Genomic DNA, 115,343 nt, shown 5'->3' with positions numbered 1-115,343 from the left:
CGCTGGTTTAACCATGAGCGATTTAACCGATACGTTATTATGGCTAAGCCGCAACGAAGATCAGCAAAGTAGTCCAGAACCTGTAAACCTTAGTGATAAAATAACGACCCTGAGTAACGAGCTTAATTACCTGCTTAATGCGAAGCACGTTGAGGTGGTTTTAAACACCCAGCAAGAGAGCGTTATTACCACCGATGCTACTGCGTGCCACATAGTACTGACTAATTTAATTCGTAATGCCTACCAACATACCCAATTTGGCCAAGTACACATTACGCAGCAAGGCAGTAAAGTGACTATTGTTAATTGTAGTAAGCAAGACGATGCCCCTAAAGCGAGCTCGCCTTCAGCAAAACACGCCAGTATAGGGTACGGACTAGGCCTGCAATTAAGCGAAAAAATAATAAAACGCCACGGTTGGGTTTACGATGTAAACGACAAGCCAGGGCGCTATGAAGTGGTGGTCGATTTTAGTTAGTTATTTGGTTAATTAGGTTTCAAGTATTAATAACCGCGCTAAGGCTTTTTATAAAGTGTTAGCGCGGTTTTTTATGTGAAATTAAACATTTGATTGAATAGTATGCGATAGTGGAGTGTGAAACTGGGAATGGGAAATTGCTCTATAGTAATCAGGGCAATCCAGTACAAACTAGTTGCGATTATTGAATGTTTTATTTTAGGAGATGTATGCAGATACTTTTAGTTTTTATATTACTTTGCCCATTTGGGGTATGTAGTGCTGAAAACACATCGCTTGTTATTTCTGAAAATGTACTGAGCTCAGATGAAGCAAAAAAATTAAACATTCATCGACTAGTTGATGGAAATAGTGAAAATTTGGACGATAGCTGGATAATACTAATGTATCCCGACGTTGATCAACAAGGCCAACCAATATCTGAGTTATGCATAAGTATTAATAGTGGTCCAAAGAAGTTAGCTTAGTTGTGTGCTGCTATAAACAAGTCTGAAATTAGCGGGTTTAATCGTTCTGATTTTGAAATAGGGGAAAGTGTTTCTGTTTCAGCTGATTTTACATATGGTGCGGCTAGTTATACTTTACAAAATGTTTTATTACTTGAAAGCGAAGACTATGAGTCATTCAAAGAGCGATATAACAAACGCGGCGACCCAGAGAATGATTAATAGTCATATATTTAGCAAACAATACAAAAAACGATACCAACATATTTAGTGTTGGATAACATGGAGTGTTTATTTTTATGTTCAAAATTATAATTATTTTAATATCAATTATTTCTTTTAATGCCTTGGCAGCAGAAGAAGTGAAGCTTGGAGTTGTAGGGAACGTTGGGGCGGATGGCTTTTTTAGCCCAAAAGTAATGTCATTTATTATTGAAAACGTAAAGCCTAATTCACCCGCTGAGAAAGCAGGGATTGTTGCAGGGCAAAAAATTATTTCTGTAGAAGGCTGTAAAATTCCGGGCTGCCCTGCCAGTAAAGCAAAAAAATTAATGCGAAAGGAGTCAGGGGACATCTTACAGTTAGTTTTAGAAAATGAGGATGGTAGCCAAGTTCCTTTAGAGGTTCCTATGAATGCTTGGTAAGACTAATGAGCTTTAAGCACCGTTAATTGTCGGACGGTGCTGCGCTTCCGACCTACGTTTTAAAACGGTTTAAAAGTCTATTAAAAAAGCGGCTGAACGTAGTAAACGTTAAGCCGCTTTTTTGTGATTACTGATAGGATAATACTTGTAAATGATTATTCGGGGGCAGCTTGCTTGGTTTTTCTAAACATAAACTCAAGGGGAATGTGTAGGCGTTTTGCCCATGCGTTTTCGGTGTGATCTTCCCCCGGGAAATACTGGCTTTGCCATAGCTTTGCTGGGTATTGTTGCGCCATAAATAAATCATCAATTTGCGCTTGTAGCTTAGGGTACATGGCATCTAAAGTGCTGTCGCCGTAATCAAAATACACTTTTTGGTTACTCAGCTTTGCGATGTTGTTGGCAATGTAATTTTTAAACTCGGCAAATACTTCGTCGTCGTGGCTAAAAATACCCGGCCAGTGGGTCGACATACAAATAGCGCCGGCAAATTCGTTAGGGTAATTAAGTAGTGTATACCACGATATAAGCCCACCCATGCTAGAGCCACCAATATAGCGGTGCTGCGCGCCTTTGTTTACGTTGTAGTTAGACTCTATATAAGGAATAACTTCTTTAACTAAAAAGCGTGAGTAGTTGTCTGAGTACACCTTAGAGGCAAATAATTTGTGGCCTGGGTATTTTTCTAACTGGTATAGGGCATTTTGCTTTTGTTTGCTCAAGGCCTCAAACGGTTGTTGTGGGTAGTATTCGCTGTGGCGGTTTTCAACGGCGTTTGGAATGCCTACCACAATAAATGGGCGTACTTTGCCTTGCTCTATTAATGAGCCGGCTACTTCATCTACGCGCCATTCTTGCTTGTTCCATGTGCTATTGGCATCAAACAGCATGCGGCCATCGTGCATGTAAAGTACATCGTAGGTGGTGTTTTTGTTGTAACCTGGCGGTAGCCATACATTTAAAAAACGGTTTTTTACAAACTGTGATTCTATATTGTCGATCACCTCAATGTGGCCCTTGCTTACTTGCACTGTGGGCGTATTTGCATAGCTGGTATGCACTACAAATATTGATAAGCTAAACAGTAAAGCAACTAATTTCATGGTGGCGCCTTAGCATACAAAAAGTGCACTATCACAAGCTTGCGTTGTTAATTCAATGTGAATACGTATGCACTTGTATTTAAGCTATAAATGCATACACATACAATTTATAAATCGCTGCGCCAGCCCATGCCCGACTCTTCCATAAGGCGCTCGTATACGCCCTCAATATTAAGTGGCAGCCATGCTTTATATTGCTTTAAATCTGAAAATTCATCGAGCTTAACGTTTTGTTTTATTTGCTCTAGGCTTTGCCCTGCAAGTGCGCCTGCGGTTACTTGGCTGTAAAGCTTCTCTATATAGCGTAAGTAACGTGCTACATGGGCTTTATTACCCATATCGGCATGGCCGCCCACAAAGGTATTAAAGTCGTAATTTAATACCGCTTGGGTTGAATTAATCATACCTTGAATATCGTAGCTCCACAGTTTTTGCCATGGCATTCTGCCAATGACTATCCAGTCGACCACAAATAGTGTTTTTTGTTTTTCGAACAGCATACTTACTGAGCCTCGGCCATCTTTAGGGCCGTGGTAGTTAAGTTTTAAGGTTGAGCCGCCAAGGGTAAGTATTAGTTCGTCATCAAAGGTAAGGTTAGGGGTAACCGTTTTTATTTTTGTGTTTTTAATATCTTGCGCGGTAAGTTTGTGCGCAACAAAGGTTGTGTGCTGGCTTTTAAATACCTCTGCGCCGTAAATATGGTCGCTGTGATTATGGCTATATACAACATATTTTACCGGTACGTTATAGCGAGTTTTAATTTGCTCCTTTAACCACGTGGCAGCTTTTTTATTAAGTGGGTCGGTAACTATTGCACCTTGTGGAGTGATTAAAAATACCGAGCGGTGTCTGTCGTCAATAAAGCGGTGGAGGCCATCGCCTAAATCTTCAATTTCGTAACTTTGCGCCATAAAACCTGTAAATAGTAGGCTGGTGGCAAGTAGTGTTTGTATTAAGCGAAGCATGCACAATCCTGTTTAATGTTCTAAGGGTCTGTTGACCTTTGCGGATTAAAATTTGTTCAAACTAGGGGCTATTTAATCGCGGCGCGAGGTTTGTAACCTAGTAGGCTAAGTAAAAGCCGAGCAAAGCTTCCGCGTCCTGCTCACGCCCTTTACCTACACCATGTAGGCAACAAAGAGTAAATAGCCCCTAGGAAGAACCCTTTGGGCAGCGCCTGTTTGGCATTAATGCTACGTTATCGCCTATTTGTGGGGAACAACCACACTATATAGGCTCTGCCTTGCCTAAATACCAAACAGACAGCTGCAAATTTAACCTTAAAAGATCAACAGACCCTAGCATTAAGTAAGAAAGTGCTAATGAGTATAAAATTTCAGTCAAAGTAAAAGCCATTTTATTTTAAATATAAAGTGGCTTTGTTAGGTTGGATTTAACGCAGGGTGAGCTGCTGGTTTATTTCTTCAAAAATACCGGCGTCGTCTATGGTTGAAGGTATTTGTAGTTCGTCGCCATCGACCAGTTGACGTAAATTTTTGCGTAGTATTTTACCTGAACGAGTTTTTGGTAATCGCTCTACGCTTACTATCGTTTTAAGGCACGCTATAGCGCCTATTTGGTTGCGTACTGTTTGCACAAGCTCTTGCTCTACATCAGTAGGGGAGCCGGTAAAGTCGTTTTTAAGTACGATCATGGCCATCGGTAATTGGCCTTTTAGTGTATCGGTAACCCCAAACACCGCGCACTCTGCAACGGCTGGGTGGGATGCGACTATTTCTTCCATTTCGCCGGTTGAAAGCCTATGGCCTGCTACGTTTATAACATCGTCGGTGCGGCCCATTATAAATAGGTAACCATCGTCATCTATGTAACCACCATCGCCGGAAAGATAATACCCCGGGTACTGTGTTAAATAACCGGTTTTAAAGCGCGCTGTGTTTTGCCAAATGGTGGGTAAGCAACCTGGTGGCAGCGGCAATTTTATAGCCACCACGCCTTGCTCGTTTGGTGCGCATTGCTCGCCTTGCATATTCAATATTTGCACATCAAACCCAGGAGTTGGCACGGTAGAGCTACCTGGTTTTGTTACTAATTCTTCTATGCCTACGGGGTTACAGGCAATGGCCCAGCCGGTTTCTGTTTGCCACCAGTGATCGAGTATTGGCAGGTTAGTTTTTTCTTTTAGCCAGTTGTACGTTGGCGGGTCGAGCCGCTCGCCAGCTAAAAATAGTCGTTTTAAACTACTGGTGTTGTACTGCTTAAAGCCCTCTGCATTTGGGTCTTCTTTTTTGATGGCTCTAAACGCAGTGGGCGCTGTAAATAATGCATTTACTTGGTATTGCTCTACTACTCGCCAAAATGCACTGGCATCAGGTGTGCGAACTGGTTTGCCTTCAAATAATACTGTTGTACAGCGATAAATTAGCGGGGCATACACTATGTAGGAGTGCCCAACGACCCAGCCTATATCTGAGGCAGCCCAAAACACCTCGCCGGGCTGCATGCCGTAAACGGTTTCCATGCTGTAGTGCATAGCAACACCATGGCCGCCGTTTTCACGCACTACGCCTTTAGGCGTGCCTGTGGTGCCTGAGGTATATAAAATATAAAGAGGATCACGCCCACTTACAGGTACTGGCTCTACTGCAGTGGCTGTTTGCATTGCCTCATCCCAGTTAATATCTCTTGAGGGGATAAGCGTGGCAGCTACTTGTTCGCGCTGGTAAATAACGCAGTGATCTATTTTATGATTGGCAAGATCTATGGCGTGATCAATCAGCGGTTTATATTCTATTACGCTATCTACCTCTACACCGCACGAAGCGCTCAGTATGAGTTTAGGTTTAGCATCGTCTATACGTACGGCGAGTTCATGCGCTGCAAAGCCACCAAATACCACAGAGTGTATAGCGCCTAATCGGGCGCAGGCCAGCATGCCTATTACAGCTTGGGGGATCATGGGCATATAAATAACAACGCGGTCGCCTTTACTAACGCCTAACGATTGCATTACACCGGCAAATTTAGCTACCTCTTGCTGTAGCTGGTAGTAGCTATACTTCTGCTGCGTATTGGTTACGGGGGAGTCGTAAATAAGCGCGGTTTGCTCGCCAAAACCGGCAATAACGTGTTGGTCGAGCGCTAAAAAACTGGTGTTTAGTTGGCCATCATCAAACCAATGGTAAAGGCCGTCAGTGTCTTGTGTGTAGGCGTGTTCAGGCTTTTTATACCAAGGTAGGCGCTTTGCTTGTTCAAGCCAAAATTGTGCTGGGTTTTGTTTAAAGCTTTCGTATTGTTGTTTATATGGGCCTAACATAGTGGGCTCCTAATACTAAATGTGTGTGAGAGACCTTACAAAAGGTAGGCTTTTTTTTAACCGATAGGTATTCGACTATGGTCGGCTAAAAGTTAATCAACGCTTTGGGTTTTAAAATACAAAATTGACAATACAAAGCGTGTGGCTCAGCATGGCGCGCAATTAAAATAAGAGAAAATACAATATGAGTAACGTAGTAAGAGTAGGGGTTGCGGTTATTATAATGCGCCAAAACACTATTTTATTAGGTGAGCGAATAGGGTCGCATGGTGCAAATACATGGGCAACGCCTGGTGGACATTTAGAATTTGGTGAAAGTGTTGAGCAGTGCGCAATACGCGAGGTATTTGAGGAAACAGGGCTAAATGTGAGTAAAATTACCAAGCTTGATTTTACTAACGATATTTTTAGTGCTGAGAATAAACACTACATTACTTTATATGTAAAAGCCGATTACGAGGGCGGCGAGCCTGTGCTAAACGAGCCAAATAAATGTATGCAGTGGCGCTGGTGCGACATTAATAATTTACCATCGCCACTGTTTACATCACTTAAAAACTACTTAACTACAACAACGCTTACGGCTTAGTTGATGGGCTTAATACTAATTTTTTAAAGCTCACTTGGGCGTAATCACCATTTTGTTTGTCGGTAGCCCAATCGCCAGTGCCTAAACAACCTGGGTACCAAATGCCTTTAGCGCTTTTGGTGCTACATTGGTTATATGCACCCGCTTTAAAGTAATGCCAATCGGCAGCATAGCCATTAGGGTGATCTTTTTCATCTACCTTGCCATAGGCATCTACGTTATTGCCTAAGTTAATTGCGTAGTTAACGTCTTTTTTGCCTTGGGCGCTAAAGGTTAAGTACATCATGTTTTTATGCACGTTTACTGTGTAACTAAAGTCTTCGCCAAGCGCTATGCCTGTCGCACCGGGATCGTCCGAGTTTTCCCAGGTATTACCCCACACAGGGTATGTAATGTCGGTTCGGTTAGGATCTTTTTTTGGTAAGTTACGTTCGTAATTCCAAAAAACAGATCCGGTTTTATGGCCAGGCCATTTTTTATAATAAATTTTAAGTGGTTCGTTACCCCAGCCAAAACCCAGTTTTGTATCTATTAGGGCTTGATCTTTACCTGCGTGAATTTGCCCTACCACCACAGAATAAGCGGCTTTTTTATTAGGATCGTTAGCGCGAAGCGCAACATGATCCACCTTTAGCGTGGCTTCCATTTTTCCGCCTACCGAGCCAAAGCGCTCCGATAGCGGGTGTACAGCTAGGGCAAAGTTATTCTTTGAATTTTTAGTTTTTATTTTGGTATTGGTGCCGCGGATCATTTGCCTTAGTTCACTGCGGGTATTGGTTGAATTGGCACTGGTAAGCGCTTTGTTTGGCGAGGTAAATACCATATAACCTTGATCATCAAGGTAGAAAAAATCAGGGTGCGCGTAGGTTTGGATCTCTTCTACGTCTATGGTATCTATTTTTCCATCGTTATTGAGATCTACAGGTACGTTGATTTTCCATTGCGATAAATCAAATTTTGACGCAGGTACTGCGGCATTACTATCAACAGGTGTACTTGTGCTGGCACAGCCCATAAATAGCAAAGGGGTAACAGCAGCCAGTGCTGTGAGTTTAAAAGTAGATGTTAGATTTTTCATTGTTGTCTCTGTGTGATGATATTAAAAATGAGCGATATTAACTTCGCTTAACTTTAATCTAACATACCAATTTAAAATATCAACATTACCAATTTTTTGTTTGTGTAGTTTTTATAGTGCCTTTTTGGTTATACCAAAGTGGTTTTTTGTTGCTGTTGTTTTTTACGTTTTTTATTTAGGTGTTTGCGCTGCGCTTTTTTTACATGCTTAACTATCCACTTTGTCATAAGAGGCATAAGTTCTGGCGCAAAGTTATGGCCCATCCCAGGGACTACTCTTAGCTTGGCTTTTTTTATAAGGCTTGCCGTTTTTTTGCCTGCTCTTACGGGTATTACCACATCGTCGCTGCCGTGAATTACTAAAGTAGGCGTTTTAATTTTACGAATTAAATGTTGCCTATCTTTACTCGCGGCCATAGCAATAAGTTGGCGTTTGTAGCCACTTGGATTATGCGAGCGCTCTACAATTTGCGTTGCATGATGGCGAAGTGCGTCTTCTGATTGAGGATAAGCGGGGCTGCCAATAAGTTGGTTAAGTTTAATGTTGTAGTTTATCGCCTCATCACGGCTGGATGTTTTTGGCTTTAATTTGGCAAGCTTTATAAATACGCCAATGCTTTTGGCACTCAGCCTTGGCAGGCTAGAGCTTGACATAATAGTGGTTAAACTTAGCACCTTTTTTTTATGTTGAGCTGCAATTAGCTGAGCAATCATACCGCCCATAGAAGCACCTACAAAGTGTGCTTTTTTTATTTTAAGCGCCGCCATAAGCGCCAATACATCGTTTGCCATATCATCAAGTAAATAGGGCGTTTGCGTGCGTATGGGCAGGCGTTTACTTAACCACGATTTAAATAAACTCGGGCTAGGGTGATGCTCTAAATGGGTAGATAGGCCAGTATCGCGGTTATCAAAGCGTATAACCCTAAAGCCTTTTTTTACTAAGGTGTAGTAAAGCGAGTCCGGCCACACGGTCATTTGTGCGCCTAAACCCATAATAAGTATGATTGCGGGGGCTTTTTTATCGCCTTCGTCTTGGTAACTGAGTTTTATACCCTGAGGTGTTTTAATTGTTCGCATAGCCAACTAGCAGTGTTTGCGTTGCTAAAATTATAGACCCTGTTTATTACAACTTGTTGGCAGTAGCCGGAAGCGGTAGCTGCCATTTGGTTAAAATAGCCTGATATTCGCCGTTTTCTTTTAGCGTGTTAAGTGCATGGCTAATAGCGCTTGCGGTGTGTTTATCTAGGGTTTTGTTGGCACTAAAATATAATTTTGAAGGGTAGTCGGTTAAATGAATTCGTTTCGTTATTAAATTGGGATTTAGGCCAGAGTGCTTTAGCTCGTTATTTAACGTAAGTGTGTTGGTTAGTACAAAGTCGATGCGTTTTTTATAAAGCATTTGCCACAGTTGCTGATAGTAGCTTACAAGAACTAGGTTTTTGTCTTCGGTAAAACCGGCGTTTTTCAAATAGGTGGCACTTGAATAGCCACGTATTGTGGCCACTTGGTAAAATTTTGCGTGATTAAGGTGGGTAACTTCATCAGTACGGTTTTTTAAGCTAACTAAATAAGCATCGGCAAAGTATGACTCACCTAGCCAGGTGTATTGCCTTGCTCTAATGGGGGTTTTTAAAAGAGACAACGCAATTGCATTTGGGTTGTTTTCAAGCATTGTAAAAATACGCGCCATAGGAATTATTTCAAACTTGGCGGATAGCTTTGTGTGTTTAATGGTGGCTTTGGCTAAATCGACTAATGCGCCGTCGGGTTCGTTATTTTCATTTATAAAATGATATGGCGGGAGATCTTCTGCTACAAAGGTAATGGTTTGTGCGTTGCACATGGCGCTATAAAGCATAAACACACAAATACTTAATACTACACGCACAAATATAACCCACATTTTTAATTATTATGCGCTCTAGTTTAAAGAGTGTTGATTAAAAGGTATACCATAAATGTTTATTTAATGTGAATAACACTGCGGTTCATTTACGTTTTAAAAATTGTGTGGGTGTGCAATGGTGCCATCGTAAAAAAGCACGATTAAACGAGCTCTGATCTTTAAAGCCTAACAGGTTAGCTAGTTCGCTAAGTGGGAGCGTACCAATTAACGTGTGGGAGCGGTTTTTTCTTTCTTGTTCAAGCAATTGCGCAAAGGTTACATGTTGTTTTTTTAAATGTCGCTGTAGCGTGCGCGGTGTTACGTTTAGTGCGCTTGCAACTGCAATAAGCTGGCAATTTCGTAATGTTGTTTTTGCAATAAGTAGCTGTTTAACTTTTTCTGTTAGGCACTGCTGCCTTTTAAAACGCGATAGCTGCTGTTGTGAAAGCTGCTTAAATGTAGCATTTACAATGGCGTTGTCGGTTTTAAAGGCAAGGTTTAAATAACTGCTCGGAAAGTTTATTTGGTTATGCGCTGCGCCGCTTATAACGGGGCATTTAAACCAGGCCTCTAACTGTTGTGTGTGCCTTTTAGGCCAATTATGTATAAAGCTGATACTGCTTGGGCAAAGCGATGCGTTTATTAATTGGCGAATAACGCTTACCCACGCAGTCATGTTTCGTAATACTACTTGTTCATTACAATGAGGATGAGCATGCCAGCGCACCGTAGCGGTGTCTGCAGTTTGCAAAAACTGCGCTTTACCAATATCTGCCACTAAGCTGTCGTAATTTAACAGTGCCTTTATAGCGCTACTTAGGGTATCGCTCGATTCTATTAAATAGCCCAATATACCGTAATCTGCGGGGCGAATGTGCATACCTAAAGTAAAACCAAACAGCGCATCGTTTAGCACTTTTTGGCCGTACACAAGCAGCGCATTGTAACTTTGTAAACTAATACGGGGTGCTAATTGCTGACTATGCTGGCGACTAAATTCAGTAAACCCGATTGCCTTAAGAGCCGTATTAGAATCAATACCTTGGGTTTGCAAGTAATCTAAAATGCTCGAAAAGTAATGATCAGCCAGTGTATGCATTTGTCGTCTAAAGCTAAAAAATGGTCGTGTATGAGCAAGCTTGCCATGTTCAATTTTTATATGCTAGTTACATGAGTAATTATCTTCGCTGTAAACAATGATCTTTATATCAATAAAACAAACGCTTAATGCAGATCCTTTGCAAATAATAACCACCTTGTTGGATCATCAGCAGTTAGATCGCTTTTTTAATGCCAAGTTTGAGCTAATAAAAACAGCAAATAGCGGTGAGCTAAAAGGCGGTAAAGGCGCTATTAGGCAAGTGAAAATGGCAAATGCCACGTTTAATGAGCGTATAATAATGGCTAACCCCAGCCACATTTGCTACCAAATAGTAGGTAATAAGCCTGTGGCAAACCATCAAGGTGATATTTATTTAGTTGCTAATACAGGCGCTAAAAGTATCACTACCGAGCTTAATTATTGTATACGCTGCAAAGCGCCGTGGTGGCTGCCAAATGCTTTGCTAAAACACTTAATTAGTAAAGATATAACCCAGGCATTAAATAAACTGCAGCATTACTTTATGGTGGGCAAAGTATGAACTCAGAAATTATTTTACTTGCCCTAAGCCCTGTATTTTTAGTGTTTGTATGCTTTGAATTTGTAAAATTTAAGCGCTATTACAATATAAAAGACAGCCTAGCAAACACCGTTTTAGCCTTGTTGCACCAAGGCGCAGATGCAATGGCACTGCTGCTACTTATGCCATTTTTTTACATGCTTTACGAGTACCGCTTATTTGATATAAAGCTAAGTGTATTAAGCGTTGCTTTTGCATTTTTACTGCAAGATTTTTTGTACTATTGGTTTCATCGTGCGTCGCATCATATTCATTGGTTGTGGGCTGCGCATGTGGTTCACCACAGCTCCACTAAAATGAATTTTACCACTGCGTTTAGGCAAAGCATAATGTACCCAGTAGCCGGCATGTGGGTATTTTGGCTACCTATGATACTACTAGGGTTTGACCCTTTAACCGTATTTAGCGTAGTGGCACTTAATTTGGCGTATCAATTTTTTGTGCACACGCAAATAGTGGCTAAATTAGGCTGGTTTGAAAGCGTATTTAATACGCCATCGCACCACAGGGTTCATCATGCAATTAATAAACGCTACCTTGATAAAAATTTTGCAGGTGTACTTATTATTTGGGATAAGTTATTTGGCACCTTTGTAGAAGAAGACAAAAATCAGCCCTGTAAATACGGCATAGTAGGGCAGCTAAATAGTAATAACCCACTAATAATAACGTTTCATCAGTGGGCTCATTTATTAAAAAGTACCTATACGGCGAAAGGATTAAAAGCTAAATGCAAAGTGCTATTTGGCTACCCAACCAGTAGCGTTAAAGTTAAATAACAGACTTAAAAGTAAAACTGCACTGCAAAACTAGCCGCAGTATTATAGCTGTGCCATTTTTCGTGCTTTATTTGGCTGCGAAGCGCTATATTACGCGACAGCGCGTAGCTCCAGGTTAGGGTAGCTTCGCTGTGGTTATTAGCATTATTATCGCTTAGCCAAAACATATTACCTGTTAGGGCTAGTTTGTGATTGTTATTTACTTGCCAAATAACGCCCGCCTCACTGCCTAATCCAACGCTGAGCTGGTTAGTAATATCTCCAGTATTTAGCTCAAACTGTCCCAAAATGTAGCCATGCACACTGTTTGGATTGCCATAAGATTTACCGTATCCACCCTTAGTAAAAAAACGGCCAGAGCGTTTGTTTGGGCTTGGTTGCCTATCAAAGCCCATTTTTATATTCCACGACCAGCTATCAAATACACGGTTATCGGGGGCAAGCGACATAGCATCAAGTAAGTAAAAGTGCTCAATCTGGCTATTCCCGCTATCTGATAGGTTGGCTGATAAGTCAAAAAAGCTAATTTGTGCACCGGGTATAAAGCCTGCGGGTCTGTCTAGTAAATCATGATAAGCAAGGCGATAAGCTACATTGGTGGTGTTTTGCTGGTTATTATTTTGCACTCTTTTAGCCGTTAGCCTTGAAGAGCCATGGCCTTGCTCTGGTGATGCTTTAGGCTTTGTCGGCTTAGACAAAGGTGAAGGAACCGCATACTTACTGCGCATTAAAAGTAACTTAGTAAGACGAGGGGCTATTTCCTCACGGTTAAGTGCTTTTTCGTAAAATTCAAAATTTAACCATTCGTACGCCATTTCTAATATGGCAACAAGTTCTTGCTGCGAGTAATTACGTGTATTTAATGGCTTGCCTTGCATAAGGGCTCTGGCATCACTTAGTTGTTGGTCACTTAATTGTGTTGAATAGTGGAATAACTTAGTGCCAAAGGCGGGACGATAATTTGGCGTTTGCAGTAAATTGTTATCCCTTAACACGGCGACAGTGTCTGAAGGAATAGCCTGCATATTAAATTGTGAGGTTAAGTTAAGCTCTTCATTTGCTAATTGCAGTAACGCGAGTAACTGATAGGAGCAATTTTCGTCTATAAAAAAATAATCAAAAGTGGCGTGTTGTAGCTCCCACAAATGTAGTAACACCAGCTCAACTTGTTGCTCGGTTAAGTTGAGTTTGTATTCCCAAATATCGCGTGATTCTAAATCATTATATTCGCGTACTTTTTTATAATACGGCATAAGCGAAAACTTACCCGGGTAGCTACCAATAAGGCCTTTTAATGCGTACATAGCAGCGTTATCTGAGCCATCAGGTTCTGCCGCAAAGTTTACAGCAAAGGCAATCAGCTCTTTACTACGGGTTTGATTTTTAGCATCGATGCGCAGTAAAGTGTGCCCAAACATAGAAGAGGGGCTGTTCATAAATGCAGTAGGGAATACAAGCGTAACCCCTTTAGGATTAATGACTTGTTGCCAGGCCTTAAGCTCAGCGCAATCAAGAGCAGGCCAATTGTTTTTAATTTTTGATTTTAGCCATGTGTAGCGAGCTGGAAATTGGCAGCTGTATTTTTGTTGACTGCTTTTATTGGCATTAAATGCGTTAATGGTGGCATTTAGCTCATCTACTGGGCTGGTTTTACCTGTAGGCGATAAAAAAAACTCGGCGCTATCTACTTCGCTTTTAAAGCTACCTAATGTGGTATTGCTGTAGTGGCCCAGTTTAAGCCAATAAGGGTGTGTGGCTAAGGTACTTTTTTCAATACTTTTAGCATGTGAATGCGTACTAAAAAGTATGGCTAGCAAGGTAAATAATATTTTTTTCATAATCACTAAATCATAAAAAAGCCGCTAGAGGATACTCTAGCGGCTTTATTTATACATATAAAACCGGCTAATTTAGCTGATTAAGAAAGAGTATAAGAAGCTAGTTGTGCATCGCTTGCTACAACAGCGTTTAGGTTTTCTAACACTGTTTGTGAAGTTACGTTCTCAGAAGTAAATACTGAAGAAAACTGTGCTTGAGCAAGCTTGTTGAATGCTGCTTTATCTTGTTCTGAAACGCCCCAAACCTCAGCAAGTGTTGCTAAAGTTTCGCCTTCACCTTGAGACATATCACGAGCAAGTTGCTCCATATTGCCATCGATGAATAATGCGATTTTTTCAGAAGAAGTAACTGTACCAGTACCGTCACAACCTAAAGTACCAAATGTGATACCGAAAGTTTGGTTACCAGAAGTACCATTAGTTGTAGCGCCTAAAATTTTAACGCCTTTACCTTGCTGACCAGCAAATAACATAGAGCCTAGGCCACAACCAATATCTTGGTCAGCCATTGCATTAGAGAAAGGAAGTAAAGAAAGTGCTGCTACTGCGATTATTTTTTTCATATTCATAAATCCATATACGATTAGTCTTTATTTAGGGTAAATAAAGATCGCGGAGGATTCTAACAGAGTTGTAGAAAAAAGGAACATAACTAGCTATGAATTTTTTCATGTTGCGTTTACTTTAAGCAATAAAATAAACAAGTTACTTACTGTTTTTAGCTTGCTTTTAAGAGCTTGGCTTTTTACTTCTTGGCGCTCCGAGTAAAATAAACATGTGGCAAATACAAATAGATAAAAATGCACTCACACCTAACGCACCGCCATAACCATCAAGCTTTGGTACCAGGTATTCAAATAAAAACGAAAATAAAATAGATGAGCTGGTCACGGTATAAATACCAAATCGGTGTGGGGCGCTCATGCCTATAAACGTGCCGCCAAAAAACACGACTGAGTATAAGTCGGGGTTTAGGTTTAAAGCACTTAATAGTAAATAAGCAATAATAGAAAGCGAGGCCGATGCACGTATGCCGTCAAAACGATTATGTTTGGCTAAGTAAAACGTTAAAAACGCACCTAATAAGGCTATAAATGGGTATTCTAAATTCATAAAACCATTCCTTTGGCCAACATAAATAAAGCCACGCTTGCAAAGGCAACACTGCCAAGCTTACCGCCAAATCCGGTAAACATATTTATGGTAAGTACATATAAACTGGCGCCAATAACAGAAATTATGGCTATTTCCCAATAACTTGTAATTAAGTGTGTAGAGCACATACCGGCAAAACTACCTGCGTAAATAGCCGCATAGGGATGATTTTTAAACCGAGCAGGAAAAGGAATAAACGAGCCAATTAGCCCTGTAAGCGCCGCCGAAATAACTAAAGGCAATGCAAAAGTAGTGTGCATAGCAAAGCAGGCAACAAAGCCTAAAAAGAAGGTTATAAACTTTAAAAATAAGAATTTAATCATAGCATCGCATTTTAAACTAATCCTTTTACGCTTTCTAACTATCTCTAATAAATAAAATGTGGGTGTTAGCGTTAAATGTTATTAAGGCTACTTTTTAATCTGGGTTGGTATTAACTATGCTTATTTGTGGCTGTTAATGTTTCATAAATTATATTTTATGTATAATAGAGGTTATTAATATACAAATTTAAAAGATTAAAGGTAATTTATGTCTAACTGTTTGCACTTGGCTATACCCGCTGGCGATTTAAAAGTAGCGAAAACGTTTTACTGTGATGTGCTTGGCTGTAAAACAGGGAACAGCGAAGAAGGGCGCTGGGTAGACATAGACTTTTGGGGTAATGAGCTCACATTACATCAAAGCGAAGAGCGCTTACCCACTGTTCGCCACGATGTAGATATGGGCGCAGTGGCGGTACCGCATTTTGGTATTCACTTATCTGAAGATGAATTTAACGGTTTAAAAAAACGTATAGAAGATGCGGGGCTTGAATACCTAGATAAACCGTATCGCCGCTTTGTTGGTGATGAGTTTGAACAAGAAACCTTTTTTATTGAAGATCCAAACGGCAACGTGCTTGAAATGAAAACCATGGTAAACCCTGAGGTTTTATTTAAAAAAGCGTAAGCAATATTTATTAAAGAATAGGCCACTTTTGTAGTGGCCTTTTTTGTACCTATGGATGAAAATAATTACACCGTATGAGTGATATTTATTCACTCTACAGTACGGAATTTTAAACGTAGACTAACGCGCAACTCTCTTTCTTTATAGTTATTTATGTTGCTGTTAAAACTCACCATTGCGCCATTACTTTTATTATTTATTCACTTTGCTCAAAAACGCTTTGGCAGTTTTGTGAGCGGTATTATTCCGGGCTTGCCTATTACATCGGGCCCTATTTCGTATTTTATTGCGCTTGAGCAAGGTAAGTTATTTGCCAGTAACTCGGCTGTGGCGTCGTTGTATGGCATGAGCGGTATAGGCTTATTTTGTTTTTGTTATGCTGCCATGCTTGCAAAATATGGGGTAGTTAAAGCGCTGTTTGCTGCATTAACACTATGGTGCGCTTTTAGTGCATTTACCTTGTTATTGCCGGTGAATATTGCCTTTGCTTCGGTGCTCTCGCTTAGTACTTTATTGGTGCTTGCGCTGGCATCTAGTAAGTTAAAATTTGCGCCCGATGCCAAACCTTTTACCGCTGCGTGGGAGCTGCCGCTAAAAATGTTATTGGTCAGCTGCTTTATTATGTTAGTTACGTTTATATCGGCAAAAATAGGGTCAATGTGGAGCGGGTTACTTTCTACTTTTCCGGTAATTTTGGCGGTTATGGGCAGTATTGCGCATGCAAGTGATAAAAAATACTCGGCGTATACGGTGCTTAACGGCGGCATTATTGGTTCGTTAGGGGGCTGTGTGTTTTTTGCTGTGATTGCACTCGCGCTTAAGTTTGAATTTGTGATTTGGCAGGTATATGCAGCGGCTGCAGTGTGCTCAACTTTATTTACCATTATTATGAGCCACTATGTAAACCGTAAACAATTTGCCAAGCCGGCTACGGTTTAATAGCAATAAGCAGTATTGCCTAAATTTAGCCATCTACTAACGTGAGCGGCTTAACCTTTCGTTGTATTTTTTCGTGGTACATGGCGGTGTCGCCCGCTTTTAAAATTTCATCAATGGAGTGGGGCGGTTCACTAAATACGGTAGTACCCATACTTGCTTTAATGGCTATAGGGTCGTTGCTGTGATTTATTGTGAGCCTATTTAAGGCGGTTTTTAAATGATGAGTTTTAGGATTTACCTGCGCATTAGTATAAAAATGTGCAAGCACTACAAATTCATCACCGCCTAAGCGCCCTACAGCATCGCTGCTGCGAACACTGCTTTTTAAGCAACGGGCAACGTTGCATAAAGCGTCATCGCCTACAGCATGCCCATAGCTGTCGTTTATTTGTTTAAAGTCGTCTAAATCTATATACATCAAACATAATACGCCGCCTTTTTTGGCGTGCATATTGATAAGCGCGGTTGATTTTTTAGCCCAGCCCCTGCGGTTTAAAATACCACAAAGGGGGTCGTAGTCGGCTTCGGTTTCGGCGCGCTTTTGTGCAATTCGCATTCGGCTTATACGCCTTGAAACCGCAACAGCTAATAAAAATGATTCAACCGCAAACGCTAACACAAACCCATAACGCTGCATAAACGGGCTTTGGTTAATAAGCAGCACCCTAAAAATCATACTTACTAATACAAAGCTAAGCGCTACAAATACGAGTGTTGCCTCGCGTACACCTTTGAGGGCTTGCATGGCTGCTAAAGTAAAAATAACAGCCACAATAAACAGCGAAGAATAAGCCATAATATGCCCTGCTATTGTCCAAAATAACAGGTCGGTAACGAGCATTTTAAGTACCGCGCATAGCATTACAGTACAGGCCAATGTTTTGAGCAGCTTAGTTAATTTAGGCCAGCGTTTATTAGTCTCTAGTAACGCAAGCATAAACCACGTGGCACTTAGTACGGTTAAGCCAATGCTAAGTAGGTATAAGTTAAAAATAACGCCAGAGACATGCTGCGTTACAAATAAATACAGTTGCCCTTCTTGGAGTAAAATAAAGCTGCCAATACAAAAAATGTAAATGCTGTAGAGCTTAAATACACTTTCGTTAAGTCTATGCCCCATTATTAATACATAAAAAATAAGCGTAATGCACAACCCATAAAATGAGCCCATAATCAGCGAATGTTGCTGCGCTTTTTTAAAATAAATGTGAGTTGGCTGCCATTTAAACCGCGGTGTGTAATTAAGCTTTGATTCTAATGTTATTGTGGCTGTAAAAGCCCCCGAGTCCATTAAGTAGGCTACTTGCCCTGCTTTTAAGGGCGCTTTTACAGTGTTGTTTTGCTGCCAAGTAAAGCTATCTAACCCTGGGCGTAAAAAGCTTAGTACGCCACCGTTTTTAACAGAGCAACTGATTTGGTATTGATTAACACCGCGTTGAGCAGTGAGTTCAGAAGGAGTATTTACCTTTAGCACAGAGGCAGGCGTGGGTGAGTTTAAGTGCTTTATTTTACATGTATCGGCAGCATGAGAATCAAAAGTAATAAATAACGCGAGCAAAGTAATGAAAACAAAAAAGAGCGCCCCCTTATTTTTAGGTGGGAAAAACGTCAATCTATTACCTTTATAGCTCATAAGCGGGTCCAATTTTTACTACTTTTTTTATACTAGCAGAGCCGGGCTATTTAGCTATTAGTTTACTGTTTAATAACGCTTAAAAGTGCGCTATTAAACTAGCTCCTGAGGTGTTTATGCCCGCTAAGTACAAAATAGGCGCAACTTAGTTAAGCAATTAAAAACACCATGTTGATAATTTGGCAATAATATTCGTATTAATTGTTTTAAATGATGATAGTAAACTGTACTCATTGGTTACTAGCCTTATTAACAATAAAACAGGATCACACTATGAAATACTTACACTCATTATTAAGCTCTAACGCAGGCATGGCAGCACTTATTTTACGTGTACCCGTTGGTTTAATTTTAGCAGCGCACGGTGCACAAAAATTATTTGCTTGGTTTGGTGGCTACGGCCTTGAAGGCACAGGACAGTGGATGACAAGCATTGGCCTTGAGCCTGGCTATTGGCTTGCAATGATGGCTGGCAGCGCTGAATTTTTTGGCGGCATTGCTTTAGCCATTGGTTTATTAACGCGCCCAGCAGCTGTAGTTACGGCGTTTACTATGCTTATTGCGATATTTAGTGTGCACATTAGTCATGGTTTATTTGTAGCAAACAACGGCTATGAGTTCGCACTTACCTTGTTAGTTGCAACGGCTGCACTGGCTATACAAGGGGCAGGTAGCTTATCGGTTGATAACGTAATTGCTAAAAAGTTAGCGAATAAATCGCTGCCTCAGTAGTAATAAATAACAATTCAGTGTTAAAAAAATAGCGGCTAAATTAGCCGCTATTTTTGTATGGATTAAGCGCTGTTTTATTTAGCACTAAATTTTAAAGAGTAGTTGTATTGCTTCTGCTCTAGTAAATACTCTTTATGGGTACTTGGGCTCCACGAGTCATCGCCGCCAACCCCCATATGTTGATGGTCAATATGTACATGTAAGCAATCATCATCGACTAGCTCATTGGTGTGCTTTGCTTGCGTTAACATGCTTTGTGAGTACTCGCTGGCGGAAAATAAAAACGCACCAGTTATGTTTAGGTTATTAATGCAAAGTAATTGGCAATCACTACGTACGCCATTATCGGTTGGGAATATATACGGGGTATGTAGCTCATTATATTGTGCGCTGTAATACCCTAAGCGCGCAGCCGCTTTGCGATCTGGATAGTTTTCAAATGGGCCTAAACCAAGCCAATTTACTTGTGTATCGCTTGGTTTATTAAGCGTTGTGCTTAACCCTATGCGTGGCATGGGCGGGAGAGTATCGTTTAGTTGTACATCAACATTTAAGTTAATTTCACCTGTATTATTAAGTGTATAAAGCCATGTTGTTTTTGCTTGTACTGCGCCATTAAATTCATAACTAAATACACAGGTAATACGTATATCTACGGTTGATTGCACTACTTCAAACGAGCGACATGTACGCTGCCACTGCCCAATACCCGCTCTTAACCAGCGTGCTTCCCATGCGTTAGGGTCTAGGTTGTCTACTTCGCTTACGCCTATGTCGTTATCAAGCGGGGCGCGGTAAAAATTATCAACCAATGGGCTTTTAATAACTTGGGTTTGATTGTGTAACCATTGCTCAATAAGGCCTGATTGGCTATTAAACACAAGTTTAAAGGTATCGCCTTCAATATTTAGCTGTGTGTTGGTTTCGCTAATATTTAGTGCGCCGTGCGTTGAGGCGTTTGCTAAAGCAGGCGAAAATGTATCAGCGCTTAAACTTTGGCTATTTATAAGCTTAAATTGCTCGGTGTTTAATACATGTTCGGCACTTGCAAAGCTTGAGTCGTTAATCAGTGCAACATCTAAATTAAGGTGATATTGCGCACCTGCTTTAAACACCGTTTTTGTATTAATAGTTAGCGTTTGCGTACTTTGCGGAGCAATATTAATAACTTGCTCGCCTTGCTCTACACATTGGCCATTTTCTATTAACTGCCAAATAAGTTTTTCGTTATCGGTTGCTCTAAATACATAATCACTAAATATATCAACGGTGTATTGGTTTTGAGTTTGCTCTCGCAGCGTAAATTGTAAATGTTGTTGGCTGTATTTAGCTTCAAACAGGCTTGGGTGCGGTGTACGGTCTGGGAATAATAAGCCGTTAATACAAAATTGGCGGTCATTTAGTTCATCACCAAAGTCGCCACCGTAAGCCCAGTAATGCTTACCGTTTTTATCTGTTTTAGATAAACCTTGGTCTACCCAATCCCAAATAAAGCCACCTTGCAAACGCGGGTATTCTCTAAATGCTTGCCAGTAATCGTCAAAGCTACCTAGGCTGTTACCCATTGCATGGGCGTACTCACATAAAATAAGTGGGCGCGTTTCACCCGGTAGGCTTAACCATTTTTTAATAGAGTATTTAGGTACGGCGTCGTCGGCAACATGGGTATCTACACGGGCGTACATAGGGCAAATAATATCGGTTGCTGTGGTATTTGCGCCGCCACCTTCGTATTGCACGGGGCGCGATGGATCAAAGCTTTTTGACCAGCCGTACATCGCATCGTGGTTGGCACCGTGCCCGCACTCATTTCCCAATGACCAAATAATAATAGAGGGATGGTTTTTATCGCGCTCAACCATTTGCGTATAGCGCGACATAAATGCGCCAGCCCACTGCGGATCGCTGGCAAGCCTACCCATAGGAAACATACCGTGAGTTTCTATATTGGCTTCGTCTACTACGTATAAACCTAGCTCGTCACATAGCTCGTAAAAACGAGGGTGGTTAGGGTAGTGAGCGGTACGTACAGCATTAAAGTTATTTTGCTTCATCAGCTTAATATCTTCAATCATGTCGATGGTACTCACCGTGTGGCCGTTTTCTGGGTGATGCTCGTGGCGATTTACACCGCGAATAAGCAGCGGCTTGCCGTTTAAGCAAAGCTGCCCGTTAAGCATTTCTACTTTTCTAAAGCCAATGTTATAGGCTTCTACGTCTACTGTATTGCCTTGCTCATCTAACAGGCTTACAACACAGCGGTATAAGGTCGGGGTTTCGGCGGTCCATTTTTTAGGGTTTTGTATATCAATTGTTTGAAATACGACATCGCACCAGCCGCCTTTTTCATCAACACGTTTATTGTTAGTGCTTTGTATTTGTGGCTCACACAGTACCTGTTCACCATCAAAAACCTGTACTGCGACTTGGTAGTTATTTGGTGCATCTATTGCGGTTTTTATATGCAAAGTGGCATCGCGATAGCAGGCGTCTAAATCTGGGGTTATAAATACATCGCGTATTTGGTGCTGCGGTTTAGTAAGTAAATTAACATCGCGAAATATGCCACTTAGCCACCACATGTCTTGATCTTCTAAGTAACTGCCATCGCTCCAGCGAATAACCATAACCGCAATGCGATTGGTGCCAGCGACTAACAGCTCGCTTAAATCAAATTCGCTGGGTAAGCGGCTATCTTGTGAATAACCCACCCATTGCCCGTTACACCAAAGGTGAAACGCCGAGTTAACGCCTTCAAAAATAATATGATTACGCTGCGCTAATTGATCCGCCGTAATAGTAAATTCAGTGCGGTAACAGCCTGTAGGGTTATCGCTTGGTACAAATGGCGGGTTTACTGCAAAGGGGTATTTAACATTACAATAAATAGGTTTATCAAAGCCGTGTAGTTGCCAGTTAGAAGGCACTGGAATACTTTGCCAGTCGCTGGCGAGTGTTTCACTTAGCAATGACTCATCAACCGCTTCGGGCTTATCAAATAATTTAAAATCCCACTGGCCGTTTAAACTTTGTTTTTGTGATTGCGTGTTTGTACGGGCATGGTCAACGCTTTTAAAGCCATTAAGTGGGCTGTGCGCTTTTACTTGATTAACTTGCACCGAAATTGGGTTTTCCCAATCGCGGCGGTTAATTATGTGCTGTAGTGAGTTCATTCGTGTCCTATTGCATGTGTGGCAATTATAGTGGCTTAAATATAGCTAAAATAATGCCTTGAGGTTATGCTTAAAGCTCTCTTTTATTTATTCAAAACTATCATTTTAAATTATGCGCAACACCATTGTAGATGTACTCGATATTGGCCCAGAGTGTACAGAGCGGTTTATTGATTTAGCCACGCTTTCGCAAATGCCAAACCTTGAAATAGAGCTGGCTGGTTGCTCAAATTTATTGGGTAATTATTGTGTTGCACGTACTAACCCGCTTGAACACACTCTTTTTTATACTTTGACTGGCCAGGGCACGCTAAAAACCATTAATAACCAATATGTACTTGCCGAAAATAGCTTAGCTATATTGCCAGCACGGCAAAGTTTTGAGGTAGAAATAGCGAGCGAAAAATGGGATGTTATTTGGCTAAACCTTGCAAACACTAAACGTTGGCAACATTTAAATTTAGCGCACGCTAAAGTATTAACTAATCAGCAGTTAGCGCCATTACATTTAGCGATGGAGCTTTTATACAGCGAGGCAAACGCTACTTTGCGCGAAGGCGTAATGCCTATTTTAAGTCACTATTTAAACACTACGCTTCAAAGTGAGCCGCAAATAGGCGGGCAAAACAGATTAACCAGCTTGTTTTTAGAAGTAGAAGAGCGCCTGCAGTTTGATTGGACAATAGAGGCTATGTGCGAACAAGTACATTACTCAGCACCGCATTTACACAGGTTATGCCAGGCACAATTTGGTAAAAGCCCAATGCAGCAGCTTATTTATTTACGTATTAAACGGGCTAAAAACTTACTACTAAATACCCGCTGGCCGGTTGCCCATATTGCCGCTTACGTGGGGTACCCTAATATATTTAATTTTTCAAAACGGTTTAAAAAATCAGTGGGCGTGTCACCCACTGAGTTTAGAAAAAAGTTGTTTTAAACATTTTAATTATACTGAAACAGATTATCCCAGCGCTCATCCAAAATAGTTTTTGCATGATCTAAATTTATTGCACTATACAAATTGTTAGTGCAGGTTACTAAACGCATCCGGGTGAGCTTTTCAAGTGCATCGCTAATTTCAAAGTCGAGTTCGCATTTATACTTTGTTTTAAACCACGCCTCTATTTGCTCATCAAGCATTTGTGCGCTTAAGCCACTTTCTGATTTTAATAAAAATGTATAGGCAAGCAGGGCTTCTTTTATGTCTTCTTCTTCGGCGGCGTCTATAAGGGTGTGAAAAACACCGGCGTTGTTATCTAGGTTTTTAAAGTAGAGGTTATCGCTTAGCGCTTTCATAAATTTAATTTTACGGTTTTTAAATTTACTCCACTCTTTAAAAATAAAGCTGCCAAAAACCCCCATCCCAATAGCAAAGGTAATAAAGTGTTGTTGGGTCATTTCTACGGCCTCACTTCTAAAGCCACCCCAAAAAGCAAACAAAGCAAATAACAATAAAATAGATGCGCCAAGCTTAGTGATTAATACCACGGCACCGCCTACTAAAGCCGATGAGCCAATAATCACTTTATCAATAGGGCGCATACGTACTTCGCTATTTGGAAATAGCATTTCAAGGTCGGCTTTTGGTACATTTTGAAACAGCTTAACTATGGTAGAGCTTGGCTCAAATCCTAAAGGCGTTTTATTTTTAGCCTCAAAGTAGGCTTTATCTTTAAAGCGAATAAACACCGCAACGCGGTCGTAATTGGTAAAGTGCAGCGGCTTTTTACGAAGGCCCCAAAAGCTGGTTATGGTTTCAGTGAGCTGTGATTCGCCACGGCGATAAAAAACCACTTCTTCAAAGTCCTCAAACTCTACCTCAAGGCGCACTTTAAATAGTGACTCTTCGTTGAGTGCATCTTGTAGGTCTTGATGGGTGATCACTTCAAAGTTAGCTGCATTAAGTACCTTAGCAAAATCTTTAGCAAATTCGCGTTGGCACTGCGCTTTTTGATCAGCTGATACTGGCGCTAAAGATCGCGTATCGCTATTGGGATCAAAGGGCGCGTAGTTATTTTTGAGCGACTCAAGTGTTGAATGGTAATCGTAATGGATAAGGCTTGCTAATAAATCGCAAAATTGTTTAAACGATGTTTGCTCTGAGTTGTTTGTGAGCTCAGCGCTGCACATATCAACAATATCTTGTTTTCTAAAGGGGATAAAACGTGCACTTTGCATAAATTTTAACTGCTTTGGTGGGTATTTAACTGCATTGGCACATAATAAAATATTCTTATAAATATTGCTAATTTGTTAACAGTTATATGGGGTTAAATCTTTAACTGTTTTCAGCGTGTATTAACGTAAATATGTAAGAATTAACCCATTGAGCAACGGCTTATCATCACAAGCAAAAAAGGATTTACATGGCTATTCAAAAAAAACTAAAAGAAAAAACACGGCACTTTATAGATTCTAAACATATGCTAACAGGTATTACCGTAGCGTCGTTTTTAGAATCTACGATAGTCCCTATTCCGCTTGAAGCAGTGCTTGTGCCTCTTATGCAAGCGCGTCGTGAGAAGCTGTGGTTAATAGCGCTTATGGCTACAGTTGGGTGCGTGATTGGTGCTTTATTCGGTTATGCGCTGGGTTATTACCTATTTGACGCTATAGGTGACTGGGTTATTGAAATGTTTTCAAGCCAAGAGCAATTTGAAAATGTTAAGCAGCAAATGCAAAATCAAGGGTTTTGGTTTGTAATGACGCTGGGCATTGTGCCCATTCCGTTTCAAATTGCGATGCTTGCCGCTGGGGCTACAAAATACTCTATTGGTTTGTTTTTATTAGCCTCTGGTATTGCTCGTTCAATTCGCTATTTTGGATTAGCAATAGTGGTGTATTACGCAGGTAATAAAGCTGAACAAATAATCAGTAAACATAAAACTAAAGCGATGATTGCTATTACTATTTTAGTATTAGCTTTATGGGGCTTTAGCACCTTAATATAGTTTTATACTTGGTTGGTATAGGTAAGTAAGCTGCTCAGCGAGACTGAAACTGTGTGGGCACATAATGCAAATATGGGTTTTTAGCTTTGCGTTGTATTTGAGCCTGTATTGCTCAAGCTTTTGTATACAAGGTGGTGAAATAACCCAGCAAGTATAGGGTAAGGTAACCTTTTATAACGGTTTTTTCTGGTGTGCTATAGTTTGTTAATAACGCACTAAAAAGCGCCACCCTATGATTGAAACTGTAAAACTTACCGTTAGGCTGTCTAACTTTTATAAAATGAGTTGGATAAACAAGGCGGTAAGTATAGCGTTACTGCTCTACATTATTGTTTTCTCACTTTATGCTTTAAATACTTTCCCCCCTTTAGATGTGCAAAATAACGTGTACGGTTTTACTACCGACTTTTGCAACCTTGTTGTGCTTATATTTTTATTTTGGATAGTGCAGTGCTCTGAGCTTTCAAAACAAGCGTATGTGTTTTCTACATTGGGTTTATTGTTATGGAGTATGGGCACAACGGCCGATGTAATAGATGAATTAGTTGTGCAGCCCTATTGGATGAGTGTTTATTTTGAAGACTTATGCAGAACCATGGGAATGCTTTTTACCGCCTATGGCTTATTTAAAACCATGCGCTTTGTGCAAAGTATTCATAACCGTTTAGCGCGCGAACTAATTACTGATGACTTAACACAAGTACATAATAGGCGTTATTTTTATCGGCATGTTAAAACCGCCTCCGCCACGCCTTATGTGATTTTAATTGTTGATATTGATCATTTTAAGGCAATTAATGATGAGTTTGGACACGACGAAGGTGACTTAGTGCTCCAGCAGCTAGCCACTAAATACAATCATGTATTTGCTAATAACGCTAAATTTGCGCGCCTCGGTGGTGAGGAATTTGGTGGCTATTTACCCACCAGCAATATAAGCCAAGCGGCTGAGTTTTGTCAGCAATTAATCAGCATCGCCCACAGTGTTAATGTTAAGCAGGCTAAGCACCTTACAGTAAGTATAGGCATGGCCCTGCAAACCCCCAACGAGCCCCTCGATAAAGTAATGAAACGCGCAGATATGGCGTTGTATCTTGCTAAAAATAATGGCCGAGACAGATTTGAAATAGCCCCGTAAATCTTTTTTTTGTAAAAATACGTCCTTATTATTTGCACATTTAATACACTTTTTTACGTTTTCGTAAAGAACTGTCAGCAAGGGTAATACTTTGTAAACTATGAAATTAAAATGCAGCAAAGAAGTCATAATAGTGATTTTAATAATAAGGAAACTTTAATGACCAACTCTCTGTTGAAAGCTGCTTTACCTCTAAGTTTAATGTCTATTCTAGTTGGTTGTGGCGGCAGCGACGGCTCAAGTGATACAGGCTACGTACAATTATATAATGGCTCTTATAACAGCCCATATACGCGTTTATTTGTAGACGAAACTGAGCGCTCAGGCACTGATTTTGCTGATGTAACCACGCGTCATAATTACAGCACCGGCACTTACGATTTAAGCTTTGAATACTTAGATGCAAACGACAGCTACATTACAATTAGCGAACAAGAAGTATCAATCAAAGGTGACAAAACCGAACTAATTGTAATGAGCGGTAACTTTGACGAACCTACGTTCACAGAGCTAAGTGTGCCCATTTCAAGTGATACAGATGAGTTTAACTTAGGTTTTTACAATATCACCAGTGAAGACACTAGCTACGATATTTACCTAGCAACCGATGATGGCGTATTTGAAAGTGCTGAACTATTTACATCAACACAGTATTTGAGTGAGCTAGATTTACAAACCCTTGATGAGGGTTACTACACAATTTATATCACTGAGGCAGGTAGCACTGATGTAGTGTATGAGTCGGAGTCGGTTTATTTTTACGATGAAGAAAGCTACGTAGCCATGATCCGCCCAAGCTATGCAACAGAAGAAAACGGTATCACGCTCGATATTGTGACTGACAATAACTATGTTACAGCACTAAAGCACCAATCAGCGTTAGGCCAATTGCGCTTTATAAATACCGTTGATGATTACTCGCCAGTTAGCTTTAGCACGACCCGTGGTACCACAGTTAACGATACCAATACGGTAGCAAGCGATACCTACACCGATTACATTGAGCTTTCGCCAAATAGTTACAGCGTTGCAATGTACGACGAAGAGGGCACTAAGCTTGCCGATAACTTTTTAATGACCCTAGAGCGCGAGCAAAGTGCGGTAGGCGTTTTTTACAACGATGTCGATAATGGTTTACGCATGATGAGTGTTGAGGAAAACCTAACACCTAGCAGCTACAGCCATACTATTTCGGTTGTTAACCTAATTGAAAGCTACGCAGGGCAAACAGTAAGCGAAGTTGACGTGTACTTTACCTTAAATGGTGAAACTGTTGATGACGCCACCAATGTAATTGATGGCTTAGATAGATACGATCAAGAAGAAATTGATGTAGATGATGAAGCTTACACTGTGTATGCCGTATACGAAGATAACGGCCAACAAATAGTGTTAATTCAACAAAGCGATATAGATTTTACCGAAGAAGGTAACTATATCTTAATTTTAGAGCACGATGAGACAACCAGTTCAGGCTTTAAAATGAGTGTAACGCGCACAATTACAGACAGCGTAGAATAAGTAACATGTAACACGTTCTAGAAAGTAAAAGCCCTAAGCTTTATTGTTTGGGGCTTTTTTTTTCCTAGCTGTAAAGTGATTTTGTTTTCATTAAATAAACCCATATATAAGCAGATTGCTATAACTTTTAAAAATTTTAGGTACACTCATAACATAATAAATAAAAAGAGCGTGACATGGATGAGTTTTTAGGAATAGTGGGTTTATTTGCATTTGCAATAATGGCCGGTGCTATTTGCGGTATTGTCGCAATTGCACAACTTAGTAATTTAAAGCAAGAAATTACCCAATTAAAAGCAAAAGTACTTAGTTTAGAATTAGCTAACAACGCACAAAGCCACGCTGAAAACGCCGATAAAAGCACCGATAAAAGCACCGATTGCTCCACAGCTGAACATGCGGACACGGCTCAAGCAAATAGCAATGAGGCGACTTTTAATCAAGTTAGTCCTAATCAACTCAATCAGCCAAGTCAGCCTCGTGTGCAGGTAAAAACGCCAGCTTCAGCAATAAAGCCTCCCGCTAATGCTTCTGCCAGTAAACATAAGCAAGGCAGTAAAAATCTCAAACCCACACTTTTAACTTCTTTTTTTGAAAAACTGCGTAGCGACTTTGAACAAAACTGGATGACCTGGATAGGCGCAATCGCATTGGCGCTAGGCGGTATATTTTTAGCAAAGTACAGTTTAGAAGCCGGGTTGCTCTCTCCTGCAATGCGATTAACCCTAGGCGGTTTATTTGGTGGTGGCTTAATTGCAGCCGCAGCTTATATGCATTACAAAAATAGTGTATTTGAAGGGTTTAATAACTATATACCTGCAGCGCTTGCCAGTGGGGGGGTTATTACGTGCTTTGCACTGACCTTATTAGCGTATAGCAGCTATAACATGATCGGCCCTTTAACAGCATTTGTTGTCCTTGGGGTTATTGCCATAAGTGCGAGCGCTATGGCAATAATGCTTGGCCCAGTATTAGCCGTACTAGGTATTATTGGTGCTTATTGTGTCCCCGTGCTGATTAATACTGGCAGCAATAATTTATTTGCGCTTTATATGTACATTGGGTTTGTGAGCTTATCTGCTGCGCTGGTCGCGCATAAAGTACAGCGTACATGGCTGTGGTATTTACTTTGGGCGGGGCATTTGAGCTGGTATGTTGTTGGCTTTACTTTAGCTAACAGCAGCACCATTTGGCTTATGGGCACGTATGGGCTATTAAGTGTTATTGGTTTAATTGCCGTGCCACGCTTGGGGTTAAAACTTGCGGTGGTTGAAACTCGCCCACATAGTTTAAAGCGCCTAATAAACGCACTCCCTAGTAACCCTTTAATGCTTGCCTGTATTGTCCCTTTGTTACTGGCTATGCTTTTTGATAGTAATAACTACTTACAGTGGCAAATAATAAATGCGTTAAGCATATTAACATTGCTGTTTTTAGTGCTTAAAAATAGCCGCTGGGATTTATGGCAAGGGATGGCGATGTTAATAGCTATACTCTGGCTATTAAGCACGCCTTCTTATTATGCTGATTATTCTGACTCGCTATTTATATTTAGGCACCAATATGGTGGCGCTATATTTTTAGGGTTAGCGCTCAGCGTATATGGGCTTTATTTTGGTATAAAGTGGCAGCCTAAACGATTGGCTTTTCATATTACTGCCTCGTTTAGCGTATTTATAATGATTGCCACCTTATACGCTATAATCCCAAACCATGCGTTGGCCACAGCCTATCCATTGTGGGCAGTGATACTACTTACAAGTAGCGCCATTTTAATTAAGTGCGCAATAGGTGGCGCAACGCTTTTTCAGCGCTTTACATATTGGGTGGGGGCAAATGCCAACATCACGCTTGCTATCACTATGTTATTAAATGACAGCGGGCTAACCATTGCACTGGCTATTCAAGTTTTACTTATTAGCGTGTTAATAAACCGCTATCGGGTGCCTATGCCACATTGGCCAATTAAAGCGTTGGTGGCTGCATTACTACTTCGCCTTACACTGTCACCGTGGAGCCCAAGTTACGAGGCGCTTAGTGTATTGGGTGTACACTGGAGCTTAGTAGTTTATCCTTTGTGTGTGGTGTTATTTTACACTGCAGCCAAATGCTTTAACGCATCACAGTTAAAAGTTTGGCTTGAAGGCGCAGCGCTGCATTGCTTGGCGTTGTTTATTACCACCGAAACCAGCTATCAACTGGTAGGGCACTATCCGCAGTTTGATTCTTTGAGCTTTTACGAACAAGCTTTACTCACCTGTAATTGGCTTGCACTGGGTTGTGTATATTTACACCGTGCTCGTATTGCCGGTAGCTTAGCTAAATTATACCAAGTGGCAGGCATGGCATTAGCAGGTGCTGCGGGTGTTACTGCACTGAGCATCTTACTAAACGCCAACCCATTTTTAAGCTCTATTTATATTGGCGAATATTTTGTATTTAATTGGCTATTTTTGCTTTGGTTAGTGCCTGCGGGTCTCGTGCTTTGGCTTTATACGTTAATTAAGCCGCTGTATACAAAAGCTGCGCCATCTATACTCACAGTAGCGGGTGTGTTGAGTGTATTGGCAATTAATGGCTTTATACGCCAATACTGGCAAGGCCCTTATATTTACTTATCAACAGGTGCAAGCAACGCAGAGCTTTATAGCTACTCGGTTATTTGGCTTGTGTTAGGGGCTATTACTGTGGTGTTAGGGCATTTAAAAAATCAGCTATTAATCCAAAAAATAGGGTTAGGATTATTGGCAGCCGTTATTTTAAAAGTATTCTTAGTGGACATGGCTAATTTAACGGGGCTTTTAAAAGCGCTATCGTTTATCGGCTTAGGCTTGTCGTTAGTGGGGCTTAGTTGGTTATTTCAAAAACTGCGAAGCCAAGCCAAACCAGCCTAATAATTAAGGGTTCCAACGCTTTGTTAAGCACATAAATAAGCCCAGCTCATGCTGGGCTTATTTTTTGCTGCTAATTGGCTATTACGTGCTGTGATTAAGTAAAGCTTTAAGCTTACCCGGCTTAATAGGCTTACTTAAATAATGAATATTAGCCGCTTTGGTTTCTTGCTTAAGCTCGGTGTCGCGTACAGCGGTTATAAGTATGGCGGGCACTTCGCTTTGCCATGTATCACGCAGTGTTTTTATAAGCGAAATACCATCGCAATCATTACCTAATTGGTAATCCATTAAAATTACATCGGGCGCTCCGTGCTGTTTAGCGTGCGCGAGTACTTTATTTACATCGTCAAACAAGGTGTAATTGGCTTGCCACTTTTTAAGTAAACTGGCCATTGCTGCTAGGTTTTCGGGGTCATCGTCTACCGCGACTATGTTAATCGCGGCGCGGTTTTCTACTAAGCTGCTGGCCGTAGCTTTTTGTTGTACAAACTGCGCATCTCCATAGGGTACTTCAATACTAAAGCGGCTGCCTTTACCGGGCTCTGAGTGCACATCAAGCTCTAAGCTAAGTAAATCGGCCATACGTTTTACAACGCCAAGCCCTAAACCAACGCCTTTGTTATCACCGGCTTCTATACGGTAAAAGTCGTTAAATATTTTAGCTTGTTCTATTTGGCTAATACCTGGGCCGGTGTCCCATACTTCTATACGTAAATTATGTTTACGGTTTCTGCACGCTATTAATACTCGCCCTGTTTCAGTGTATTTAACCGCATTAGACACCAAGTTTTGTATAATTCGGCGCAAGTAGGTAATGTCGCTATGCACAATTTGTGCGTTTGAACGCACGGTTAGTTTTAAGCCTTTATCGCTTGATAAAATAGCGTACTCGCTTTGCAGTGGCATAAGTATATCGTTTATACAAAAGTGCCGTGGAGTTGGGGTCATTGCGCCTTGCTCTAACTTGGCAATTTCTAGTAAGGCCGACATTAAATGCACGGTTGAGTCTAAACTGTGGCCAAGCTTATTAAAGCTATTTTGGTTAGTTGTATCAAGCTGCTTTTCATCAATGGCTGCAAGGTATAAACGCGCCGCGTTAAGGGGCTGTAAAATATCGTGGCTTGCCAGTGCTAAAAATCGCGTTTTACTGTCGTTGGCTTGCTCTGCTTCGCGCTTGGCTAAAGTAAGTGCTTGCTCTGTTTTTACTCGGCTATCTATTTGGGCTTGTAAGTCTTTATTAATGGTTTGCACTTCTTGAGTTCGCGCCTCAATGCGGTTTTCAAGATCCATGTTAATTTCTTCAAGCGCATTTTGCGTACTTATATGGTTTGTAATGTCTGAAAAACTCGTTACAAAGCCGCCATCGGGTAGGGGGTTACCTATCATTTCGTACACTTGGCCATTACGGCGGTGACGAATAAAGTGATGCGAGCTACCATTTTTTAAATGCTGAACGCGTTTTTCTACTTGGCGCTCTATTTCGCCTGGGCCACATTCACCGCGTACTGCGTTGTACCTTATTATATCTTCTATGGGTTGCCCCACTTCTAAAAAGCCGTCGGGGTAGCCAAACATTTGGCTGTAGCGCTTATTCCATGCCACCAGTTTTAAATCTTTATCGACCACCGAAATACCATGGCTTAAGTTTTCGAGCGAGGTATACAAAAGGTTTTGGTTAAACTGCAGTGCTTGTGTGGTTTCGTCAAAAAAGTTAACCACCTCTTCAAAGGCCATACGTTTACCCGATGAAACCGTACGGATTAGCGCCTGCGCCGAAGACGCCCCTAACACCCCAGTTAACGCACGCTCGCAGTAGGCTATAAATTCGGGCTCGGGGTGGGCATTATTGTCACTTAGCTGGTGCGAAAGTGAAAAGTGCGCCAGTACTTGTTGGCTTCGCTGAATACCTAAAAAGGTTTGCAGTAGTATTTTAAAGTCGTAAACCGTGGCTTTAACATTTTTGTTTAAGCGGCGCGATAAAATAGCCTGATCTTTAGGGTTAACAAATGCAGCGGCCTGAATTTTATCTATCAAGCGCTCTTCTGCCCCTAACGAAAAGCTAATATAACAACCAATATTAGCAAATAAGGCAATCAGAGTGCCGCGTGTAATAAGTGTTTGCTGAAGCTCGCTATCAAGAGCGCTGCCGGCATCTAAAATTGGCATCATTAAAAATAATACCCAACAAATAAAACCCGCTAATAGCCCCGCATATACACCATAAGCATGGCCTTTTCGCCAGTAAAGCCCGCCCACAATAGCCGGGAGCAGCTGCGTTACTAACGAAAATGCCACCAGCCCCATACTAGCCAGCGCACTACCATGGCCAAACCATTGCTGATAAAAATAAGCCAATATAAGTATGCCGGCTATGGTAAAACGCCTGACTAATAAAATTTGCGATTTATAACTGCTGGTAATTAAGTTGCGCTTAAATTTACGGCGTAGCAGAAGCGGCAGCACTACATCGTTCGAGATCATGGTGCTAAGCGTAAGTGTGGCCACCACTATCATGGCGGTGGCTGCAGAAAGCCCGCCAATAAATACAAAGGTACTTAAAAAAGCTTGGTCGTGAATAAGCGGTAGCGCTAATACAAAGCTGTCGGGTGAAAAACTGCTACCAATACTTGGGTGAATTGCGGCAGTAGCAATAGGAATTATCATCGCGGCGGTGAGTAATAAATACAGCGGAAAAGCCCAGCGAGCAGTAAATAAATGGCGTTTGTCTTGGTTATCTACCACGGTGACATGAAATTGTCGTGGTAAACAAATTATGGCCGCGGCAGCCATAAGTGACTGGCCAATAAAGTTAAAACTAAAAAAGTTAAAGTTGCCCCAGTGTTGCCAAATCGACTCTGTGACTTCATCGCCGCTAAGGGTGGGTAAATTAAATAAGGTGTACAAGGCTAAGCCAGCGACGGCAATAAGCGCAATGAGCTTTATCATTGACTCAAAGGCGACTGCTAGCATAAGCCCAGAGCGGTACTCGGTAACATCTACCTTACGGGTACCAAAAAATATTGCAAACAGCGCCATAATTAACGTGGCGGTGAGGGTAAGCATTTCGCCAGATATTTGATTGCTGTTTTGCAAAAGCAAAAAGCTGGTACTGAGTGCTTTTAACTGCAGCGCAATATAGGGAATGGTAGCAAGTAGGGCAATAACAGTGACCAGTATTGCACTGGTTTGACGTTTACCGTAGCGGGCAGAAATAAAATCGGCAATGGTGGTAATGTTTTGTTTTTTACTTACTAATACTAGTTTGCGTAAAAAGCCTTGGCCAAAAAAGAACAACAATGAAGGCCCCAATAAAATGGGTAAATAGCTCCAACTACTGGTGGCGGCGGTACCAACCGAACCATAGTACGTCCACGAGGTACAATAAATCCCTAACGATAACGAATACACAAAAGGATGATGGCTAATCCGTTTAGCAAGTGGTGTTGTTTTATCGCCCCAATTAGCAAGCCAAAACAGCACCCCAATATAGCCTAATGCTACAAAAATCAGTACAGCAGTCATGTTGTTATTAAACCTTATTATTTATACCCACACACAATACCAGAGATAACTTTAAGTGTGCGTGCACAATTTTATGCAAAATATTAACGTTGTTTTTATTGTGTTGATTTTAAATGATTATTTATATTGTTGATGATTTATTAGACTAATGTCGCATTTTTACACAAAGCCACTTAAATTTTGCCGTTTACGCCCTTTGGTAAAAGCTAACTTACTGAAAATTAAGTGTAATTGTACTTTTAAACACAATCGTATTTGCAGTTTACGTAAACGTTAACAGGCTGTTACGACTATGGTCTCACTTCACTCTTCACGCCGCGTTGCTAAATTAATAACCGACTATAAAAAAACCACTCATTGCAATTATGCAATGCTTAAAGGGGAAAATAAAAATGGCTTTTAAAGATGAAGAACAAGCAAAAGCTTATTGGGCAGAAAACATTTCACTACTGTTTAAGTTACTAGCAGTGTGGTTTGTGGTCTCATTTGGCTTTGGCATATTACTGGTAGATGTACTGAATGAAGTACGTTTTTTTGGGTTTAAACTTGGCTTCTGGTTTTCACAACAGGGCGCTATTTACACCTTTGTAGCTTTGATTTTTGTTTACGTTTTCAAAATGAACACGTTAGATAAAAAATACGGCGTAGACGAATAGGAGCTAGGTAATGGATGTTCAAACACTCACATTTATAATTGTTGGTTTAAGTTTTGCGCTTTATATCGGCATTGCAATTTGGGCGCGTGCAGGCTCTACAAATGAGTTTTACGTGGCAGGGGGCGGCGTACCTCCGCTTGCCAATGGTATGGCAACCGCAGCCGATTGGATGAGCGCAGCGTCATTTATTTCAATGGCGGGTATTATTTCGTTTGCAGGTTACGATGGCGGTGTTTACTTAATGGGGTGGACTGGCGGCTATGTATTACTCGCTATGTGTTTAGCGCCTTACTTACGTAAATTTGGCAAATTCACTGTACCTGACTTTATAGGCGACCGTTACTACTCACAAACAGCACGTGTTGTTGCTATTTTGTGTGCCATCTTTATTTGTTTTACTTACATTGCTGGGCAAATGCGTGGTGTAGGCGTGGTATTTTCGCGCTTTTTAGAAGTAGAAATTGAAACCGGTGTTTACATTGGAATGGTGATTGTATTCTTTTATGCGGTACTTGGCGGCATGAAAGGCATTACTTACACGCAAGTAGCGCAGTACTGTGTGCTTGTGTTTGCCTACCTTGTGCCCGCTATCTTTATTTCAATGATGATGACAGGCCACTTCTTCCCGCAAACCGGCTTTGGTGCCACATTGAGTGATGGCTCAGGCATGTATGTACTTGATAAGCTAGACGGGTTAAGCGCAGAGCTGGGCTTTGCACAATACACCGAAGGCTCTAAAAGCATGATTGACGTATTTGCTATTACTGGCGCGTTAATGGTGGGTACTGCTGGTTTACCGCATGTAATTGTTCGCTTTTTCACTGTACCTCGCGTTAAAGATACCCGTATTTCAGCAGCGTGGACATTGGTATTTATTGCCATTGTTTACACTACTGCACCGGCGGTTGCCTCGTTTGCACGTGTAAACATGATTGACACCATTAACGGTAAAGATGGTAGCGGTACAGAGTACGCACAAGCACCAGCGTGGATCAAAAACTGGGAGCGTACGGGCTTAATTACCTTTAATGATAAAAACGGCGACGGCAAAATGTTTTACACCGCCGGCAAGGTAGAAGACCCAACAAGCGCAAACGAAGTAAAAGTAGACCGCGATATTATGGTACTAGCTAACCCTGAAATTGCTGATTTACCAGCATGGGTAATCGCATTAGTTGCGGCCGGTGGTATTGCTGCTGCGCTTTCAACCACAGCGGGGTTATTGCTGGTTATTTCAACATCAGTGTCGCACGATTTACTTAAACGAACCCTTAAACCCGACATAAGCGATAAACAAGAGCTACTCGCTGCTCGGTTAGCCGCGATGATTGCCATTGTTATATCGGCTTACTTTGGGATTAACCCGCCCGGGTTTGTTGCATCGGTGGTCGCCTTTGCCTTTGGTTTAGCGGCGGCGAGTTTCTTCCCGGCAATTATTATGGGGATATTCTCTAAAACAATGAATAAAGAAGGCGCAATTGCTGGCATGGTGACCGGTATAGGCTTTACCGCTGCGTATATTATCTTCTTTAAATTTGTAAGCCCTGAGCTTAATAGCCCAGAAAATTGGTTCTTAGGTATTTCGCCCGAAGGAATTGGCTTAGTGGGGATGATCATTAACTTTGCGGTTGCTGCAACCGTACTTAAATTAACAAAATCGACACCGCTTGAAATACAACAAATGGTGGAAGGTATTCGTAATCCTAAAGGGTCAGGTGAAGCACACGCACATTAATGCGCTAAGCCTACTTAAAAATAAAGCACCAAAAGCCCGACTTTAGTCGGGCTTTTTATTTGTTCAAATAATGAGTACATTAGGTTTTGTGTATACTTTTTAAGAGTACAGCAATGAGTGTAGAGCAGCAGGAAGTTGCCCAGTTTGTGTGTATGCAGGCGCCATTTAGCATGCTACACGACAGTGCGTGTGAGTATTTTGTAAGCCATATTGATAGTGTTTATTTAACCCGAGAAAACCAAGCGCAGTGGCTGCAAACGCAAACCCCAAAGCTTTTTTTAATTCGCTCTGGTTTATACGACCTAGTGGATGCAAAAGGCGATGTAGTGAAGCGTTTAGCGCAGGGGGATTACTTTGGCTATCCTTCTTTGTTAACCGGAGAAGCGATTCAAAATAGGTTACAGGTACAAAAAGAGGGCATAGTGTATATGCTTGCGCAAACGCATTTTGACTTTTTACGTCATCAATACAAACCGTTTGAGCAATATTTTGTACGCGCGCACGCCAATCGTTTACTTTCATCACATTATAAAAGTAAAAACGATAGCTGGTCTGAGCGCAGAATATCTGAGCTGATGACCCGCACCGCCATAACCTTAGCCCCCGATGCCAGTATTAGGCAAACCGCTAAAAAAATGAAAAAACACGGTGTATCGTCAATTATGATCACCGAACACGCCATTTTAGTTGGCGTAGTGACCGACCGCGACTTACGTAACCGTGTACTGGCCGACGAGGTAGACCCGCAAGATGCGGTTAGCAGCATAATGAGTGCAAAGCCTAAATTTATATTTGAAAACAATCGGGTGTTTTCTGCTTTGCATTTAATGCTTAAATACAATATTCATCATTTACCTGTACTTGATGAAAACCATAAGCCTTTGGGTATGCTTACCAGTACTGATTTACTGCGCCAGCAAAAAAGTGACCCTGTGCAGCTTATTGGCCGCATTTATAAAGCCCACAGCATTGCCGATTTAAAACGTTATGCAGGCGAAATCCCTGAGTTACTGCGAAGTTTTTCGTACAACATAGAAGACATATCGCTAATTGGTAAACTGCTCAGCGGCTTAACCGATGCACTCACCTCGCGCCTTATTCATTTATTTCAAGAAGAAAATGGCGCAGCGCCCACCAGCTTTTGCTTTATATGTTTTGGCTCGCAAGCACGCGAAGAGCAAACCCTACATTCAGATCAAGACAACGGCTTATTACTCCCAAATGATTTAAGCGAGCAACACCAAGCTTACTTTAAACACATGGGGGAGTTTGTATGTGAGCAGTTAGTAGAATGCGGCATTAGGCGTTGCCCTGGTAATATTATGGCCAGCAGCGATGAATGCAGAATGAGTGTAAGCCAGTGGTGTGAGCGCTTTTTTAAATGGATAAAAAGCCCAACCCCAAGTGCCATGCTTAACTGCAAAATATTTTTTGATTTGCGCTTTATAGAAGGCTCCAATGCCTTATACAGCGGCTTTTGCGAGCAGCTAAATAGAATATCGCGCGATGAGTTATTTTATGCTGCTATGGCAACCGACATAAGAGCCAGTTCAGTGCCTATTGGTTTATTTAATAAACTTAAAACGCAAAAAAATGATAATAACCATAAATACATAGATTTAAAAAAGCGCGGTGTTGTTATTATTAACGACATAGTGCGTTTATATGCGTTAAAAGCAGGCATAAAACGCGCCAATACCCAAGAGCGCTTAGATGCTTTACTTAAGCATTCACTGCTAAATAAAGACGATATTTATAATTTAAAAGATTGCTGGCGATTTTTAACTCAGTTGCGTTTTAGTACGCAAATAAACGAAGAAGGTTTGCCAAGTAACTGCATAAACCCCGATAAATTAAGTTCATTAGAGCGTCATCAGCTTAAAGAGGCTTTTTATTTAGTAAAACAAGCGCAGCAAGCCGCGGCGTTTAAATTTGCCCGTGGCAGTTTGTAACAAGAGGTAAGCGCTGTGGTAAAAAAATGGCTCAGTAAGTATATAAAAAGGCGTAATCTTTTAAGTCAAAATGCGTTAACGCAACGCTATTTAGTGATTGATTTAGAGCTTACTGGGCTTGATGTAAACCAGCATGAAATTGTCTCAGTAGCCTGGGTAAAAATAGATAACCAATGTATAAAAATGAGTGAGTCTCAGCATTTAATTAATAAAAACGTTAAACGCTTAGAGCAAAGCCCTGTTTTTCACGGCATTATTGACGACACTGTGGCTAAAGGGCAAAGCCTGCACACTATATTAACGCAGCTAAGCCGTGATTTTAGTGACCATATTTTGGTTTTTCATAACGCCATACTGGATTGGGGGTTTTTAAAAGCAGCCCTTAAAGGTTCCAATATAAACGCACAACCTAAGCTAATACTCGACACCCTCCACATAGAAAAAAAGCGCCTTATTTGCCAAGGCGCAGAAATAAAACAAGATGATTTAACCCTAAGTGCGTGTCGCAAACGTTATGAGTTACCAAGCTATCATTGCCATAACGCACTTACAGACGCACAGGCCACTGCAGAATTACTACTAGCCCAGTGCTACCAAATAAACCGTGGTAAAGAGCTAAAAGTGGGTGAGTTAACCTAGGTTGGCTGTAGGCGCGGCTTTATGCCGCGCGAGGTATACTCTTGCCTACAATAAAGGGCAGTTTACTTTTATTTTCAACTGTATGATTATAGGTACGGTTACGTAATCATTATTTAACTAATTACTTTAAGGAACGACGTGAAACTCATTACCGCTATTGCTCTACTCTTTTTTCCACTCATCGCTTTTGCTAATTCGAGCTTACCTGCCAATCGTCATATCTCAGTGCAAGGCACTGCTGAGGTATTAGTTGAGCCTGACATGGCTAAAATACTATTTAAGGTGAATAGTGTTAAAAATGAGCCGAAAGCAGCCAATAACGCGCTTGAGAATAAAGTGAAGTTATTAATCGATGGGCTCAATCAATTTGAAATAAGCGCCGATGACGTAGTTGCCTCAAACGTTAAAATTGAAAAAACAGGAATGGATTATATTGAAACAGGGCATCAGGCCCTTAGCGAATACGCAGCGATAAGAACGTTTGAAGTAACGCTAAACAGTATTGAGCGTGTGAGCGATTTAACCGATTTTTTATTGAACCAAGAAGTAAATGCCATTCAAAATATTGCGTTTTTATCTTCAAAGTTTGAGCAATTACAAGCGCAAGCCACACAGTTAGCAATTGAAGATGCAAAAATAAAAGCGGATTTACTTGCTGATTCATTCAATGCAAAAGTAGGTGAAGTACGCACTATTCGCTCAACTAAAAACAACTATGACAGTGGTTTTAGTACAGCCATAACTAAGATGCACAGGGCGCAGCAAGATAATAATTCTTTTCCTCAAATACGTAGTAACGATTTACAGGCAACAATAAGCTTTAAATCATCCATAAACGTGGTGTTTGATTTAGAGATAACTGATTAAATTAATAATTTCATTTCAAATACATGTTCGTACTGTAAGCTAGTTTTATGTTTTTGATTAATTTGAGGGTAGCAGTATTATGAGCGATGAAAGTAACACGTTAAAAGCACAAACCGAGGCAAAAGTAGCAGCAGGGCGAAAAGGTAACCCTGATTTTATGAAAGGCGTTGATGAAACCATTGCTCAGGCAAAAGCGTTTCAAGAAGGGGCAAATGCACTTAATTTAGATCAAAATGCCCCACGCTTTGAACTGCCGAACCAGCACGGTGAGCAAGTTTTATTAGATGAGCTACTTGCAAAAGGGCCTGTGGTTATAACTTTTTATCGTGGTAGTTGGTGCCCTTATTGTAATTTACAGCTAAAAGCATTGCAGTCACGCCTACCTGAAATTCACGCATTAGGCGCACAGCTGGTGGCTATTAGCCCACAAGCGCCCGATGGCTCAATGAGCGAAAACGACATACGTAATATGGATTTTGTCGTGCTGAGTGACCAAAATGCAGATGTAGCAGAAAGCTATGGCGTTGCGTGGCAAGTACCTGCATTTTTATTAGATCATATGCGCGAAGACCGCGGCCTTGATTTAGAGTCGCTTAATAACGGCAACGGCAGTATTTTACCTATCCCTGCCACGTTTGTTTTAGATAGCGAAGGTAAAGTGACGTGGCGCTATGTCGATGTTGATTACCGCACCCGCTCAGAGCCGCAAGATATAATTAATGCTTTAAAAGCACTACAGTAAGCAATAAAGCAAGCTCGCTTTATGCCTAAAAGTAGCCAAGTAAATTAGCTACTTTTGGGTTAATTTAAAGTTTCTAATCGCTCCCTCTTATAATAATGTTCAAGGTCGATTACAATACAGCCATCTAAAAGGCATCGATGCCTTTGTCTGCACGTAAAGAGAGTGGATTTTATATTTCATGGCAATCAAACTTGCAATTAATGGTTTTGGTCGTATTGGTCGAAATATTGTCCGCGCGTTGTACGAGTCAGGTTTGAGCAACGAGATAAAAATTGTTGCGATTAACGAACTTGCTGACCCTGAAGCTATTGCTCATTTATTAAAATACGACACGTCCCACGGTCGTTTTTCTTTTCCTGTAAAACTTGGTGAAGACACCATTAGCGTTGCAGGCGATACCATTGCACTATTTTGTGAAGAAAACCCAGTAGAATTGCCTTGGCAAACCCTAGATGTAGATGTTGTGCTTGAATGTACCGGTGTTTATCACTCGCGCGAGCATGCACAATTACACATTACTGCGGGTGCTAAAAAGGTGTTGTTTTCGCACCCAGCTGATAACGATGTAGATGCCACCATTGTGTATGGCATTAACGACGATGAGCTCAAACACGAGCACACTATTGTATCTAACGGCTCGTGTACTACAAACTGTGTGGTGCCTGTTATTAAAGTGCTAGATGATGCGTTTGGCATTGAATCGGGTGCTATTACCACTATTCACGCGTCGATGAACGATCAACAAGTGATTGATGCGTACCATCATGATTTACGTCGTACCCGCGCTGCGAGTCAGTCTATTATTCCGGTTGATACAAAATTAGCACGAGGAATAGACCGCATTTTACCCAAATTTGAAGGGCGCTTTGAAGCCATTGCGGTTCGCGTGCCGACAATTAACGTAACGGCAATGGATTTAAGTGTTACAGTAAATGCCGATGTAGATTTAAAGGCGGTAAATACGGCACTTAAAGCCCAAGCAAAAGACCGCTTAGAAGGTATATTAAGTTACACCGAAGAGCCATTGGTATCGGTTGATTTTAATCACGACCCACATTCTTGTATTATTGATGGCACGCAGACACGTGTTAGTCACAAACGCCTGATAAAGTTACTTGTTTGGTGTGATAACGAATGGGGTTTTGCCAATCGCATGCTAGATACAGCACGTGCGATGATGGCTAAGTAAACATTTTATAATAATTTTAAAATTTATTTTTCAGGTTCAAGTATCGTTAACTAAGGAGATGTTATGTCGGTCATAAAAATGGCAGATTTAGATTTAAACGGCAAGCGCGTATTAATTCGTGAAGATTTAAATGTACCAGTTAAAGCAGGTAAAGTGACCTCAGATGCACGTATTCGTGCTGCACTACCTACTATTAAGCTAGCTCTTGAAAAAGGCGCTAAAGTAATGGTTATGTCGCACCTTGGCCGCCCTACGGAAGGCGAGTACGATGACGAATTTTCACTTGCCCCTGTAGCCGATTACCTAAACGACGCACTTGAGCAAAATGTCCGCCTTGAAAAAGATTACTTAAACGGCGTTGAAGTTGCCGATAACGAAGTAGTTGTATTTGAAAACGTACGATTTAATAAAGGCGAGAAGAAAAACGACGAAGCCTTATCAAAACAACTTGCTGCCCTGTGTGATGTGTATGTAATGGATGCATTTGGCACCGCTCACCGCGCACAAGCGTCTACTCATGGCGTTGGCTTATTTGCAGATGTTGCCTGTGCTGGCCCGTTATTATCAGCAGAACTTGAAGCACTAGGTAAAGCACTAGATAACCCAGCACGCCCATTAGTGGCTATTGTAGGTGGTTCTAAAGTATCAACTAAATTAACTGTTTTAGACTCGCTTTCAACGATTGTAGATCAGCTTGTAACAGGTGGCGGTATTGCTAATACCTTTATTGCAGCTGCGGGTCATCCGGTTGGTAAATCACTTTATGAAGCTGATTTAATGGATGAAGCAAATCGTTTATGTGCAGCAGCTAAAGCAAACGATGGTGAAATTCCGGTACCGACCGATGTTGTAGTAGGTAATGAATTTTCAGACTCTGCAGTCGCTACGCTTAAAGATGTAAGCGAAGTAACAAGCGATGACATGATTTTTGATATTGGCCCTGATACAGCCAGCCAGCTTGCAAAAATTATTGCAAACGCCGGTACTGTTGTATGGAATGGCCCAGTTGGCGTATTTGAGTTTGATCAGTTTGGTAATGGTACACGTGCTATTGCCCAGGCAATTGCTAACTCTAATGCGTTTTCGATTGCAGGCGGTGGTGACACTTTAGCGGCAATTGATAAATACGGCATTGCCGATAAAGTATCTTACATTTCTACCGGTGGTGGTGCGTTCTTAGAGTTTTTAGAAGGCAAAAAACTTCCAGCAGTAGAAATGCTAGAGTCGCGCGCTAAATAATAAATTTTAGCCGCATTTGGTGAGGGGAAACCCTCACCAACGATTAATTATTAAATACCTCTCACCCTTATTTAATAGTTAATTAAGACAAAACTAAGCAGTGTAAATTGCTTTATTTTGTGGCGCAGTGATTGCGTCAAACTAACATATCCGTTCAAACTAGATGGCAGGAGACTGCTGTCGATAAATTGGAGAATACCCAATGGCTTTAATCAGTATGCGACAACTTTTAGATCATGCAGCTGAACACGGTTACGGCGTTCCAGCCTTTAACGTGAATAACCAAGAGCAAATGCGCGCAATAATGGAAGCGGCTGATAAAACAAACAGCCCAGTAATTGTTCAAGGATCAGCAGGCGCACGTGCTTATGCTGGTGCTCCATTTATCCGCCACATGATTTTAGCAGCCGTTGAAGAATGGCCGCACATTCCAGTAGTAATGCACCAAGATCACGGTACCTCACCCGGTGTTTGCCAACGCTCAATTCAACTTGGCTTTTCATCAGTTATGATGGATGGCTCATTAATGACTGACGGAAAAACCCCATCAAGCTACGAATATAATGTAGAAGTAACACGCGAAACCGTGGCTATGGCACATGCTTGTGGTGTATCGGTAGAGGGCGAGCTAGGTGTACTTGGCTCACTTGAAACCGGTGAAGCGGGCGAAGAAGATGGTGTAGGCGCAGAAGGTAAACTAACTACTGATCAAATGCTTACCGACCCAGAAGAAGCCGCTGATTTTGTAAATAAAACCCATGTTGATGCCTTGGCAATTGCTTGTGGTACATCGCACGGTGCGTACAAATTTACGCGCCCACCCACAGATGACATTTTAGCGATTGATCGTATTAAAGAAATTCACGCACGTATCCCGAACACGCACTTAGTAATGCACGGATCGTCGTCTGTACCACAAGAGTGGTTAGAGATCATAAATCAATACGGTGGCGAAATTCCTGAAACGTACGGTGTACCTGTTGAGCAAATTGTAGAAGGGATCAAATACGGTGTACGTAAAGTAAATATTGATACCGATTTACGCCTGGCCTCTACCGGTGCTATTCGCCGTCATATGGCGCTTAACCCATCTAACTTCGATCCGCGTAAATACCTAGCAGAAGCAACTAAAGCAATGACAGAGATTTGTGTTGCGCGTTACAACGCGTTTGGTACAGCTGGTCAAGCAGGTAAAATTAAGCCAATTTCACTTGATGACATGCACCTTAAATATTTAAGTGGTGAGTTAGACCCACAAATTAAATAATGATCTTTGATTAAAAATACCTTTATAAAAACCAGCTGGCGTAATCCAGCTGGTTTTTTTATACCGCAAAGCACTGGGATCACTGTTGTACCAACTTAATAAAATGGGATCACTGATTTACTAACCGCCCCGCATTTGGATCATTTATTTACCAACTAGCGCATAAATTTACGCCACGTTAGGCGCTCAATCAATCAGATCGTTTTTTATTTGTACAATAGATCAGGTGCTTAGTTGTTTGACTAAGTATAACCGTGATCCCAAACCCGATCGGCTTAGTAAAAATCTGATCTTTTTATAGGCTGCTTAGTAAAAAACAGATCTATTTTTAACCACGTAATGACATCTTCCAGTGCAAACTCAGTTTCGTACCTGGTTTTTTACTGTGTTAGTTAAGTAATGATCCCGCCATGAATATCTACTTAGAAATAAAACTGTCATATTTTTGTAAATATGTTTTGATTAACCGTAATTTGCAAAATAGTTTTAAAAATATGACGTTAATGAGGTTTTTTGTCACTATTTTGTGTTTTTTTTATCAGGATTTTAATTTACACGTTACACTTTCATAAAAATGTCATACTTAGTCATAATAATGAAAACTAATTCGATAGCGTAAGAGATAATTTGGAATGTCACGTAAAGTACTAGTCGTAGATGATGAAGCTCCTATCAGAGAGATGTTAGTTTTTGTTTTAGAGCAAAATGGATTTCAAGCAATTGAAGCAGAAGATTACGATTCTGCAATTGCAGCTATGGTTGAACCATACCCAGATATGGTTTTACTCGATTGGATGTTACCAGGCGGTAGCGGTATTCAAATTGCTAAGCAATTTAAGCAAAGTGAATACACACGCCAAATTCCAATCATTATGCTTACAGCCCGCGGCGAAGAAGAAGACAAAGTACGCGGCCTAGAAGTAGGGGCAGATGACTACGTCACTAAACCTTTTTCTCCTAAAGAGTTAATGGCTCGTATTAAAGCGGTTATTCGCCGTGTATCGCCTACCTCATTAGAAGAAGCTATAGAAGTACATGGCTTGCGTTTAGACCCAATATCGCACCGCGTTACCTCAGAGGGAAGCGAGCTTGATATGGGCCCAACCGAATTTAGATTATTACATTTTTTTATGACTCACCCAGAGCGTGTTTATAGCCGTGAGCAACTGCTTGACCATGTTTGGGGAACTAATGTGTACGTAGAAGACCGTACAGTTGATGTGCACATACGTCGTTTACGCAAAGCGATTGCACCGCTGGGGCATGATCGCTTAGTACAAACAGTACGTGGTGCAGGTTATCGTTTTTCTAGTAAATTATAAGGTACCGCAGCTAGGGTGTGAGTACGCATAAATTACTACTCAAAGGTAAAGTGAGTATATGTATCGAGTTATTAATAAACAGGCGTTAGTAAAACGTCTGTTTATCTATTTTTTACCCCTGTTATTAGTTGGTGTGCTTATTGGTGCACCTTTTTTGCTTTTATTTTTAGGCACTTCTTCTCTTTTAGTCTGGCATTATCATCAACTTTATCGCTTAAGCGATTGGCTTTTAAATCAACGTAGCTTTAACCCACCAGAGGGCGAGGGTGCGTGGGAACAAGTATTTGAAGGCATTTATCATTTACAGCACCGTAATCGTAAAAAACGCAATGAATTGGCCGATTTAATTCGTCGCTTTCGCGATGGAGCTGAAGCCGTACCCGATGCCGTAGTGGTGTTGCAAAGTGATTTAAGCATTGTTTGGTGTAACCAACTTGCACTTAAAGTATTGGGGCTACAATGGCCGACCGATCATGGCCAGCGCCTAGATAACCTAATACGCGAACCTAAATTTGCCAAGTACATGCTGCGCGGTGAATTTGAAGAGCCATTAGAGCTTGATAACGGGCATATTGTTGACCAAGTGCTTGAATTTAGGGTAATGCCCTATGCCAACACGCAGCTTATGGTGGTAGTACGTGATGTAACACGCCTAAAGCAGCTAGAGCAAATGCGCAAAGACTTTGTTGCCAATGTATCACATGAGCTGCGCACGCCGCTTACGGTTGTTACTGGCTACCTTGAGATGATGGATGGCGATATGATGCCACCGCCTGCAATGTGGAATAAAGCGCAAAATACCATGCTTGAGCAATGTAAGCGTATGGACAGCTTAGTTAATCAGCTTTTATCTCTTTCGCGTATTGAGGGGGCGCGCAGGCAAGACAACGACAAAGCCATTAATGTGCCGCAAATGCTCAACTACATTAAAACCGAAGCGCAGTCTATAAACCAAGACAAAGGCCATGAGCTTATTTTTGATATAGATAATGAGCTTGATATTAAAGGCTCTGAAGATGAGCTACGCAGTGCGTTCTCTAATTTAGTGTTTAACGCTATACATTACACTAAAGCGGGCGGAAAAATTGTTGTTACCTGGCAGCGTAAAGAGGGGCTTGCGCACTTTAGTGTAAATGATAATGGCGATGGTATTGCACCAGAGCATATAAATCGTTTAACTGAGCGCTTTTACCGCGTAGATAAAGCAAGGAGTCGCACAACCGGTGGCTCAGGTTTAGGCTTAGCAATTACTAAACATGTGCTTACACGTCACGATAGCAAATTAAATATAAGCAGTGAGCTTGGTAAAGGCTCGTGTTTTTCTTTCGACTTTTCAAAGGATAAGCTTGTTAACTTAGCAAGTTAAGGGCAATAAAAAGCAAAGTCATAAAAGTGTCATTTAAGAGTAATGTAACTGTCATCTACTCACTTTACAGTAGACGACAGTTAGGAAATGGGACGAACAAATCGGAGAACCCCGCATGAAATTTAAAAACTTAGTTGCCGCAATGGGTGTGGCTGTTACAACATTAGTATCTGCACAGGCTGTTGCTCTTGACGACGCAATTCCTGAATATCAAAAAATTAACGGCGTTTCAGGTAACTTTTCATCTGTAGGCTCTGATACTTTAGCTAACATGATGACTTTTTGGGCTGAAGAGTACAAACGTATTTACCCAAATGTAAATATTCAAATTCAAGCGGCAGGTTCGTCTACTGCTCCACCAGCGCTTACTGAAGGCACCTCTAACATGGGTCCTATGAGCCGTAAAATGAAATCAAAAGAAATCGAAGCGTTCGAAAAACGCTACGGTTACAAGCCTACAGAAGTGCGTGTAGCGATTGATGCATTAGCGGTATTTGTACACAAAGATAACCCAATTGAAGGCTTACGTATTGACCAAGTAGATGCTATTTTTTCATCTACTCGTAAATGTGGTGCGTCTGAGCAAGTTAACCGCTGGAGCGATGTTGGCCTAACAGGGGACTGGGCTGCAAAAGACATCCAATTATACGGACGTAACTCTGTATCAGGTACTTACGGTTACTTTAAAAAGAAAGCACTGTGTAAAGGTGACTTTCGTAACAACGTAAATGAGCAACCAGGTTCAGCCTCTGTTGTACAATCAATCTCATCGTCATTAAACGCGATTGGTTACTCAGGCATTGGTTACAAAACGTCGGGTGTACGTACGGTTCCTTTATCTAAAAAAGGCACTAACTACGTAGATGCAACGCTTGATAATGTTGCTAAAGGTAAATACCCACTTTCTCGTTTCTTATACGTTTACGTGAACAAGCACCCTAATAAGCCGCTTTCTCCAATTGAAGCTGAGTTCTTAAAAATGGTACTTTCTAAAGACGGTCAAAAAATCGTTGAAAAAGATGGTTACGTACCACTATCTGCTAAGTTAGTAGAAGCAGAGCTTAAAAAGTTAGGTTTATAATTTAAGCCCAACCAATAAAAAAACCGCTCAATGAGCGGTTTTTTTGTGTGTAAAATTTTAAAACGTAAAACAGACTAACTTACTAAAAGCGATTACAGATCAGTCAGCTTTTGCGCTTGTGCTTTACACTGATTATAGCTCTCTACACATTTGGCAGAGCACACTTGCTGTTTTAACCCTTTGTCAACCGATTGCTGATCGCAACTATTTTCGCACTGATAGTTTTGTTGTGCGCATTGGTTTAACTCAGGGTTTTTCACTTGATTTTGGCAAGCTGCTAACAATGAAAATGAAAGGGCGAGGGCACTCGTTTTAATAAATGTTTGCATGCTTATCCTTAACGTTGAACTGCGCTTTTGTTAAATCTCAACTTGTAAGTTGTCGATTAATCTAACATTGCCTAAAAAGGCGGCAGCTAAAATAACAAGTTGTGTATCATCAAGTGTAGCAGCTTTTAATGTATCTCGTTGAGCTATCTCAAAATAATCAGGCTTTAAGCCGGCTTGCTCTAAACTAAGCTGTGCGCTTTGCTCAAGTGCTTTGTAATCGGTATTGCCTGCTTTGAGCTGCTCAGCGCAACTGTTTAGTGTTTTAAATAATGCGGTAGCCGTGGCTTTTTGCTCTGCAGATAAATAGCCATTTCGCGAGCTCATAGCTAGGCCTGAAACTTCACGCATGGTCGGTACACCAACAATTTCAACCGGAATTGATAAATCGCGTACCATGGTTTTAATCACTTGCAGCTGCTGAAAGTCTTTTTCGCCAAAGCATGCATAATCTGGTTGTACTAAATTAAATAACTTAGTCACTACTGTGGCAACGCCTCTAAAGTGTCCTGGGCGCGTGCCGCCACAATACCCCATAGATACGCCTGGTACATCTACAAAGCTTTGCTCACCAAGCCCATTTGGGTAAATGGTGTCTACGCTTGGGGTAAACACAATATCGGTGTTTAAGTCGGCTAAGCCTTGTTTGTCTTCGTTTAATGTACGCGGGTAGCTATCTAAATCTTCGTTGGCACCAAATTGCATTGGGTTGACAAAAATACTCACAACCACTTTATCGGCCATTGTTTTTGCCTTTTCAACCAATGAAAAGTGGCCGCGGTGCAAGTTGCCCATGGTTGGCACTAAAGCCACGCTTAAACCTGCTTGGCGCCAAGCTTTAATTTGACTACGTAATGATTTAATTTCAGTAATTGACTGCATTATTTAAACTCATGTTCGGCGCTTGGAAATGCGCCACTTTTAACGTCTGAACAATATTTTTTAACTGCATCTGGCATGTTGCCAGTTTCCAGTAAAAAGTTTTTAGAAAATTTAGGAATGTACCCTGCCGAAATACCGACTAAGTCGTGCATTACCAGTATTTGGCCATCCGTTACATTACCAGCGCCAATACCTATGGTAGGAATGGTGACGGCATCGGTAATGCGTTTAGCGAGCGCACTTGGGATACACTCAAGCACTAATAATTGGGCACCTGCGGCTTCTAGCGCTTTTGCATCATCAATCATTTTTTGTGCTTTGTCGTCTTCGCGGCCTTGAATTTTAAAGCCACCAAATACGTGTACTGATTGCGGCGTTAATCCTAAATGGCCACAAACTGGAATACCTTGCTGCGTTAAACTTTTAATGCTGTCGTAAAGCCATTCACCGCCTTCAAGTTTTACCATATTAGCGCCTGCACGCATTAACTCTGCTGCATTTTTACAGGTGTCGCTAACGTTTGAATAGCTCATAAAGGGCATATCGGCTATAACAAAAAGCTCACGGCTGCCACCGCGTACACAGCGGGTATGATAGGCTATATCTTGATTGGTTACGCCTAGGGTATCGTCGCCACCTTGCAGCACCATGCCCAAAGAGTCGCCAACTAAAATAACGTCCACACCGTTATCATGAAATAACTTAGCAAAACTGGCATCGTAAGCGGTTAATGCGGTGATTTTGTTATTTTCTGCTTTCATTTTATTTAAAGTAGAAACGGTTATTTTAGACATAATATCCTCGCAGGCATAAGCCTTGGTTAATTACAGAGGTAATTGTTGTAAGTCGTTGAGCGGTAAGTCTTGCGCAATGGTTTTTAATGCAATGCCGCTTGGTAAAATCAGTTCTGGGGCAAGCTCAAGTAAAGGGTAAACTACAAACTCACGTTCGCACAGGCCATAATGTGGCACAGTTAAGCGCTGGGTATTAATCACTTGCTGACCAAACAGTAAGGTATCTATATCGAGCGTACGCGGCCCCCAACGTTCGGCTTTTCTTACCCGCCCATGTTCAAGCTCTATGGCTTGAGTTAAATCAAGTAATTGCTCAGGTTCAAGCGCGGTTTTAATACACGCTACGGCATTTACATAGTCGGGTTGATCTTGTGGGCCCATTGGTTTACTTGCATAGTAATGCGATACACTTATAAATTCACAATGAGGCAGCTTTTTAAGCGCACAAACGGCGTTATCAAGCTGCTCTTTGGGTGAGTTTAGGTTGGCACCTAAACCCAAATATACACACTGCATGCAATTACTCAGCTGGCTTTTTAGTGGTGCGGCGGCGCGGACGTTTACGTGGTTTTGGCCCACCTTGGTGGCCTAGGTTTTTTACCATTTCTTTTTGGCCATTAATATCTAGGCTCAAGTATTGTGTCCACCACTGGGCAAGCTCACTATGTTGGTGCTCACCGGCATCAACACGTAATAATAAAAAGTCATAAGCGGCTTTAAATCGTGGCTGCTGGGTAAGTCTGTAAGCGCGTTGGCCGGCACGTTTATCTAAACGTTGCTGTATATGCCAAATGTCGCGTGCGCCTAAGGTAAAGCGTTTAGGTACTGCAATATGCTGGGCATTTTCGCTCAGTACTTTATTCATGGCTTGAGCAAAGGCATCAAAGTAAGACAGCTGTTCTTGTTGTTTAATTTTAGTTGTGCGCTCAAGCAGCGGAAACCACATTAAAGCAGCAAATATAAACGCAGGCGTTACTTTTTTATCTGCATTTATGCGTTTATCGGTGTTTTGAAACATTTGCTGAATAAACGCCGCTTCTAAGCCGTCAGGGTTTTTATCTAAAATTTTATCAAGCACCGGAAATAACGACTTAAATAAGCCGTATTGGCGTAGCATTAAATAGTTAGCTTCGGCTTTACCGTTTAAAAACAGCTTTAGAACTTCTTCAAATAAACGCGCTGGCGGTATGTTATCAAGTAGGCTGGCAAGCGCAGTAATTGGCTTTTCGCTTTTTGGCGCTATGCTCATATCAAGCTTAGTTGCAAAGCGTACCGCACGTAGCATACGTACAGGGTCTTCGCGGTAGCGTGTTTCTGGGTCGCCAATTAACTCAATTTGTTTTGCTTGTATAGCCGCTAAGCCATTGGCGTAATCGTATATACAAAAATCGTTAATAGAGTAATACAGCGCGTTGATAGAAAAATCACGGCGCTCGGCGTCTTCTTCAATGCTACCAAACACGTTATCGCGCAGTAACTGCCCGTGCTCGCTTGATTGGCTAATTTGGTTTTTGTCTTCTTGCGCTTCGTGGTGCCCGCGCATGGTGGCTACTTCTATAATTTCGCGACCAAAAACAATATGTGCTAAGCGAAAACGACGACCAATTAGGCGGCAATTTCTAAATAGTTTTTTAACTTGCTCTGGGGTGGCATTGGTAACAACGTCAAAGTCTTTTGGTTGTTGACCTAACAATATATCGCGAATACAACCACCTACAAGGTAAGCGTCGTAACCACCGTCTTTTAAACGGTAAAGTACTTTGATTGCATTTGGGCTAAATTGTTTACGTGAAATACCATGTTCGCCGCGTGTTACAACAACCGGTTCATCACTTGTTTGAGTGCTTTGCACATCGGCATTTGGGCCGATTATTTGCCTGCAAAATTGAAAAAGCTTGGAAATAATAATCTGTCTCCTACAGAAATGATGATTGGCTGGTCATCGCAATCAAAAAGCACATAAATTAGGTATTATAGTGCGGTGCTTTGTATTTATTGTAAATAGCCTCTATTTAGGCGGCTATCATATACCAGCGCGGTATAAAAATTAAGTTGATGGACTGAAATTAAGCCGTTTTTAAGTTTTTTATTTGCTTAAATGCGTAAATTTAGTGCTGTTTGGATGCTGACCTTGCGAAATTTGAATTTCGGGTATGTTTGGCACCGCTGTTAAGCTAAATTCGTTAATAGCCCACGCCATTAATTGCTCTACAGATAAATCATTCAATTGGCTATGCACAGGTAAGTTTAAAAATTCAAACGCATCGATAAGCGCGGGTTTTGGGTTATCTGTGCTAATAGCGGGCGCATAATTTTGTTTAGAGAGTTTAAAACCAGGCTCGGCCACCGCAAGGGGTAAATGTGCGTATTGGGGAATGGGCGCATTAAGCTGTTTAAATAAACTTATTTGCCGTGCTGTAGGCTCGATTAAATCGGCGCCACGTACCACACGATTAATACCTTGCTCAATGTCATCAATAACCACCACTAGTTGGTAGGCAAATAATCCGTCACTGCGCTTTATTATGTAATCTTCATGGGCTAATGCACTATTTACAGTAATATCGCCTTGAATCAAATCGTTAAAATGGCATGTTGGGTGCTGTTGGCTAAGACGAAGTGCGCCTTGCTCTGTTGATAAGTTAAGCGTTTTGCAGTGACCTTGGTAAATGCCACCCATGGCTTTTATTTGTTTGCGAGAACAGCGACAACCATATACACATTGTTGGTGGATCAGCTTATTTGTTAGCTCTTGATAAAGAGGTAGGCGCTGAGTTTGATAAACAACGGATTCGTCCCAGTAAAGGCCGTAGGCTTGTAAGGTATTTAGAATATGGGTGTCGGCATTTTTAACCACGCGGGTGGTGTCTATATCTTCAATGCGCACTAACCATTTACCCTGATTTACTTTAGCATCAAGGTAGCTGCCCACAGCCGCCACAAGTGAGCCAAAGTGAAGTGGCCCAGAAGGAGACGGTGCAAATCGACCGCGATAGTCACGCTTTGGCGTGGTAACGGCTGTAGGAGGCATAGTTAACTAATTTTAATTAACCGCGCCCAGCTTGTTTTTCTTTAATTTCTGCAAGGGTTTTACAGTCTACGCATAAATCTGCAGTTGGACGCGCCTCTAAACGACGAATACCAATTTCGATTCCGCATGACTCACAAAAGCCAAAATCATCTTCTTTAATTAAGATAATTGTTTTTTCAATTTTTTTGATCAGTTTACGTTCGCGGTCGCGAGTACGAAGTTCTAAAGAGAACTCTTCTTCTTGCGCAGCGCGGTCAACTGGATCAGGAAAGTTGGCAGCTTCGTCTTGCATATGCGATTTCGTGCGGTCAACTTCATTACGTAAGTCGTTACGCCACGCTTCTAAAATCGCTTTAAAATGAGCACGTTGTGCTTCATTCATATACTCTTCGCCCGGCTTTTCTTGGTATGGTTCTAAACCGGCTTGAGCCAATAAACCATGTCTTTGTTGGTCTGGCATAACTCTCTCCTAAATCCTTAATTTAATGCCTCAGCATTAGCCGGCGGTATAAATAGCAGAATCTTATACCCTAGGCAAATTTATTTTTTAATTAATCGAATTAGCTTCAACCAGTGTGTTGACTAAAAAGGCTCATATTTTGATTTTGATGCTTTATTAATCGTTATTTCGGTATTTAAACTTGCCTAGTTATATGGGCATAAAGTTTAAAAGCAAGTTAAATTTTTTATTTAAAGGCTACTTTCTCATTAAGCGTTACTTCACTTGGTGAAATAGATGCCTTATAAGCGTATACCTCCACGCCTTTTTTGATCGCGTGGTTTAATAAGTCGCTGTATTTTTTATCTATGTGGCTTGCTGCACTCACAATATTAATACCTTGGTGCAAAACAGCGAACAGTAATACTGCGCGGTGGCCTTGTTCGATCATTTCTATTAATTCGCGAATGTGTTTTTGCCCACGCACGGTTTGCGCATCCGGAAAGTAACCTTGCCCACTTTGTGGTGCGGTTTCGCTTAACAAGGTGACTGACTTTACCTCTACATAGCAAGTGGGTTTATTGTCGCTGGTGAGCAAAAAGTCGATACGGCTGTTTTCGCTGCCGTATTTTACTTCACTTTGAAGCTGCTCATACCCGTTAAGCTCTGTAATAACCTGGTTGTTGATAGCCTCTTCGACCACTTTATTTGCCACGGCGGTATTAACGCATATTAACTGCGAGAGGGAGTTTTGAGTGAGCTCTAACGACTGAGGGTATTTTCGTTTACTGTTATCGCTGGTTGAATAATAAGCGCTAAAGCCAGGCTCTGCGCAACCTGTCATTTTACCGGTGTTGGCGCAGTGGGCGGTAAATTCAGTTCCATCGTTAAGTTGGAGGTCGGCTAAAAAGCGTTTATAGCGTTTTAATAACGTGGCGGGCTGTAAAGCTGGGGTGTATTTCATTTAAATTCCAATGCTAAACGCTGCAGATGCGTTGGTTTATGTTATTTATCTCAAGCTGTTGGGAACTTGTACTCACTATAGTAAACTCGGTGGCACATTTAAGTGTAAGGGTATTCTAACATGAGTGAAAAATTTGTTGTTCAACTAAGCGAGCAAGCAGCACCAAGCCATTGGGGCGAAAACGCGGCGTTGTCTTTTAACGAGCAAGGCGCAACGGTTCATTTATCTGAGCAAGAAACATTAAAAAATGTTCAAAAAGCGGCGCGAACAATTGCAAGCCAAGGTGTTAAACAGGTTGAGCTTGCGGGCGATACATGGTGCACAGAAAGCCAATGGGCTTTTTACCAAGGGTTTGTAACACCTAAATCATTACATGGTGTTGAATTTGTTGATAACGCACAATCAGATCTAAACGAGCTTGCGCATTTAAAAGCCTCAGCTACGTGGGCACGAGAAATGGTAAACGGCACAGCCGATGACATTTACCCTGAGAGCCTTGCTGAAAAAGCCGCCGAATTTATTCAATCGTTAGCGCCTGAACACGTAAGCTACCAAATTATTAAAGGCGATGCGTTATTAGAGCAACAGTGGATTGGTATTCATGCTGTAGGCCGTGGCTCTGAGCGCCCACCTGTTTTACTTGAGCTTGATTACAACCCAACAGGCGATCAAAGCGCACCGGTAAGCGCAGCGCTTGTAGGTAAAGGTATTACGTTTGACTCTGGCGGTTACTCAATTAAATCTAGCGAAGGTATGCTAGGAATGAAGTGCGATATGGGTGGCGCGGCAACGGTAACAGCGGGTTTAGCACTGGCTATTAATCGCGGTATAGAAAAACGCATTAAGCTATTTTTATGCTGTGCAGAGAACTTAATTTCGGGCCACGCTTACAAGCTAGGTGATATTTTAACCTACAAAAATGGCACAACCGTTGAAATTGTAAACACCGATGCTGAAGGGCGTTTAGTGCTTGCTGATGGCCTAATGGCTGCAGGCGAAACTGGCGCAGAGCTAATTATCGATGCGGCAACACTAACCGGTGCTGCACTCGTTGCTGTAGGTCAAGAGTACAACGCATTATTTGCCCTTGATAAAGAGCTGGTACGCGAAGTAGAAGACTTTGCATCGCAAGAAATGGAAGCTGCATGGCCTCTTCCGCTTGAAAAATGGCACCAGCAAAACTGCCCATCTCCATATGCTGATACGGCAAATAGCCGCGCTCAAAAAGGTGGCGGTTACGGCGGCGCATCAAATGCAGCAGGCTTTTTATCTCGCTTTGTACCAAACGATGGTAAAGGTTGGGTACACATTGATTTAGCTGCAGCATTTAATATGGGTAGCACTAGCCAATGGGCTGCAGGTGCAACTACGCAAGGTATGCGCACAGTGGCACGTACATTGTTAGAAAAAGCTTAATAGTACGTAACTAGGCGTTTAATACATAAAATAGGCACCAATTGGTGCCTATTTTGCTATTTGCAGGCAAGCAATTTATTTTTATTTACGGTAAAATCCTTCGCCAATACCTGTTTGGGTGTTTAATTATTGGCTAAAGTGCCTACACTCAAATGTTATACTCACCACTGGGGTTCTAAACTATGTCAGATAAGTGCTACATCACAGCTCAACAGCTACTTGAAGATTCATTCCGCGTAGCGGCACAAGTTTATAAAGATGGCTTTCGTCCAGACTTTATAATTGGTATTTGGCGAGGTGGTGCACCTATTGGTATTGCTGTGCAAGAATACTACGATTACAAAGGCATTGAGACTGATCACATTGCGGTGCGTACGTCGTCTTATTACGGTATTGGCAAGCAATCTAAAGAAATAAAAGTACACGGCCTACACTACATTGTAGAAAACGCTAATGCAGGTGACTCACTGCTTATTGTTGATGATGTGTTTGATTCTGGCCGCAGTATATTTGCACTAAAAGAAAAGCTTTCTGAGCTTATGCGCTTAAACTTACCACGCGATATTCGTGTGGCATGTCCGTACTATAAGCCTAAAAACTCAAAAGTAGAGATGGTGCCAGATTACTTTATTCATGAGTCAGAAGAGTGGTTAGTGTTCCCGCATGAGTTATCGGGTTTAACGCCAGATGAAATAATTGAAGGTAAATCTGATTTAGTAAATATCCAAGATATTTTATTAGATAAGTAATTGCCTAAGCGTTAAGTAGGAGTTTATTTGCGCGGGGGCATGTTTGTGTACTCGTTTTAAATAAATGATTGCTATAGCACAGTGCTAATAAATACCACAAAAACTAAAAAAGGCCATTACGGCCTTTTTTTGTGTCTGTTTTTTTACAGCTGCGCAAAACTGTCTACGTAATCACTTAAACTTTGAGTATCGACCGCTTTTAGCCCATGGGAGCTGCGCTGCACTAAGCCTTTTTCAACAAGCTCGGTAACTACGCGACGATAAGCTCGCTCAGTGGTTGCAAAGCGCTCTGCTTCGGCGTTAACGGTTGGGTATGCGCGCAGTAGCGTTGGGTTATTGTTCTCGGCGCGTAGTAAGCAGTCTTTAGCTATGTTGTAGCTTAAAGGCAGCAGTAACTTATCTAAATTAATTTTTTGGTTTTCTTGAAACTTAGCCGCAATGGTTTGCGCGGTATATAAGCTCAGCTCTGGCTTTTCGAGTAGTAATGCTCGCCAGTGGCGAAGCTCTATTAAATTATAGGTTACATCGCTAAAACAGGTGACCGTATAAATACATGGGTTATTGTTTAATGCTTCTATTTCACCAATTAGGGTGTTGTTGCAATCTAATTGGCCCAATAATAGGCGGCGTCCGTTACCTACGTCATAACTAAATGAAATAGTACCGCTGCGCACCAGCACAAGTTTACTAAGTGGTTGATCTTGGTGGATCAGCACTTCTTTTTTTGATTGTTGATAGCTACTCCCTGCAAAAGTGAGTAATTGTTCAACAAGGTAACTAGAAAAATGGTATTGAAACATCAATATGCTCTTCGGACAATTGTCCTATTTATTACACCTTAATGACGATATTATTAAGGCTCTAAGAATTTACGCTAACTTGCTACTGTATTTAGCCTTGCTAAGTACGTAATACCTTCATTTCCCGTGTAATGATTTAGGAAGCTATTGGCTACAACCAATATACTTTTTAAGGTTTTTTAAGCAAGTTAGTTTTTTTATTTTATACCAATCAGCCTAATTAAGTGATCAATTTTAAGGCTAGGAAAACGGGTTGATAGCTAGGCAAAAAATTCGCTATTTAGTCGTTCTCGGCAATTGCTCCTGCATTGCTCTGCATTCATGCAGTCGTAAATGAGTATTTTTTAACGCAGGTAGCGACACGTTTAGCCCCACAAAATGATTGGGTATTATTGCGCATTGGTATTAAACGTTGTAACACTGACAAGTGCCACACGTTAGCATTAGCGTAATGCTAACCTAAAGGGTAGGAGAGAACAATTGAGTTGGGAATATTTAGGTTATATTGCATCAGCTTTCTTGGTTGCATCGTTAACAATGACCGATGTAGTAAAACTGCGTTGGTATAATATGTTTGGTTGTATTGTATTTACTATTTACGGTGTGGCTATTGGTGCAGTGCCTGTTGCGTTTACTAATGGCTTATTAGCGCTGGTAAATATGTACCATATTATAAAGCTCTACCGACAGCCTAAAGTTAATATTGAAAAAGGGAATGCATAAGCATTCCCTTTTTTAGGCTTAATCTATTTTCTCTTCTTCGATTTCTTTTTCATAGCGTAATTCTCCAGCTACCCAAGTTTGTAAAACCTGTGTTTTATAAATCTCATCGACAGGAGCTTTAAAATAGTCTTTGTCTATTAAAATAAAGTCTGCCCATTTTCCGTTTTCTAAGCTGCCTATTTTAAACTCTTGGTGCGCTGCATACGCGCCGCCGAGTGTAAACGCTCTTAGGGCTTGTTCGCGGCTTAGCACTTCGCTTGCGCGCCAGCCGTTCTCAGGCAGCATATTATGATCCATACGGGTAATGGCTGAATACAAGCCATCAAAAGGGTTTGCCAGCTCTACTGGGTAGTCAGAGCCTGCTGCAATCACAGAGCCTTGCTTTAAAAATGTTTGCCATGCATATGCGCCTTGTAATTGGTTATCGGTTAAGCGCTGCTGAGCCATATGCATATCTGAGGTGGCATGCACAGGCTGCATAGATGGAATGATTTTAAGAGCTTTAAAACGCGGAATGTCATCAGGGGTGACTATTTGCGCGTGTTCAATACGGTTACGCAGTAACATACCGCCCGTTTGCTTAAACACGTTTTGATACGCATCAAGTACCACTTTATTTGCCTTATCACCAATTGCATGAGTGTTGGCGCTAAAGCCATTTTTAAAGCTTAAAGTAAATAATTCTTCAAGCTTAGCTTGGGTTTCTAGCATTAGGCCGTGGTGGTTTTTTCTATCTGCGTAGTCATCAATTAGCGCAGCCCCGCGCGAGCCTAATGCGCCATCGGCATATACTTTTACACTGCGGATAGACATAAACGATGCTGCATCTTGATAGCGCCCTGCCTTAAGCATGTGCTTTAAATCGGGGCTAGCAGCACTTAGCATGGCGACTATTCTTAGTGGCAAATTACCTTGCTCGCTGCGCTCTTTGTAAACTTCCCAGGTGGTTTTATCGATACCGGCATCGTGAGTAGAGGTAATGCCTAAGCTTAATAAATGTGCGCCTGCGGCATCTAACGAGTCGCTTATAGCTTGTTTTGAAGGAGCGCTCATATGCTGGGTAATTAACGACTCGGCCTTATCAACAAAAATACCGGTTGGATTCCCAAATTCATCTTTAATAATCTCGCCGCCGTCAGGGGCTTGAGTGGCTGCGGTAATACCGGCCAGCTCTAAGGCTTTGCTGTTAACCCAAATTGCATGGCTGTCAACGCGCGAAAGTACCACTGGACGGTCATTGACTACTTTGTCTAAGTCTTTGGCGGTAGGAAAGCGCGTGTCGCTCCACAGCTCTTGGTTCCAGCCTCGCCCTAATATCCAGCCTTGTTTATTTTTCGCAAATTGTTCTAGCTTTGTGGTTATTTCAGCGACCGATTTAGCGCCGCGTACATCAAGTTGCGATAAGTTATCACCAAGGCCAATTACATGCCCGTGAGCGTCAATCAACCCTGGCAGTAACGTATTACCTTTGGCATCAATAAGTTTGGCATCAGGAAAAATGTTTTTAAGCGTATCATCTCCAGTTTTAACAACTTTACCGTTTTTAATCACTAAAGTAGAAAACGTTTGTATACCACCTTGGTATAAGGGAGTGTAACCATTAGCGTTGTAAATGACCTGCGTTTGCGCAATCGCAGTGCTGCTTACAAATAAGCCGGCAAGCAGTAGTGGGTTAAATAGTTTTTTGAGTTGCATAAGTTGGTTATTTTTTATTGTTAGTAAAATAACACTAGCAAACTCACTTTTAGAATACCAATATGTTGAGGTAGATAGCTTAAAAGCGTAAGGGCTGTTAAAAATTTAGCGCTTACGCTTATAAAAAAGAGTTACTTACTGGCGTATATGCCATATTCCGAAAGGGTAAGTCTGCCGTCTTTATCTTTATCATAACTTGAAAAACGCGACCAAAGGGCGGGGTCAATGGCAGTTTCTGAACGGGTTAAAAAGCCATCGTGGTTACGGTCAAACTTTTCAAATTTATCGGCAACTTCTGTACTTTGGCCAAGGCTTACATCGCTAAAAAGGCCCAGCGCAACAAGCGCTAAATAGCTTACGGTCTTCATACTTATACTCAGTAAAGGTTATTGGTTAAATAGTCTTTAAACTCAAGAAGCGAGATTTGTTTGTCTTGGTTTTTATCCCAGCGAGTAAAGGTGCTGAGTAGCTGAGGCTGTGGCTCTAATTCGTCTTCTGTTAAGAAGCCGCTTTTATTGGCATCAAGGTGATCAAAACGTTGTTTAACATCTAACGCAACAGCATTAAAGCTGATCATGGTAATAGCGATAACACTAAAAAAAACACACTTCATGGTTTTCCTTCCAACATACAGTGTTTGTAGATTAATAAAAAAAGCACTTGCCATAATTTAACTTCCCAACATTAAATCCGTTTACACATTCCCTCAGGGATTATGGCAAATGCTTTTGAAACCTACCTTACTAGGTAAAAGCTTAAGTAAAACTTAATTAACTTCAGCTGTGGATAATAAATCTATTTTAAGCAGCTCGTTTTAGCGCTAACGGCTTAAAATTTCTAGCCAGAGAAAAAGATTTAAACATCGTTACTATTGAGTTTGTTATTAAAGCGCTTAATCACAATCAAGGTTTAAAATTTTGAAACTCTTCTTTAGAAATTTTCTTGTCTTGGTTTTCGTCTAAATCGGCAAATTGCCTCATTACTTCTTTATCTTGTTTGGCTTCTGCAAGCGATACTGCTCCATCCATATCTTTGTCTAAATGAGCAAAGCGAATGTTGACAGAAGAGGCTAAAGCCGTGGCGCTAATGGCTAAAAACATTAATGCAAATGCTGCGATAAGTTGTTTCATAATCATGTTCCCTAATTAAATGAATTTACTGAATAAACTTTTTGAATTCACTTAGCGACAACTGGCCATCTTGGTTAGTGTCTATTTGTGAAAAGTTTTCGTGTAGTACGGCATCTTCACCCGCTTCTGATTCGCTAAGTGTGCCGTTACTGTCTTTATCTAGCTCATTAAATGTAGCTTGAACGTCCATAGCTATTGCATCTGTGCCCATAAACCCAAAAGCCAGCATGGGTAAAATTACTAAAAAGCGGTTGTTCATTTAATTTCCTTATTGATTAAAGTTGCACTCACTATTACAAAAATGGTGCCAATTTAAATAGGTATTTAAAATCAATGGCTTATGTTTTTTATGGGGCGCTGGTCGGAATTTTTTACTTAAATGTGTGTTATTTTTGCAACAGGCGGTACGTGCTATTAGTCGTTAATATAGTTATCAATAGCTTAGTGTGTTGCTAAATGGCAACAGGAGGGTATATTGGGTTAAACATAGAAGTTGATTCAGCGAGAGTATAAGGTAAGTAACTAAAATAGGGCGCTTAAAATAATAAAAGGAAATGATAATGCCTGTAACGTTGGCTAAAAAGTATCGTGCAATGCTTAATTGGCGGCCTAACTTAATAGGTCAGTTTATAATTAGTATGCTGCTGTCGTTACTGCCGCTTAGTTTGGTGGTTATTGTTTTTTTAAATGCGTTAAACAAACAGCTCGCTGTTACCCAGCTTATTGTCAGTAATAATTACCAAGTTACTAAGTCGTTTAATTTTTTAAAGCAAGAGCTTAATAGCCTAGAGCGGGCAACGCGACAAAACTGGGTGTTAAAAAGCGAGTCGCTCGACACGTTAATAAACGAAAAATGGCAATCCTCCTTACAAACAATCGACACGCTCAGCCAAGCCAGTGCCACACAGCAATACACTATGCAGTGGCGCCGCTTAGCAAAAACATTGCGTAGCACTCATCAAGCTTTAATTGAAAATAACCAACAAGATGCTGCATTATTTGTGCCTATTAGCGATTTAGTGGCTGAGCTTACGGTGTGGTTGCGCGATACGAATGCAGCGCAAATACAAAACAACCAAAGTGAATTAAGTACTTTACAAAGCTCGTTTATCAACTGGTTAGTGGCGCTTATTCCGCTTACTTTACTAGTGGGCGGGGGCTTTTTATGGCGCATAAGTAAGCGCTTAAAAGGGCTTACGTCGGTAATAGATGGACTAGGACAAGGCCACTGGCAGCAAAAAATTGCAGTGCAAGGCTCAAGTGAGCTCGTGGAATTAGGCGAAAAACTACAATGGGTGCAAGAGCAGCTACATATGCTTGAGCAACAAAAAGATACCTTTTTACGCCATGTAACCCACGAGCTTAAAACGCCGTTGGCTTCAATGGTCGAGGGCACCGATTTACTTAGCGATGAAATAGTCGGCCCCATTACAAAAGAGCAGCAAGCCGTACTGGAGCTTATTAGCCAATCTATGGTGCGTCTGCGTACTATGATTGACAGCCTACTTAGTTATAACGCTATCAGAACCAGTAAAGACAGCGTTAGCGAAGTCGAATTTGGCAATTTAATAAATAAAATAAACAGCCATTTTGAGCACCGCTTAACGGCTAAGCAGCAACGCTTAAATTGGCACAACAGCATAACAAAACAGCCACTTGCATTACCCGCAGAGCTGATAGAAATGACCCTCATTCAGCTCATTTCTAATGCGTTAAAATTTTCAAATACAGGACAAAGTGTTGATGTAACCTTAGCACTTGAGCAAAAGCTACTAACAATACAAGTGCGCGATGAAGGCTGTGGTATTAAAGAGCAAGAAAAAACCCAGATATTCAGCGCATTTTACCAAGGCAAGCATAATAAAGATGTTACGCTGCAAGGCAGTGGCTTAGGTTTAACCATAGTAAAAGAGTCGGTTGAGCAATTGCAAGGCCAGCTTAGTGTTGAGCATAACCAGCCCCAAGGCTGCTTATTTACAATAAAAATACCTTTAATTAATCAAGGAGTTTAATAGCATGCGTACGCGTTTAATAGCTATTTTATGTGTGCTCAGTAGTACGGTTGTTTTAGCTGGGTGTGAAACAAATAACACACAAACAGCAGCAGTGTCGCAGGAGGTTGAGCCTGCAAAAAATACGGTGCCAAATCCTAAAAAGCGCCCTAAAAGTGACCCCGTTTACCCCAGCGCAGAACGTGTTGTTGCATGGCATGCTAATCAATGTGGCGGTTTTAAAGTAAAGCCAAGCCTACATACTTATTTAGGTGAAAAAGAGCTAAAACGTTTTTTTAAATTCATGTGTGTTAACACCTCAAGTGCACCAGAGGAGGTGATGACACGATTACAAAAACTCGATTTAGCCTACTTCTGGCCTGAGCCAATAAAACAATATTTATGGCTTCAAAAGCAGCATGTTACTCGGCAGATAAATGCCCTAAAAGAGCAACAGGCGTTAAATGACAAAATGCAGCAAACGTTATCGTCTTTAGCCACCATAGAGCAGCAGCTGTTACTACGCGAAGACACTAAGGAGCAGTAATTATGGCAACACACACACCACAAGGTGCAAAAGTATTACTCGTTGATGACGATGCAAGTTTACTTAAATTACTCGCGCTAAGAATCGAGTCTAAAGGGTATGACGTAACAACCTGTGAAAGCGGCATACTTGCATTACAAATTCTTAAAAACCAAGTGTTTGATGCAGTTATAACAGATCTGCGTATGGACGAAATGGACGGCATGGCCTTACATCGCCAATTACAAAGCCGCTACCCAGCACTGCCGGTGATAATGATGACTGCGCATGGCTCTATACCCGATGCGGTGGAGGCGACAAAACAAGGTATTTTTGCGTTTATTACAAAACCGGTAGATAAAGACGAGCTGTTTGACAGCCTAGCCAAAGCCATTGAAATACATGGCGTAAACGCAGAAGAATCGCCCCAAAAAAGCAATATAGTAACGCGCAGTGGCGCTATGTTGCACCTCCTTGAGCAAGTAAAGTTACTGGGGCCAACCCAAGTAAATGTGCTTATTTCAGGCGCCAGCGGCACAGGTAAGGAGCTGCTGGCTCAGGCGATTCATCAACACAGCCATGTAAGCGAAGGACCTTTTGTGGCCATTAACTGTGGCGCAGTGCCTGGGGAGCTTTTAGAGTCAGAGTTATTTGGCCATAAAAAAGGCGCATTTACAGGGGCGGTGAAAGATCACCAAGGTTTATTTCAGCAAGCTCAAGGCGGCACCTTATTTTTAGATGAAATTGGCGATATGCCGCTTAATTTACAAGTTAAGTTACTGCGTGTACTACAAGAAAAAACCATACGCCCGGTGGGCTTTCAAGAAGAAATTCCTATTGATGTGCGCATTGTATCGGCCACTCACAAAAATTTACCCGATGCGATTAGCAATCAACAATTTAGGGAAGATTTATACTACCGCCTAAATGTTGTTAATTTAAAATTACCGCCGCTGTGTGAGCGCCGAGAAGACATAAGCCTGCTCGCTCAGCACTTTAGCGCAAGTATTGCTAAACGTATGAACCAAAAAGAAAAGCGCTTTGCAAACGATGCCATGCATGCGCTGGTACGTTACGACTGGCCTGGGAATATACGCCAGTTACAAAATGTTGTAGAGCAAGTGGTCGCATTGAGCGCCAGCGAGGTAATTTCTGCACACTTAGTGTTAAACGCACTTAACTCAAACCAAGCCAGTGCAGAGCCGCTTTCTCTAAATGATGCCAAAAAAGAGTTTGAGCGCGATTATGTAATAAACACCCTCAAAATGGCCGGCGGTAACGTAGCCGAAGGCGCAAAGCTTGCCAAACGTAATCGTTCGGATTTTTATAAGTTAATAAAAAAACACAATATTGATGTCGATAATTTAGTGTAATTTAAGAGTAAGGTTATTAAATGCAGTTATTTATGGTGTATCTAGGCGGGCGAATTCAAGGCTGCCACATAGAAATGCACGATATTCGCTTTGTCGTAGGGCAAAGCATTGAGCAAACCTACTCAAAGCTAAAAAGCCAATGGGTGGGCGATAAAAACAATGTGCATATGGACAGCTACATGGCAATTAACCATATCGACGGTTATAAAGTAGAAGTCGTTGATACCTACGTTGAGCAAAATAAGCAGCTGTATTTTGTTAATTTAGGCGCTTACAGAAGCGACTCTATGGCAGAGCAACACGACTTTGCATTGTATGTTGCCAGTAGCTCAGCAGAGGCCAAGCAGCGCGCTAAAAGCGATTTGCTTGCAGGCCTTAGCCATATTCATAAAGATGATTTACATGATGTAGATGACTGCTTTGCTATAGACCTGCTAGACAGCCAACTAAATATTAAGCTTACACCAAGTGGGCATGCTCAACCAATAAAACCAGATTGGTTTGGGTATTATATTCTTTAACAGTAAAATTAAGAGTCTTGCTCGCTTTGCTCATTGGCTTCGCTTTTAGCTGCCATTTTAAATGCCACAATAACTAGGCCAAACATCGCAAAGGGCAGCGCTGCCAACATGTATTCAACCATGTTGCTATCTTGAAAGTTAGCCTGTAGTAAAAAGTGACCCGCCACGCACATTACAATAACCACAAGTAATATAGGCAGTAGCATAAGTTCTTTTTTTGATGAATGATTTTTCATTGAGTATAAGGCTATTGCTTAAAATAAAGCGCTATTGTAATGAGCTTGCTTAAGCTTGGCAAACTATGGTGATTTTAATGGTATGATCGACATCAAATAACCACCCAGTGTGATTAGGATAAACAGTGAAACACAACCTTAAGCAAGTTTACCTTGTTGGTGGCGCGGTACGCGACCAGCTACTTAATATAGCATCAAAAGATAACGACTATGTTGTTATAGGCGAAACACCCCAAACTATGGAGTCGCTTGGTTTTGTGCCTATAGGAAGTGATTTTCCGGTTTATTTACACCCAAAAACAAAAGAAGAATACGCCTTGGGTCGCACCGAGCGAAAAAGCGGTAAAGGCTATACCGGCTTTGTGGTAGATGCCAGCCCTAATGTCACCCTTGAAGAAGATTTAGCACGGCGCGATTTAACCATAAACTCAATGGCACTTGATGAAAACGGCACCGTTATTGACCCTTTTAATGGCCAAAGCGATTTGCACAATAAAATACTGCGCCACACCACAGAAGCCTTTGTAGAAGACCCGGTAAGGGTATTACGCATAGCGCGTTTTTTAGCACGCTACGGAAGCGAATGGCGTATTCACCCAAGTACTTATGCATTAATGCGTGAGCTTAAAAACAAAGGTGAGCTTAATCATTTAGTGCCCGAGCGCGTCTGGCTCGAAACCGAAAAAGCGCTGGGTGAAAAACACCCTGAACTGTATTTCCAAGCACTACATGGCTTAGGTATTTTCCCAGAAATAGAGAGTATGCAAGGGGTGCCGCAACCTGCAAACCACCACCCTGAAGGCGATGTGTTTGTTCATACTATGTTGGTACTTAGGCGCGCTGCCGATTTAAACTTTAATTTAGAAACACGGTTTGCGGCATTAACCCATGATTTTGGTAAGGCCTTGAGCTTTAAAAAACGCGGTAATTTACGCGGCCATGAACGCGAAGGGGTAGCCGTAGTAGAAAAGTTTTGTGAGCGTTTAAAAGTGCCTAATCGTTTTCGCGATATTGGCGTACTCACCAGCGATAATCACACCTTATGCCATACGCTTGAGCAATTAAGGCCGCAAACGATTCATAAATTAATTGTTACTAATTTAAATGCATTAGTGCACCCAGAGCGATTTATTGCGTTTACCCAAGCATGCCAATGTGATGCGCAAGGGCGCGGAGAAACACTTGTAAATAAGCCCTATCCGCAAGGGGCTAAGCTGCGTGCAATTTTTAATGAATTACAAAAAATGGATAAAAAGCAGGTAGTACAAACTGCACTTAAAAATGGCAAAAAAGGCCCAGAAATAGGCGAAGAGGTAAAACTGGCAGAAATAAACTGCATTAAAGCGTTTTTACAAAACGAGCAAGCAACGCAATAGGCAATACCCTAGCTGAGGTATTCAGACACGCCTTCGTTTTTAACTTGTTCTGGCTGTCGTAAGTTTTTATATGTAGAGGTGGCAGGCTCTGAAGGCAAGCTAGGTGCTTGCTCTTGGGGCCTGTATAGATCAAAAATAAATTCGATCTCTTCACGCTCAAGTGGGTTGTTCATGATCTATTCTCCTTAATTAGCGTTCAGGGTATGGCTGTCTGACTGAATTAAAAGTGAATAGTTACATTTTAAGTTGTAGTAATTTGTAATCGATGTGCAAAAAATAAGGGCGGCTCAGCAGGGCGCCACTTTATGCACAGCCTAGCTTTGTAAAGGCAGGGTTACTTTAAACACCACGCCATTACCGCGCTCATTATTCTGCGCAGTGACACTGCCTTTATGGTAATCACACACCAGCCTTACAATATAAAGCCCTAAACCTAAGTGCGGCTGTTGCTGCATTTGCTGGCTGCGTACCGACACCATAGAATCAAAAATATGCTCAGTTAGCCCTGCAGGAAGAGAGGGGCCTGTATTACTCACTGTTAATATTGCTTTATTTTCGCTCTGCTTAAGATCTACATTAATAGCCGTATTTGCTTCACTAAATTCCAGCGCATTATTAATAAGCTTATCAAGTAGCTGAGCTATAAATTCGGGGGCACCTTGCATAGGTAAAGCGCTTTGGCATACATCAAGCTCAAATAACTGCTCTGGGTAAGTAAGCTGGTAGCCTTGCATACAGCCATTAATTACTTTTTGTAAATCAAACGGCTCGCTCTCGTTGCTTTGAATGCTTTGTTCAAGGCGCGTGGCTTCGCTCATGGTGGTTATTATTTTACCTAAGCGCTCAACCCCTTCACTAGCTCGCTCTAGGTATTTTTGGCTAAGCTCATTTTGCTCCAAGCTTTGTAGGTTTTCTAAAGAAGAGCGAACCACAGCCACAGGTGTACGTAGCTCATGAGATAACCGCGATGACATATTTTCTAAATAATTAGTGTACCCGCCTAAGCGGCCAACAATATTGGCAAAACTTCGTGAAAGGTCGCCTATTTCATCGTTTGAGTCGCTGTAATTAATACTGCCGGTAATGCGCCCTTGGGCATCAATGGCTTGCTCTGCGGTGTCGCGCAGTCGCCTAATGCGGCTCGAAATACGCGAGGCAAAAAAGAACAACGTAACGGTGCCAATTAGCATCACCGCTAAAATAACGTTAAAAAGCTTTTCCAGCGATTTATTACGCAGGGTGCGTACACCGTTAGTGGTTTCCTCGGCGATTACTGCGCCAATCACTTTATCTTCTATCCAAATAGGGTAAGCCGCCGATAAAATAACGGCTTTACTGTCGGGGGTTAACCGCCAAGACGACGCTGGTTGCCCCTTCAGTGCCTTAGCTAAATGCGTGCCTTGCATTGAGGCAACATCGTGCAGGGTATCTAAAAATTCGTTTTCGGGGCGAGTTAAAATTTTATAATAAAGCGGGTGCAAATACGTTTGCTCAAAGCGTTGCCAGGCATTTTTAGGCGGCTGGTTTTTAAGGCCGTCGGCCCATACGCCATCGGCATTTTGAATTGTGCCTGACTGCGCTAATACGCGATGATGATTATCAACCACCCAAATACGGCTACCACTGTGACCCATACCTTTTAAAATTCGGTTAATTTCTGGTGAGGGCACCAATACCGAGCCTAAATCGCTTGGGTTATTTAAATTAGAGGTCGACATTGTTTTAAAATCGAGCGACGCTTTTTTTGTGTCAATATCGACCACGGCAAAGCCTAGCTTGTTACCAAGCATATTTATAGGAAAGCGCAGCTCTACGTTATATCCCGATTCAGTGCGTATAAAATAGCCCTGAATTTTTGTAAACGGTGTTTTGGTATTAGCATCAAACGCATTTACCCAGCCATCTTGGCGTGGGGCAATAATGTACGTATTAAAATTTCCGGCTGGGCTTTTTAGGCCAAGTATTAAATGGTCGTTATTAGTAATGCTTAAACTATTTTTAGCACGATATACAAGGTGATCGTCAGTTACTTTAAACACGGCATATAAATAGTTATCAAATTTTCCAACCATATGATCAAACGATAAATCCTCAGCTTTATGCTCCTTGTCTGCTTTTTGTAAATAGCGTTTATCGTAATGCCAAAAGAGTGGTTGATAGCTTTGCCAGTCGCTCAGTTTGCCATCGAGTTGAATGGCATTTTTAAGATTGTACGCATATAAGTCGCGCCCTTTTACTACCTGATCTAAAAAGTTGGTTTGCTCATCAAAAAGGGCTGGGCGTTCATGCAGGGCGGTGGCGAGCGCCCGTGTGGTGCCTACGAGGGTTTTTTCTTGGCCTTGGCGTAAAAACTTTTCCATTTCCCACACGTACTCGTAGCCTAGCCAAGGCAGTAAAAACAAAAAACACGACAGTAATATAAATTTACTGCGCAGGCCAAATCGTAACATTAGCGTTGTTCCCACCTGTAGCCCATGCCGTACACCGTATCTATGCAGTCAAAGTTGTTATCAAGGGCGATAAACTTTTTACGAATGCGTTTTACATGCGAAGTGATAGTGCTGTCGTCTACGTAAATTTTTGCATCGCTCATTAAATCGTTACGGCTTTTTACATGGCCTGGGCGCTGCGCAAGTGAGTGCAACATCCAAAATTCGGTCACGGTTAAATCAACCAATTGCTGCTGCCAAAATACTTGCATGCGCTGGGTGTCGAGCGTTAACTGGCCGCGTGTAATTAATGCATTGGCATCGGCGGGTTGCTCAAGCGCTTCCATGCGTCTAAATAGCGCGCCTATTCTGGCAGCCAAGTGGGCTAAGCTAATATCTTTTGTTAGGTAGTCATCGGCGCCCATACGCAGGCCACACACAGTATCTATTTCGCTATCGCGGGCGGTTAAAAAAATAATAGGCAGAGTTTTAGAAAGCGTACGCAAGGTTTGGCAAAGCAAAAAACCGCCGTCTATTTCGTGGCCTAAACCAATATCAACAATGGCTAAATCGGGTAGGGCGTCTTTAAATGCAATCTCTGCGCTGACACGGTTAGCAAAACCACTCACTTGGTAACCTTGGGCGCTAAGCATTTCAATATAGTTTTCGCGGATGGCGGTTTCATCTTCAATGATGGCTATTTTTTTCATTCTACTCACCCTTATTTATTTTAAAACGCACTATATCGAAGTTTTTCAGTTATGTACGCTTAAAAAGGCAATTGCCATTTTTTTGCCACAATTGCTCAGCGGTTTGCCATTTTTGCTCCCCTTTGTTGCCACTTGCAGCTGTTTTAATACAACCATCAAAACAAAACATCACAAATTAAAACAAGTTTAAGGATTACATTATGAAGAAGACATTAATCGCATTAACGCTAGTAGCTACAGTGTGTACACCTGCATTTGCAGCAGCCGCCAACACCCCTTCTAAAGAAGCACATAAAGAAACCGCCATTGGCTTAGGTACAGGCGCTATTATTGGTGGTGTCGTTGGTGGGCCAATTGGTGCTTTTATTGGCGCATTTGCCGGGGGGGTAATTGGTGATTCAAAAGTAGCTGATGACAAAATTGCCCAGCAGCAGAGAGCAATAACAGTGATGCAGCAAAAAACCAGTGACTACCAACAGGTACTTAATCAAAACAATAGGCTAGAGCAGCAGTTAGATGTACTAACTAATCAAAATGAGCAACTAACACAATCGCAAATAAATAACTTACTTGCCATGACAGTACAATTTAAAACAGGCTCAAGTGCTATTGCCCCGCACTTTGCTACGCAGTTAGACCAGCTTGTGGTGCTGTTAAAAAATCAGCCGCAACTAGCATTAGATTTAAGTGGCTTTGCCGATCAGCGTGGTGATGAGCAAGCGAATCTTTTATTGTCTAAAAAACGTGTAAACGCAGTGCAAAGTTACCTTATAAAGCACGGTATTAGCCATACACGTTTAAGTGCGCACGCTTTTGGCGAGCAACAAACATTAGCGCGCAGCAATACCGTAGAAGATAACTTTTTTGATCGACGCGTAACACTTACTACCCGCTCAATAAACCCAGTAAATGGCCAAACGGCAAGTAACTAAAGCCACTTTTATTTGAGTAAAGTTAAGCGTTCGATGGAGTGATTTTATGTTGAGTAACCCAACCAAAATGCTTACTAAAGTAAGCATTTTTATTTTCTTAGTGGCTGTGCTTCTGGTTAGTTTTAATAGCCGTGCACAGTCGCCCAAGCTTGAACTTTTTGACAGCCGCGGCGCATCTGTCGCGCCGGCAATTATATTAAAAAGCGATGCTAACATGACCCTAACCGGGCTGATAAATCACGTGGTTGTTAAGCAAACTTATCAAAACGAAAATCCATTTGCGGTAAATGCGCGTTATGTGTTTCCGCTACCTGATGAAAGCGCCGTGCATGCGATGACGATGCGCATAGGTGAGCGAGTCATAAAAGGCCAAATAGATAAAAAAGTAGAGGCCGAAAAAAAGTATCAGGCAGCTAAAAATGCAGGCAAGCAAGCCGCACTTGTACGCCAGCAGCGCGCTAATATGTTCATTACTAACGTGGCAAATATAGGCCCTGGCGAGCAAATTGTGATAGAGCTTGAATACCAAGAGATCATTGATTATAGCAATGGCACATTTGCTATTCGCTTCCCAAGTACTATTACGCCGCGCTATCACACAATAAGCGCAAATATTGAAGCTGAGCAAACTAGCCTAACCCATGCTCCTCAGGGGTGGTTAAGCCCTGTGTATAGCAAAACGCAGCACAGTGAGGCGCCAAGCAGCCAATTTAGTTTAAATATTGATATAGATGTAGGCTTAGAGCTTGTAGATATAACGTCTAAATTTCATCGTGTAGAAGTACAAAATCCGGCCTTTGGGCAATATACGGTTGCTTTAAATGAGCAAACGGGGGCCAATCGCGACTTTGTACTTGAGTTTAAACCGCTGCAAAAAGAAAGCGCACAAGCAGCATTTTTTACCCAGCAGTTTGAAAACGGCGACCGATACGGGCTTGCTATGCTTATGCCGCCAGCAGATCACTTTACACAAACGCAGCGCCTACCACGCGAAATGGTGTTTGTTGTAGATACCTCAGGCTCTATGCACGGGCAATCTATGGAGCAAGCTAAAAAGGCCCTGTTTTATGCGCTGTCTTTGCTTGATAGCGACGACAGCTTTAACATTATTGGCTTTGATAACGTGGTTACCCCCATGAGCGATAAACCCCTTATTGCTAGTGACTTTAACTTACGCCGCGCTGAGCGCTTTATTTATAGCCTAGAGGCCGATGGTGGTACCGAAATACAAGGTGCGCTTGATGCGGTACTTGATGGCAGCAGCTTTGAAGGCTTTGTACGCCAAGTGGTGTTTTTAACGGATGGCAGTGTAAGTAACGAAGATGCCTTATTTAAAAATATTCAGCATAAATTGGGTGATAGCCGCTTATTTACTGTAGGCATTGGCAGTGCACCCAATAGCTTTTTTATGCGCCGCGCAGCTGATATAGGTAAAGGGTCATTTACGTTTATTGGCAGCACCCATGAGGTGCAGCCTAAAATGCAGCAGTTATTTGATAAGCTTGCTCATCCCGCTATCACTAATTTAGCACTGCGCGATGAAAGCACTCACAATTTAGATTTTTGGCCATCTCCCTTGCCCGATTTATATTTTGGCGAGCCAATAATGGTGGCTATAAAACTAAATGATACAAATCAAATTACGCTTAGTGGGCAAACCGCTCAAGGCCCTTTAAATATAAAGCTAAGCGCACAAAATAGCGCCAGCGCAAAAGGGATTGATAAGCTGTGGGCGCGCCAAAAAATTAAATCGTTGCTTTTGTATAATGACCTTCAGTCAGTTAAAAATGAGGTGCAGGGGCTTGCGCTTACACACCAACTACTGAGCCCGTTTACTGCTTTTATAGCTATTGAACACACTCAAATTAACGAGCCTGCAAAGCAAACGGCACTGGCTAAGAACGCAGCGCCACAAGGACTGGCTATGCGTTTACCACAAACCGATGGGCAAAGCCGACTGTACATATTGCTGGGCTGCATTTTATTACTTGGCTATGGCGCGTTTAAAATAAACCGAGGGCTTAAATGAAAAAGTGGCTAAGTGCGGGCTTATTAATCGCCGGGCTGGGGCTGTTTTCTCATGGTGCTTATATGCAAGCTAAGGCATGGCTTGCCCAAGTATTAATAGAGCAGGCCTGGCAAGAGGCGCTTATTACGCCACACGCTCGTGTTAAACCGTGGTTTTACGCCGACAGCTTTGTAACCGCGCAGCTTAACTGGCCTAAGTATAATAAAGTGCTTAGCGTTTTAGCTGGGGCAAGTGGTCGTAATTTAGCATTTGCACCAAGCCACTTTTTACCAGGGGCAAAGCTTGGAGATAAACATGGCGGTGCGTTAATAGCGGGTCACAACGATACCCACTTTGCATTTTTAAAACACACCAAAGTGGGTGAAACGTTTACGCTGCAGCTGCAAAGCGGCGTAATACAGCATTATAAAGTGAAGGGGATTGAGGTAATTCATCAATCCCAGCAGGCATTTTTACAAACCCCAGGGCTTTATTTATTAACCTGTTACCCTTTTGACTCGCTGGCATCGGGTACTGATTTAAGATGGCTTGTATCGGCTGAGTTGATAGGGTCATCGCCAGCGTCATTAAGCGGTATGTCTACCACCAGCTCTTGATGTCGTTGGCTTATCATCACCCCTGCAAAAACAACAAATATACTCACCCATTGCCAAAAATCGAGTACTTCACCCAAAATAATGGCCGATAAAATAAGCGTAAAAATAGGAATTAAATTTGAATAAGCCGCAGCCGTTAATACCGACACTTTGCCAATTGCATAGTTATACATACCATAGCCACCTAAGGTGACAAACGAGCCTAAATACAAAATGCTCATAAGGGCGGTTAGGTCATGCTGGTTTTCGCTTGGTAAGTCGATAAAAAATAAAAACGGTGCAAAAAACACACTGCCGCTTATGCCCTGTAAAGCAATTAGCGTTAACGGCGAGTAGCGATTGGCTAAGTGCTTAATGCTAATGGTGTAAAACGCCGCGCATACCATGGCCATAAGTTCTAAAAAGTTACCCAATAATGGATTAGGGGCCTGATCGGTATTTGGTGAAAGCAAAGTAAGTAAAATACTGCCGCCAATACACAGGGTAAACCCAATCACAATGGCTTTACTTATATACTCTTTAAGCATAAAAAACGCCATCAACGCCACAATAATAGGCAAACACGAAACAATAACTCCCGCCTGAGAGGCCGAGGTGTATTCCATTGCGTGGCCTTCAAATAAAAAGTACAAGCATGGCTCTGCGAGCGACATACCTAATAAGTACTTCCAATCGCCTTTTAAATACTCAAACCTAATTACATAACGCCATAAACACAGCGATAAAACTAAGGTGGTTAGCATGCGTAAAAATATAACTAGTGCAGGGTCGTAAACGGCAATAGCATACTTAAGTGCAATAAAGGAGCTACCCCATAAAAAGGTAGCAATAATTAGGCATAAACTGGCTGGCATAAATGAAATTTTATCAAATTAAATTAACGCCGATCCTAGCATGAATAATTTTAACTTGTTCAAAAATACCGAGCTGGTATAAGTTTATTTATCTTTCATTTTAATAGTAAATAATAATGCGTAGGGAACAGGTAATTGTTGTTAAGCTTGGTACAAGTGTACTAACCGGCGGCACCGATAAGTTAGATAAAGCCCATATGGTTGAGCTGGTTCGCCAATGTAGCGAACTTAAAAAGCAAGGCCACCAAGTTATATTAGTATCAAGTGGCGCGGTTGCTGCGGGGCGCGAACAACTTATTAAACCCTGTGGCCGCGGCCTAATAGATAAACAAATGTTGGCAGCCGTTGGGCAAGGCCAGCTTATACATATTTGGCAAAGCTTATTTGCCTTGTATGGCATAAACGTAGGGCAAATGCTGCTTACCCGTGCAGACGTAGATGACCGCGAACGCTATTTAAATGCGCGCGATACCTTAAATGCGTTATTAAGCCACGATGTGGTGCCTATTATTAATGAAAACGACGCGGTAGCAACCGCCGAAATAAAAGTAGGCGATAATGATAATTTATCGGCGCTGGTGGCTATTTTAGCTAATGCCAATAAGCTATTACTGCTTACCGATCAAGAAGGTTTATTTACCAGCGATCCGCGCACAAATACCGATGCAAAACTGATTGACGAAGTCACTCATATAAACGATGAGTTACGCCAACTGGCTGGTGGTAGCGGTACAAGTTTAGGTACCGGCGGTATGGCCACAAAACTACAAGCCGCCGACGTAGCAAGGCGCGCAGGGGTAGAGGTTATTATTGCAAAAGGCGCTGGCAACAACGTTATTTTAAAATGCATGAGTGAGCAATTACCCGGCACGCGGTTTTTAAAACTTACTGCGCCAAAAGATGGTCGTAAAAAATGGCTAATGGCAGGGCCTAAAAGTACCGGCCAAATTATGATTGATAAAGGGGCTATTACGGCGCTACAAAACAAAGGGGCAAGCCTGCTGGCAAAAGGCATAACGAATGCATTTGGCCGTTTTGAGCGGGGCGACTTAATAGATTTAATAGACGCCAACAACCAAGTTATTGCACGAGGGTTAACACGTTTTAACCAGGTTGAAGTAAATAAAATTAAAGGCGCTCACTCAGAGCAAATAGGCGAACTACTCGACTTTGATAGTGGCGCTGTGGTGCTACACAGAGACGACTTAGTTTTGCTTTAGTTTTATTTTAGCTTTTTAAAATAGCGCGCATTGGCTATTAGTATTGCGGCTGGATTTAGGTATTTAAGCAAGGCAGAGCCTATGTTGTGTTTAGAATAACGGGTTGTACAAAAACATAAATACAAAGCATAAATGCAAAGCATAGGCTGTTTTAGGCTCTGCTGTATGTAAGTTATTAAATAATACCGCAGTAGTTATTGAGCTCACTAAGTTACAAAGCTCGCGCTGCGAATTAATAACGCTTAGCTAAAACAAACTTTAATCCACATAGCTCAATGCGACCTAATTCAAAAGTATTGGTTAATTAATTAGCAAAGTTGATGATTTTGTCTAAACTGATTGAAGTTAAAACAGTTTAGGCAAACTAATGAAGGCAAACAATTGCGGGCACGAATGGATAATCAGTCTAACTCAGCAAGAAGAAGAAAGTGATTTAGATGCATCATTAGTGCAGATTATTGGCGACCTACTCGAAGTTGAAAATTTTGCTATTTATATTAATAAGCACTTTAGTGCGCAATTACCGCCTACGCTTATAAACACCCACACCCGCCTTGAAGTATTAGAGTCTAACGAAGCCTTAGCGCTGCTTAATAAAGTAACCCAAAACAAAATAAGAGTAAGCCGCGCCTTAGGTGTAGTAACTACGTATGTGCCAGTGTATTACTTTGGTAAAGTAATTGGCATATTACTCATAGAAACCACAAAAGAGTTAGCGCAAACCACCACAATGCTCGCCGTGCATATTTTAAATATTTATGCCAACCAGCTAGGGCTATTACATAAATCGCGATTAGACCCTTTAACCGAGCTTTTAAATAGACAAACCTTTGATAAAAAAGTGATCGAAATTGTCTCAGGCAAAGGCTTTTTATTACCCCGTGATGATACCAACGAAAAGCGACGATGGTATTTAGCCATTGCAGATATCGATCACTTTAAACGCGTAAACGACAGCTACGGCCATGTAATAGGCGATGAAGTTATTTTACTTGTGGCGCGGCTGTTAAAAAATAACTTTAGGCTAGAAGACTACGTATTTAGGTATGGTGGCGAAGAGTTTGCGGTGTTATTTCAAACCAAAACCGAGGCACAAGCACATATAGCACTTAACCGTTTGCGCTCAAATATTGCTGAGTATCCTTTTCCGCAAGTTGGGCAGCTTACAATTAGTATTGGCTTTTTAGAGCTGGCAAGTATTGATACTGTATCTAGTATCGTAAACCAAGCCGATATGGCGCTGTATCATTCTAAAAATAGCGGCCGTAATAAAGTGACCGCTTATAGCGAGCTTGAGGTAAATGAAGAAGTGACCACCGATAATAGTATTGAGCTTTTTTGATTGTAAATTTGTGCTAAAATCTGGCTCCTTAAATTGTTGTAGGCAGGCACAAAACATGAAATTCGTTCGTTGGTTTTTAGGTTGTATAATTTTATTCTTTAATTTTGTATTTACTCCTCGCAGTAAAAAGCGTGCAAGCGATGTGCAAGCGCAGCTTGATCAGCAAACCTCACAATTTAAACTTTATCAATTTAAAGCATGCCCGTTTTGCGTAAAAGTACGCCGTGCAATTAAGCGCGAAGGCTTAAAAATAGAAACGCGTGATGCAAAAAACAATCAACAATTTCGTCAAGAGCTGTTAGAGCAAGGCGGCAAAATTAAAGTGCCATGCCTTCGTATAGAAAAAAATGGCCAAGTAGAGTGGCTATACGAATCTAACGATATTATTGCTTACTTAAACAAAGTAGCGGCTTAAACGACCCCCTTAATTTTTATCTCACTTATTAAAAGAGACATTATCATGACAATCCGTACTCGTGTTGCCCCATCTCCAACAGGTGACCCGCATCTTGGCACCGCTTATATTGCTTTATTTAACTACTGTTTTGCTAAACAACAAGGCGGCGAGTTTGTGCTTCGTATTGAAGATACAGACCAAGTTCGTAGCACGCCAGAGTCAGAACAAGCGATTATGGATAGCTTACGTTGGTTAGGTCTTGAGTGGGATCATGGCCCTGACGTAGGTGGCGAATTTGGCCCTTACCGTCAATCAGAGCGTAGCGATTTATACAAAAAATACGCACACCAATTAGTTGAGCAAGGTAAAGCATTTTACTGTTTTGCAACCAGCGAAGAGCTTGACCAAATGCGTGAAGAGCAAATGGCAGAAGGTCTGCGCCCTAAATACGACGGCCGTGGCTTAAACCTCACCGAAGATGAAATTAAAGCAAACCTAGCTGCAGGCAAGCCTTACGTTATTCGTATGAAAATACCAAGCGAAGGCACTTTTAAATTTAACGACTACCTACGCGACGAAATTGAGATCCCGTGGGAAAACGTAGACATGCAAGTGCTATTAAAAGCCGATGGTTTCCCTACGTACTTTTTAGCAAACGTAGTGGATGACCACCACATGCAAATAAGCCATATTTTCCGTGGCGAAGAGTGGATTAACTCAGCACCTAAACTATTAAAACTTTATGAAGATTTAGGTTGGGAAGCACCCGTACTAGGGCATTTACCACTACTGCGTAATCCTGATAAATCAAAGCTTTCTAAGCGTAAAAACCCAACTTCTATTAATTACTATAAAGAAATGGGTTACCTACCAGAGGCCGTGCTTAACTACTTAGGCCGTATGGGTTGGTCAATGCCAGATGAGCGTGAAAAATTCACTCTTAACGAGATGATTGAACACTTCGATATGAAGCGTGTATCACTTGGTGGCCCTGTATTTGATGTTGATAAGCTAAGCTGGTTAAACGGCATGTGGATCCGCGAAAACCTAACAGATGAAGAGCTTGTACAGCGCTTTGTTGATTGGAAGTTTAATGGCGAAATGCTAGCTAAAGTATTGCCAGAAGCTAAAACGCGCATAAATACGCTTTCGGACATGGTTGATTTAGCAGGGCATTTTGTAGGCGGCATTCCAACTTACGACCCAGCACTGTTAACGGCGGGCAAAGCTGACGAAAACGTAATACGCCAAGCGCTACAGTTTTTTGTATGGCAGCTTGAAGGTTTGCGTAGTTTTGATAAGCCAGCTATTTTTGCCATTGCAAAAGAAGTTGCTACATTCCACGAGCTTAAAATTAAAGACTTTTTAGAGCCAATATTTGTAGCAATCACTGGTAAAACATCATCTACCTCAGTACTTGATGCAATGGAAATTTTAGGCTCAGACTTATCACGTGCGCGTTTACGTGTAGCGCTTGCTCATTTAGGCATTTCTAAAAAGCAGGCTAAAAATATTGAGCGTGCGTACCGCACATACCCAAGTGCATAATCTTTAGTCATACTTTATAAAAAGCCGAGCTTATTAATTAAGCTCGGCTTTTTTATTTCAGGCTGTTTGGCTATATGTCATCGCGTTTTGATATTGTTTAGCGCAAGCCGTGGCGCTTTAGCAAATGCTATAATGCTGCATGTAAATTTAAAGGAGGCAGCATGATTGCACCTGTAAAAAACAAAGCTTTATTTAGCAGTAATGCCTTTTCAATAAACCTAGTTACTTACCCTACACATCACAGTGTGATGAACCATATAGATCCAGTACAGCAAGGGCGCTACTACAAACTTAATTTTGTACTAGTAAAACCTAAAGCTGGTGGGGTTTTTAAATGCTCAAAATGCATTATTAATTGGTTTAACCGCGTATATTTATTTAGACCCGACAAATACGAGCATAGCGTTTCTAAAATTGAGTCGGGAAAGCGCGTACTACTAAGCTTTGCGCTTAATATATAATTTATTAATAGTCGTAGGCCTGTCCGCTGCATAAAACAGACAGGTCACAATACGATACAGAGATTTCGCTACAAGAATTTATAGTAAAGGCGTTACCGCCTCTGCGCATTGCATCTGCTTTAAGTAAATCTATAGCATTTGATTTTAAGCGATTGTAGCTTATATTATTGTCGCCTCTACCGTCGCCATTGCAGCTTTCGCCTTCTATTCGCCCTAAAAGTGTGGCGCCACTTTCGTGTGCTTCTTGGTCGCTATAAAACTGTTGTAAATCTCGTTTTTTAACGTACGTACCAATTTCCTCAGATAAAACATCGTTATCTATATCGGTATGAAAAGTCACGCTAGAACATCCAGCCAAAGTAGTGAGTACGCTTATTGCTGCAAAAACACGTAACATAATAATTAGTCCCTTATTTAGTTTGGTACCTAAATTACTAACTAAAACAGGTGTGTGCAACATTTACTCTTAAGTTAATTGTATGAATTTGTAAGTGATTCGACCTCTCTTTAAATTTTTTCTGGTAGTATGGGCAGGTTATAAGCAGTTTAAGCAGTGAACAATCTATGTTAAGTCCTTACTTTCAGCAGCATGCTGATTATGTTTCTATCTCTCGTGAGCAAGGGTGTCGTTTCGCAAAGTGCGTTGCCGATGATTACAACCCACTTCATGATAAAGATGCCAAAAAGTTTTGCGCGCCAGGAGACTTACTTTTTTCTTTAGTGTTAGACCGCTACGGTATAAGTGAGCGAATGGAATTTACCTTTGCCGGTATGGTTGACGAAAACACCAAACTTAACTTCCCAGAAGGGGATGATGAGTTTAATGTAACCAACGGCGACAAAGTAATTTTAAAAGTAAAACGCGAAGGTAAAACCAGCAAATGCCCAACACTTACAAATAGCTTAATAAAAAACTATGTTGAGTTTTCTGGTGCTGCATTTCCGCACGTAATTATTCCGCTAATGGGTAAGCAAGATGTAATGATTAACCCAGCGCGCCCTATGGTTATTTACGAGTCGATGATCATTAACCTTGATAACATTAATATTCAAGCACCAACCCTTGAGTTTGCTGAGCCAAGTTTTGAGTACACGGGTAAGCGCGGCAAAATTACCTTGCGCTTTAATTTACTAGAAAACGGCGAAAAAGTGGGTTTTGGTGAAAAGCACATGGTGGTGTCGGGTATTCGTGAATACTGCCAAGCAACGGTCGATGACTTAATCGCATTTTATAATGAGCGAAAAGCCACCTTAAAACCGGTTTAAAACGTTATTAAATTATAATACCAATCCGCAATAATACTTAATCATTTTTAGGGGCTAAAAGTGTTGCTGTCTGCGTTAAAAAATTCTCATTTAGAACAACTAAATAGCGAATTTTTTGCCTAGCTATCAACACGTTTATCTGTCCTCAAAATAGATCACTTAATTAAGCGGATTGGTATAAAAAAGGCGCTAAATACATTGTTATTTAGCGCCTTTTTTATTGGTGTAGGAAATACAACTAAGCTCAATACTTTTCTGAGCTGGTTAATTTACGCAGTACCGTAATATGCGTACAATAGCGCTCTTTGTTATTTTAAAGCTAAGCCTATGTCTGCCACATCGTTCTCATCTCTTAAACTCGATTCGTTATTACTAACCGCAATTGAGCAAAATAATTACACCACGCCTACCGCAATTCAGGTTAAAACTATTCCGCACATATTAGCGGGCAGCGATGTAATGGGCAGCGCGCAAACAGGCACAGGTAAAACAGCCGCCTTTGTATTACCACTACTACATAAGCTTTTAAATACACCAAAAAAAGATGAGCCAGGCATAGCCCGAGTGGTTATTTTAACGCCCACGCGTGAGCTTGCTCAGCAAGTGTTCGCAAGCTTTGAAAAATACGCCCAAGGCACAAATATTCAAGGCGCTTTAGCGTATGGCGGTGCAAGTATTGGCCCGCAAATTAAAGCGCTTAAAACGGCGCAAGTGATAGTCGCAACGCCTGGGCGTTTACTTGATCATATTGTTAAAGGCAGTGTGGTGCTTTCAAGTGTTGATTCGTTAGTATTTGATGAAGCCGACCGCATGCTGGATATGGGCTTTATTGATGAAATAAAACGTATTTTGCGCCACATTCCGGGCGATCGCCAAACCTTATTGTTCTCAGCCACATTCGATGACAGCGTGTTTGAGCTGAGTAAAAAACTACTTAAAAACCCCGAGCTAATTGAAGTTGATAAACGCAACTCTGCTGCTGTAGAGGTTGAACAAGTTATTTACGCAGTTGATGAAGAGCGAAAGCGCGAGCTTGTATCACACATGATTGGCATGAAAAATTGGCGCCAAGTACTTATATTTACACGCACCAAACAAATGGCCGATAAACTTGCCAAAGAAATGTGTAAAGACGGCTTAAAAACTGAGTCTATCCATGGCGATAAATCTCAAGGTGCACGCGACCGTGCATTACAAAACTTTAAAGAAGGCACAACGCGGGTTTTAGTTGCCACCGATGTAGCTGCCCGCGGTTTAGATATTCCGGCGCTTAAATACGTAATAAACTTTGAGCTACCTTACATAGCAGAAGATTACGTACACCGAATTGGTCGTACGGGGCGCGCTGGCGAGCAAGGCCTTGCCATGTCGCTGGTAAGTATTGACGAGCAGTGGTTACTGGAAGAAATTGAAGTACTACTGGATACCCGCTTAGCACCACAATGGCTAGAAGGTTACGAGCCTGATTTAAACAAGCCCCCTAAAGATAACCGTAAAAACACCAACAAAGCGCGTAAAGATCGCGATAAAAAGCGCATTACCGGGCAAAGAGCACCAAGTAAACGCCGCAGAAAGTAGCCTTAAACATATTTATTTGGCTATACTAAGGCCACTAAATAGCTGAGGTATAGTTATGTTTGAAACAGATCAATGGGCGTTTTCTGGTGTCGATGGCCAAATATCATTACATAAATGGCAAAAAACCATTGATCTTATTACGGGGCTTTTTTCGGCCCCCTCTGGTTATATAGTTCAGGCTACTAGTAAAGGTTATCGTGTAGTTATTAGAGCTAATGAAGGTGGCTCACACTTTGAAACCAACCCTATACTCCCTCCCGAAACTCCCTTATTTTGTAAATATGTAGCCGAAAACAACAACACTTTGTATGTTAGCGATACCCGCAGCAATACGCAGTGGAATACCATGCCCGAGGTTATTGAAGATGGCGTTGAATCCTACCTTGGCTTGCCAATTCACTGGCCTGAAGGTGAAGTATTTGGCACCTTGTGTTTAAAAGATTCAAAAAAAACCAGTTACACCGATGAATATTTTGAGCTAATAGAGCAGCTTCGTGATTTAATTGAAGACGATTTAGCGCTTATTTATAGCTTTGAGCAAATGCGCGAAATAGCCATGCTCGACCCGCTTACCAATATTTATAATCGCCGTGCACTTAGCTTACTTGCCCAACACAAACTTAATTTAGCGCTGCGTTTAGGTTTTGATGTGTGTTGCTTGTTTATTGATATAAACGACTTTAAAAAACTAAACGACACTTATGGCCATGAAATAGGCGATCAAGCGTTAATCCTCTTAGCAAATACCTTAAAAACGCATTTAAGAGAGGCCGATATAGTAGGGCGTTTAGGCGGCGATGAATTTGTAGCAGTAATGCAAATTAGTGATAGAAGTAAGCTTAGCCATATTATTGATAAAATAAAAATTGAGTATAAAAACGCACTATTAGAAAACAACGTATGCGCGCTGACACTCAGCATAGGCGAAAGTTTTACTAATAAACAAAAGCAACCCTTTGATACGTTATTAAATTTGGCCGATCACCAAATGTATAAAAATAAACAAGCGTATAAATTGGCTAAAAAGCATAATAAAAGCAATACACTTAAATATAGCAACAAAAAAGCAAGCCATTAGGCTTGCTATAAAGGGTGTGAATAAGGCTTTAAGCGATTTGTTTTTCGGCTAGGTTTAATTCCATAGTGGCTTTCAATAAACGGTATAAGTTTATTGATGCGTCAATTTCTTCTTTACGGTTTGTTAAGCTTTCAATATTTAAGCCTAGTGGCACATCAAGGTGCGCACAGCTTTTGAGTATTAGGTCGAGATTTTCTCGGCAAATACGTACAGATTCACTTAAGGTATTGTCTGCATCAAGCATGCGCCATTTAGTGGCCTCTGGCACTGAGATCCCCAACCATTGCATAAACTCTAAGGTTTTATCGCCACCGCATGGCGTAAACGTTAAAATAATCCGTTTCGGTGTAATACCTTGTGCTTTACAGGTGCGCGCGTAACTTGTTATTAGCTCTATAGTTGCTTGCGCGTCGTAAACCGCTTGCGATATAAAAAACTGACAACTTTGTGCTGTTTTTTCTATAAGGCGTTCGTGCTCATTTCGCTTACTTGAATGTCGCTCAGCAATGGTAACGCCCCCTAAAAAGAAGTCATCACTTTGCTCTGCAAGCGTTTTATAGGCATCTGGCAAGCTTAGTTTTATATCACCTACCGATGAGGGGCTACCCACTAAAACGACATTTTTTAAATCGTAGTCGTTTTTAGTTTCATCCAACCAGCCTTTAAACTCCTCTACACCACGCTGTGCCACACTTTTGTAAGTAATGACATCTGGAGCAGATAAATTACGTAGTAAGTGGCTGTATTCACGTGGGTCTACAGTTTGTTTAAAAGGAAATGGTCGTGCTTTATCTGTACGGCTACTTTCATCTTGAATGTCGTAAATTATCACGCCGTCGTATTCAATTTCGTGTAAGCGAGCAAGTAGTTTTTCTGCAATGATTTTTAGTTGCGCTTTATCAGTACCAATTTTAGGCGGAGTAGTACCAATAAGATAAACACCTTGATTTGTGTCTTCTATTTTTTCTTGTAGTGATAAAGCCATAATCCTCATTCCAGCTTAGTCCAATGTATGTAATTTAATATATCAGCCATTTAGACGTCTAGATAGATTTATTTAGTGAAAGTTTTTCAATCAACTTGAGCTTTTTTCATACTTAAATGTTTTTAAAATAGGGAATTGACACAGTTGTTTACATTATAAATAGCCGATGGGCTCTTATATTTAGTGGCTTTGGGGCATAATCTAAGCGAGTTAGTATTAAACCTAATAACAAATTTGCTCAATTTAAAAAGGGACAAGAATGAAATTTAAATTACTAGCAACAAGCTTAGCGGTATCGCTGGCACTAACAGGCTGCGCAACACAGCAAAGCGAAAACACCCAAACGGCACAACAACAGCAAACAACAAAAGCTGACGAACGTGTATTTTCGCAAGAGTACTTAATCGAAGAGCTTGATAACGGCTTACGCGTAATGGTTGTTAAAACTGATTACCCCGATGTAGTCTCGCTGCAAATTCCGGTATCGGTTGGCTCGCGTAATGAAGTAAAAGCAGGTAAAACCGGTTTTGCTCACTTTTTTGAGCACATGATGTTTAAAGGCTCTAAAAAATTTCCGCAAGACGAATACACTGCCATATTTAAAAATGCAGGGGTCGATAACCGTGCTTATACCACTAACGATTACACAAACTACCATTTAAACTTTTCAAAGCAGCATCTTGATAAAGTACTTGAAATTGAAGCCGATATTTTTCAAAACTTAACCTACACCGAAGAGCAATTTAGAACCGAAGCGCTAACGGTTAAAGGGGAATATTTAAAAAATAACGCCAGCCCAATTCGTAAGTTATTGAGCGCAGTACGCGAAGAAGCGTTTGATACGCACACTTATAAACATACCACCATGGGCTTTTTTGAAGATATAGAAGCCATGCCAGATCAAATGGCGTACGGTAAAGAATTTTTTGATAAGTTTTATAAGCCTGAATATGTATCGCTTGTAATTGTGGGCGATGTAGAGCCAGAAGAAACAATGGCTATGGTTAAAAAGCATTGGGGTGGTTGGGAAAAAGGCGATTACGTTGCCGATATTAAAGCTGAGCCAAAGCAGCAAGCACCTAAATATGTACATGAGAAAAACGAAGGTTTGCCTGGTCATTGGTTGCTTGTATCTTACAAAGGGGCTGCATGGGAGCCTGCTAAAAAAGACAGAGCCGCACTTGATTTAATTTCACAGCTTTATTTTTCTAATAACTCCGATTTATACCAAGAGCTAGTTGTTGATAAACAAATAGCGAGTCAAATGTTTACCTACAATCCAGAGACAAAAGATCCTGGCTTACTGCATGTGTTTGTAAAAGTAGAAAACGAAGATGATTTAGCAAAAGCACGCGATGCTATTAACCGCACTTATGCAAAAGCACGTACCGAACTTGTTGATGAGCAAAAACTAAGTGATTTAAAGTCTAACCTTAAATACAGCTTTATTAACGGCTTAGACTCATCGCAAGCGATTGCATCAACCCTTGCAAGTTATATGCATTTTGAGCGCGACCCAGAGGTTATTAACCAGCTTTATAAATCGGCCGACAACATCACAGCACAAGATATTAAAGCTGTGGCTAATAAGTATTTTGTCGATGACGCGCGTACTACCGTAACTATGTCTGCACTTGATAAAGCGCCAGGGTTTGAGCAAGAAACAAGCTTAAACGCATTAGTCGCTAAGCGTGATAAAGCGCCAGAGGCACCCGTATTTAAAGTGCTTGATAAAACGAATAGCTCGCCGCTGATTGATGTAAACTTTTTATTCAATACAGGGGCTGCTGCAGACCCGCAAGGTAAAAAAGGGGTTGCTGCGCTCACAGCCGCTATGCTTGCTCAAGGTGGCTCGCAAAGTACGAGTTACAAAGACATACAAAAAGCGCTTTATCCGCTTGCTGGCAGCTTTGGTTATCAAATAGATAAAGAAATGCTGTCATTCCAAGGGCGTATTCATAAAGATAACGCTGCTACATGGTATGCGCTTGTAAGCGATCAATTACTTAACCCAGGTTTTAGAGATGATGACTTTAAGCGCCTTAAAAAAGAAATGATCGACGGTATTAAATCGGGCTTAAAAGCCTCTAATGATGAAGAGCTAGGTAAAGAAGTGCTTTACAGCACACTTTACAAAGGCCACCCATACGAAAGCTACAATTACGGTGATATTTCGGATTTAGAAGCACTAACGCTTGATGATGTAAAAGCATTTTACAACACAGAGCTTACCCAATCTAAACTAACACTGGGTTTAATTGGCGCTGTGCCAAAAGCGCTTAAAACCGAAATCATGAGCGACTTAGCAACCTTACCTAAAGGCGAGCAAAGCCGTTTAAGTATTCCTGATGCGCCAGAGCTTAAAGGTCACCATGCCACGATTGTAGAAAAGTCGGCGCAATCTACTGCGGTATCGTTTGGTTTCCCAATTGATACTATTCGTAGTAGTGAAGATTGGACAGCCCTTTGGCTGGTGCGTTCGTACTTTGGTGAGCACCGTAGTTCTAACTCATACTTGTATGAGCGAATTCGTCAAACACGTGGTATGAACTACGGCGATTACGCCTACATTGAGTACTTCCCACGTGGCATGTTTCAAACTAAGCCTGATGCAAACTTAGGACGCTCTGAGCAAATATTCCAAATTTGGTTACGCCCGCTGCGCTCTAATAACGATGCACACTTTGCAACACGTACCGCGTTGTTTGAGCTGGATAAGCTTATTAAAAATGGCTTAACCGAAAAAGACTTTGAAGCAACACGTAACTTTTTAATTAACTACGTACCGCAGCTTGTCGCAAGTCAAAACCGCCAATTAGGTTATGCACTTGATAGTGAATTTTATAACACAGAGTCGTTTGTAAAATACGTGACAAGTAAACTTGAAAAGCTAACGCTTGCTGATGTTAATCGCGTGATTAAAGATAATCTGCAAACAGATAACGTACAGTACGTGTTTATTACCGGTGACGGCGAAGACATGAAAAAACGTTTAGTGTCAGAGCAAACATCGCCAATGGTTTACAACACAGAAAAACCAGCAGCGCTTGTTGCTGAGGATAAAGTCATTGCCGATTATAAATTAGCTATTCCAGCTAACAACATTGAAGTAATGGCTGTTGAAAAAGTGTTTCAGTAATTAATCTCTTTTTCTAACATATAAAAAATGCCCCAGTGCTTATAGCTTGGGGCATTTTTATTTAATTAGTGCTATTAAAACGTAATATTAGTTAGTCGCTAAAAGCACTGAGCCTGCGCCTAGAGCAAAGCTTATTAAGGAGCTAATAACCACTCCCGCTAAAAAGCTTTTAGTTGGCGTACTTTTAACGTCATTATTTATAGGCTCATCAAGTTTAATTAGCTCGCCTTGGCGTACTTCAAGTACCGCGCAAAGCGCCATAGTGGTTTCTTTAGAAGCGGCGCCTTCTTTTTCTACCCGTTGAATGGTCCGCAAACTTACATCGCAGGCATCTGCGAGCTGTTGCTGCGTCCAATCTAACTTACTTCTAAGCGATTTAACTGTTGTAGGATTTAATTGCACGTTAAAGCTTCCCTACAAATAGCTCAACAATAGTTGCCGTTGTATAGCCAAACACCGCCCCACCTAATGTACAGCCAGCAAGAAAAAATGCTGCCTTTTTAGGATCGTCTGAAAGACTACTTTGAACTTGTTTGGCTATCACACTGCTATTTTTATAAAGAGTGCACTCCAGACGTCCTGTAAGTATATTAAGCATGTCAAATTTTACTTGGTACTGTGAGCCCTCAAAAGCAAAAGAGTGTGTGCTTGCACAGTAGATATTTCGTTTTTTACTGAATAGGTCATCGTTTACAAATACTTCTTCTTTACCAGTGAAGTAGCTTCCAAAACAGGCTATTTGATTGTCACCATCTTGAAAGTAAAATTTATAACCAAGCTTTTTTGTATTCAATATATCGTTTTTCATCATCGTTATCCTTGTTGAGTTGATGATGCTAATTTAGCGTTTGTTTTTATTTTTTACGCCGTCAGTAGTATTCCAGTAGCTAGTTTGGCATATGACAGTAACCCTGTCATGCTGCTTTAGTATCTGATTTTTAATGTAAAAGTAAAATTTTTATATTTTTTATAGAGTATTTAGCTGTCATACGGAGTATTACTTCACATTAATAAATTATGCAAATAGCGTGAAGTAAAGTAACAATATTGTGTTAAAGAATTGTTATTGATTATACTGATTAACAACAAAGCTAAAATGGAAAGCTCGTGATTGACGATAAAGCGTTTTTTAAGTTGGTACTAGATACCACGCCCGACCAAGTAGTGGTTATTAATTCTAACGGCGACATAGTTTATATAAACCGAAGCTGGCAAAACTTTGGTGAGCAAAACGACTGTGCTTGCTGTGATATGTGGGAGCAGCAAAATTACTTAGCAGAGTGTGAAAAAGCTGCTAAAAAAGGAGATAGCTTTGGTTTAAAGGCATTTAACGGCATTAAATCAGTTATTTCGGGGGCTAATGACGACTTCTATTTAGAATATCCATGCCATAGTGAAGATGAAAAACGTTGGTTTATGATGCGAGTAGTGTCGTTTAGCCATACAGATAAAGCGTATTACGCTATTAGCCATCAAAATATTACCGAGCGTAAACTGGCTGAAGAGCAAGTACAAAAACTTGCCGCTATTGATGGCTTAACTGATATTGCTAACCGAGGCTTTTTTGATACCTTTTTAGAGCAAGAATGGAATCGTTGTCAGCGTTTAGGTATGCCGCTTTCGTTGGCTATTATTGATATAGATGATTTTAAATTACTCAATGATACTTACGGCCACCAACAAGGCGATACATGCTTAAAAAGGGTGGCAAAAGTACTCAATGAATTTACTAAACGCCCAGGTGATTTATGTGCCCGTTTTGGTGGTGAAGAGTTTGTATTAGTGTATGGAAATACAAACTCAGATCAGGCCTTGTTAGTATTGAACGATATTTTAGAAAAATTAAAACAGTTAAACATTGAAAATAAACATTCATTACCCAGCCAAACCCTTACAGTGAGTGTAGGCCTCACTACTATTACACCCAGTAGTGACTTTACCTGTGCGTATTTAATCAAAGAAGCAGACGATTTACTTTATAAAGCAAAAGATAAAGGAAAAGATGCTTTGTGTGTGAGTGATTTAGCACTCATATAATTTTTTTACTCTTAGTTATACCTAATAACCAGAACAAATAACTAAGGCGTTAACACCTTAGGCTTTAAATCCGTTAAACTTAGGAAAAGGCTCTTTTTATATCAATTTAAGGCAGTGTAGTATTATGCGTCATGAAATTTGGCAACAGCTTCGTAGTGAAGCTAATGAAGTTGTAACTCGCGAACCACTTTTAGCAAGTCATGTGTATTCATGCATTTTAAATCATGAGTGTTTAGGTTCGGCGTTAAGCTTTATTGTTGCTAATAAGTTGGCAGATGCTGTTGTATCGGCTTTTACAATACGTGAGTTGTTTGACCAAGCGTTTGTAAAGTGCGACCGTATGCTTACCTATGTGGCCGAAGATATTAAAGCCGTTAAAGACAGAGACCCAGCAGCCGAAACCTACCTTACGGTTATTTTAAACTTAAAAGGGTTTCATGCTATTCAAGCGCATCGTTTAGCTAACTGCTTGTGGCAGCAAAACCGTAAAGAGCTTGCTCGTTTTATTCAAAGCCGAACCTCAGAAGTATTTGGGGTTGATATTCACCCTGCGTGTCAGGTTGGTAAAGGGATAATGTTTGACCACGCCACCGGTATTGTTATTGGTGAAACGGCGGTAATTGAAGATAACGTATCAATACTGCAATCGGTAACGCTTGGTGGTACGGGTAACGAGCAGGGCGACCGTCATCCTAAAATTAGAGCCGGTGTGCTTATTGGTGCAGGCGCTAAAGTGCTGGGTAATATTGAAGTAGGCGAGGGCGCACGTATTGGCGCAGGTTCAGTTGTTTTAACTGCGGTACCGCCACATACCACCGCTGTAGGCGTACCGGCTAAAATTATTGGCAGACCGGATTGCCCGTGTCCGGCGCAAAGTATGAACCAAAACTTTTTAACCACTCCAGAGCCTGAAAACGAATCACACACCAGCGCCATGCTGTAATAGCAGCCTGTATAAATAAAAATAATTTTAAAAGGAATTAAAATGAACAAAAATAGCTTATTAACACTAGGGATAGGATTTATTGCGGGTGTAGGTTTAACGTGGAGCTACTTTAATTTATCTTCAAGTGACGCAAACCCCGCAAAGTTACAACATGCTGATACAAAGCAGCAGGCACCTTTTGTTCAGCCAGTTAAAAGCAGTGAAGCAACAGCAAAGCGTGTTGTACCCGCTGCCCCTGAGCAAAGCGCTCGTATAGAGCAAAAAGATAATCCCCCTAAACCAGATCCACAACCGCTAGATGAGCTTCCTTTAGAAGAGCAAGTATCGCAGCTTAAACAGCAATTAGCAGCGCAAAAAGCCTTGATGAAAAACGCGGCGCAGCAGCTGCGTGACCCCTCTGATGCGCAAGCCGTTTTGCAAGCGCAATTTGATGAGCAAATACGTAATGAAGAGTGGGCTTATCAAACAGAAATAGCTTTACAAGATTTTTTACTTACCTCTGATCTAAGCTCTATCCCAGAGATTGTTAGTGCAGCGTGTAAAACCACCGTATGTAAATTTGAACTTGCTGCACCTACTGATAACGACTCGTTTGATCATACCCAATGGCGAGAGCTAAACGATAAGTTAATGAAGCAAGAGTTTTGGTTGCAATTTAAAAGAACAACCTCAACGTCAAGCGACACCGAACTAACCTTACTAATGGCCACAGAGCTTTAACTGAAAGAGCTTTACAACACCGTTGATTTTATAGCGCCATCGGCCAGCTCTGTAATTAGCACGTCACCCGTTTTAATGTGATCTACCGATTTAACCACTTTGCCTTGCGGGGTTTTGGTTATGCTGTAACCGCGCGCTAAAACATTAAGTGGGCTTACCGAGTCAAGCCTACTCGCTTGCAGCGCTAAGCTATTTTGCGCGTGTTGCAACTTGTGCTGCATTGCTTGCTCAAGCCGAGTTTGTATCTGCATAAGCTGATGGCTGGCCTGTGATAGCTTTTTATCAGGCGATTGACGCATTAAACGCGGGGTTAAATTATTAAGCGTGCGCTCTTGTTGGTAAAGGCGATTGCGCATGCCTTGTTGTAAGGCAATAGTTAACTCATCTAATCGCTGCGCTTTTTGATTAAGTTGATTGCGCGGATGACACAAGTTAAGCCGATGCTGTAACTGTGTTGCTAGTGCGCGCTTATCGGCCATATCGTGTTTAAAGGCATTATTTAACCGGTTAATGAGCTCAATAACCTTACTATGTAGCTCTTGCGTGTTAGGGCTGACAAGCTCAGCGGCTGCTGAAGGCGTTGCTGCGCGTACATCGGCTACGTAGTCACTGATGGTTGTGTCTATTTCGTGGCCTACCGCACTGACTATGGGTAATTCACTTTGATAAATAGCACGCGCAAGCTGCTCATGGTTAAAGCACCATAAATCTTCTAACGAGCCACCGCCTCGCCCTACAATAAGTACGTCGACCTCATTGCGTGCATTGGCTAACTGTATTTGGTTAATTAAGTGCACATGGGCTTCTTTGCCTTGCACCATGGCTGGGTAAATAATGACTTCTAATTGCGGTGCGCGGCGTTTAAGTACGGTTAAAATATCTTTTATAGCAGCGCCCGTTGCTGAGGTTATTACACCTACACGGTTTATATTTTGCGGCAGTGGTTTTTTATAGGCCGAACTAAACAAGCCCTCTGCGGCTAGGCGCATTTTTAATGCATCAAACTCTTGCTTAAGCTGGCCTTCACCGGCAGGTTCCATATGCTCAACAATAAGCTGATAATCACCGCGTGGTTCGTAAAGTGAAACACGGGCTCTTACTGTTACTTGTGCGCCATTTTCGGGGCGGTAACTTTGAGAGCGGTTATTACCGCGCCACATAGCCGCTTTAATTTGTGCTTTTTCATCTTTTAACGAAAAGTACCAGTGCCCAGAAGCAGGGGTAATAAAGTTAGAAATTTCGCCTGTTAAAATTAGCGATGCAAAGCCCTGCTCAAGAACTGTACGAATCTCTCTGTTAAGGCGCGATACGGTGTAAACCGTTTGCGAAGGCTTCGAAAACATAAAAAACAACCTAAAACTATTATGAGGCAAGTTATAAGGCAAGTTTATCATAAATATTTGCGAAATATTATTTACGAATGCCCACAACGCTGTTAAAATTTGGCCGCAATTCCTTATCTTAGATCCACATGTGAGAAGTTGCCAAAATGCTTAGAATCGCTAAAGAAGCTCTTACCTTTGATGACGTACTTTTAGTACCTGGTCATTCTACTGTTTTGCCACACACGGCAAATATTTCAACTCGCTTAACGCGTGGTATCAAACTTAACTTGCCGCTTATTTCAGCATCTATGGATACTGTTACAGAAGCTCGTTTAGCTATTGCCCTCGCGCAGGAAGGTGGTCTTGGTTTTATCCATAAAAACATGACCATTGAAGAACAAGCGAGAAACGTACGTAAAGTTAAAACCTACGAAGCAGGTATTGTGTCATTCCCTGTTACTGTGTCTGCCGATTTAACCATTGCAGATGCGACGCTTCTTTCGCAAGAAAAAGGGTTCTCGGGATTCCCGGTTACTGATAGCGAAAATAACCTACTAGGTATTGTTACTGGTCGTGACATGCGTTTTGAAACGAAACTTGAACAGCCTGTTTCTAGCGTTATGACTAAAAAAGACAAACTGGTAACGGTTCAAGAAGGCGCATCGCGCGAAGAAATTTTAGGTTTAATGCACGAACACCGCATTGAAAAAATCTTAGTGGTTGATGATGCGTTTAAACTAAAAGGCATGATCACCGTAAAAGATTACCAAAAAGCGCAAGACAAACCACATGCATGTAAAGACGAGCTAGGTCGTTTACGTGTAGGTGCTGCAGTTGGTGTTGGCGCAGGTACTGATGAGCGAATTGCTGCATTAGTAGAGGCGGGTGTTGATGTTTTACTTATCGATACTTCACACGGCCACTCACAAGGTGTTATTGACCGTGTTTCTCAAACTCGTGAAACTTACCCAGATTTACAAATTATTGCCGGTAACGTTGCTACAGCCGAAGGCGCAATTGCCCTTGCAGATGCAGGTGTGGATGCGGTTAAAGTAGGTATTGGCCCAGGTTCAATTTGTACTACGCGTATTGTTACAGGTTGTGGTGTGCCACAAATTACGGCTATTTCTGATGCGGTAGATGGCTTACAAGGGCGTGACATTCCAGTTATTGCTGATGGCGGTATTCGTTTTTCTGGCGATATTGTTAAAGCATTGGTTGCGGGTGCATCGTGTGTAATGGTGGGCTCAATGCTTGCTGGTACAGAAGAAGCGCCAGGCGAAGTTGAACTTTACCAAGGCCGTTACTACAAATCTTACCGTGGTATGGGCTCATTAGGTGCGATGGATCAAAAAGAAGGTTCGTCGGATCGTTACTTCCAAAAATCTAACCAAGCTGACAAATTAGTACCTGAAGGTATTGAAGGTCGCGTCGCTTATAAAGGCCCAATTGCAACGATTATTCATCAGCAAGTGGGTGGCCTTCGTAGCGCAATGGGATTAACGGGTTGTGCCACCATTGAAGAGCTTAATACAAAACCGCAGTTTGTACGTGTTACATCTGCAGGTATGGGTGAGTCGCACGTTCACGATGTGCAAATTACCAAAGAAGCGCCTAACTACCGCTTAGGTTAAACAACACGTTTAAATTACGGGGCTGGAATTACCAGCCCTCTTTTATAGCCACTAAGCAAATTAGTGGAATCTAGCATCTACTTTACGAGATCCTTCATGAGCAAAGATATTCACGATTCACGAATTCTAATTTTAGATTTTGGTTCGCAATACACTCAATTAATCGCGCGTCGTATCCGCGAAATTGGCGTTTACTGTGAGCTGTGGGCATGGGATGTGACCGAAGAGCAAATTCGCGAATTTAATCCACAAGGTATTATTTTATCTGGTGGCCCTGAGTCAACCACACTAGAGAACAGCCCGCGTGCACCTGAATACGTGTTTAACGCTGGCGTGCCAGTGCTGGGTATTTGTTACGGCATGCAAACCATGGCAGCTCAACTTGGCGGCAGTGTACACAGCTCAGATAAAAAAGAGTTTGGTTATGCACAAGTAGAAAAAGTGGGTAACTGTGCATTATTCGATGCAATTGAAGATCATATTACCGATGGCGGCAACGGCGTTTTAGACGTGTGGATGAGCCACGGCGACAAAGTAATGGAAGTGCCGGCAAGCTTTAGCACCACAGCTAAAACACCAACGTGTCCGCATGCTGCTATGTCTAACGAAGAAAAACGTTTTTACGGCGTACAATTTCACCCAGAAGTAACGCACACTCATCAAGGGCAACGTTTATTAGAGCGTTTTGCAATTGATATTTGTGGATGTGAAAAGCTATGGACACCTGCCAAAATTATTGATGATGCTATTGAGCGCATTAAAGAAACCGTTGGCGATGATGAAGTTATTTTAGGCTTATCAGGAGGTGTTGATTCATCTGTTGTAGCAATGCTGATTCACCGTGCAATTGGCGAAAACCTAACATGTGTATTTGTTGATAATGGCTTACTTCGCTTAAACGAAGGTCAGCAAGTTATGGACATGTTTGGCAATAAATTTGGCTTAAACATTGTTAAAGTAGACGCTGAGGAGCAATTTTTAGCTGACCTTGCGGGCAAATCAGATCCAGAAGAAAAACGTAAAGCCATTGGCCATACGTTTATTAATGTATTTGATGAGCAAGCTAAAAAGCTTAAAAATGCGAAGTGGTTAGGTCAAGGGACTATTTACCCAGACGTAATAGAATCAGCCGCTTCAGCGACAGGTAAAGCACACGTAATTAAATCTCACCACAACGTGGGCGGCTTACCAGATGACATGAAAATGGGCTTAGTTGAGCCATTACGTGAATTATTTAAAGATGAAGTACGTAAAATTGGCTTAGAGCTTGGTTTACCGTACGACATGCTTTACCGCCACCCATTCCCAGGGCCTGGTTTAGGTGTACGTGTACTTGGCGAAATTAAAAAAGAGTACTGTGATTTACTACGCCGTGCTGATGCTATCTTTATTGAAGAGCTACACAAAGCTGAGCTTTATCATAAAGTAAGCCAAGCGTTTACTGTATTCTTACCTGTTAAGTCGGTAGGGGTTATGGGCGATGCTCGTAAATATGATTGGGTTGTATCACTGCGTTGTGTTGAAACTATCGACTTTATGACAGCGCGTTGGTCACATTTACCGTATGAGTTTTTAGGTGTGGTTTCTAACCGTATCATTAACGAAATTGACGGTATTTCACGTGTTGTTTACGATATTTCTGGTAAACCACCGGCCACTATTGAGTGGGAATAACACCCGTTTTACTAATGGTTAATGCCTTTTAGATAGCAAACATAGTTTTGTTATTTAAATAATAAAAAGTCCGCTTACACGGACTTTTTTTATGCCTAAAAACCGTTAGCTCTTGCCCACTAAACTCATTAAGTGAAGTGGGCTAAGCGGGTTTATTTTGCAGGGATTGGTGTAGGTTGCTCGGTTTCTGTAAGTAGCCCTTTAACTAGGCTAATACAGCCTAAAATTAAAATAATAGTAAAGGGCAGGGCGGCAATAATAGTAATGTATTGCAATGCTTGAATTGAATCGGTGCCACCAATCCACAGCATTAACATAGCAATAATACTGGCAATAACGGCCCATACTAGCTTTTGCTTTATAGGTACTTCTAGTTTTCCGCCTGATGTAAGGCTATCTATTACAATAGAGCCGGAGTCGAGGGTGGTGACAAAAAAGATAATTATTAACGCCACAGCTAAAAGAGAAAGCAGCGTACCGAATGCATAAGCATCTAGCATATAAAACAAGCTAAGCGTTACATCTGTAATACCTTGGTTTGCGCCAAGTACCCCAACTTCATTTATAATTTGATCAATCGCAACACCACCAAAAACCGACATCCAAGCAGTAGTTACAAGAGTAGGAATGAGTAATACATACACTAAAAATTCGCGTATGGTACGCCCTTTTGAAATACGCGCTACAAACATACCAAAGCAAGGTGCGTATGCAACCCACCACGCCCAATAAAACACAGTCCAGCCATGTAGCCACTGCGTATCTTCTCGGCCTGTGCTTGAGCTTAGAGGAATGATATTTTTAACATAACCTATTACGGCTGTGTATGCAGAATCAAGTACCGTGGTAAAGTTTAAAATAAATACCAGCGCTAAAAACACAAAGGCTATGCCCATATTTATATTACTTAGGAGTTTAACGCCACCATCCATACCGCGCACAATAGAGAGGATAGCCAAGCTCATAATTAATAAAATAATGCCTTGTTGTAATAATAAAGAGCTTTTAAAGCCGAGTACGTGGCTAATACCACTGGCAGCTTGTGCCCCGCCTAAGCCTAACGACGTAGCAAGACCAAAAAGGGTTACTAATACCGCCATTACATCGATAACATCACCTAACTTGCCCCATACTCTATCTCCTAAAAGCGGATAAAATATTGAGCGCATAGAAAGCGGTAAGCCTTTGTTGTAAACAAAATAGGCTAGGCATAAAGCGGTCATACCGTAAATTGCCCACGCGTGCAGACCCCAATGGAAAACAGTAGCCCCTAAAGCCATTTCTCGGCCTTGTTCGGTAAAGGCTTCGGCATTGAGAGGCGTGCCAAACCAGTCGGTGTAAAAGGCGGTGGGCTCTGCCACGCCCCAAAAAATAAGGCCAATACCCATGCCTGCAGCAAAGAGCATAGATACCCACGATAAGGTTGAATAGTCTGTAGTTGCTTTATCGCCGCCAAGGCGAATTTTACCCAGCGGTGAAGCGGCAATACCCACTGCAAACAGCAGTAATATATTGGCGCCCCACATAAATACGTAATCAAAATTAGTTAGTGCGGCATTTTTTATTGAGTTAATCGCCTCTTTAGCTTCGTTAGGCGAGAGGGCAAGTAGAGTAATTATAAAAAGTAGAGATAGGCCAATAGAAACAGAAAATACATTAGTATGAATATCCATGCCCCATTTGCTAACGTTATCTTGTCCTACTTGGTAATCGGTTGAATCGATACTGTATTTTTTTGATTTAAACTTCATATAACACGGCGTGAACTACCAGCAACTGCTAATAGTAAAGCTCCTCCATATTTGCATTGTGAATGACCCGCGTAAGTAAGATACATGATGAAATATGCAATTAGGTGGTAAGGCGCGGATCCCCTAGACGCTAAATTGTATCATAAATGCTGCCAATGTTATTGACTTGTTTATGTATACAGCAACTCAACCAAGCTAAACCGGTATAAAAAATAACTAGCAGCAAGTGTAAATACACCATGCTAGCTAAAGTATTTAACACTTAAGAAAGAATTTACAGCATAGCGTTTGGGCTAAGCGAAGGCAGAAACAGTACCGCGGTTATTAAGCTCGCACGTTTTTAAAGCACATACTGCAGTTTTAATTACGCTAAGCTGAGCAGCATTTATTTTTTAAAGGTAAGTGCTGTTAAAGCTAAAGTGGCTTTACAGCGCTATTTAGCTTGCTAATTCAGCGTTTTGTATAATTAAAAAGCAGTTAAACTAAAAAGTTAATTTTTTACTTTACCTTTTCTAAAAGGTCTCTATAATTCGTCGACATTGCAGGGGCGTAGTTCCAATTGGTAGAACAGCGGTCTCCAAAACCGACGGTTGGGAGTTCGAATCTCTCCGCCCCTGCCATTTCTTCTTTACATCGTTTTTATTACTTCATATATTGTTCTAGTGTTTAATCTACTGAGTTGTTATGCATCCACGTTACGCAGCTATTTTTGGTATAGAAAACCTTGAACTAAATCAGCATTATCGTCCTAAAAATACTGACCCTACTTTAGCCGTTTCACAAAGCACTCCAGCTGAGCCTTTAGTGCTGAGCAAGCAGTTATTAAGTGATATACGTTTAAGTGCACCTTCTTTAACAATTAATCATGTTTTAAAAGGGGCTGACATACAGTTAACCGGCGATAAGCTTACACTACCAACCTCACAGCTCAGTGCTTCTGATAAGCGCGCTTTATGGGCTTTAATGAGCACACACATTGATAAACTTTAAACCTGTAAACGAAAGCGCAATAGCACAATTAATGGCTATTGAAACTGCCTGCCACTCTCATCCTTGGTCTCTTAAAACAATGAGCTCTTGCATGGGTGGCCGTTATTTTAATTTAGCGGCGTTTGATGAAAACACCCTAGTAGGTTTTTATATAGGTGAAAAGGCAGGGCCTGACTTTACCCTTATGGATATATGTGTAACGCCCAGTGAGCAAGGTAAAGGCATTGCAAGGCAGTTACTTAGCCAGTTTATTGAATATGGCGAGCAGCAAAATGCTGAAAACCTTTTTTTAGAAGTACGCGAATCAAACGCGCGTGCAATAAAGCTTTACGAACATGCTGGCTTTACGCAAATGTCGGTACGTAAGAACTATTACCCAAGCGATGAGCCCTCTAAAAATGGCTATGAAGACGCCATACTAATGGGTATGGCGCTTAACTTAGGGTTTAGTTAAAGGGTTAAATTAAGCGCTAAATAAACGTTTATAGTAAAACACGCACTTTTAGGCTGTTTCTTTACTTTTAGCTATGGTTTGCTCAATAGCATTAATTAAATTTACAATTAATGTGGGGCGCTGCGCTTGGTCATTACTAAGCAGGTTTTCTTCTAGCAGCGCTGCACTGTGGTAAATATCGTCAAAATTAAAACAACCAGCACTGCCTTTTAAGCTATGGGCTACGCTTCGAAGTGCTTCTGCATCGTTACTGGCTTTTAAGCTGTTTACCTTTTGCAGGTAACTTGGCAGGTTAGCCACATAGTTATCGTTAATTTGCTGAAACTTTTCACTTTTTAGTAAACTATCCCACTTGTTTTGATTATCTTTTTCAAGGTTTAAGTAACTAACTAGCACGTTTTCAAGCGCGTCTTTATCAATGGGTTTTGCCAGTGCTTTATCGCAACCTGCCTCAATGTATGTGTCTATATCATGGTTCATTACATTGGCAGTAAGCGCGATAATGGGCCCATCGTAGGCTGCATGGCGTAGCATTTTAGTTGCCTCAAGGCCGCCCATTACAGGCATTTGCATATCCATAATAATTAACTGGTAGTCGTTTACTAACGCCATTTCTACTGCTTGTGCACCATTGTTAGCCATATCTGGCTCTAGGCCCCAGGTTTGTAATAGCAGTTTTATAAGTAGCTGGTTATCGGGGTTATCTTCGGCAACTAATATGTTGGCATCAAAACTAGAAGTGGCAAACGACAAGAAAGGGTCTTTTTCTGGAATAAGCTGTGCTTGCTCAGTTAAAAGCTCTAGTGATTGTTTAGGCTCGTTAATATGGCAATCAACGGTAATAGCAAAGCGACTGCCTATGCCAATTTCGCTTTTTAAAGTAACATCGCCACCCAATAACTGCGCTAAGTTTTTAGAAATACATAAACCTAATCCTGTGCCTCCAAAGCGGCGCGTGGTGGTGGCATCGGCCTGTTCAAAAGGTTTAAATATACGCTCTATTTGGTGCTCAGACATACCAATACCGGTGTCTTTAACCACAAATTCAAGCTGCTGCTTACTTTGCAAATAATGCACACAAATTGACACCTTGCCTTGCTCGGTAAATTTTACGGCATTGCTGGCTATGTTTATTAAAATTTGTTTTAAACGCGTCATATCACTATAAATAGTGCGCGGTAATGGCAGCTCGTAATGAATGCTAAACGCGAGTTGTTTTTCGTGTGCTAGCGGTTCAATAATTGATTCTATATCGTGAACCAGCTGCACTACATTAAGGGGTGCTTGCTCTACAGCGAGCTTTTCTGCTTCTATTTTAGATAAATCGAGTATGTTGTTTATTAGCTCTAATAAGTGTTTAGAGTTTCGTAAAATGGTATTTAAATGCTGTTTGTCGTTAACCACTTTATCATTAATTAATAACTGCTCGGTAAAGCCCATAATGGCTGTAAGTGGGGTGCGAATCTCGTGACTCATATTTGCTAAAAAACGGCTTTTAAGCTGGTTAGCTTGCTCTGCTTGAGCTATGGCAAGTTCAAGCTGGCTGTTCATCGCTTCAAGCGCTTTAGTACGGCTTTCTACTTTGTCTTCTAGGTGGTGTTTATATTCTTCTAGCTGCTCTTGGTAGTGTCTAATTTGGTTAATCATGTGATTAAAATCGTTAAACAACACCCCAACTTCATCATTTGTATGAGCAGGTAAATTTACCGATAAATCACCATCACCTACACGGTGGCTGGCGGCCCCTAAAAGCTCAATTGGGTTTAGCAGTAAATTGCGCACAACCACAAAAATAAGGATAGGCAGGGTGATCACCGAAATTATCACAATTAAGCCTGTGATTAAGCTAATTGCCTTACCCGACTGATAAAGCACGCCTTTTGGAATGGTTGATACAAAGTAATAACCGCCACTCATTTGTACGGCAAATATCATTCTTTCTATTTTATCTATGCTCGAAAGCTCAATCGTCGAAAGGGTGCCTACATCGGCTAAATCGTGAACCTGCTCAAGCTCGTGCTCGGTAATATATTGCCCGCGTAAGCTGTAGTCTGAGCTAAATAAAATTTGCCCGTCGTTGGTTAGCAGTAAATTAAGGGTGTTGTTATAAGGCGCTTCTAAAATACTGGTGTTTAATATAGAGGGTTCAACTTGCAATACTATAAAGCCAAGTTGTTGTGGGCGTTTTAAATAGTAATCAACACTTTGTACGCGCTGTACAAAAAATAAGTTGGTGGTGCCGTCGTTGTTTTGCACCATAAATTGTTGTTGGCGCAAATTACTTTGCAGTACTTGCTTAAAAAATGGGTATGACTGCGGTGCGGTTGTTAAATTATTAGAATAATACGCGTCACTTTTACCACTGGCCGAGACTAAGTTAATACTAATTATATCTGGGTAGGCTTCGCTATAACTGGCAAAAACATCCATTAGTGCCCCTAAGCGGCGGGTATAGCTGCCATCAGCATGAATGTCGTTTGATAAAAAATCGTTTAAAACAGGCGAGGTAGACAGTAGTTTTGCTGTTGAATGAAACGAGTCTATGTAGTTGAAAACCTTTTGCTGTTGCTGCTCAACAAAGCGACTCATTATAAGATCAGCCTGCTTTTGTGTTGAGTTGGTTACGTTAGTTAATGTAAAACCACCTAAAAACAACAAGGGTAATATAACAAGGGGGGTTATATACCATAATAATCGAATACTTAACTTACTGGTTTTCATGACCAAACTACTTATCCTCCGTGCAATCTAGCAATGATATGCGTTACGACTTTATTACACAAGAAGCGTAAGCTGATTTGAGTTAATTTAGCGTAAAAAAAGCGTGTATATAATTGGTTTAAATAAGGCTAGTGAGCACCTTAAGCGAGATTATCTTTAAGGCGCTATATTTAGCTTTGTTTTAAACAAGTTAGCGCCTGCGCTGCTTGGTTTTTTAATAATATAGCTAACAGTGCAGTATCAATGCCTGTCATAAATTGAGCGCAGGGGGCTAACCCGTAGCGCTATTTTTATATTTATTAGTGTTTAGCACAATGCATTAAAATATGCGTTGTTAGGGCATTGGCATTAAGGGTAATTTAGCCACGCTTAAAATTAATGCGTGGCTTTAAAATGCTATTTATTTAAAGTATTACACATTTAACAAATTAGTTTTGTTGCGTGTGAGCCGTACCGTAAGAGCGCACTAAAAAGTTTATTGCTACTTCTACCCAGCGGTCTATATCTTTTTTAAGCACAGGCTGATCGGGGTGAGTTAAGTACATTAAATGTAGCTCACTGCGCATTAAGGCAACAAATAGGTTAGTGGCTTCTTCAATGTTTAATTCTTCAAAATCAAGCTCTTTAGATTCCACTGCCGCTTTTAAATAATTAGAGACCTTGTCTTTTACCACCCGCGGGCCAGAGTTATAAAACATATGACCTAGGGCGGGTAAGCGGGGGGCTTCAGCAACAACAATTCGGTATAGAGCCATGGCCGACTCTGATAGAGCGATTTGTAAATAAGCATGCCCAAGGCGGCGTAAGTTTTCTGTTAAGTTGCCTGGCTTAAACGTTATATTATCGATTGATGCTGTAAATATTTCGCATTCACTTTTAATGACCGCTAAAAATAAAATTTCTTTATTTGCAAAGTGAGCGTAAACCGTCGATTTTGATACGCCTGCCTCACGTTGGATCATGTCGGTGGTTGCACCATTAAAACCATGAATTAAAAATATTTTTCGTGCAGCGTGTAATACCGTTCGTGCTTTTGCACCAAGCTCTAATTCACTTGGAGGCAGAGTGTTTTGGGCATTAGTAAGCGTTTTTGTCATTACATTTCACCTTGACATAATGTTAAATTACGCCTAGCATATCAAACCGAGCGGTACAGTTCAATTTAAGCTTTAAGTTAAGGGTGTTTTTAACAGCTGTTAACTATTGGTATTACCCTGTTTAAATGTATTTAAGGTGTGACTAGGCAGCAATTAGCGTGCTTAGCTTTTTTTGCCTATCACTCGAACCGAGCGGTACAGTACATAAATAATTGTGTTATTAATTTAGGATTTAAAAATGGCTAATCAGTGTCTTAATAAAAGGCTTTTTAATTATTCGCGGCATTCAGCTATTGCGCTTACATTAGCTGCGGCTTTGTCGGGTTGTGTAGTGGGTCCTAACTTTGAAGAGCCTAATACAAATATAAACAACGATGCTATAAAGCCAACTCCCGAATTTACTCAGCTACAAAGCGGTAATGCTGAATTGGCGTGGAATTGGTGGACAATTTTAAACGATCCTATTTTAACGGAGCTAGAGCGCAAAGCACAGTTAGGTAATCTTGACTTACAGCTAGCATCAAGCCGAATTGCCCAAAGCCGCGCGGCATTGGGTATTGCATCGGCAGACCGCTTACCCAGTGTATCTGCTGGGTTTGACTACAAGCGCGAAGGGCTGAGCGAAAATGGTAAGTTTGTTGCACTCGGTGCGCCCTCAGACCCTGATAACTTTTGGCAGCTTGGTTTTGATGCCAGCTGGGAACTTGATTTATGGGGCCGTAATAAACGTGTTGAAGAAGGGGCCGTCGCTATGCTGCAGGCCTCTTTGTATGCGCGTGAAGCCGCCCGTGTTAGCTTAGCTGGCGAGGTGGCTAAAACGTATTTGTTACTGCGCAGTGCGCAAACGCAGCTCAACATAACACACGAAAACAAAACCATTGCAGAGCGTGTGTTAAAGCTTGCACAAAGCCGCGAAAAAAACGGTGTAAGTACACGTTTTGAAACAATTAGTGCAAAAGCAGAGTTGGCAACAATTAATGCTGCGCTACCAGAGCAAACGCAGCGCCGTAATGTGTTAATGAACGCGCTTGCGTTGCTAGTAGGTGAAAAACCACGTGCCTTAAATACTCTGTTAGCCGAGCGTATTGCTGCGCCCGTTATGCCAAGCGAAATCCCTTCGGCTATTCCATCAGAGTTTGTGAAACGCCGCCCAGATATTTTACAAGCGCAAGCAAACTTACACAGTGCTGTTGCCGCTATTGGCGCGGCCGAAGCGAATTTTTACCCACGCATTACTTTAACGGGCTCATTAGGAGTTGAAGGGTATGCGCAAAGTGATTTATCAACCTGGGATTCACGTGTTTTTTCAGTGGGACCAAATGTTTATTTGCCTATTTTTCAGGGTGGGCGCTTAAAGTCACAGCTTAAGCTTACTAAAGAGCGCGAGAAAAACGCGGCATTAACGTATCGTCAAACTGTACTAAAAGCGTGGCACGAAGTTGATAACGCAGTAGATGGCTGGGCTGCGCAGCAAAATCACCATCACAAAGTTGAAATTGCCCACGACTTTAATAAGCAGGCTTTACAAACCGTTGAAAGAGCCTACCAGCAAGGGGCAGCCGACTACCTTAGCGTTTTAACGGCGCAGCGTAATTTATTAGCAAGCCAAACTAAGTTAAATAACAGTGCAACCAATGCCTCGATTGCGGTTGTAAATTTGTATAAATCTCTCGGTGGTGGCTGGAACCCAGACGCACTACCTGAAAGTGGGCTTGCGCCAATGTCAGCCAAGGCGGAGGGCGAGTAATGAATGCAGTCACGATTAATGTGCCTGTACAAAATGCAGCACCTGTTGCTAAGCCCGCAGGGCCATCAAAACAAGCACTGGCTGGGCTATTAGGCATTTTTATTGCCGCTATGATGGCGGGTTTAAATAACCGAGTAGGGGCACTTGGATTAGCTGATGTGAGGGGCGTAATAGGGGCAAGTTTAGATGATGCCTCTTGGCTTTCAAGCGCCTATACCGTTGGGGAGCTAATCGCTATGCCTTTTGCTTCTTGGTTTGCCATTACGTTATCGGTTAGACGCTTTCATATTTCTATGGTGACTATATGTGGCGTTATTGCGGCTATTTTGCCTTTTATTCATGATTTAAACTTATTAATTGCACTGCGTTTTGTGCAAGGGGTAAGTAGTGGCGCGCTCATTCCTATATTAATGATGGCTGCACTTAAATTTTTACCCCCTAACATACGTTTACACGGTTTAGCGCTTTACGCGATGACCGCTACATTCGCCCCAAATTTAGCTATTTGGCTAAGCGGGCAGTGGGCTGATGTGTTATCGGACTGGCGCTGGATTTACTGGCAAGTTATTCCGCTTTGTATTATTGCAGGCTCACTAACTGCGTGGGGGCTCCCAAAAGAGGGCGTTAAATATGCGCGCTTTAAAGAAGGAAATTGGTTAGGCCTAGTGTGCGGCGTATCGTCTTTGACGTTAATTGCCATCGCGCTTGATCAAGGTGTGCGTTTAGATTGGTTTAATTCATCGCTTATTAGTGTGTGTTTTTTTGGTGGGCTAATTTTATTTGGCTGCTACGTATTAACCGAGTGGCATCACAAAGCGCCGTTTATGAGACCGCAGTTATTAGGCCGTCGCAATTTAGGTATTGGCTCTGTACTGCTTACCATGTTGCTAGTGGTGTTGATGTCGGGCTCAATGTTGCCCTCAACCCATTTAGCCAATTTGCATAGCTATAGAGCATTACAGCTAGCGCCAGTAGGGTTATTAATTGCGCTACCACAACTTGTACTTGGCTCGGTAGTGGCACTGCTTTTATATAAAAAATGGGTAGATGCCCGCATTGTGATGTCAATTGGATTATTTTTAATTGCGCTGGCCTGTTTTAGCGGCGCACAAATTACGCCTTTATGGCATCGCGATCAATTTATCACAGCGCAGCTGTTGCAAGCATTTGGCCAGCCCATGGCAGTGGTCTCTATTTTATTTTTAATGACCAGTGTACTAGACCCAAGCGAAGGGCCGTTTTTTTCGGGAACCATAAACACATTACGTGTGTTTGGCTCGCTTATTGGCGGGGCTGTTGTGGGGCAGCTATTAACGGTGCGCAGTCATTTTCATAACGAAATGCTATTAGACCGCGCCTCTATGATCGGTAACTCATTGGCAAACACCATACCTAATGAGCAATTAGGCGGCGTTATTGCCCAGCAATCGTTAGTGATGTCGGTAGGTGATGCCTACTTGGTGCTTGGTGTGTTAGCACTTGTATTAATTCCGCTGGCGCTATGTATGAACTTTGTACCAGCCCCGAATCTTAATAAATCTTAAATTTTAATCGTTGAGTAATATATTATGGCCTTACCAAAAGTAGTTAAATTAACCGTTGCAGCAACTATACTTGCCGTTGTTGCAGGCAGTATTATTTATCTTAATAAATCGGAGTCGCAAAGTGCAACTCAAACAACTGACGATGCCTACGTGCAAGCCGACTTTACCTTTGTGGCACCTCAGGTATCTGGCACGGTAGATCAAGTACTCATTAAAGATAACCAGCGAGTACAAAAAGGCGATTTAATTGCCACCATAGATAATCGCGATTTTGTAGTGGCCCTAGATTCCGCTAAAGCCCAAGCTAATAGTGCTAAAGCAAGTGTAGCTAGCTTGCAAGCTAAGCTAACTTATCAAGATTCGCTGGTACAACAAGCGCAAGCTGCGGTAGAGGCCGATACTGCATCACTTAAATTAGCGCAGTTAAATTTAAAGCGTTATACCAACTTAGCAACCGATGGCTCAGGCACTGTGCAAGCACGAGAAGAAGCACAAGCAAAGCTGGCTATTCAAAAAGCAAATTTGCATAAAAACCAAGCAGGCCTTGCAGCAGCAAAGCAGCAGATTGAAATTTTACGTGCCGATATTGAAAAAGCCAAAGCTGTGCTTGTACAAGCTAAAGCACGTGTAGTAGATGCCGAACTTAAGTTATCGTACACCCAAATTACAGCGCCTATTGATGGCATAGTTGGCCAAAAATCGGTGCGTGTAGGGGCGTATGTAAACCCAGGCAGCCCGCTATTGGTTGTTGTACCGCTTGATAAAGTGTTTGTTAGTGCGAACTACCGTGAAACTCAGCTAGCTAATGTAAAAGTAGGCCAAGAAGTTGAAATAAAAGTAGATGCACTACCAGGGCAAATTTTACGCGGCCACGTTGATAGCCTAAGCCCTGCCAGTGGCGTGAGCTACTCAGCCATTGGTGCACATAACGCCACAGGAAACTTCACCAAAATTGTGCAGCGCTTACCGGTTAAAATTAGCTTAGATGCAAACCAGCTAGCGCTTAAGCAGTTACGAGTAGGTATGTCTGTGGTACCAAGTATTTCAATAACGCAATAGCGTATTGCGTTAATTACAGGGCCAGTAACCATGTTGCTGACCCTTAAAATTAGTTACTCCTTCCTTTTGAATATAATGCCAAGATATTTTTGAGTTAGATAGCACACTTTTATACCGACTCCTGTTACAATTGCCACTATTAAAAAATTAGCTATATGGCGTTAATTGTTGTCAATTTATTCACACTAAATTGCTCAAAGCCCAGTTAATAACGATCAACTTAACGGGTTGCCTTGCATACACTCAATGTTATGCATGTAACTTGGCATCAAACTAAAAGAACTTATTAATGGCAGACCAGAATATTATCAACGAAATTAGCAAGCGAAGGACTTTTGCAATCATATCGCACCCGGATGCTGGTAAAACCACCATCACCGAAAAAGTACTTTTGTTCGGACAAGCGATTCAAAAAGCCGGTACTGTAAAAGGCCGTGGCTCTAATCAGCATGCAAAGTCTGACTGGATGGAAATGGAAAAAGAGCGTGGTATATCGGTTACTACCTCTGTAATGCAGTTTCCGTATAACAATGCGCTGGTTAATTTACTTGATACCCCTGGACACGAAGACTTCTCAGAAGATACTTACCGTACATTGACCGCGGTAGATTCGTGTTTAATGGTTATTGATGCCGCAAAAGGTGTAGAAGAACGTACCCGTAAGCTAATGGAAGTTACGCGCCTACGTACCACGCCTATTGTTACCTTTATGAATAAGTGTGACCGTGATATTCGTGACCCAATGGAACTACTCGATGAAGTAGAAACAGAGCTAAATATTGCCTGTGCGCCTATTACTTGGCCAATTGGTTGTGGTAAAGAGTTTAAAGGTGTTTATCACATTCATAACGACGAAGCGGTTTTATACAAAACAGGCCAAGGTCATACTATTCAAGAAGTTCGCACTGTAAAAGGCCTAGATAACCCAGAGCTTGATACCGCCATTGGTGAAGAACTCGCTGAGCAATTACGTGAAGAGCTAGAGCTGGTAATTGGTGCCTCAAATGAGTTTGATCTTGAATTGTTTTTAGCAGGTGAGCTTTCTCCGGTGTACTTTGGTACTGCCCTTGGTAACTTTGGTGTAGACCATGTACTTGATGGTTTAACGCAATGGGCACCAACGCCATTACCGCGCGAAACAGATGACCGCCAAGTAATCGCAACAGAAGAAAACTTTACCGGCTTTGTGTTTAAAATTCAGGCCAACATGGACCCTAAACACCGTGACCGCATTGCCTTTATGCGTATTGTGTCGGGCAAATACAGCCAAGGCATGAAAATGAACCACGTACGCCTTGGTAAGCAAATTAGTATTTCTGATGCGGTAACCTTTATGGCGGGCGATCGTGAGCGTGCAGCAGATGCATATGCGGGCGATATTATTGGTTTGCATAACCACGGTACCATTCAAATTGGCGATACCTTTACGCAAGGCGAAAAGCTTAAATTTAGCGGTATTCCTAACTTTGCGCCTGAGCTATTTCGTCGTATTCGTTTGCGCGATCCGCTCAAACAAAAGCAATTATTAAAAGGCTTAGTACAACTTTCTGAAGAAGGTGCTGTACAGGTATTTAGACCGCTTACTAACAACGATTTAATTGTAGGCGCGGTAGGTGTACTACAGTTTGACGTAGTTGTAGCGCGCTTAAAAGCTGAGTACAACGTAGATGCAATTTACGAAGGCGTAAATGTAAATACGGCACGTTGGGTAAGCAGCGACGATGTTAAAAAGTTTGAAGAGTTTAAACGTAAGTGCGAAAGCAACTTAGCACTCGATGGTGGCGATAACTTAACTTACATAGCACCGAGCCGTGTAAACCTTAACTTATCGGTAGAGCGTTACCCAGAGGTAACCTTTAACCATACGCGCGAAAACTAGAATCGACTGACTAAAGTTAACTGAAAGCCTGCTATGGCGGGCTTACAAAGGTAAATAATATAATGAACATTCGTACTATTTTAGTAGAAAAAGCCATTGCCGCCATGACCGCAGCAGGCCTACCAGAAGACACAAACCCAGCTGTTACACAAAGCACACGCCCACAGTTTGGTGATTACCAAATTAATGGTGCAATGGGCGCCGCTAAAAAAATGAAAAGCAACCCACGTGAGCTTGCGCAAAAAATTATTGATAACCTAGATGTAACCGACATCGCTGAAAAAACAGAAATTGCCGGCCCTGGTTTTATTAATATTCATTTAAAGCCTGAGTTTTTAGCCAACAGTGTAAAAGCAGCGAACAACGATGCAAAACTGGCTGTAAACGAGCACGCAAATCCGCAAACTGTCGTGGTAGATTACTCATCACCTAATCTTGCAAAAGAAATGCACGTAGGCCATTTGCGTTCAACCATTATTGGTGATGCCATTGTACGTGCGCTTGAATTTAGAGGCGACAAAGTCATTCGTCAAAACCACATGGGCGATTGGGGCACACAGTTTGGTATGCTAATTGCGCATTTAGAAGATCAAATTAGCCAAGGCGTAGACTTAGAGTCGGTAGCGCTTGCTGATTTAGAAACGTTTTACCGCGATGCTAAAAAACGTTTTGACGATGAAGAAGGCTTTGCCGATAAAGCCCGTGACTATGTAGTTAAACTACAAGGCGGCGACGCGCACTGTGAAAAGTTATGGAAGCTATTTATAGCGACCTCTGTTAAGCACTCTGAAGAAGTTTACAAACGTCTAAACGTAACGCTTACCCAAGACGATATTATGGCTGAAAGTGCTTACAACAGTGAGCTTAACGATATTATTAGCCTATTAAAAGATAAAAACATAGCGATAGAGTCGCAAGGCGCACAAGTCGTGTTTTTAGATGAACTTGCTAATAAAGATGGTGAGCCATCGGCGTTTATCGTGCAAAAATCTGGCGGCGGCTTTTTATATGCAACCACCGATTTAGCCGCGTGTAACTACCGCTCAAATACCTTAGGCGCTGAGCGTATTTTAATATTTGTTGATGCACGCCAAAGTCTTCACTTTAATCAGGTGGAGCTTACCGCACGTAAAGCAGGCCTTTTACGCGATGAAACAAGCTACGAGTTTTGCCCGTTTGGCACCATGATGGGCGCCGATGGTAAACCATTTAAAACCCGTACAGGTGGTACAGTAAAACTTGCTGATTTACTTGAAGAGTCAATTAGCCGTGCAGCAACAAAACTTGCTGAGCGTGAATCTGATTTATCAGATCATGATCGCAGCGAAATTGCGCGTAAAGTAGGTATTGGCGCTGTTAAATACGCTGATCTTTCTAAGCATCGTACCAGCGATTACATATTCAACTGGGACACCATGTTAAGCTTTGAAGGCGCAACAGCACCTTACTTACAATATGCTTATACCCGTGTGCGCAGTATTTTCCGTAAATCAGGTGTCGATGCTGAGACTCTTAGAGTTTTAGGGGCTCAAGTGCATATCACTGAGCCGCAAGAAAAAGCCCTCGCGCTTAAGCTACTACAGCTTGAAGAAGTCCTTGATTTAATGATCTCTGAGGCTACTCCGCACGTACTATGTAGCTACTTATACGAGCTAGCTAGCCTATACATGACATTCTACGAAGCCTGTCCAGTACTAAAAGAAGGCGTAGAGCCAAACGTACGTGACAGCCGTTTAGTGTTATGTAATTTAGTGGCAGATACGCTAAAAACAGGATTGGACTTGCTTGGCATTGAAGTCATGGAGCAAATGTAATCACCGTCGTATTTTAACCTAATACTGCGTTATCCACCCCAACTTACCCTAATCACATACAAACCGTATGCTCATAGGGATAAGTAGGGGTGAATGCCTTGTCTTAGGCTAAACTACTTAGGTGAACCTTCTGCTTCGTGTAGTTCGCTTTGACTGCGTTGTCGTGCTTTTTTAGCCTAAGTCACATACTAATTGTATGCTCCTTGGCATAAAAAAGCACTTCGCCTTGTCAGCACTCCTGCACTTGCAGATATCTGAGTTGTGTAGTTCGCTTTAGTTGCGTTGGTAAAATTATTTAGCCTAAGTCACATACAAACCGTATGCTCCTTGGCATAAATAGTTATACCGCCTTGCTAGCACTCCTACACTTGCAGATGATTTTAGGCTTTACTTGACGAACTTTTGTAAGTTAATCATTTTATAGCTGATAGCACCGTAGGTTGGGTTGAGTGAAACGAAACCCAACATTAACCAAGCACTAACCCAAAATATAAAATTGTTCTTATTACTGATTACTATTGATTGCCTGACCTTAACTTACCCACATACGCTTTAATAAACAGAGAAGGATTTGTTTATGAAACTCGAAGACATCCGCCGTGAATACCTGCAAGACGCGCTAAGCGAAGATAACTTGCAAGATGATCCATTCAAACAATTTGAAACGTGGCTTGAGCATGCTGTGGGCAGTAATATCCCAGACCCAACGGCCATGGTTGTGGCAACGGTTGATGAAACCGGCCAACCTTCACAGCGTATTGTATTGTTAAAACATTTAGATGATAACGGGTTTGTATTTTTTACTAATACCGGCTCACGTAAAGCGCAAGAGCTAAAAGGCAATAACAAAATATCGCTGCACTTTCCGTGGCACCATATGGAGCGCCAAGTGATTGTATACGGCGAGGCAAAACCATTACCGACAGCTGCAGTCGCTAAATATTTTTTATCGCGCCCTAAAGAAAGCCAATTAGCAGCATGGGCCTCAGCGCAAAGCAGGCCGGTCTCATCGCGCAAAGTACTTATGGAAACCTTTGCTAATATGAAGAGTAAATTTGCTAATGGTGAAATTCCATTGCCTGATTTTTGGGGCGGTTACTGCGTAGTCCCTTCTAAAATTGAGTTTTGGCAAGGTGGCGCACATCGTTTACACGACCGCTTTATATATCAGCGCCAAACCGATAATAGCTGGCAAATAACACGTTTAAACCCTTAACCGGTTTACGCTGTGAAGTTTATAGACTCCCACTGCCACCTCGATTTTACTGAGTTTGACGCAAACCGCGGATCACTAATAAAAGAGTGTATGGCTAAAGGTGTTGAGCGCTTTATTGTGCCAGGTATTAGCTTGGCGCAATCTCAGCAGCTAATTGAATTTAAAGCTAAATACCCACAAGTACATATTGCCGCAGGGCTTCACCCTTACTTTTTAGATGAGCATAAAGATGCTCACTTAGCGCAGTTATTCGATTTTGCAAAAGCCAATAAAAAGCAGTTGGTGGCAATAGGGGAGTGCGGGCTTGATAGAAGTATTGATGACCTTGAAAAACAAACCAGCCTATTTGAGCAACACATTACCCTTGCTAATGAGCTCAAGCTTCCGCTTATTGTGCATCACAGGCAAAGCCATGATTTAATTGCGCATGCGTTTAAGCGCTGCAAGCCAAAATATGGCGGCGTGATACATGCATACTCAGGCTCCATGCAACAAGCACAGTATTATATTAAACAGGGCTTTAAATTAGGTGTAGGTGGCGTTATTACCTATGAACGAGCAGCAAAAACCCGTGATGTAATTGCTCAAATAGAACCGCAGCATTTAGTGCTTGAGACGGACGCACCCTCAATGCCATTAAGTGGCCATCAGGGAGAAATTAACACCCCTGCGCATATTCCTGCTGTATTTGAAGTTTTATGCAGTTTAAAGCCAAATAGTAATAAAGCCGAACTTGCTCAGCAGCTTTACGATTCTTGCTCTGAGGTTTTTTGCATATAGCGATTTACCTGCCAACGTTTTAGGCCTCGCCCTAGCTGCCATGTAAAAATACAGGCTATTACTAGCATTAATAAAACTTGCCTGCCTAAATCATGAAAGTGATTGTGGCTGTCAGATATTGCCGCGCGGGTTAAATAAGTAATAGATACAAAGCCTAAAGGCTTATCTATGTCGCTTACAACAGGCTCAACAAACGGGGTTTTTAGTTTACTAATCCCTGGGGTGGACTCTGGCAATTGGCCAAATATATGGTGTGATTGCCAGTGATCGCTGCTGGCTATAAGTACGCCTTGCTGATCGTAAATTGTGGCTGAAAGTACAAACTCGTCTTTGCTTATATCATTACACAAAGCTCTAAGCTGTGGCTTATTTTTAGCAAGCAATGGCTCTTTAGCATTAAGTGCCATAAATGAGGTTAAGCTTTTGGCAGTATTATTGGCACTATTATAAAGTAGTTGGTGGCTTTCAAAGCTACTGTTAACACCTACAAAACTCAGTAATACAAAACAGCCCGCAGCCAATAACAAGCGAACGATTCGCTTTCTTTGTGATGCAGACAAAGGGCTTTTTATATGGTTATTTTTCATAGTCACCGTATATGCTACTGACAGCATTTTGATTTGATGTTACAACTACGCTAACTATAACCTTAAATCTACCCCGATGGCGAATTTAGCGTTATGAATACCCTAATTGATACGCCAAATTAGAAAAATAAATAACAAACACGGAGAACCCATGTCGCAAATGAACATGGCACAGCCAGCTGCTGAGCAAGCATTACATTCTTTAACGCTAAACACATGGTTTGATTACAAAGAAGGGAGTTTTACTCCTGCTCAAACAATACCAGATAAAACCGTTGGGTTATTTAGTATTGCGTTTGCGGGCGATTTCGAACTAAAGCATGTAACGAGCATTATCGACTTTTTAAAAACGCACGCGCTTAAAGTAACCGCTGTATGTCAATATCAGCCCGACTTAGGGTTAGCCCCAGCTTTGTGTTTTTATAGCCCAGAGGCAGAGCAAAAAATTAACCCGCTTGCGCTAAGAGAGTTTGCAAACACGCTTGATTTTCAGCTAGTGCAAGTTACAACGCCACCTAACCTATATGAGCCAGGGCTGCTGGTTATGGATATGGACTCTACCGCCATCACCATAGAGTGTATTGATGAAATTGCACGTTTAGCAGATGTATATGACGATGTGGCTTCTGTAACCGCGCTTGCAATGGCGGGCAAACTAGATTTTAGCGAAAGTTTAAATCAGCGTGTAGCAAAGTTAGCCGGCATAGAGCAAAGTTTAATTGAAGATTTAAAAAACACCTTACCATTAATGCCAGGTATTAAAGCGTTATGCCAAATTTTAAAGCAGCATAATTGGTATCTTGCTATAGCATCAGGCGGGTTTGTACCCTTTGCCGAGCGTGTGCAGCAGCTGATTAATTTAGATGAAGTACATGCTAATGTGCTTGAATTTGCAAACGATAAACTCACAGGAAAAGTCTCTGGTGCCATTGTTGATGCGCAGCAAAAAGCGGTTGTTTTAGAAACACTGCAGCAAAAGCTGGGCTTAGCAAATACGCAAACGGTAGCCATTGGCGATGGTGCAAACGATTTGCTAATGATGGAAAAAGCAGGATTAGGCGTTGCCGTACATGGTAAACCAAAAGTGGTGGAGCAAGCGCAAGCGGCTATATGTCAGGGCTCGTTACTGCAATTGTTGTATATGCTGGCTATTCCCTTAAATAAGTAACCTGAGAATAACCACCAAAATAAGTTATACCAATCGGGTTAAGTTATTAGACATTTATAGCGACAGATAAATAGCGTGATAACAAGGCATAAATTTCGACATGTAGTTGTTATACATGAGAAATTTATAACGCCGCTAACGTTTTATTTAGCACGCTATAAACTTTTAAGTCGATTGGTATTAAGCCGCTTAGCGC

105 protein-coding genes and 1 tRNA gene (2 of these 106 only partly in view) are annotated in these 115,343 nt (G+C 41.5%); 62 read left to right on the top strand and 44 right to left on the bottom strand.

Annotated features, from left to right (window positions below; all coding sequences use genetic code 11):
- The 3 genes from EJ103_RS13315 to EJ103_RS13305 all read left to right on the top strand — a co-directional run.
- Positions 1-478 carry the end of a HAMP domain-containing sensor histidine kinase gene (locus EJ103_RS13315; protein WP_126008086.1) on the top strand. It extends 809 nt beyond the left edge of the window, so the window shows 478 of its 1,287 coding nt (coding positions 810-1,287); its start codon lies off the left edge, out of view; its stop codon occupies positions 476-478.
- Positions 479-687: 209 nt separating this feature from the next.
- Positions 688-945, top strand: coding sequence for a hypothetical protein (locus EJ103_RS13310; RefSeq protein WP_126008084.1), 258 nt, complete (start codon positions 688-690; stop codon positions 943-945).
- A 278-nt stretch (positions 946-1,223) separates the two neighbouring features.
- A complete protein-coding gene (locus EJ103_RS13305; RefSeq protein ID WP_126008083.1) occupies positions 1,224-1,568 on the top strand; it encodes a PDZ domain-containing protein in 345 nt (114 codons plus the stop codon).
- A gap of 155 nt (positions 1,569-1,723) precedes the next feature.
- On the opposite strand, the gene EJ103_RS13300 is transcribed toward EJ103_RS13305, so the two are convergent.
- The 3 genes from EJ103_RS13300 to EJ103_RS13290 all read right to left on the bottom strand — a co-directional run bounded on the left by EJ103_RS13300 (position 1,724) and on the right by EJ103_RS13290 (position 5,948).
- Positions 1,724-2,671, bottom strand: coding sequence for an alpha/beta fold hydrolase (locus EJ103_RS13300; RefSeq protein ID WP_126008081.1), 948 nt, complete (start codon positions 2,669-2,671; stop codon positions 1,724-1,726).
- 107 nt (positions 2,672-2,778) lie between these two features.
- Positions 2,779-3,636: an MBL fold metallo-hydrolase gene (locus EJ103_RS13295; RefSeq protein WP_126008079.1), complete on the bottom strand. Its 858-nt coding sequence runs from the start codon at positions 3,634-3,636 to the stop codon at positions 2,779-2,781.
- Between the two features lie 428 nt (positions 3,637-4,064).
- Positions 4,065-5,948, bottom strand: coding sequence for an AMP-binding protein (locus EJ103_RS13290; RefSeq protein WP_126008077.1), 1,884 nt, complete (start codon positions 5,946-5,948; stop codon positions 4,065-4,067).
- A 184-nt stretch (positions 5,949-6,132) separates the two neighbouring features.
- Here EJ103_RS13290 and EJ103_RS13285 point away from each other — a divergent pair, with 184 nt between their 5' ends.
- A complete protein-coding gene (locus tag EJ103_RS13285; protein WP_029772935.1) occupies positions 6,133-6,537 on the top strand; it encodes an NUDIX hydrolase in 405 nt (134 codons plus the stop codon).
- On the opposite strand, the gene EJ103_RS13280 is transcribed toward EJ103_RS13285, so the two are convergent.
- From EJ103_RS13280 to EJ103_RS13265, 4 genes are all read right to left on the bottom strand, one after another.
- Positions 6,527-7,615, bottom strand: a complete 1,089-nt coding sequence (locus EJ103_RS13280) for a polysaccharide lyase family 7 protein (RefSeq protein ID WP_126008075.1) — start codon at positions 7,613-7,615, stop codon at positions 6,527-6,529. The genes EJ103_RS13285 and EJ103_RS13280 overlap by 11 nt on opposite strands.
- 128 nt (positions 7,616-7,743) lie before the next feature.
- Positions 7,744-8,694, bottom strand: coding sequence for an alpha/beta hydrolase (locus EJ103_RS13275; protein WP_126008073.1), 951 nt, complete (start codon positions 8,692-8,694; stop codon positions 7,744-7,746).
- Between the two features lie 46 nt (positions 8,695-8,740).
- On the bottom strand, positions 8,741-9,511 hold the full coding sequence (locus tag EJ103_RS13270; RefSeq protein ID WP_126008777.1) for a transporter substrate-binding domain-containing protein: 771 nt from the start codon (positions 9,509-9,511) through the stop codon (positions 8,741-8,743).
- Positions 9,512-9,605: 94 nt separating this feature from the next.
- Positions 9,606-10,601 (bottom strand): AraC family transcriptional regulator, encoded by a 996-nt coding sequence (locus EJ103_RS13265; RefSeq protein WP_126008072.1) that lies wholly within the window; start codon positions 10,599-10,601, stop codon positions 9,606-9,608.
- A gap of 97 nt (positions 10,602-10,698) precedes the next feature.
- On the opposite strand from EJ103_RS13265, the gene EJ103_RS13260 reads away from it, so the two are divergent.
- A complete protein-coding gene (locus EJ103_RS13260) occupies positions 10,699-11,145 on the top strand; it encodes an SRPBCC family protein (protein WP_126008070.1) in 447 nt (148 codons plus the stop codon).
- Positions 11,142-11,963, top strand: coding sequence for a sterol desaturase family protein (locus EJ103_RS13255; RefSeq protein WP_096740120.1), 822 nt, complete (start codon positions 11,142-11,144; stop codon positions 11,961-11,963). The genes EJ103_RS13260 and EJ103_RS13255 overlap by 4 nt, the downstream gene beginning before the upstream one ends.
- A gap of 5 nt (positions 11,964-11,968) precedes the next feature.
- Here the strand turns inward: EJ103_RS13255 and EJ103_RS13250 are convergent, their stop codons facing one another.
- From EJ103_RS13250 to EJ103_RS13235, 4 genes are all read right to left on the bottom strand, one after another.
- A complete protein-coding gene (locus tag EJ103_RS13250) occupies positions 11,969-13,801 on the bottom strand; it encodes a DUF4105 domain-containing protein (RefSeq protein WP_126008068.1) in 1,833 nt (610 codons plus the stop codon).
- A gap of 80 nt (positions 13,802-13,881) precedes the next feature.
- The gene (locus tag EJ103_RS13245) at positions 13,882-14,364 is read right to left on the bottom strand and encodes a DUF3015 domain-containing protein (protein ID WP_024033216.1); all 483 of its coding nucleotides are present in this window, start codon (positions 14,362-14,364) and stop codon (positions 13,882-13,884) included.
- 166 nt (positions 14,365-14,530) lie between these two features.
- A complete protein-coding gene (locus EJ103_RS13240) occupies positions 14,531-14,914 on the bottom strand; it encodes a hypothetical protein (RefSeq protein WP_126008066.1) in 384 nt (127 codons plus the stop codon).
- Positions 14,911-15,216 (bottom strand): hypothetical protein, encoded by a 306-nt coding sequence (locus tag EJ103_RS13235; RefSeq protein ID WP_036963831.1) that lies wholly within the window; start codon positions 15,214-15,216, stop codon positions 14,911-14,913. Before EJ103_RS13235 ends, EJ103_RS13240 begins: the two co-directional genes overlap by 4 nt.
- Before the next feature lie 271 nt (positions 15,217-15,487).
- On the opposite strand from EJ103_RS13235, the gene EJ103_RS13230 reads away from it, so the two are divergent.
- Together EJ103_RS13230 and EJ103_RS13225 are read left to right on the top strand one after the other, a co-directional pair.
- Positions 15,488-15,907, top strand: a complete 420-nt coding sequence (locus tag EJ103_RS13230; RefSeq protein WP_024033213.1) for a VOC family protein — start codon at positions 15,488-15,490, stop codon at positions 15,905-15,907.
- 153 nt (positions 15,908-16,060) lie between these two features.
- Complete coding sequence (locus tag EJ103_RS13225; RefSeq protein ID WP_241232272.1) at positions 16,061-16,846, top strand: hypothetical protein; 786 nt, start codon at positions 16,061-16,063, stop codon at positions 16,844-16,846.
- A gap of 25 nt (positions 16,847-16,871) precedes the next feature.
- On the opposite strand, the gene EJ103_RS13220 is transcribed toward EJ103_RS13225, so the two are convergent.
- On the bottom strand, positions 16,872-18,458 hold the full coding sequence (locus EJ103_RS13220; RefSeq protein ID WP_241232271.1) for a diguanylate cyclase: 1,587 nt from the start codon (positions 18,456-18,458) through the stop codon (positions 16,872-16,874).
- Between the two features lie 294 nt (positions 18,459-18,752).
- Between EJ103_RS13220 and EJ103_RS13215 the strand changes: the two genes are divergently transcribed.
- Complete coding sequence (locus EJ103_RS13215; protein ID WP_126008063.1) at positions 18,753-19,211, top strand: DoxX family protein; 459 nt, start codon at positions 18,753-18,755, stop codon at positions 19,209-19,211.
- Positions 19,212-19,285: 74 nt separating this feature from the next.
- Here the strand turns inward: EJ103_RS13215 and EJ103_RS13210 are convergent, their stop codons facing one another.
- Positions 19,286-22,384, bottom strand: coding sequence for a beta-galactosidase (locus EJ103_RS13210; protein WP_126008061.1), 3,099 nt, complete (start codon positions 22,382-22,384; stop codon positions 19,286-19,288).
- Positions 22,385-22,496: 112 nt separating this feature from the next.
- Here EJ103_RS13210 and EJ103_RS13205 point away from each other — a divergent pair, with 112 nt between their 5' ends.
- Entirely contained in the window at positions 22,497-23,324 is an 828-nt protein-coding gene (locus EJ103_RS13205) for an AraC family transcriptional regulator (RefSeq protein ID WP_126008059.1), read from the top strand.
- Positions 23,325-23,329: 5 nt separating this feature from the next.
- Here EJ103_RS13205 and EJ103_RS13200 read toward each other — a convergent pair whose 3' ends face one another.
- Positions 23,330-24,565, bottom strand: a complete 1,236-nt coding sequence (locus tag EJ103_RS13200) for a TMEM143 family protein (protein WP_126008057.1) — start codon at positions 24,563-24,565, stop codon at positions 23,330-23,332.
- A gap of 188 nt (positions 24,566-24,753) precedes the next feature.
- On the opposite strand from EJ103_RS13200, the gene EJ103_RS13195 reads away from it, so the two are divergent.
- The 4 genes from EJ103_RS13195 (at position 24,754) to EJ103_RS13180 (ending at position 30,891) form a co-directional block, all read left to right on the top strand.
- Positions 24,754-25,338 carry a VTT domain-containing protein gene (locus EJ103_RS13195; RefSeq protein ID WP_126008055.1) on the top strand — a complete coding sequence of 195 codons (585 nt, stop codon included), beginning with the start codon at positions 24,754-24,756 and terminating at the stop codon, positions 25,336-25,338.
- A 232-nt stretch (positions 25,339-25,570) separates the two neighbouring features.
- Positions 25,571-26,476, top strand: a complete 906-nt coding sequence (locus EJ103_RS13190; protein ID WP_126008054.1) for a GGDEF domain-containing protein — start codon at positions 25,571-25,573, stop codon at positions 26,474-26,476.
- A 159-nt stretch (positions 26,477-26,635) separates the two neighbouring features.
- Positions 26,636-27,997: a DUF4397 domain-containing protein gene (locus EJ103_RS13185; RefSeq protein WP_121637898.1), complete on the top strand. Its 1,362-nt coding sequence runs from the start codon at positions 26,636-26,638 to the stop codon at positions 27,995-27,997.
- Between the two features lie 176 nt (positions 27,998-28,173).
- Entirely contained in the window at positions 28,174-30,891 is a 2,718-nt protein-coding gene (locus EJ103_RS13180) for a DUF2339 domain-containing protein (RefSeq protein WP_126008052.1), read from the top strand.
- Between the two features lie 81 nt (positions 30,892-30,972).
- On the opposite strand, the gene EJ103_RS13175 is transcribed toward EJ103_RS13180, so the two are convergent.
- On the bottom strand, positions 30,973-34,413 hold the full coding sequence (locus tag EJ103_RS13175) for a PAS-domain containing protein (protein ID WP_126008050.1): 3,441 nt from the start codon (positions 34,411-34,413) through the stop codon (positions 30,973-30,975).
- A gap of 392 nt (positions 34,414-34,805) precedes the next feature.
- On the opposite strand from EJ103_RS13175, the gene EJ103_RS13170 reads away from it, so the two are divergent.
- The 12 genes from EJ103_RS13170 (at position 34,806) to EJ103_RS13115 (ending at position 48,468) form a co-directional block, all read left to right on the top strand.
- Entirely contained in the window at positions 34,806-35,069 is a 264-nt protein-coding gene (locus EJ103_RS13170; protein WP_004586074.1) for a DUF4212 domain-containing protein, read from the top strand.
- 10 nt (positions 35,070-35,079) lie between these two features.
- The gene (locus EJ103_RS13165; RefSeq protein ID WP_126008048.1) at positions 35,080-36,804 is read left to right on the top strand and encodes a sodium:solute symporter family protein; all 1,725 of its coding nucleotides are present in this window, start codon (positions 35,080-35,082) and stop codon (positions 36,802-36,804) included.
- 113 nt (positions 36,805-36,917) lie between these two features.
- Positions 36,918-38,756 carry a DUF294 nucleotidyltransferase-like domain-containing protein gene (locus tag EJ103_RS13160; protein WP_126008046.1) on the top strand — a complete coding sequence of 613 codons (1,839 nt, stop codon included), beginning with the start codon at positions 36,918-36,920 and terminating at the stop codon, positions 38,754-38,756.
- Between the two features lie 15 nt (positions 38,757-38,771).
- Positions 38,772-39,395, top strand: coding sequence for a 3'-5' exonuclease (locus EJ103_RS13155; RefSeq protein ID WP_126008044.1), 624 nt, complete (start codon positions 38,772-38,774; stop codon positions 39,393-39,395).
- A gap of 138 nt (positions 39,396-39,533) precedes the next feature.
- Positions 39,534-40,262: an SIMPL domain-containing protein gene (locus tag EJ103_RS13150; protein ID WP_126008042.1), complete on the top strand. Its 729-nt coding sequence runs from the start codon at positions 39,534-39,536 to the stop codon at positions 40,260-40,262.
- Between the two features lie 79 nt (positions 40,263-40,341).
- The gene (locus EJ103_RS13145; protein WP_126008041.1) at positions 40,342-41,004 is read left to right on the top strand and encodes a peroxiredoxin-like family protein; all 663 of its coding nucleotides are present in this window, start codon (positions 40,342-40,344) and stop codon (positions 41,002-41,004) included.
- 178 nt (positions 41,005-41,182) lie between these two features.
- Positions 41,183-42,193 carry an erythrose-4-phosphate dehydrogenase gene (epd, locus tag EJ103_RS13140; RefSeq protein ID WP_126008039.1) on the top strand — a complete coding sequence of 337 codons (1,011 nt, stop codon included), beginning with the start codon at positions 41,183-41,185 and terminating at the stop codon, positions 42,191-42,193.
- A 63-nt stretch (positions 42,194-42,256) separates the two neighbouring features.
- Positions 42,257-43,432 carry a phosphoglycerate kinase gene (locus tag EJ103_RS13135; protein WP_004586081.1) on the top strand — a complete coding sequence of 392 codons (1,176 nt, stop codon included), beginning with the start codon at positions 42,257-42,259 and terminating at the stop codon, positions 43,430-43,432.
- 202 nt (positions 43,433-43,634) lie between these two features.
- On the top strand, positions 43,635-44,699 hold the full coding sequence (gene fba, locus EJ103_RS13130; RefSeq protein ID WP_004586082.1) for a class II fructose-bisphosphate aldolase: 1,065 nt from the start codon (positions 43,635-43,637) through the stop codon (positions 44,697-44,699).
- 632 nt (positions 44,700-45,331) lie between these two features.
- Positions 45,332-46,021, top strand: coding sequence for a phosphate regulon transcriptional regulator PhoB (phoB, locus tag EJ103_RS13125; RefSeq protein ID WP_004586083.1), 690 nt, complete (start codon positions 45,332-45,334; stop codon positions 46,019-46,021).
- Between the two features lie 58 nt (positions 46,022-46,079).
- Positions 46,080-47,387 carry a phosphate regulon sensor histidine kinase PhoR gene (phoR, locus tag EJ103_RS13120; RefSeq protein WP_004586084.1) on the top strand — a complete coding sequence of 436 codons (1,308 nt, stop codon included), beginning with the start codon at positions 46,080-46,082 and terminating at the stop codon, positions 47,385-47,387.
- 115 nt (positions 47,388-47,502) lie between these two features.
- The gene (locus tag EJ103_RS13115) at positions 47,503-48,468 is read left to right on the top strand and encodes a phosphate ABC transporter substrate-binding protein PstS family protein (RefSeq protein WP_004586085.1); all 966 of its coding nucleotides are present in this window, start codon (positions 47,503-47,505) and stop codon (positions 48,466-48,468) included.
- A gap of 92 nt (positions 48,469-48,560) precedes the next feature.
- Here the strand turns inward: EJ103_RS13115 and EJ103_RS13110 are convergent, their stop codons facing one another.
- The 8 genes from EJ103_RS13110 to sfsA all read right to left on the bottom strand — a co-directional run bounded on the left by EJ103_RS13110 (position 48,561) and on the right by sfsA (position 54,904).
- Positions 48,561-48,797, bottom strand: coding sequence for a hypothetical protein (locus EJ103_RS13110; RefSeq protein WP_126008037.1), 237 nt, complete (start codon positions 48,795-48,797; stop codon positions 48,561-48,563).
- 30 nt (positions 48,798-48,827) lie between these two features.
- Positions 48,828-49,676 carry a pantoate--beta-alanine ligase gene (gene panC, locus EJ103_RS13105; protein WP_004586087.1) on the bottom strand — a complete coding sequence of 283 codons (849 nt, stop codon included), beginning with the start codon at positions 49,674-49,676 and terminating at the stop codon, positions 48,828-48,830.
- The gene (gene panB / locus EJ103_RS13100) at positions 49,676-50,470 is read right to left on the bottom strand and encodes a 3-methyl-2-oxobutanoate hydroxymethyltransferase (RefSeq protein ID WP_054982771.1); all 795 of its coding nucleotides are present in this window, start codon (positions 50,468-50,470) and stop codon (positions 49,676-49,678) included. The genes panC and panB overlap by 1 nt, the downstream gene beginning before the upstream one ends.
- A gap of 30 nt (positions 50,471-50,500) precedes the next feature.
- Positions 50,501-50,986 carry a 2-amino-4-hydroxy-6-hydroxymethyldihydropteridine diphosphokinase gene (gene folK, locus EJ103_RS13095; protein ID WP_029773910.1) on the bottom strand — a complete coding sequence of 162 codons (486 nt, stop codon included), beginning with the start codon at positions 50,984-50,986 and terminating at the stop codon, positions 50,501-50,503.
- A gap of 4 nt (positions 50,987-50,990) precedes the next feature.
- Positions 50,991-52,340 (bottom strand): polynucleotide adenylyltransferase PcnB, encoded by a 1,350-nt coding sequence (gene pcnB / locus EJ103_RS13090; RefSeq protein WP_171036107.1) that lies wholly within the window; start codon positions 52,338-52,340, stop codon positions 50,991-50,993.
- Between the two features lie 216 nt (positions 52,341-52,556).
- Positions 52,557-53,501 (bottom strand): tRNA glutamyl-Q(34) synthetase GluQRS, encoded by a 945-nt coding sequence (gluQRS, locus tag EJ103_RS13085; protein ID WP_126008036.1) that lies wholly within the window; start codon positions 53,499-53,501, stop codon positions 52,557-52,559.
- A gap of 16 nt (positions 53,502-53,517) precedes the next feature.
- Positions 53,518-53,961 carry an RNA polymerase-binding protein DksA gene (gene dksA, locus EJ103_RS13080; RefSeq protein WP_004586092.1) on the bottom strand — a complete coding sequence of 148 codons (444 nt, stop codon included), beginning with the start codon at positions 53,959-53,961 and terminating at the stop codon, positions 53,518-53,520.
- Between the two features lie 226 nt (positions 53,962-54,187).
- Entirely contained in the window at positions 54,188-54,904 is a 717-nt protein-coding gene (gene sfsA, locus EJ103_RS13075) for a DNA/RNA nuclease SfsA (RefSeq protein ID WP_126008034.1), read from the bottom strand.
- Positions 54,905-55,024: 120 nt separating this feature from the next.
- On the opposite strand from sfsA, the gene pepB reads away from it, so the two are divergent.
- Positions 55,025-56,320 carry an aminopeptidase PepB gene (gene pepB / locus EJ103_RS13070; RefSeq protein WP_126008032.1) on the top strand — a complete coding sequence of 432 codons (1,296 nt, stop codon included), beginning with the start codon at positions 55,025-55,027 and terminating at the stop codon, positions 56,318-56,320.
- 182 nt (positions 56,321-56,502) lie between these two features.
- Positions 56,503-57,069 carry a phosphoribosyltransferase family protein gene (locus EJ103_RS13065; protein WP_004586095.1) on the top strand — a complete coding sequence of 189 codons (567 nt, stop codon included), beginning with the start codon at positions 56,503-56,505 and terminating at the stop codon, positions 57,067-57,069.
- Between the two features lie 143 nt (positions 57,070-57,212).
- Here EJ103_RS13065 and EJ103_RS13060 read toward each other — a convergent pair whose 3' ends face one another.
- Positions 57,213-57,869: a Crp/Fnr family transcriptional regulator gene (locus EJ103_RS13060; RefSeq protein ID WP_004586096.1), complete on the bottom strand. Its 657-nt coding sequence runs from the start codon at positions 57,867-57,869 to the stop codon at positions 57,213-57,215.
- A 480-nt stretch (positions 57,870-58,349) separates the two neighbouring features.
- Between EJ103_RS13060 and EJ103_RS13055 the strand changes: the two genes are divergently transcribed.
- On the top strand, positions 58,350-58,592 hold the full coding sequence (locus tag EJ103_RS13055) for a YgjV family protein (RefSeq protein ID WP_024033185.1): 243 nt from the start codon (positions 58,350-58,352) through the stop codon (positions 58,590-58,592).
- An 18-nt stretch (positions 58,593-58,610) separates the two neighbouring features.
- Here the strand turns inward: EJ103_RS13055 and EJ103_RS13050 are convergent, their stop codons facing one another.
- From EJ103_RS13050 to EJ103_RS13030, 5 genes are all read right to left on the bottom strand, one after another.
- The gene (locus EJ103_RS13050; RefSeq protein ID WP_126008030.1) at positions 58,611-60,287 is read right to left on the bottom strand and encodes an amidohydrolase; all 1,677 of its coding nucleotides are present in this window, start codon (positions 60,285-60,287) and stop codon (positions 58,611-58,613) included.
- A gap of 131 nt (positions 60,288-60,418) precedes the next feature.
- On the bottom strand, positions 60,419-60,655 hold the full coding sequence (locus tag EJ103_RS13045; RefSeq protein ID WP_004586100.1) for a calcium-binding protein: 237 nt from the start codon (positions 60,653-60,655) through the stop codon (positions 60,419-60,421).
- 8 nt (positions 60,656-60,663) lie between these two features.
- Entirely contained in the window at positions 60,664-60,900 is a 237-nt protein-coding gene (locus tag EJ103_RS13040) for a calcium dependent protein (protein WP_024033183.1), read from the bottom strand.
- A 289-nt stretch (positions 60,901-61,189) separates the two neighbouring features.
- On the bottom strand, positions 61,190-61,417 hold the full coding sequence (locus EJ103_RS13035; protein WP_004586102.1) for a hypothetical protein: 228 nt from the start codon (positions 61,415-61,417) through the stop codon (positions 61,190-61,192).
- Between the two features lie 25 nt (positions 61,418-61,442).
- Positions 61,443-61,676: a calcium dependent protein gene (locus EJ103_RS13030; RefSeq protein WP_004586103.1), complete on the bottom strand. Its 234-nt coding sequence runs from the start codon at positions 61,674-61,676 to the stop codon at positions 61,443-61,445.
- Between the two features lie 301 nt (positions 61,677-61,977).
- Between EJ103_RS13030 and EJ103_RS13025 the strand changes: the two genes are divergently transcribed.
- Genes EJ103_RS13025 through EJ103_RS13010 form a run of 4 tightly spaced genes read left to right on the top strand, consistent with a single transcriptional unit; the run spans position 61,978 to position 65,828 of the window.
- Entirely contained in the window at positions 61,978-63,429 is a 1,452-nt protein-coding gene (locus EJ103_RS13025) for a HAMP domain-containing sensor histidine kinase (RefSeq protein ID WP_126008029.1), read from the top strand.
- 4 nt (positions 63,430-63,433) lie between these two features.
- Positions 63,434-63,955 (top strand): hypothetical protein, encoded by a 522-nt coding sequence (locus EJ103_RS13020; RefSeq protein ID WP_024033179.1) that lies wholly within the window; start codon positions 63,434-63,436, stop codon positions 63,953-63,955.
- Between the two features lie 2 nt (positions 63,956-63,957).
- Complete coding sequence (locus tag EJ103_RS13015) at positions 63,958-65,307, top strand: sigma 54-interacting transcriptional regulator (protein ID WP_055252807.1); 1,350 nt, start codon at positions 63,958-63,960, stop codon at positions 65,305-65,307.
- Positions 65,308-65,327: 20 nt separating this feature from the next.
- The gene (locus tag EJ103_RS13010) at positions 65,328-65,828 is read left to right on the top strand and encodes a DUF1543 domain-containing protein (RefSeq protein ID WP_126008027.1); all 501 of its coding nucleotides are present in this window, start codon (positions 65,328-65,330) and stop codon (positions 65,826-65,828) included.
- Positions 65,829-65,836: 8 nt separating this feature from the next.
- Here EJ103_RS13010 and EJ103_RS13005 read toward each other — a convergent pair whose 3' ends face one another.
- Positions 65,837-66,064, bottom strand: a complete 228-nt coding sequence (locus tag EJ103_RS13005; protein WP_004586108.1) for a hypothetical protein — start codon at positions 66,062-66,064, stop codon at positions 65,837-65,839.
- A gap of 125 nt (positions 66,065-66,189) precedes the next feature.
- Between EJ103_RS13005 and EJ103_RS13000 the strand changes: the two genes are divergently transcribed.
- Positions 66,190-67,440 carry a multifunctional CCA addition/repair protein gene (locus EJ103_RS13000; protein ID WP_029773901.1) on the top strand — a complete coding sequence of 417 codons (1,251 nt, stop codon included), beginning with the start codon at positions 66,190-66,192 and terminating at the stop codon, positions 67,438-67,440.
- An 8-nt stretch (positions 67,441-67,448) separates the two neighbouring features.
- On the opposite strand, the gene EJ103_RS20165 is transcribed toward EJ103_RS13000, so the two are convergent.
- From EJ103_RS20165 to pdsR, 3 genes are all read right to left on the bottom strand, one after another.
- On the bottom strand, positions 67,449-67,613 hold the full coding sequence (locus tag EJ103_RS20165; protein ID WP_024033174.1) for a hypothetical protein: 165 nt from the start codon (positions 67,611-67,613) through the stop codon (positions 67,449-67,451).
- Positions 67,614-67,754: 141 nt separating this feature from the next.
- A complete protein-coding gene (pdsS, locus tag EJ103_RS12995) occupies positions 67,755-69,890 on the bottom strand; it encodes a proteobacterial dedicated sortase system histidine kinase (RefSeq protein ID WP_126008026.1) in 2,136 nt (711 codons plus the stop codon).
- Positions 69,890-70,579, bottom strand: a complete 690-nt coding sequence (pdsR, locus tag EJ103_RS12990) for a proteobacterial dedicated sortase system response regulator (protein WP_004586111.1) — start codon at positions 70,577-70,579, stop codon at positions 69,890-69,892. The genes pdsS and pdsR overlap by 1 nt, the downstream gene beginning before the upstream one ends.
- 200 nt (positions 70,580-70,779) lie before the next feature.
- Between pdsR and pdsO the strand changes: the two genes are divergently transcribed.
- The 3 genes from pdsO to EJ103_RS12975 are packed head-to-tail and all read left to right on the top strand — an operon-like array spanning position 70,780 to position 74,136.
- Positions 70,780-71,511: a sortase-associated OmpA-like protein PdsO gene (pdsO, locus tag EJ103_RS12985; protein ID WP_126008024.1), complete on the top strand. Its 732-nt coding sequence runs from the start codon at positions 70,780-70,782 to the stop codon at positions 71,509-71,511.
- A gap of 46 nt (positions 71,512-71,557) precedes the next feature.
- A complete protein-coding gene (locus EJ103_RS12980; RefSeq protein WP_126008022.1) occupies positions 71,558-73,540 on the top strand; it encodes a marine proteobacterial sortase target protein in 1,983 nt (660 codons plus the stop codon).
- Entirely contained in the window at positions 73,537-74,136 is a 600-nt protein-coding gene (locus EJ103_RS12975; protein ID WP_126008020.1) for a class GN sortase, read from the top strand. Before EJ103_RS12980 ends, EJ103_RS12975 begins: the two co-directional genes overlap by 4 nt.
- On the opposite strand, the gene EJ103_RS12970 is transcribed toward EJ103_RS12975, so the two are convergent.
- Entirely contained in the window at positions 74,025-74,990 is a 966-nt protein-coding gene (locus EJ103_RS12970; protein ID WP_004586115.1) for a DMT family transporter, read from the bottom strand. The two genes, EJ103_RS12975 and EJ103_RS12970, sit on opposite strands and share 112 nt — an antisense overlap.
- Before the next feature lie 116 nt (positions 74,991-75,106).
- On the opposite strand from EJ103_RS12970, the gene proB reads away from it, so the two are divergent.
- The 5 genes from proB to EJ103_RS12945 all read left to right on the top strand — a co-directional run bounded on the left by proB (position 75,107) and on the right by EJ103_RS12945 (position 79,958).
- A complete protein-coding gene (gene proB / locus EJ103_RS12965) occupies positions 75,107-76,210 on the top strand; it encodes a glutamate 5-kinase (protein ID WP_126008018.1) in 1,104 nt (367 codons plus the stop codon).
- 367 nt (positions 76,211-76,577) lie between these two features.
- Positions 76,578-77,552, top strand: a complete 975-nt coding sequence (locus EJ103_RS12960) for a GGDEF domain-containing protein (RefSeq protein ID WP_024033165.1) — start codon at positions 76,578-76,580, stop codon at positions 77,550-77,552.
- A 55-nt stretch (positions 77,553-77,607) separates the two neighbouring features.
- Positions 77,608-77,967 carry a glutaredoxin domain-containing protein gene (locus EJ103_RS12955; RefSeq protein WP_004586118.1) on the top strand — a complete coding sequence of 120 codons (360 nt, stop codon included), beginning with the start codon at positions 77,608-77,610 and terminating at the stop codon, positions 77,965-77,967.
- A gap of 45 nt (positions 77,968-78,012) precedes the next feature.
- Complete coding sequence (gene gltX, locus EJ103_RS12950) at positions 78,013-79,497, top strand: glutamate--tRNA ligase (RefSeq protein WP_024033164.1); 1,485 nt, start codon at positions 78,013-78,015, stop codon at positions 79,495-79,497.
- Between the two features lie 161 nt (positions 79,498-79,658).
- Positions 79,659-79,958, top strand: a complete 300-nt coding sequence (locus tag EJ103_RS12945; RefSeq protein ID WP_024033163.1) for a hypothetical protein — start codon at positions 79,659-79,661, stop codon at positions 79,956-79,958.
- A gap of 4 nt (positions 79,959-79,962) precedes the next feature.
- Here EJ103_RS12945 and EJ103_RS12940 read toward each other — a convergent pair whose 3' ends face one another.
- Entirely contained in the window at positions 79,963-80,355 is a 393-nt protein-coding gene (locus EJ103_RS12940) for a hypothetical protein (protein ID WP_126008016.1), read from the bottom strand.
- Positions 80,356-80,522: 167 nt separating this feature from the next.
- Between EJ103_RS12940 and EJ103_RS12935 the strand changes: the two genes are divergently transcribed.
- From EJ103_RS12935 to EJ103_RS12925, 3 genes are all read left to right on the top strand, one after another.
- Complete coding sequence (locus EJ103_RS12935) at positions 80,523-81,224, top strand: DUF3581 domain-containing protein (protein WP_126008014.1); 702 nt, start codon at positions 80,523-80,525, stop codon at positions 81,222-81,224.
- Between the two features lie 327 nt (positions 81,225-81,551).
- Positions 81,552-82,802, top strand: a complete 1,251-nt coding sequence (locus EJ103_RS12930) for a DEAD/DEAH box helicase (protein ID WP_004586123.1) — start codon at positions 81,552-81,554, stop codon at positions 82,800-82,802.
- A 55-nt stretch (positions 82,803-82,857) separates the two neighbouring features.
- Positions 82,858-83,880, top strand: coding sequence for a sensor domain-containing diguanylate cyclase (locus tag EJ103_RS12925; protein WP_126008012.1), 1,023 nt, complete (start codon positions 82,858-82,860; stop codon positions 83,878-83,880).
- Between the two features lie 28 nt (positions 83,881-83,908).
- Here EJ103_RS12925 and EJ103_RS12920 read toward each other — a convergent pair whose 3' ends face one another.
- Positions 83,909-84,865 carry a hypothetical protein gene (locus EJ103_RS12920; protein WP_126008010.1) on the bottom strand — a complete coding sequence of 319 codons (957 nt, stop codon included), beginning with the start codon at positions 84,863-84,865 and terminating at the stop codon, positions 83,909-83,911.
- Between the two features lie 259 nt (positions 84,866-85,124).
- Here EJ103_RS12920 and EJ103_RS12915 point away from each other — a divergent pair, with 259 nt between their 5' ends.
- Positions 85,125-88,004: a pitrilysin family protein gene (locus EJ103_RS12915; RefSeq protein WP_126008008.1), complete on the top strand. Its 2,880-nt coding sequence runs from the start codon at positions 85,125-85,127 to the stop codon at positions 88,002-88,004.
- Positions 88,005-88,091: 87 nt separating this feature from the next.
- On the opposite strand, the gene EJ103_RS12910 is transcribed toward EJ103_RS12915, so the two are convergent.
- Positions 88,092-88,406: a helix-turn-helix transcriptional regulator gene (locus EJ103_RS12910; protein WP_054982750.1), complete on the bottom strand. Its 315-nt coding sequence runs from the start codon at positions 88,404-88,406 to the stop codon at positions 88,092-88,094.
- Position 88,407: 1 nt separating this feature from the next.
- Positions 88,408-88,815, bottom strand: coding sequence for a hypothetical protein (locus EJ103_RS12905; RefSeq protein ID WP_054982749.1), 408 nt, complete (start codon positions 88,813-88,815; stop codon positions 88,408-88,410).
- A 296-nt stretch (positions 88,816-89,111) separates the two neighbouring features.
- Between EJ103_RS12905 and EJ103_RS12900 the strand changes: the two genes are divergently transcribed.
- The 3 genes from EJ103_RS12900 to EJ103_RS12890 all read left to right on the top strand — a co-directional run bounded on the left by EJ103_RS12900 (position 89,112) and on the right by EJ103_RS12890 (position 91,707).
- Entirely contained in the window at positions 89,112-90,041 is a 930-nt protein-coding gene (locus tag EJ103_RS12900; RefSeq protein ID WP_126008007.1) for a diguanylate cyclase, read from the top strand.
- A 124-nt stretch (positions 90,042-90,165) separates the two neighbouring features.
- Positions 90,166-90,984, top strand: a complete 819-nt coding sequence (gene cysE / locus EJ103_RS12895; RefSeq protein WP_004586131.1) for a serine O-acetyltransferase — start codon at positions 90,166-90,168, stop codon at positions 90,982-90,984.
- Positions 90,985-91,026: 42 nt separating this feature from the next.
- Positions 91,027-91,707: a hypothetical protein gene (locus EJ103_RS12890; RefSeq protein ID WP_126008005.1), complete on the top strand. Its 681-nt coding sequence runs from the start codon at positions 91,027-91,029 to the stop codon at positions 91,705-91,707.
- 11 nt (positions 91,708-91,718) lie between these two features.
- Here EJ103_RS12890 and xseA read toward each other — a convergent pair whose 3' ends face one another.
- Positions 91,719-93,050 (bottom strand): exodeoxyribonuclease VII large subunit, encoded by a 1,332-nt coding sequence (xseA, locus tag EJ103_RS12885; RefSeq protein ID WP_055252820.1) that lies wholly within the window; start codon positions 93,048-93,050, stop codon positions 91,719-91,721.
- A gap of 146 nt (positions 93,051-93,196) precedes the next feature.
- On the opposite strand from xseA, the gene guaB reads away from it, so the two are divergent.
- Together guaB and guaA are read left to right on the top strand one after the other, a co-directional pair.
- A complete protein-coding gene (guaB, locus tag EJ103_RS12880; protein WP_004586134.1) occupies positions 93,197-94,666 on the top strand; it encodes an IMP dehydrogenase in 1,470 nt (489 codons plus the stop codon).
- A gap of 96 nt (positions 94,667-94,762) precedes the next feature.
- Complete coding sequence (gene guaA / locus EJ103_RS12875; RefSeq protein ID WP_024033152.1) at positions 94,763-96,340, top strand: glutamine-hydrolyzing GMP synthase; 1,578 nt, start codon at positions 94,763-94,765, stop codon at positions 96,338-96,340.
- Positions 96,341-96,492: 152 nt separating this feature from the next.
- Here the strand turns inward: guaA and EJ103_RS12870 are convergent, their stop codons facing one another.
- Complete coding sequence (locus tag EJ103_RS12870; RefSeq protein WP_126008003.1) at positions 96,493-98,091, bottom strand: BCCT family transporter; 1,599 nt, start codon at positions 98,089-98,091, stop codon at positions 96,493-96,495.
- Between the two features lie 543 nt (positions 98,092-98,634).
- Here EJ103_RS12870 and EJ103_RS12865 point away from each other — a divergent pair.
- The 3 genes from EJ103_RS12865 (at position 98,635) to rimI (ending at position 99,535) form a co-directional block, all read left to right on the top strand.
- Positions 98,635-98,711 (top strand) — tRNA-Trp (locus EJ103_RS12865).
- Between the two features lie 64 nt (positions 98,712-98,775).
- The gene (locus tag EJ103_RS12860; RefSeq protein WP_126008001.1) at positions 98,776-99,081 is read left to right on the top strand and encodes a hypothetical protein; all 306 of its coding nucleotides are present in this window, start codon (positions 98,776-98,778) and stop codon (positions 99,079-99,081) included.
- On the top strand, positions 99,068-99,535 hold the full coding sequence (rimI, locus tag EJ103_RS12855; protein WP_096739172.1) for a ribosomal protein S18-alanine N-acetyltransferase: 468 nt from the start codon (positions 99,068-99,070) through the stop codon (positions 99,533-99,535). Before EJ103_RS12860 ends, rimI begins: the two co-directional genes overlap by 14 nt.
- A 48-nt stretch (positions 99,536-99,583) precedes the next feature.
- On the opposite strand, the gene EJ103_RS12850 is transcribed toward rimI, so the two are convergent.
- Together EJ103_RS12850 and EJ103_RS12845 are read right to left on the bottom strand one after the other, a co-directional pair.
- Complete coding sequence (locus EJ103_RS12850; protein WP_096041250.1) at positions 99,584-102,256, bottom strand: ATP-binding protein; 2,673 nt, start codon at positions 102,254-102,256, stop codon at positions 99,584-99,586.
- A 428-nt stretch (positions 102,257-102,684) separates the two neighbouring features.
- Positions 102,685-103,353 (bottom strand): TetR/AcrR family transcriptional regulator, encoded by a 669-nt coding sequence (locus EJ103_RS12845; protein WP_126007999.1) that lies wholly within the window; start codon positions 103,351-103,353, stop codon positions 102,685-102,687.
- Between the two features lie 238 nt (positions 103,354-103,591).
- Between EJ103_RS12845 and EJ103_RS12840 the strand changes: the two genes are divergently transcribed.
- From EJ103_RS12840 to EJ103_RS12810, 7 genes are all read left to right on the top strand, one after another.
- A complete protein-coding gene (locus EJ103_RS12840) occupies positions 103,592-105,100 on the top strand; it encodes an efflux transporter outer membrane subunit (protein WP_126007998.1) in 1,509 nt (502 codons plus the stop codon).
- On the top strand, positions 105,100-106,644 hold the full coding sequence (locus EJ103_RS12835; RefSeq protein WP_126007996.1) for an MFS transporter: 1,545 nt from the start codon (positions 105,100-105,102) through the stop codon (positions 106,642-106,644). The genes EJ103_RS12840 and EJ103_RS12835 overlap by 1 nt, the downstream gene beginning before the upstream one ends.
- 24 nt (positions 106,645-106,668) lie before the next feature.
- The gene (locus EJ103_RS12830; protein WP_126007994.1) at positions 106,669-107,703 is read left to right on the top strand and encodes an HlyD family secretion protein; all 1,035 of its coding nucleotides are present in this window, start codon (positions 106,669-106,671) and stop codon (positions 107,701-107,703) included.
- A 289-nt stretch (positions 107,704-107,992) separates the two neighbouring features.
- Complete coding sequence (gene prfC / locus EJ103_RS12825) at positions 107,993-109,582, top strand: peptide chain release factor 3 (protein ID WP_004586154.1); 1,590 nt, start codon at positions 107,993-107,995, stop codon at positions 109,580-109,582.
- A 62-nt stretch (positions 109,583-109,644) separates the two neighbouring features.
- Positions 109,645-111,396: an arginine--tRNA ligase gene (gene argS / locus EJ103_RS12820; protein WP_126007992.1), complete on the top strand. Its 1,752-nt coding sequence runs from the start codon at positions 109,645-109,647 to the stop codon at positions 111,394-111,396.
- Positions 111,397-111,973: 577 nt separating this feature from the next.
- Positions 111,974-112,612, top strand: coding sequence for a pyridoxamine 5'-phosphate oxidase (pdxH, locus tag EJ103_RS12815; protein ID WP_004586156.1), 639 nt, complete (start codon positions 111,974-111,976; stop codon positions 112,610-112,612).
- A 12-nt stretch (positions 112,613-112,624) separates the two neighbouring features.
- Positions 112,625-113,392 carry a TatD family hydrolase gene (locus EJ103_RS12810; protein WP_126007991.1) on the top strand — a complete coding sequence of 256 codons (768 nt, stop codon included), beginning with the start codon at positions 112,625-112,627 and terminating at the stop codon, positions 113,390-113,392.
- On the opposite strand, the gene EJ103_RS12805 is transcribed toward EJ103_RS12810, so the two are convergent.
- A complete protein-coding gene (locus EJ103_RS12805; protein ID WP_126007989.1) occupies positions 113,359-113,979 on the bottom strand; it encodes an AhpA/YtjB family protein in 621 nt (206 codons plus the stop codon). The two genes, EJ103_RS12810 and EJ103_RS12805, sit on opposite strands and share 34 nt — an antisense overlap.
- Before the next feature lie 151 nt (positions 113,980-114,130).
- Here EJ103_RS12805 and serB point away from each other — a divergent pair, with 151 nt between their 5' ends.
- Positions 114,131-115,147, top strand: coding sequence for a phosphoserine phosphatase SerB (gene serB, locus EJ103_RS12800; protein WP_004586159.1), 1,017 nt, complete (start codon positions 114,131-114,133; stop codon positions 115,145-115,147).
- 189 nt (positions 115,148-115,336) lie between these two features.
- Here the strand turns inward: serB and EJ103_RS12795 are convergent, their stop codons facing one another.
- On the bottom strand, positions 115,337-115,343 hold the 3' end of the coding sequence (locus tag EJ103_RS12795; RefSeq protein WP_126007987.1) for a PilZ domain-containing protein. Its footprint extends 2,471 nt past the window's final position; 7 of the gene's 2,478 nt are visible here — the last part of the coding sequence; its start codon lies beyond the right edge, outside the window; it ends in the stop codon at positions 115,337-115,339.

This window comes from Pseudoalteromonas sp. Xi13 (assembly GCF_003952205.1).
Classification (GTDB): Bacteria; Pseudomonadota; Gammaproteobacteria; order Enterobacterales; family Alteromonadaceae; genus Pseudoalteromonas; species Pseudoalteromonas atlantica.
The sequence above is the reverse complement of the archived record's forward strand: the minus strand, read 5'-3'. Positions and strand labels throughout refer to the sequence as shown.

What these genes read in the sequence shown, in the direction of transcription:
- EJ103_RS13175 (WP_126008050.1), bottom strand. Translation starts at nt 34,413, where the DNA reads ATGACTGCTGTACTGATTTTTGTAGCATTAGGCTATATTGGGGTGCTG.
- pdsR (WP_004586111.1), bottom strand. Translation starts at nt 70,579, where the DNA reads ATGAAAAAAATAGCCATCATTGAAGATGAAACCGCCATCCGCGAAAAC.
- EJ103_RS12835 (WP_126007996.1), top strand. Translation starts at nt 105,100, where the DNA reads ATGAATGCAGTCACGATTAATGTGCCTGTACAAAATGCAGCACCTGTT.
- EJ103_RS12975 (WP_126008020.1), top strand. Translation starts at nt 73,537, where the DNA reads ATGAAAAAGTGGCTAAGTGCGGGCTTATTAATCGCCGGGCTGGGGCTG.
- EJ103_RS13235 (WP_036963831.1), bottom strand. Translation starts at nt 15,216, where the DNA reads ATGCACACTACTTTTGCATTGCCTTTAGTTATTTCGGCGGCGCTTACA.
- EJ103_RS13035 (WP_004586102.1), bottom strand. Translation starts at nt 61,417, where the DNA reads ATGAAACAACTTATCGCAGCATTTGCATTAATGTTTTTAGCCATTAGC.
- EJ103_RS13240 (WP_126008066.1), bottom strand. Translation starts at nt 14,914, where the DNA reads ATGAATTTAGAATACCCATTTATAGCCTTATTAGGTGCGTTTTTAACG.
- phoB (WP_004586083.1), top strand. Translation starts at nt 45,332, where the DNA reads ATGTCACGTAAAGTACTAGTCGTAGATGATGAAGCTCCTATCAGAGAG.
- EJ103_RS13165 (WP_126008048.1), top strand. Translation starts at nt 35,080, where the DNA reads ATGGATGTTCAAACACTCACATTTATAATTGTTGGTTTAAGTTTTGCG.
- guaA (WP_024033152.1), top strand. Translation starts at nt 94,763, where the DNA reads ATGAGCAAAGATATTCACGATTCACGAATTCTAATTTTAGATTTTGGT.
- EJ103_RS13030 (WP_004586103.1), bottom strand. Translation starts at nt 61,676, where the DNA reads ATGAACAACCGCTTTTTAGTAATTTTACCCATGCTGGCTTTTGGGTTT.
- EJ103_RS12850 (WP_096041250.1), bottom strand. Translation starts at nt 102,256, where the DNA reads ATGAAAACCAGTAAGTTAAGTATTCGATTATTATGGTATATAACCCCC.
- EJ103_RS12980 (WP_126008022.1), top strand. Translation starts at nt 71,558, where the DNA reads ATGTTGAGTAACCCAACCAAAATGCTTACTAAAGTAAGCATTTTTATT.
- pdsO (WP_126008024.1), top strand. Translation starts at nt 70,780, where the DNA reads ATGAAGAAGACATTAATCGCATTAACGCTAGTAGCTACAGTGTGTACA.
- EJ103_RS12905 (WP_054982749.1), bottom strand. Translation starts at nt 88,815, where the DNA reads ATGATGAAAAACGATATATTGAATACAAAAAAGCTTGGTTATAAATTT.
- EJ103_RS12955 (WP_004586118.1), top strand. Translation starts at nt 77,608, where the DNA reads ATGAAATTCGTTCGTTGGTTTTTAGGTTGTATAATTTTATTCTTTAAT.
- folK (WP_029773910.1), bottom strand. Translation starts at nt 50,986, where the DNA reads ATGCAGTGTGTATATTTGGGTTTAGGTGCCAACCTAAACTCACCCAAA.
- EJ103_RS13275 (WP_126008073.1), bottom strand. Translation starts at nt 8,694, where the DNA reads ATGCGAACAATTAAAACACCTCAGGGTATAAAACTCAGTTACCAAGAC.
- EJ103_RS20165 (WP_024033174.1), bottom strand. Translation starts at nt 67,613, where the DNA reads ATGAACAACCCACTTGAGCGTGAAGAGATCGAATTTATTTTTGATCTA.
- EJ103_RS13005 (WP_004586108.1), bottom strand. Translation starts at nt 66,064, where the DNA reads ATGAAAAATCATTCATCAAAAAAAGAACTTATGCTACTGCCTATATTA.
- EJ103_RS13250 (WP_126008068.1), bottom strand. Translation starts at nt 13,801, where the DNA reads ATGAAAAAAATATTATTTACCTTGCTAGCCATACTTTTTAGTACGCAT.
- EJ103_RS13015 (WP_055252807.1), top strand. Translation starts at nt 63,958, where the DNA reads ATGGCAACACACACACCACAAGGTGCAAAAGTATTACTCGTTGATGAC.
- EJ103_RS13280 (WP_126008075.1), bottom strand. Translation starts at nt 7,615, where the DNA reads ATGAAAAATCTAACATCTACTTTTAAACTCACAGCACTGGCTGCTGTT.
- prfC (WP_004586154.1), top strand. Translation starts at nt 107,993, where the DNA reads ATGGCAGACCAGAATATTATCAACGAAATTAGCAAGCGAAGGACTTTT.
- fba (WP_004586082.1), top strand. Translation starts at nt 43,635, where the DNA reads ATGGCTTTAATCAGTATGCGACAACTTTTAGATCATGCAGCTGAACAC.
- EJ103_RS13160 (WP_126008046.1), top strand. Translation starts at nt 36,918, where the DNA reads ATGAGTGTAGAGCAGCAGGAAGTTGCCCAGTTTGTGTGTATGCAGGCG.
- EJ103_RS13180 (WP_126008052.1), top strand. Translation starts at nt 28,174, where the DNA reads ATGGATGAGTTTTTAGGAATAGTGGGTTTATTTGCATTTGCAATAATG.
- EJ103_RS13040 (WP_024033183.1), bottom strand. Translation starts at nt 60,900, where the DNA reads ATGAAGTGTGTTTTTTTTAGTGTTATCGCTATTACCATGATCAGCTTT.
- EJ103_RS13265 (WP_126008072.1), bottom strand. Translation starts at nt 10,601, where the DNA reads ATGCATACACTGGCTGATCATTACTTTTCGAGCATTTTAGATTACTTG.
- EJ103_RS13010 (WP_126008027.1), top strand. Translation starts at nt 65,328, where the DNA reads ATGCAGTTATTTATGGTGTATCTAGGCGGGCGAATTCAAGGCTGCCAC.
- serB (WP_004586159.1), top strand. Translation starts at nt 114,131, where the DNA reads ATGTCGCAAATGAACATGGCACAGCCAGCTGCTGAGCAAGCATTACAT.
- EJ103_RS13115 (WP_004586085.1), top strand. Translation starts at nt 47,503, where the DNA reads ATGAAATTTAAAAACTTAGTTGCCGCAATGGGTGTGGCTGTTACAACA.
- EJ103_RS13290 (WP_126008077.1), bottom strand. Translation starts at nt 5,948, where the DNA reads ATGTTAGGCCCATATAAACAACAATACGAAAGCTTTAAACAAAACCCA.
- EJ103_RS13060 (WP_004586096.1), bottom strand. Translation starts at nt 57,869, where the DNA reads ATGTTTCAATACCATTTTTCTAGTTACCTTGTTGAACAATTACTCACT.
- EJ103_RS12830 (WP_126007994.1), top strand. Translation starts at nt 106,669, where the DNA reads ATGGCCTTACCAAAAGTAGTTAAATTAACCGTTGCAGCAACTATACTT.
- panC (WP_004586087.1), bottom strand. Translation starts at nt 49,676, where the DNA reads ATGCAGTCAATTACTGAAATTAAATCATTACGTAGTCAAATTAAAGCT.
- gluQRS (WP_126008036.1), bottom strand. Translation starts at nt 53,501, where the DNA reads ATGCCTCCTACAGCCGTTACCACGCCAAAGCGTGACTATCGCGGTCGA.
- cysE (WP_004586131.1), top strand. Translation starts at nt 90,166, where the DNA reads ATGCGTCATGAAATTTGGCAACAGCTTCGTAGTGAAGCTAATGAAGTT.
- EJ103_RS13135 (WP_004586081.1), top strand. Translation starts at nt 42,257, where the DNA reads ATGTCGGTCATAAAAATGGCAGATTTAGATTTAAACGGCAAGCGCGTA.
- EJ103_RS12805 (WP_126007989.1), bottom strand. Translation starts at nt 113,979, where the DNA reads ATGAAAAATAACCATATAAAAAGCCCTTTGTCTGCATCACAAAGAAAG.
- EJ103_RS12890 (WP_126008005.1), top strand. Translation starts at nt 91,027, where the DNA reads ATGAACAAAAATAGCTTATTAACACTAGGGATAGGATTTATTGCGGGT.
- EJ103_RS13065 (WP_004586095.1), top strand. Translation starts at nt 56,503, where the DNA reads ATGTCAGATAAGTGCTACATCACAGCTCAACAGCTACTTGAAGATTCA.
- gltX (WP_024033164.1), top strand. Translation starts at nt 78,013, where the DNA reads ATGACAATCCGTACTCGTGTTGCCCCATCTCCAACAGGTGACCCGCAT.
- EJ103_RS13285 (WP_029772935.1), top strand. Translation starts at nt 6,133, where the DNA reads ATGAGTAACGTAGTAAGAGTAGGGGTTGCGGTTATTATAATGCGCCAA.
- EJ103_RS13170 (WP_004586074.1), top strand. Translation starts at nt 34,806, where the DNA reads ATGGCTTTTAAAGATGAAGAACAAGCAAAAGCTTATTGGGCAGAAAAC.
- EJ103_RS12845 (WP_126007999.1), bottom strand. Translation starts at nt 103,353, where the DNA reads ATGACAAAAACGCTTACTAATGCCCAAAACACTCTGCCTCCAAGTGAA.
- argS (WP_126007992.1), top strand. Translation starts at nt 109,645, where the DNA reads ATGAACATTCGTACTATTTTAGTAGAAAAAGCCATTGCCGCCATGACC.
- EJ103_RS12925 (WP_126008012.1), top strand. Translation starts at nt 82,858, where the DNA reads ATGTTTGAAACAGATCAATGGGCGTTTTCTGGTGTCGATGGCCAAATA.
- EJ103_RS13050 (WP_126008030.1), bottom strand. Translation starts at nt 60,287, where the DNA reads ATGCAACTCAAAAAACTATTTAACCCACTACTGCTTGCCGGCTTATTT.
- EJ103_RS13195 (WP_126008055.1), top strand. Translation starts at nt 24,754, where the DNA reads ATGGCTATTCAAAAAAAACTAAAAGAAAAAACACGGCACTTTATAGAT.
- EJ103_RS12860 (WP_126008001.1), top strand. Translation starts at nt 98,776, where the DNA reads ATGCATCCACGTTACGCAGCTATTTTTGGTATAGAAAACCTTGAACTA.
- EJ103_RS13300 (WP_126008081.1), bottom strand. Translation starts at nt 2,671, where the DNA reads ATGAAATTAGTTGCTTTACTGTTTAGCTTATCAATATTTGTAGTGCAT.
- proB (WP_126008018.1), top strand. Translation starts at nt 75,107, where the DNA reads ATGCGTAGGGAACAGGTAATTGTTGTTAAGCTTGGTACAAGTGTACTA.
- phoR (WP_004586084.1), top strand. Translation starts at nt 46,080, where the DNA reads ATGTATCGAGTTATTAATAAACAGGCGTTAGTAAAACGTCTGTTTATC.
- EJ103_RS12840 (WP_126007998.1), top strand. Translation starts at nt 103,592, where the DNA reads ATGGCTAATCAGTGTCTTAATAAAAGGCTTTTTAATTATTCGCGGCAT.
- EJ103_RS13190 (WP_126008054.1), top strand. Translation starts at nt 25,571, where the DNA reads ATGATTGAAACTGTAAAACTTACCGTTAGGCTGTCTAACTTTTATAAA.
- EJ103_RS13225 (WP_241232272.1), top strand. Translation starts at nt 16,061, where the DNA reads ATGTTGCTGTTAAAACTCACCATTGCGCCATTACTTTTATTATTTATT.
- EJ103_RS13245 (WP_024033216.1), bottom strand. Translation starts at nt 14,364, where the DNA reads ATGAAAAAAATAATCGCAGTAGCAGCACTTTCTTTACTTCCTTTCTCT.
- EJ103_RS12940 (WP_126008016.1), bottom strand. Translation starts at nt 80,355, where the DNA reads ATGTTACGTGTTTTTGCAGCAATAAGCGTACTCACTACTTTGGCTGGA.
- dksA (WP_004586092.1), bottom strand. Translation starts at nt 53,961, where the DNA reads ATGCCAGACCAACAAAGACATGGTTTATTGGCTCAAGCCGGTTTAGAA.
- xseA (WP_055252820.1), bottom strand. Translation starts at nt 93,050, where the DNA reads ATGTTTTCGAAGCCTTCGCAAACGGTTTACACCGTATCGCGCCTTAAC.
- EJ103_RS13215 (WP_126008063.1), top strand. Translation starts at nt 18,753, where the DNA reads ATGAAATACTTACACTCATTATTAAGCTCTAACGCAGGCATGGCAGCA.
- EJ103_RS13310 (WP_126008084.1), top strand. Translation starts at nt 688, where the DNA reads ATGCAGATACTTTTAGTTTTTATATTACTTTGCCCATTTGGGGTATGT.
- epd (WP_126008039.1), top strand. Translation starts at nt 41,183, where the DNA reads ATGGCAATCAAACTTGCAATTAATGGTTTTGGTCGTATTGGTCGAAAT.
- panB (WP_054982771.1), bottom strand. Translation starts at nt 50,470, where the DNA reads ATGTCTAAAATAACCGTTTCTACTTTAAATAAAATGAAAGCAGAAAAT.
- guaB (WP_004586134.1), top strand. Translation starts at nt 93,197, where the DNA reads ATGCTTAGAATCGCTAAAGAAGCTCTTACCTTTGATGACGTACTTTTA.
- EJ103_RS12870 (WP_126008003.1), bottom strand. Translation starts at nt 98,091, where the DNA reads ATGAAGTTTAAATCAAAAAAATACAGTATCGATTCAACCGATTACCAA.
- pepB (WP_126008032.1), top strand. Translation starts at nt 55,025, where the DNA reads ATGAGTGAAAAATTTGTTGTTCAACTAAGCGAGCAAGCAGCACCAAGC.
- EJ103_RS13185 (WP_121637898.1), top strand. Translation starts at nt 26,636, where the DNA reads ATGACCAACTCTCTGTTGAAAGCTGCTTTACCTCTAAGTTTAATGTCT.
- EJ103_RS13210 (WP_126008061.1), bottom strand. Translation starts at nt 22,384, where the DNA reads ATGAACTCACTACAGCACATAATTAACCGCCGCGATTGGGAAAACCCA.
- EJ103_RS12945 (WP_024033163.1), top strand. Translation starts at nt 79,659, where the DNA reads ATGATTGCACCTGTAAAAAACAAAGCTTTATTTAGCAGTAATGCCTTT.
- EJ103_RS12920 (WP_126008010.1), bottom strand. Translation starts at nt 84,865, where the DNA reads ATGGCTTTATCACTACAAGAAAAAATAGAAGACACAAATCAAGGTGTT.
- EJ103_RS13110 (WP_126008037.1), bottom strand. Translation starts at nt 48,797, where the DNA reads ATGCAAACATTTATTAAAACGAGTGCCCTCGCCCTTTCATTTTCATTG.
- EJ103_RS13045 (WP_004586100.1), bottom strand. Translation starts at nt 60,655, where the DNA reads ATGAAGACCGTAAGCTATTTAGCGCTTGTTGCGCTGGGCCTTTTTAGC.
- EJ103_RS13295 (WP_126008079.1), bottom strand. Translation starts at nt 3,636, where the DNA reads ATGCTTCGCTTAATACAAACACTACTTGCCACCAGCCTACTATTTACA.
- EJ103_RS13305 (WP_126008083.1), top strand. Translation starts at nt 1,224, where the DNA reads ATGTTCAAAATTATAATTATTTTAATATCAATTATTTCTTTTAATGCC.
- EJ103_RS12915 (WP_126008008.1), top strand. Translation starts at nt 85,125, where the DNA reads ATGAAATTTAAATTACTAGCAACAAGCTTAGCGGTATCGCTGGCACTA.
- EJ103_RS13200 (WP_126008057.1), bottom strand. Translation starts at nt 24,565, where the DNA reads ATGCAAAGTGCACGTTTTATCCCCTTTAGAAAACAAGATATTGTTGAT.
- EJ103_RS13255 (WP_096740120.1), top strand. Translation starts at nt 11,142, where the DNA reads ATGAACTCAGAAATTATTTTACTTGCCCTAAGCCCTGTATTTTTAGTG.
- pdsS (WP_126008026.1), bottom strand. Translation starts at nt 69,890, where the DNA reads ATGTTACGATTTGGCCTGCGCAGTAAATTTATATTACTGTCGTGTTTT.
- EJ103_RS13145 (WP_126008041.1), top strand. Translation starts at nt 40,342, where the DNA reads ATGAGCGATGAAAGTAACACGTTAAAAGCACAAACCGAGGCAAAAGTA.
- EJ103_RS12970 (WP_004586115.1), bottom strand. Translation starts at nt 74,990, where the DNA reads ATGCCAGCCAGTTTATGCCTAATTATTGCTACCTTTTTATGGGGTAGC.
- EJ103_RS13025 (WP_126008029.1), top strand. Translation starts at nt 61,978, where the DNA reads ATGCCTGTAACGTTGGCTAAAAAGTATCGTGCAATGCTTAATTGGCGG.
- EJ103_RS12935 (WP_126008014.1), top strand. Translation starts at nt 80,523, where the DNA reads ATGTTAAGTCCTTACTTTCAGCAGCATGCTGATTATGTTTCTATCTCT.
- EJ103_RS12930 (WP_004586123.1), top strand. Translation starts at nt 81,552, where the DNA reads ATGTCTGCCACATCGTTCTCATCTCTTAAACTCGATTCGTTATTACTA.
- EJ103_RS13230 (WP_024033213.1), top strand. Translation starts at nt 15,488, where the DNA reads ATGTCTAACTGTTTGCACTTGGCTATACCCGCTGGCGATTTAAAAGTA.
- EJ103_RS12960 (WP_024033165.1), top strand. Translation starts at nt 76,578, where the DNA reads ATGAAGGCAAACAATTGCGGGCACGAATGGATAATCAGTCTAACTCAG.
- sfsA (WP_126008034.1), bottom strand. Translation starts at nt 54,904, where the DNA reads ATGAAATACACCCCAGCTTTACAGCCCGCCACGTTATTAAAACGCTAT.
- EJ103_RS13205 (WP_126008059.1), top strand. Translation starts at nt 22,497, where the DNA reads ATGCGCAACACCATTGTAGATGTACTCGATATTGGCCCAGAGTGTACA.
- EJ103_RS13260 (WP_126008070.1), top strand. Translation starts at nt 10,699, where the DNA reads ATGATCTTTATATCAATAAAACAAACGCTTAATGCAGATCCTTTGCAA.
- EJ103_RS13020 (WP_024033179.1), top strand. Translation starts at nt 63,434, where the DNA reads ATGCGTACGCGTTTAATAGCTATTTTATGTGTGCTCAGTAGTACGGTT.
- pdxH (WP_004586156.1), top strand. Translation starts at nt 111,974, where the DNA reads ATGAAACTCGAAGACATCCGCCGTGAATACCTGCAAGACGCGCTAAGC.